Raw genomic sequence first — 115,343 nt, 5'->3', positions numbered from 1 at the left:
GCCGCTTGGAGACGTAGACCGCGCCGACGATGACCGTGAGGGCCACTGCGGCAGCCGCGGCCCGGATGCCGAGACTCTTGTCATGGCCGTACGAGAACTTCACCACGGCCGGCGCGATCAGCAGCGCCACCAGGTTCATGACCTTCAGCAGCGGGTTGATCGCCGGACCCGCGGTGTCCTTGAACGGGTCGCCGACGGTGTCCCCGATGACCGTCGCGGCATGCGCCTCGCTCCCCTTGCCGCCGTAGTGGCCGTCCTCGACCAGCTTCTTGGCGTTGTCCCACGCACCACCGGAGTTGGCGAGGAAGACCGCCATCAACGTGCCGGTGCCGATCGCGCCCGCCAGGAACGAGCCGAGCGCCCCGACGCCGAGCGAGAAGCCGACCGCGATGGGCGTCAGCACCGCCAGCAGCCCTGGCGTGGCCAGTTCGCGCAACGCGTCCTTGGTGCAGATGTCGACGACCCGCCCGTACTCGGGCTTCTCGGTGTAGTCCATGATCCCGGGGTGCTCGCGGAACTGCCGGCGCACCTCGAAGACCACCGCCCCCGCGGACCGCGACACCGCGTTGATCGCCAGCCCGGAGAACAGGAAGACGACCGAGGCCCCCAGGATCAGCCCCACCAGGTTGTTGGGCTGCGAGATGTCCAGGCTCAGCCCCATCCCGCCGGCCGCCCGGCCGATGTCCCGTACGGCGTTGGCGATCGCGTCCCGGTACGAGCCGAACAGCGCGGACGCCGCCAGCACCGCCGTCGCGATGGCGATCCCCTTGGTGATGGCCTTGGTGGTGTTGCCCACCGCGTCCAGGTCGGTCAGCACCTGCGCGCCGTCGCCGGTGACGTCACCGGACATCTCGGCGATGCCCTGCGCGTTGTCGGAGACCGGGCCGAAGGTGTCCATCGCGACGATCACGCCGACCGTGGTCAGCAGGCCGGTCCCGGCCAGCGCCACCGCGAACAGCGCCAGCGTGATGGAGGCGCCGCCCAGCAGGAACGCCCCGTAGACGGCCAGCGCGATCAGCACCGCCGAGTAGACCGCCGACTCCAGGCCGAGCGAGATACCGGAGAGCACGACGGTGGCCGGGCCGGTCAGGGAGGTCTTCCCGATGTCCTGGACGGGCCGCCGGTTGGTCTCGGTGAAGTAGCCGGTCAGCTGCTGGATCAGCGCGGCCAGCACGATCCCGATAGCGACCGCGACCATCGCGAGCATCCGCGGATCGCCGCTGCGGCCCAGGATCTCCGGGTCGCTGACGCCGCCGAGGTCCTTGTAGCTGGACGGCAGGTACGTGAACACCGCGGCGGCCACCAGGACCAGCGAGATGCCCGCGGAGACGAAGAAGCCGCGGTTGATGGCCGTCATACCGCTGCGGTCCCGGCGCCGGGGCGCGACGACGAAGATCCCGACCATCGCGGTCAGCACGCCGATGGCGGGCACCAGCAGCGGGAACGCGAGCCCGGCGTCGCCGAAGGCCGCGGTGCCCAGGATGAGCGCGGCGACCAGGGTCACGGCGTACGACTCGAAGAGGTCGGCGGCCATACCGGCGCAGTCGCCGACGTTGTCGCCGACGTTGTCCGCGATGGTGGCGGCGTTGCGCGGGTCGTCCTCGGGGATGCCCTGCTCGACCTTGCCGACGAGGTCGGCGCCGACGTCCGCGGCCTTGGTGAAGATGCCGCCGCCGACCCTCATGAACATCGCGATCAGCGCGGCGCCGAGACCGAAGCCCTCCAGCACCTTGGGCGCGTCCACCGCGTACACCAGCACCACGCAGGACGCGCCGAGCAGGCCGAGTCCCACGGTGAACATGCCGACGACGCCGCCCGTGCGGAAAGCGATCTTCATGGCCTTGTGGGAGACGGCCGTAAGATCCTTTTCCCGGGAATCGCCGTCGCCCGGCGTCGCCTCCCTGGCCGCAGCCGCCACACGCACATTACTGCGCACCGCGAGCCACATGCCGATATAGCCGGTGGCCGCCGAGAATCCGGCGCCGATCAAGAAGAAGGCGCTGCGTCCGGCGCGCTGCGTCCAATTGTCCGCAGGCAGCAACATGAGCAGGAAGAACACCACGACGGCGAATACGCCGAGGGTCCGCAACTGCCGGGCCAGGTAGGCATTTGCGCCTTCCTGCACGGCCGCCGCGATCTTCTTCATGCTCTCGGTTCCCTCGCCGGCCGCGAGTACTTGGCGGACCAGCACCGCGGCGACGGCCAGCGCGGCCAGCGCGACGACGGCGATCACCAGCACGATGTCGCGATTTCCCGCCGTAAGTGACGGTCCGGCCAGAAGTGAGGGGGTGTCCAGCAACTGAGGGGTGTGAGGCCCCGCCATTCGTCCTCCTTGACGTTATGGCACATGGGCGCGCGGAAGCACGCTCAGGCGTCCTGAGCAAGATGTGGACGGATTGTAGGGAGCCACGGTTGATCAAAACAGGGCGCCTCAAAGGGAATTCGCCTGCTCCTGGGAAGATCAAAAGGTTGGCGGTTCGCCGAATTCGCCCGCACGAGGGAAACTCCCGAATTCGCTGACCCCTGGCCGATGATCTCGTTTTCCTACTGATCGCCGCTGCTCAAAGACACCACGCTGCCGCGTGAGTCGACTGCGACCGACGTGAAACCGGAGGGAATTGAGCCGCCGCCCCGCCGCCGCACGGCCGGCGCCCGGCACCTCCGCCACCCGTGGGAGCATGATGATGAGCCGTCAGATCGCGTCCGGATCGCATCGCCCCTGGCCGACACGGAGCTCCCCGACGGCCGACAACGGCCTCACGGGGGCGGGAAAAGCTGCCGCGCTCGACTGCGGGAGCACATGGCCGGCAGCGCCACGATCGTGCGGACCGGCACGCTCACGATCGGCGCGCGCCCGACCGGGTTCTCGGTGCTGTACGCGGAGGGGTGCGCGCTCCCTCGGCCGCGCACGAAGACCCGCTGGTCCCCGGAGCAGTCCGCCCGGTGCTCCGCTGGCTCTGCCCGGCCGCCCTACCCCTACGGCAGGACCGGAGCCGGGTTCGCGGGCCAGCTCATACGGATCAGCCCGCCGTCCTCGCCAGAGGTGACCTCCACGTCGTCGACCAGCCCGCTGATCACCGCGAGGCCCATCTCGTCCTCGCCCTCGGCGTCGGCTTCCGCGGCGCCCTCGGCCTCGGTGCCGCCCGCCCCGCCGGGGCCGGACACGCCGTCGCCCACCTCGATCGAGAACTTCTTCTCGTCCTCGATCAGCACGACCCGCACCGGAGCCGCGATGCCATGGCTTTCGTGCAGCCCCACGGCCCGGCTGCACGCCTCGCCCACGGCGAGCCGCACCTCGTCCAGCACGGCCTCGTCCACCCCCGCCCGCCGTGCCACGGCAGCCGCGACCAGACGCGCGGTCCGGACGTGCTCGGGAAGGGCGCTGAAGCGAAGTTCGACGGTGGCCATGCCATCCCCCTAGTGATGCGGGCGTGCGATGCGGGGGGCCGGACTGGTGTGTCCGGAACCCCCCACTCCTTCCACCCCCGCGCCGAGGGCGCGGGGGACCGGCAAACCGTCAGTCAGTAGCTGCGACGGCTTCATCGACCGAGGTGTGAATCGGAAACACCTTGGTCAGACCGGTGATACGGAAGATCTTGAGAATGCGCTCCTGATTGCAGACCAGGCGCAGCGAGCCCTCATGGGCACGCACGCGCTTCAGCCCGCCCACCAGGACGCCGAGCCCTGTGGAGTCGAGGAAGTCGACACGTTCCATGTCCACCACGAGGTGGTAGCTTCCGTCGTTCACAAGCTCGACCAGCTGCTCCCGCAGCTTGGGCGCGGTGTATACATCAATCTCGCCACCGACCTCGACGACCGTACGGTCGCCAACGGTCCGGGTCGACAGGGACAGGTCCACGGATCCTCCAGCACCTTGCTATCGAGCGGTCGCCCCCCTGGGGCCTCCCCACCGAAGGTAGGGGCGGATCGGCAGCCGCGATGGCATTCAATCACTTACCAGCAGGCGTGCACGACGCCTTGTGAGCATTGTCCGTCACTCCGGTGACACACTCGGTGCCGATGGCCTCCAATCGACTCCCGCCGGATCCGGGCACGCGCACTCCCCCAGGCATGATTCTCGACCGTCTCGCCCGGGGCGCGACCCGCGCTGCGCGCATCACTCATACGGAGCACTTGCCCCCGCGCATCGGCAGCCATGCCGACTGGCCGGCACAGATCCGGCCGGAAGTGATCGACGCCATCCGTTCGGCCGGAATCGATCGCCCCTGGGCCCACCAGGCAAGGACGTCCGAACACGCGCTCCGCGGCGAATCCGTCGTCGTCGCCACCGGCACCGCCTCCGGCAAGTCCCTGGCGTACCTCGCGCCGGTCCTCTCCACGCTCCTGGACGGCTCCGAGGCGCCGAACGGCCGGGGGACCACGGGCCTGTACCTGGCGCCCACCAAGGCCCTGGCGGCCGATCAGCGGCGCGCCGTACGCGAGCTGGCCGCCCCGCTGGGCACCGCGATCAGGCCCGCCGTCTACGACGGCGACACCCCGGTCGAGGAGCGCGAGTGGGTCCGCCAGTACGCCAACTACGTCCTGACCAACCCGGACATGCTGCACCGCGGAATCCTCCCGGCCCACCCCCGCTGGTCCTCCTTCCTGCGCGCGCTGCGCTATGTCGTCATCGACGAATGCCACACGTACCGCGGCGTCTTCGGCTCCCACGTCGCCCAGGTCATCCGCCGGCTGCGCCGGATCTGCGCCCGCTACGGCTCCGAGCCGGTCTTCCTGCTGGCCTCCGCCACCGCCGCGGAACCGGCCGAGGCCGCCTCCCGGCTCACCGGTCTGCCCGTGGCGGAAATCACCCAGGACACCTCGCCGCGCGGCGAGTTGGTCTTCGCGCTCTGGGAGCCGCCACTGACCGAACTGCACGGCGAGCAGGGTGCTCCCGTCCGCCGCACCGCCACCGCCGAGACCGCCGATCTGCTCACCGACCTCACCGTCCAGGGCGTGCGCACCGTCGCCTTCGTACGCTCCCGGCGCGGCGCCGAGCTGATCGCCCTGATCGCGCAGGAGCGGCTCGCGGAGGTGGACCGCTCGCTGCCCGCGCGGGTCGCCGCCTACCGGGGCGGCTATCTGCCCGAGGAGCGCCGGGCCCTCGAACGAGCCCTGCACAGCGGCGAACTCCTCGGTCTGGCCGCCACCACCGCGCTCGAACTGGGCGTGGACGTCTCCGGCCTCGACGCCGTGGTCATCGCGGGCTATCCGGGCACCCGGGCGTCGCTGTGGCAGCAGGCCGGGCGGGCGGGCCGCTCCGGGCAGGGCGCGCTGGCCGTCCTGGTGGCCCGCGACGACCCGCTGGACACCTATCTCGTCCACCACCCCGAGGCGCTCTTCGACCAGCCCGTCGAATCGACGGTGCTGGACCCCGACAACCCGTACGTACTCGCCCCGCACCTCTGCGCCGCCGCCTCCGAACTCCCGCTCACCGAGGCCGACTTCCCGCTCTTCGGCCCGGAGACCGCCGGGCTGCTGCCGCAGCTGGAGGCGGCGAGCCTGCTGCGCCGGCGCACCGCGGCCTGGCACTGGACGCGCCGCGAGCGGGCCGCCGACCTCACCGACATCCGCGGCCAGGGCGGCTCGCCCGTCCAGGTCGTCGAGGCCGGCACCGGGCGGCTGCTGGGCACCGTCGACGCCGCCGCCGCGCACACCGCCGTCCACGACGGCGCGGTCCACCTCCACCAGGGCCGCAGCTATCTCGTCCGGCGCCTCGACCTTGAGGACAACGTCGCCCTCGTCGAGGAGGCCAACCCGCCCTATTCCACGACCGCCCGGGACACCACCGCGATCTCCGTCCTGGAAACCGACACGGAGGTCCCCTGGGGCGACGCCCGGCTGTGCTTCGGCTCCGTCGAGGTCACCAATCAGGTGGTCTCCTTCCTGCGCCGCAAACTGATCACCGGGGAGGTCCTGGGCGAGACCAAGCTCGACCTGCCGCCCCGTACGCTGCGCACCCGTGCGGTGTGGTGGACGGTCACCGAGGACCAGCTCGACGCCGCCCGGATCAATCCCGAGCAGCTGGGCGGCGCCCTGCACGCCGCCGAACACGCCTCCATCGGCATGCTGCCGCTCTTCGCGACCTGCGACCGCTGGGACATCGGCGGCGTCTCCGTCCCCCTCCACCCGGACACCCTGCTGCCGACGGTCTTCGTCTACGACGGCCACCCCGGCGGCGCCGGCTTCGCCGAACGCGCCTTCCACACGGCCGCCGCCTGGCTCACCGCCACCCGCGGCGCCATCGCCGCCTGCGAATGCGAGGCCGGCTGCCCGTCCTGCATCCAGTCCCCCAAGTGCGGCAACGGCAACGACCCGCTCCACAAACGGGGCGCCATCCGGCTCCTGGGGGAGCTGCTGCGGGGTGTACCGGAGGCGTAGCCCGGCGGGTGGGCGCGGCGCGGGGCGGGCCCGGCCGCTCGGCGTACGGAATCCGGTCTCCGGGCCCCGGCCGCTCGCGGCCCCCGGGACGGTCCCGGCGGGGCCCGCCCGCGCCCGTACCCGCGAGGTGAACGGGCGGCTGCCGGCCTCGGCCGTGACATCGGCGATCGGCGCGGCCACCGAGCACCGCACCAGGCGGGTGTGCTGCCCGGCCGCCACCCGGCGGGCCGCCGCGCAGGCCGCCGCCGGGCCCCGGAGCGCCCGGTCGGCAGCGGCCAGCGCCGCCAGATCCGCGGCGGCGCCCGCCCGGTGCCGGGCCGTGACGGCCTGGCCGACGGCCATCAGGCCCGCGAAGACCGCGCACAGCGCCGCCGCCGCGACGACCGTCCACACCGTCGCGGACCCTTCATCACCGCACCGTCTCCTCCGCAAGAGCCACCGCCTCCCCACCGACCCGCACCGTCATCCGGCCCACGCCCGGCAGGTCGGCCTCTACCCGTACGCGGACCAGGTCGCCCTCCCGCGCCACCGCGATCCGCGCCCCCTTGGGCGCCGCACCGCGCGCCGCCGTGAGGACCCGCGCCGGCGGCTCCGACCGCGCCGCCGCCCGCGCCCCGGCCCGTGCGGCATCCACGCAGGCGATACGGGCACAGGCGGCCATCAGCCCCCAGATCAGCGCCGCCGCGACCACCACCAGCACCGGCAGCACCACGGCCGTCTCCGCCGTCACGAACCCGGCGTCCGGCGCGGTCCGCCCGCCGGCCCGGCCCGGGCCCCCACGGGGACCGCGGGCCGGCCCGGAACTCCGCCTCTCAGAACGGCGCATCGAGCGCCCTCTGGATCACGGACCGCAGCATCGACATCACCTGACCACTCGTCAGGATCTTGTAGAGCACCGCCGCGAACGCGCACGCCGCGAGCGTCCCCACGGCGTATTCCGCGGTACTCATCCCGCGGTCCCGCCCGGCCGCACGCACCCGCGCCCACCATCGTCGAAACATCTCAACCCCCTTGAAACAGCCTGAACATGAACTCGATCCGTTGGATTGCCGGACGCGGAGTCCCGGCACTCCCGCACCGTTCAGCCGCGCCCCAGCAGCCCGCCCGCCAGCCCGATCAGCACCGGCGCCACACCGAGCACCAGGAACGCCGGCAGGAAGCACCCCGACAGCGGGAGGGTGACCAGCACCCCCGCCCGCCGGGCCCGTGCGGTCGCCGCCCTGCCCCACTCGGCGCGGAGCCCGGCCGCGATACGGGACGCCGACTCGACGGCCGGGGCCCCGGATATCCCGGCGCGCTCCATGCAGCGCGCCAGTCCCGCGGCTCCGGGGAGGGCGGCCAGGCGGGGCCATACGGCGGCCGGTTCGCCGCCCAGGCGCAGTTCCGCCGCGATGTGGCGCAGCCGCTCGGCCACGGTCCCGTCCAGCGACCGGCCCACCGCCTCGGCCGCCTCCCGCGGCCCGGCGCCGGCCGCCAGACAGGCCGCCAGCAGGTCGCCGGCCGGGGCCAGTTCGGCGCCCACCCTGGCTGCCGCCGTCCGGCCGGCCGCCGCGGCGCGCTGCCGGGCCGACCAGCGGTACGCTCCCCACCCGACGGCGAGTCCCGCCACGAGACCGGCCACCCCGCCCACGAGGACGGCCACGAGCCCGGCCGTCCCCAGAGCCCCGCCCCACTCCCTCAGCCGACCGTCCCGCCGACCGCCCTGCTGCGCCGCCGCCCGTCCGCTCCACCGGCCGCGGACGGCCGCCCACCACCCGCGAACACCCGCCTCGCTCCCGTACGGGCCGCCTCCCGCAGCGCCCAGCACGGCCGGCACCCGCCGCCGTACGGAGCGCCCGCGGTGCGCCTCCCGCACCAGTGGCACCGAGCGCAGCGCGACCATCACGGCCGTCGCCACCGCCACCGCGATCCCCACCCTGTGGACAACTTCCTGGCCCACCGCCCCCACCCCGCTCATTTCCGTACCTCCGCCGCATCCGCGACGATCCGGGCCGTCCAGGCCACCCCGCCCCACTCCAGAAGCCCGCCGACGGCCAGGCACCCCCAGCCGGCCGGGGTGTGCAGCAGCACCCCGAGCGGATCGGCACCGAGGGCGCCACCCATCAGGAGCCCGCCCGCCGGCAACAGCGCGAGCATCAGAGCGGTGGCCCGCGGCCCCGCCAACTGGGCCCGCAGCTCCTCGCGTTGCTCCCGCTGCGCTCCGAGTCCGGCCGCGATCCGCTCCAGCCCGCGGGCCAGTCCGGCGCCGCCCTCCACCGCCACCTGCCAGCACGCCGCCATACCGGTCAGCCCCTCGGCACCGGGCAGCCGCGCCGCCGCCCGCAGCGCCCCGGGGACGTCGCCCCCGTAGCGCGCCGCCGCCAGCACCCCCGCGCCCGCCTCCCCCAGCCCCGGCTCCCCCGGCCCCGCCGCTCCGGCCGCGGCGAGGGCCCGGTCCGGCTGCTGCCCGGCCCGCAGTTCCCCCGCCACCGCCGTGCACAGCGCGATCACCGCCGCCGCCCGCCGGTCCGCCTGCCGCCGGGTCCCCCGCGCGGCCAGCCACCGCCGTACGACGACCATGCCCGCCGGCGCCGCCACCACCGGCAGCACCGACCGCCCCAGCAGCCCCAGCCCGATACCCGCCGGCAGGCACCACAGCTCCGCACCGATCCCGCCCCGCCGACCGAGCCGCAACCGCCGCCCCGCTTCCCCGTCGACCACCCGCGCCGCGCACCACCCGCGCCACCGGTCCCACCACCGCACCGCTGCGGGGCCACCCGCCGCTCCACCGCCGAGCACCGCAGCCGCCCGCCGCCGCAGCACCCCGTCCCGCCGGAAGTCCGCAGCCATACGGACCGCGCCCCCGGCACCCAGCACGGCGACCACCGCCGGCACCACCCCGGACGTCAGCACCCCTCACCACCCCTCTCGCACAACCGCGTCAACCGCCCCCATCCGCGCGCCTCTTGGAACCCGTCCGGACTCCAGACCGCGGCCGGCACGGTCACCACGAAGCCGTCCCGATCCCGCTCCAGGACATGGACCTCGGCGATCCGCCGCCGGCCGGCCCGGTCCCGTACGAGATGCAGCACGACGGACAGCGCAGCCGCCAGCTGGCTGTGCAGCGCCGCCCGGTCCAGACCCGCGGTCGACCCCAGCGCCTCCAGCCGGGCCGGGACGTCGCACGCGGCATTGGCATGGACCGTCCCGCAGCCCCCCTCGTGCCCCGTATTCAGCGCCGCCAGCAGATCGGTCACCTCGGGGCCGCGCACCTCGCCGACCACCAGCCGGTCCGGGCGCATCCGCAGCGCCTGCCGTACGAGATCCCGCAGGGTGACCCGGCCGACGCCCTCCTGATTGGCAGGCCGGGTCTCCAGCCGCACCACATGGGGGTGGTCCGGCCGCAGCTCCGCCGAATCCTCGGCCAGCACGATCCGCTCGGCCGGGCCGACCAGCCCGAGCAGCGTGCTGAGCAACGTGGTCTTGCCGGAGCCCGTACCCCCGCTGATCAGGAACGACAGCCGGGCCGCCAGCAGCGCGCCCAGCAGCCGCTCGCCGCCGGGCGGGACCGTCCCGGCCGCCACCAGCTCCGGCAGGGCGAAGGCCCGGGGCCGCAGCACCCGCAGGGACAGACAGGTCCCGGCGACCGCCACCGGGGGCAGCACGGCGTGCAGCCGGGTGCCGTCCGGGAGCCGGGCGTCCACCCACGGCCGGGCGTCATCCAGCCGCCGCCCGGCGACCGCCGCCAGCCGCTGGGCCAGTCGGCGCACCTCGGCCGCGTCCCGGAACCGGACGTCCGTACGCTCCAGTCCGCCGCCCCGGTCCACCCACACCGCGTCCGGCGCGGTCACCAGCACATCCGTCACATCTGGGGCGGCCAGCAGCGGCTCCAGCGGGCCGCTGCCCACCATCTCGGACCGCAACGCGCCCACCACGCCCAGCACTTCGGCGTCCCCGAGGAGCCGACCCGCCTCGCGCAGCGCCACCGCCACCCGGGCCGGTGTCGCCTCCGCGCCGTCCTCGGCGAGCCGCCGGCGCACCACCTCCAGCAGTTCCTGGCTCATACCCGGACACCGCCCCCGCCGGCGACCCCGAGCCATCCGGCGCCCAAAGCACCGCCGGCACCCCGGCTCCTACGGGGCCACCACCCCGCACCGCACCGGAGCCCGTCCCGCCACCAGCTCCCGAACCGGCACCCGGCCGCGGCCCCGCCGGCACCCGCCGGCCGCCACCGCCACCGGGCCGCACCGCACACCCGCCGCCTCATACCGGCACACCCCCCTGCTCTCCACCGGAACCCGCGTCCCCGCGAGCCGCCGCCCCGGGATCCCCGACGCCGCCGCCCCGCACCCGACTCCAGAACCCCGCACAGAACCGCGCCAGCGGCCCCCGCGCATCCGCCCCCGGCACCGCGCCGCGCGCCAGGTCCTCCACCACCCCGTCCTCATAGGGCAGTTCACCCGCCAGCGGCAGCCTCAACAGCCGCGCGACCTCCGCCGCCGGCAGCCCGCCGCCGCGCTGGAGCCCCGGAGCCCCGCAGGCCACCACCCGCACATCGCGGAGCACCATCCGCACCCCGTCGGCCACCCGCCGCGCCGCCGCCACCGCGCGCAGCTCCGCGGGGACGAGCAGCAGCCCCAGGTCCACCTGCGCCAGCGCCTCCGCCGCCGTCTCGTCGACCCGACGGGGCAGATCCACGACCACCACGCCGCCCCGCCGCCTGGCGGCGGCCAGCACCGCGCGCATGGCCGCGGGCGGGATGGCGACCTCGGTGCCCCGGTCCCAGCTGAGGACCCGCAAGGAGTGCAGGCGCGGCAGCGACTCCGCCAGGGCGCCGCCCGCCACCCGGCCGCGCGACTCGGCGAACGCGGGCCATCGCAGCCCCTTCTCCTTCTCGCCGCCCAGCAGGACGTCGATCCCGCCGCCCAGGGGGTCGCCGTCCACGAGCAGGGTCCGCTCCCCCGTACGGGCGGCCGTGACCGCCAGCGCGCCGGCCAGCGTGCTCGCACCGGCGCCGCCGCGCCCGCCGATGACGCCGACCGTCAGTGCGGGCGGCCCCACCCCCTCGACCGCGTCGGCGATCCGGTCCACCAGCCAGCGCTCGCCCTCGGGGAGCGCCAGCACCCGCTCCGCCCCGATGGCCACGGCCTGGCGCAGCAGGGCGGTGTCGTCCGCGTCCCGGCCGACGAGGATGACGCCCGCGCGGCGCCCGCCGCCGGATAACCGGGCGGCGCAGTCCGCGCCCACGATCACCAGCGATGCGGATTCCCCCCGCTCTTTACCGGCCGGAGGGCCGTGCCCCACTTCGGGCAGCGCACCGGCCGCCGCACACAGCCGCAGAAGGTCGTCGAGGAGCTCTTCGTCCTCGGTGATCAGCAACGGCCCGTCCCGCTCTTCACCGCTTCGCACCGGCTGGTCGGAAGTAGATGATCCGGACACGTTCTGTCCCCCTATCGCTACACAACTCACACCTCCGCGAACTCCGCGGACTTTTACGGTGCAGCGATCGGGAAATCTCCGTGGATCTTGACCCAAAACTGTGGACAACTCCGCGGTTGTGAATATCCCCGTCACCTATTCCAGCGACGAACGGCGACTTCTGAGGCGCGAGAGAAGCCTCCGCAGAGCAGTCCGACGACTACGGTGAGTGATGGCGTATGCATGACAAGCGATGCCGGGGGGCTATGCCCGCACAGGCGGCGGATCGGGGGTTCACGGCGGAAAAAGCGTCCGGACATGCGACGACCCCCGCCGGGGGGGAGAGCGGGGGTCGTCCCCACGGCCGACTCGGGGGGGGAGGAGCCGGACCGGGTTAGCACGGTCGCGAACGATCCGTGACTTCCATGGTGTACCCGAGAGCCTTCTCAGGCAAACCCACGCGCCACACCTTACGCCGAATGGTGGGCGCCTATGCTCACCCCGTGGAAAACCACTCCGTGCCTCACTCGACTCCCCGTACTGCCGCGTTCTTCGACTTGGACAAGACCGTCATTGCAAAGTCGAGCACGCTGACCTTCAGCAAGCCGTTCTACCAAGGCGGCCTGATCAATCGGCGGGCCGTACTGCGCACCGCGTACGCCCAGTTCGTGTTCCTCGCAGGCGGCGCGGATCACGACCAGATGGAGCGGATGCGCGAATATCTCTCCTCACTGTGCCGCGGTTGGGATGTGGCACAGGTCCGGGAGATCGTCGCCGAAACGCTGCACGATCTCATCGACCCGATCATTTATGACGAAGCGGCCTCACTCATCGAGGAACACCACGCGGCCGGAAGGGACGTCGTGATCGTCTCGACGTCCGGCGCCGAGGTCGTCGAGCCGATCGGCGAACTCCTGGGCGCGGACCGGGTGGTGGCCACCAGGATGGTCGTCGGCGAGGACGGCCGCTTCACCGGAGAGGTGGAGTACTACGCCTACGGCCCCACGAAAGCGGAGGCCGTCCGGGAACTGGCCGCCTCCGAGGGATACGACCTGCGGCGCTGCTACGCGTACAGCGACTCGGTGACCGACGTGCCGATGCTGGAGACGGTCGGCCACCCCTGCGCGGTCAACCCGGACCGGGCGCTGCGCCGCGAGGCGGTCGCCCGCGGCTGGCCGGTGCGCACCTTCAGCCGCCCCGTCCCGCTCAAGCAGCGGCTGCCGACGCTGTCGATGCCCTCGCGGCCGGTGCTCGCCGTCGTCGCAGCGGTGGGCGCGGCGGCCGCGACCGCGACCCTGGTCTGGTACACGAACCGGCGTAATAGCGGAAAGAAACGCCTTGCCGTAATGCCCGTATTTGTCGCCAAACGTAAAGATCTGGGGGCTGGGGTTCCGCTTACTCCGCATGAGTAGTACAAAGGAAGTAACGGCCCGCGAGACCAAGGACATCCGAGAGGAACACCTTTAACCGCATCAAGGCCCACGGACCGATGCATGAATGTCGAGCACCCACGCGACGCCGACCCGTCGATTACGGGCCAGCCGCACCAGGTAACCGGACAACGATTCCGACCTGATGGGCAAATATCGTGCACGCTTGGTAACCCGGCAGACGTGCCAGCGGCGGTACCTCAGGGTTGGTACCGCCGCAACCCGTGTCAGGGGCGCTGAGTTCCGCTCACGCCGCGCCGCGCTGGAGCGCCTCGCAGACGGCGGTGCTCTCCCGTACGCCCAGCTCGACCGCGCGCCCGCAGTGCGCGATCCACTCCGCGACGCCCTCGGGCGTGCCCGAGGCGTATCCCCGGAGGGCCGCCGTGTAGGCCGCGCTCCCCTGTTCTGCGTGGCCGACCTCCGCCGAGCAGATGGCCTTCGGGTCCAGTCCGCTGCCGACCAGGACGATGCGCTGCGCGGCCCGCGCGACCAGCCCGTTGTACGAGCCGAAGGGCCGCAACGCCAGCAGCTCGCCGTGCACCACCGCGGCGGTCACCAGGGCCGGCGCCTCGGTGCCCGCCAGCAGCAGCCGCGCCAGCCCGTCCAGCCGCCCGGCGACCTCCTCGGCGTCCGGCAGCGCCAGCTCGACCAGCGGCTCGTCCACCGGCTCGGTGCCCAGCCGCGGCCGGCCCACCGTCTCGTCCGCCGCGCCACCGCCGGCCGCGACCAGATGGAGCCGCGCCAGCACCCGCAGCGGCGACTGCCGCCACACGCTCAGCAGCTGGCCCGCCTCGGCGGTCAGCCGCAGCGCCGCGCCGACCGTCCACGGCTCGCCCGGCACACCGAAGTCGGTGCGCCGCCGGACCTCTTCGAGCGCCCAGTCGGCCCCCGAGAGCGCCGCGGAACCACGGGCTCCGCGCAGCGCCGCCTCGGCGGTGATCTCGGTGCTGCGGCGCCGCATGATCCGGTGCCCGTAGACCCGGTCGACGGCCTTGCGTACGGAGTCCACGGCGTCGGTGACGCCGGGCAGCGTCGCCAGCGCCGCGAGCGGATCGGCGCTCGCCTTCGGGGGTTCGGGGGTCGTCCCCCCGGAGATTCCAGCCATGAGGACGACCCTACGCACCATGAGGCCAGACCCCTCGAAGGAGTGGTCTTCTTCACGTAAACCTCTCGCGGAGAGCTATCTCACGCCTACGCTTGGTGAACATGAAGATCGCTTTCGTAGGCAAGGGCGGCAGTGGCAAGACCACCCTGTCCTCGCTGTTCATCCGGCAGCTGGCCGCGGCCCGGCTCCCCGTCATCGCGGTGGACGCCGACATCAATCAGCACCTGGGCGTCGCGCTCGGCCTGGACGAGGCGGAGGCCGCCGAGCTGCCCGCGATGGGCGCCCATCTCCCGCTGATCAAGGACTACTTGCGCGGTGCCAACCCCCGGATCCCGTCCACCGAGACGATGATCAAGACGACGCCGCCCGGCGAGGGCTCGCGGCTGCTGCGGATCTGCGAGGACAACCCGGTCTACGACGCCTGCGCCCGCACCGTGCCCCTCGACGACGGGGCGGTGCGGCTGATGGCCACCGGCCCGTTCACCGAGTCCGATCTGGGCGTGGCCTGCTACCACTCCAAGGTCGGCGCGATCGAGCTGTGCCTGAACCACCTCGTGGACGGCCGCGCGGAGTATGTCGTGGTCGACATGACCGCCGGATCCGACTCCTTCGCCTCCGGGATGTTCACCCGCTTCGACATGACGTTCCTGGTCGCCGAACCGACCCGTAAGGGCATCGCCGTCTACCGCCAGTACAAGGAGTACGCCCAGGACTTCGGCGTCCCGTTGAGGGTGGTGGGCAACAAGGTCCAGGGCCCCGACGACCTGGCGTTCCTGCGTGCCGAGGTGGGCGACGACCTACTGGTGTGCGTCGGGCACTCCGACTGGGTGCGCGCCGTGGAGAAGGGCCGCCCGGCCCCCTTCGCGCTGCTGGAGGAGGCCAACCGCCGCGCCCTGGAGGCGCTGCACGACGCCGCCGACGCGTCCTACGAGGGCCGTGACTGGGAGCGCTACACGCGCCAGATGGTGCACTTCCACCTGAAGAACGCGGAGAGCTGGGGCAACGCCAGAATGGGCGCCGACCTGGCCGCCCAGGTCGACCCCGCCTTCGTGCTCTTCGAGGGGACGGCTACCCCGCAACCGGCCTGACCCGCGCCGCCTGCTCCGGGCCGGGCGCCTCGCGGGAATCGGAGAGGTACGCCGCCCAGCCCTCCTTCGGCGCCCAGCCCTCCTTCGGCGCCCGGCCCACCGGCAGCTCCTGGAGCCGGGCCAGCACCTCCGGATCCTGCACGTCCAGCCAGTCGCTCAGCTGCTTGAAGCTGACGCGGTGCACGCCCCTGCGTGGGCAGATGTCCTTGATCGCCTCTTCGACGGCCTCCATGTAGATGCCGTCGTTCCAGGACTCGAAGTGGTCGCCGACGAACAGCGGGGCGCGGTTTCCGTGGAAGGCGCGGTCGAAGGCGTCGAGGAGGCCGCCGCGCATCCGCCGGCCCCAGAGGGCGTGCATGGCGCGGTCGCCATGGTGGTACCCGACTGGTTGGCGAGGAAGTTGTAGTCCATCGAGAGCGTCTCGAAGTCGCGGCCGGGGAACGGTATCTCCTGTAGCGGGAAGTCCCAGATGCCGTCGATCCGCCGCGGCCAGGTCTGCCGGCCGCCCGCCGAGCTGGCGTCGTAGCGGAAGCCCATCTCCTTGGCTGCGGGTATCGGATTGCACTGCCCTTCCAGACAGGGCGCGCGGCCTCCCACCAGTTCCCTGGCGTAGTCGAACGGGAGCGGCTGCTCGTCCCTGGGGCCGGAGTTGGTCTTCCAGTTCCGGACGAACGACACGGCCTGCTCGATCTCGCTCTGCCACTCCTCCGGCGTCCAGCTGCCGACGCCCCCGTGGGAGCCGCAGAAGTGGCCGTTGAAGTGGGTGCCTGTCTCGTTGCCGTCCTCCCAGGCACCGCGTATCTGGGCCACGGTGTCCCTGATCCCTGGATGTCGTTGAAGCCGATCGCCGAGGCGCCGGGCTCGTGCCGGGGCGGTTCGCAGAGCTCCGCCCTGTCGCCGGGGAGCAGGTGGACGCCGCTGAGGAAGTACGTCATCGTCGCGCCGTACTTCTTGCCGACGGCCCGGAAGTGCGAGAAGAGCCGCTACCCGTCCTCCCCCGCCCCGTCCCAGGAGAAGACCACGAACTGCGGTGGTTTCCCGCCCGGCTTGAGGCCCTGGGGCCGCGGCTGGTACGGCTGCGCCCCGGAGCAGCCGGCCATCGCCGCCGGCACCACCGTGACCGCGATGCGTGCCGTCGTCTTCGATATGCCTGCCATCAGCCGCCTCATTCCTGGTGCCGGGCACACCTTCTGAGCGATTTATAAGAAAAACCACTTCTAAATCCATATATGCCTGAACAAGCGAGCAAAGCAGCAAGGCGGCAGTCGCGTTATTCACTCGATAGATGGAACGGCTGACTCGTATGCCCGAAATGACCCCTCGGGGGCTTTACGCTCCATTACGATTCATTTACCGATGCTTGAGAGTCACCGGAACGTCACCCACCGCGACGACCGCCGGCCGGCTCGCGTCCCGCCGCAGTACACCGCCGCCCCACGATCGCGCCCCCGCGCGACCGCGCCGCCCCGGAGGAGACGGGAATGTCGCAGATCCAGAAGCCGCCGCAGCCACCGCGGACCGAGATCCCTCCCGAGCCCGGTACGCCCGCCGGGCCCGGCCCCCGCCGGAAAGGGGACCGGTACGCCACCTGGCGCGGCGACCTCTCCGCCTCTGCCGTCGTCTTCCTGCTCGCCGTCCCGCTGTCGCTCGGCATCGCCCTGGCCACCGGCGCCCCGCTCCAGGCCGGCCTGGTCGCCGCGGCGGCCGGCGGGATCGTCGCGGGCCTGCTCGGCGGCGCCCCGCTCCAGGTGACCGGCGCGGCCACCGGCCTCCTGGTGGTCACCGCCGACCTCGTCCAGCGCTACGGCTGGCGCGCCACCTGCGCGATCACGGTCCTGGCCGGCCTCGCCCAACTCGCCCTGGGGGCAGTGCGGGTGGCCCGCGCCGCCCTGGCGATCAGCCCGGCGATCGTGCACGGCATGCTCGCCGGTATCGGTGTCACCATCGCCGTCGGGCAGCTCCATGTGGTACTCGGCGGCAGCCCGGACAGCTCGGCCGTCGACAACGCCGTGGCGCTGCCCGGCCAGTTGGCGCATCCGCATGCCGTCGCGGCGGCCATCGGGGCCGTCACGGTCGCCGTCCTCGCCGGCTGGCCGCGGCTGCCGGGCCGCGCGGGGCGCTGGGCGCGGCTGCTGCCCGCCCCGCTGGCCGCGGTGCTGGCCGCGACCGCGGTCGGCGCGGGGGCGGCGGTGCCCCGCGTCCAGCTGCCGTCCTGGCGGCTGCCCCAGCCACCGGTGCTGCCGGACGCGTCCGTGGCGGCCCTCGCCGCGGCGGTGCTGACCGTCACCCTCGTCGCCAGTACGGAGTCGCTGCTGTCCGCGGTGGCCGTGGACCGGCTCGCCGCAGAGCGGCCCGGGGCCGCCACGGAACGGCCACGGCTCAACCGCGAGCTGGCCGCCCAGGGCGTGGCCAACATCGTCTCCGGGCTCGCGGGCGGGCTGCCCGTCTCCGGGGGCGCGATCCGCGGCTCGGCCAATGTGCAGGCCGGTGCGGCCACCCGCCGGGCGACCGTGCTGCACGGCGTGTGGGTGCTGTTGTGCGCGGGCCTGCTGGCCGGGGTGCTGGAGCTGATCCCGCTGGCCGCGCTCGCCGCGCTGGTGATGGCCGTCGGCGTACGGATGGTGAGCTTTGCGCACATCCGGCATGTGCAGCGGCACCGCGAATTCCCGGTGTACGCGGCCACGTTGGGCGCGGTGGTGCTCCTCGGCGTGCTCCAGGGCGTACTGACCGGGATCGCGGTCGGGGTCTTCCTGGCGCTGCGCCGGCTGACGCACACCCGGGTCGCGGTGACGGAGGAGTCCGACGGCCACCGGGTGCGCATCAGCGGGCAGTTGACGTTCCTGGCGGTGCCGCGGCTGACCCGGGCACTGGCCCTGGTGCCGCCGGGCGCCGGCGTCGTCGTCGAACTGTGCGGCTCGTTCATGGACCACGCCGCCTACGAGGCGTTGCAGTCCTGGTCGGCCGCCCACCGGGCGAGCGGCGGCTGGGTGCGTCTCGGGGGCCGCTCGGGCCGCCCGATCGCCGAGCCGGCCAGTGCGCACGCCTGCCGCCCGTGGACGCCCTGGCGCAATCACCACTGCACCCGACCCGCCCCGGACCGTACGGCGGCCCATGAGAGCAGCGGCAGCCAACTGCTGGGCGGGATCAGCGCGTTCCAGCGGCACACCGCCCCGCTGGTGCGCGAGGAGCTGGCCCGGCTGGCCCGGGAGGGGCAGCGGCCCACCCAGCTCTTCCTGACCTGCGCCGACTCCCGGCTGGTGACGAGCATGATCACATCGAGCGGTCCGGGCGACCTGTTCACCGTCCGCAACATCGGCAATCTGGTGCCACCGCCCGGCTCGGACGCCTCCTGCGACTCGGTGGGCGCGGCGATCGAATACGCCGTCGAGGTGCTGCGGGTCGGCTCGATCACCGTCTGCGGGCATTCGGGGTGCGGCGCCATGGCGGCACTGCTCGGCTCGGCCGCGTCCCCGGCCGAGCCGGCCGAGGCGACGCCGCTCGCCCGCTGGCTGCGGCACGGCCGCCCGAGCCTGGCCCGCATGGAGCGCATCGGGCGGCTGGGCAGGGGTGAAGTCGCGCTCGGCGAGCGGCCGGTGGGCGACGACCAGGAGCGGCTGGCGCTGGTCAACGTCCGCCAGCAGCTCGACCACCTGAGGACGCATCCGTCCGTCGCCCGCCGGACGGCGGAGGGCTCGCTCACGCTGCACGGCATGTATTTCCATGTCGCCGAGGCCCAGGCGTACGTGCTCGACGAGCCCAGCGGGTGGTTCCGCCCCGTCCACGCCGATGTTCAGGTGGCCCGGATCTGACCCGTAGGACGGCCCCGCGGGCGGCCTGCCGCGGCCGGGGGACGGGCCGCGGCGCCGCCTCCGGAGCGGGCGGCGCGCGCCCCGGGCGCCCCGCTCCGGCGGGAGACACACGGCGCCGCCGAGTGACGCTGTACCCGAAGCGTCGTTAGTGCCAGGATCGATGGGGGTTGACCAACCTCCGCTTGATCATTGAGCATTTGGCCCATTGGCCTATTGGTCTACACCACAGCGTCCTCGGGAGCCGTCGACATGGACAAGCGTCCTTCCATCTCCAACATGCTCAAGGAGGAGCGGCGGTTCGCGCCGCCCGCCGACCTGGCCGCGCACGCCAACGTCACGGCCGCCGCGTACGAAGAGGCCGCGGCGGACCGGCCGGGCTTCTGGGCCGCGCAGGCCAAGCGCCTGACCTGGGCGACCGAGCCCACCGAGACCCTTGACTGGTCCAACCCGCCGTTCGCGAAGTGGTTCGCCGACGGCAAGCTCAACGTCGCCTACAACTGCGTGGACCGCCACGTGGAGAACGGCCTGGGCGACCGGGTCGCGATCCACTTCGAGGGCGAGCCGGGCGACACCCGCACGATCACCTACGCCGAGCTCCAGAGCGAGGTGTGCAAGGCCGCCAACGCCCTGACCGCCCTGGGGGTGCGCAGCGGCGACCGGGTCGCCATCTACCTGCCGATGATCCCCGAAGCGGTCATCGCCATGCTGGCCTGCGCCCGGCTGGGCGCCCCGCACTCCGTCGTCTTCGGCGGCTTCTCCGCGGACGCGCTGGCGACCCGTATCCACGACGCCGACGCCCGTGTGGTGATCACCGCCGACGGCGGCTACCGCCGCGGCAAGCCGTCCGCCCTCAAGCCGGCCGTCGACGAGGCGCTGACCCGTCCCGGCACCGAGGACGTCCGCAGCGTCCTGGTCGTGCGCCGTACCGGCCAGCAGGACATCGGCTGGACCGACGGCCGGGACGTGTGGTGGCACGAGTTCGTCGACCGGCAGAGCGACCGGCACACCCCCGAGGCGTTCGACGCCGAGCACCCGCTGTTCATCCTCTACACCTCCGGGACGACGGGTAAGCCCAAGGGCATCCTGCACACCACCGGCGGCTACCTCACCCAGGTCTCGTACACCCACCACGCGGTCTTCGACCTCAAGCCGGAGACCGACGTCTATTGGTGCACCGCCGACGTCGGCTGGGTGACCGGCCACTCGTACATCACCTACGGCCCGCTCTCCAACGGCGCGACCGAGGTGCTCTACGAGGGCACCCCGGACAGCCCGCACCAGGGCCGCTGGTGGGAGATCGTCCAGAAGTACGGCGTGACGATCCTGTACACCGCGCCGACCGCGATCCGCGCCTGCATGAAGTGGGGCGACGACATCCCGGCGAAGTTCGATCTGTCCTCGCTGCGCGTCCTGGGGTCGGTCGGCGAGCCGATCAACCCCGAGGCCTGGATGTGGTACCGCAAGCACATCGGGGCGGACGCGGCACCGATCGTGGACACCTGGTGGCAGACCGAGACCGGCGCGATGATGCTCAGCCCGCTGCCGGGCGTGACGGACACCAAGCCCGGCTCGGCGCAGCTGCCGCTGCCCGGTATCGCCGCGACCGTGGTCGACGACGACGCCAACGAGGTCCCGGACGGCTCCGGCGGCTATCTCGTGCTGACCGAGCCGTGGCCGGCGATGCTGCGCACCATCTGGGGCGACGACCAGCGCTACCTGGACACGTACTGGTCCCGATTCGCCGGCAAGTACTTCGCCGGGGACGGTGCGAAGAAGGACGAGGACGGCGACATCTGGCTGCTCGGCCGGGTCGACGACGTGATGCTGGTGTCCGGCCACAACATCTCCACCACCGAGGTGGAGTCCGCGCTGGTCGCGCACCCGAAGGTGGCCGAGGCCGCGGTGGTCGGCGCCACGGACCCGCAGACCACCCAGGCCATCTGCGCCTTCGTCATCCTGCGCGGCGGCGCGGCGGAGGACGAGGGCCTGGTCGACGAGTTGCGCACGCACGTCGGCCGGCAGCTCGGGCCGATCGCCAAGCCCAAGCGGATCCTGCCGGTCGCGGAACTGCCCAAGACCCGCTCCGGCAAGATCATGCGGCGGCTGCTGCGCGATGTCGCCGAGAACCGCGACCTCGGCGACGTCACCACGCTCACCGACTCCTCCGTCATGGACCTGATCCAGGCGAAGCTGCCGAGCGCGGCAGCCGAAGACTGAGCCGCCTGAGCTGCTCGGCACACGGAGCCGCAGGGCTCACGGAGGGGGCACCGGCCGTCGCGGCCGGTGCCCCCTCCGGCGTTTCCGGGGTGCCGCTCCCGGCGGCCGTAAGCCCGGAATGCCCGTAAAGTTAACCCCACGCCTCAACCCCTTGCACCCGCCCGGTAAAGTGGGGAACCGCGTCAATGACGCGCTAAGAAACTCTGGGTGCGCCGGGAAGTCTGGTCGGCAACTGCTACTGCCGTTCACAGCTGCCGGAGGTCAACCGCGTGACTGCGCCCAGCAACCGCCGCTCCATATTCCTCGGCCGGATGCCGCTGCCGGAGCGGAACTTCATCGCCGATGCGCTGCGCGCCGAGACCGTGGGCGGCGTCCTGCTCCTGGTCGCCGCCGTGGCGGCGCTCATCTGGGCCAACACCCTCGGCGGCAGCTACGAGGCGGTCCGCGGCCTGCACATCGGCCCGGCCCGGCTCGGCCTGGACCTCTCGCTCCAGCACTGGGCCGCCAACGGCCTGCTCGCGGTCTTCTTCTTCGTCGCCGGCATCGAGCTCAAGCGCGAACTGGTCGCCGGCGAGCTGCGCGACCGCAAGGCCGCCGCCCTCCCCGTCATCGCCGCCCTCTGCGGAATGGCCACGCCCGCCGTCGTCTACTTCACCGTCAACGCCGTCGGCGGCGGCTCCCTCAAGGGCTGGGCGGTCCCCACCGCCACCGACATCGCCTTCGCGCTCGCCGTCCTCGCGGTCATCGGCACATCCCTGCCGTCCGCGCTGCGCGCCTTCCTGCTCACCCTCGCCGTCGTCGACGACCTCTTCGCGATACTGATCATCGCGATCTTCTTCACCTCGAAGATCGATTTCCTGGCGCTCGGCTTCGCCGTCGTCGGCCTGGCGATCTTCTACCTGCTGCTGCGCAAGGGCGTCCGCGGCTGGTACGTCTACGTCCCGCTCGCCGTGGTGATCTGGGCCCTCATGGAGAACAGCGGGGTGCACGCCACCATCGCCGGCGTCACCATGGGCCTGATGCTGCGCTGCCACCGCCGCGACGGCGAGACGCAGTCGCCCGGCGAGCACATCGAGCACCTGGTCCGCCCGCTGTCGGCCGGTCTCGCGGTACCGCTCTTCGCGCTGTTCTCCGCCGGTGTGTCCATAACCGGCGGCGCGGTCCACGACGTCTTCACCCGGCCCGAGACGCTGGGCGTGGTGCTCGGCCTGATAGTGGGCAAGGCGTGCGGGATATTCGGCGGTACGTGGTTCACCGCCCGCTTCACCAAGGCCGAACTCAATCCCGACCTCAGGTGGCCGGACGTCTTCGCCGTCGCCTCCCTGGCCGGCATCGGCTTCACCGTCTCCCTGCTCATCGGCGAGCTGGCGTTCGCCAAGGACCCGGCACTGGCCGACGAGATCAAGGCATCGGTCCTGATCGGCTCGCTGCTCGCGGCCCTCCTCGCCGGCATCCTCCTCAAGATCCGCAACAACAAGTACCGCCGCCTCTGCGACGAGGAGGAGCGCGACGAGGACCAGGACGGCATCCCCGACATCTACGAACTCGACAAGCCCGAGTACCACCTGCGGATGGCTGCGATCCTCGAAGCGAAGGCCGCGGAGCACCGCCGCCTGGCCGAAGTGGCCTCCGGCGCCCGCGCCGGGGACGATGGTCCGGCATGATCTGAGAGGCTTTGCATCCAGGTGAAGAGAAGAGGGAGACGGCGATGAGCGCAGCCGACGACGGTGGGGACCGCAGCCTCGGGCAGCTGGTGGCCACGGCGACCGCCGAGATGTCCGCGCTGGTGCACGACGAGATCGCACTGGCCAAGGCCGAGCTGCGGCAGGACGCCAAGCGGGCGGGCATCGGCAGTGCCGCGTTCATCGTGGCGGGCGCACTGGCGCTGTTCGCGCTGCCGGTGCTGAGTTTCGCGGCGGCGTACGGCGTCCACAACCTCGGGCTCGGGCTCGCCTGGTCGTTCCTGATCGTGGGCGGCGCCTTCCTGGTCGTCGCCGCCCTGCTGATCCTCATCGCGCTGGCGAAGCTCAAGAAGATCAAGAAGCCGGAGAAGTCGATCGCCTCCGCCAAGGAGACCGCGGCCGTCCTCCAGAAGGCCAAGCCGCACCCGCGCGAAGAGCTCCCGGACCACCAGGTCCTGGAGTCTGTGACACGCTCGTAGTCATGACAGCCCCTGACAGCACCGCCTCGGTCGTCCAGCTCGACGTCCCCGGCGGGCGCGAGGTAACGCACCGGGACGTCGCGGCCAACGGCGCGCGCTTCCACATCGCCGAGATGGGCGACGGCCCGCTGGTGCTGCTGCTGCACGGCTTCCCGCAGTTCTGGTGGGCCTGGCGGCACCAGCTCCCGGCGCTGGCCGACGCCGGCTTCCGCGCGGTCGCCATGGACCTGCGCGGCGTCGGCGGCAGCGACCGCACCCCGCGCGGCTACGACCCGGCGAACCTCGCGCTCGACATCACCGGCGTCATCCGCTCGCTCGGCGAGCCGGACGCCGCGCTCGTCGGCCACGACCTGGGCGGCTATCTGGCCTGGACGGCCGCGGTGATGCGGCCCAAGCTGGTGCGCCGGCTCGCGGTGGCGTCGATGCCGCATCCGCGGCGCTGGCGGGCCGCGATGCTCGCCGACTTCCGGCAGAGCGCGCGCAGTTCGCACATCTGGAACTTCCAGCAGCCCTGGCTGCCGGAGCGCCGGCTGCTGGCCGACGACGCGGCGCTGGTCGGCCGGATGATCCGCGACTGGTCCGGCCCCCGGCTCCCGGAGGACGACACGGTCGCGGTCTACCAGCGCGCGATGTGCATCCCGTCGACGGCGCACTGCTCGATCGAGCCGTACCGCTGGATGGTCCGCTCGATGGCCCGCCCCGACGGCATCCAGTTCAACCGCCGGATGAAGCTGCCCGTACGGGTCCCGACCCTGCATCTGCACGGCTCGCTGGACCCCGTGATGCGCACCCGCAGCGCCGCCGGCTCCGGCGAGTACGTGGAGGCCCCGTACCGCTGGCGGCTCTTCGACGGCCTCGGGCACTGGCCCCACGAGGAGGACCCGGTGGCCTTCTCCACGGAGCTGATCAACTGGCTGAAGGACCCGGAACCGGACCGCTGACCACGCCCGCGGGGTCCGCCGGGCAGGACGCGGGGCACCGCTGAGCGAACACCCGGCCGGGGCGCTGCGAACGTTCGTCTGACGAACAGCCAATTGCCTCGCGCATAGGCCAATTGGCCCCCTCCGACGCGGTTACGGACCATGGGCCACGGGCAGAGTCGAAGGTATGGGCTGGACGCACGACTACCGTGACGTGGCACGCAACCGCCGCAGCAGCGCCGCTGCGGTGGGCACTCAGGACAGGGGCACCCCGGATCTCAGGTCCGGTCCGTCCCCCGACCGGGCGCACCCGATGGGCATCCCGGGCATCCTGCGCCGCAGAGCACGCTGGATGAGCGCGCGGCTGCGCCATCCCCGCAGCTGACCCGCGCCGCGCGAGCGCCGCCCGCACCGGGCCGCGCCCCGTCCGCACCGGATCGGTTCGCGGCCCCGGCCTCAGATCGCGCAGCCCTCGGTGTCGACCTGCTGGGTCGCCGTACGCCCCTTGGCGATGTCCTGGCGGACCTCGTCGGCCGTCAGCGCATAGCCGGTGTGCGAGTCGTCCAGCGACTTCGCGAAGACCACGCCGTAGACCTGTCCCTTGGCCGTGAGCAGCGGGCCGCCGGAGTTGCCCTGCCGGACCGTGGCGTAGAGGGAGTAGACGTCGCGGCCGATCGTGCCGCGGTGGTAGATGTCCGGGCCGTTGGCCTGGATACGGCCGCGGATCCGGGCCGGGCGGACGTCGTAGGAGCCGTTCTCCGGGAAGCCGGCGACGATGGCGCTGTTGCCGGTGGCGGCGTCCTTGGTGGCGAACTTCAGCTCCGGGGCGCGCAGCTGCGGGACGTCCAGGACGGCGATGTCGCGTTCCCAGTCGTAGAGCACGACCTTGGCGTTCAGCGGCAGTCCCTCGCCGCCCACCTGGACCTTCGGCTCGCTGACACCGCCGACGACATGGGCGTTGGTCATCACCCGGTGCGGCGCGAACACGAAGCCGCTGCCCTCCAGGACCTTGCCGCAGCCGGGCGCCTTGCCGACGATCTTGACGATGCTGTGCTTGGCCTCCGCCGCCACCGCGCCGCTGGCCAGCTGCGGGTCGGGCGCCGGGACGGAGGTGATCGGCTCGTTGGAGAACGGCGTGAAGACCTGCGGGAAGCCGTTCTGCGCGAGCGCCGAGGAGAAGTCCGCGAACCAGGTGCTGGCCTGCGGGGGCATGACCTGGGAGACGCCCAGCAGCACCTTGGAGTTGCGGACCTCCTTGCTGAGTGTCGGCAGGGACGTACCGGCAAGGGCGGAGCCGATCAGCCAGGCGACCAGCAGCATCGCCATGACGTTGACCAGCGCGCCGCCGGTCGCGTCCAGCGCCCGCGCCGGTGTCCAGGTGATGTGGCGGCGCAGCTTGTTGCCGAGGTGGGTGGTGAGCGCCTGGCCCACCGACGCGCAGACGATCACGATGGCGACCGCCGCGATGGCCGCGAAGGTGCCGGGTTTGGCGTCGTCGGTGACCCCGTTCCAGATCACGGGCAGCAGATACACCGCGATCAGGCCGCCCCCGAGGAAGCCGATCACGGACAGGATGCCGACGACGAAGCCTTGCCGGTATCCGACGATCGCGAACCACACGGCCGCGATCAGCAGCAGAATGTCCAGGACGTTCACGCCGGACACCGTCTCACGAGCGCCAGTCGAGCGGGACCTGCTTGTCGCGGTCCCATGCAATCTCCCAGCCCGCGTAATGCAGGATCCGGTCGATCACTCCGGCGGTAAAACCCCAGACCAGGGCATTCTCGACGAGAAAAGCCGGGCCGGTGTGGCCGCTGGGGTGGCGCGTGGTGACCCGGTGCACCGGGTCCGTGAGATCCGCCACGGGAACCGTGAAGACCCGCGCGGTCTCCGCCCTGTCCACCACGCCCACCGGGCTCGGCGTACGCCACCAGCCCAGGACGGGCGTCACGACGAAGCCGCTGACCGGGATGTAGAGCCGCGGCAGCACCCCGAAGACCTGGACCCCGGACGGATCGAGGCCGGTCTCCTCCTGGGCCTCCCGCAGCGCCGCCCGCACCGGACCGTGCCCCTCCGGGTCGCCGTCCTGCGGGTCGAGCGCGCCGCCGGGGAAGGAGGGCTGGCCCGCATGGGAGCGCAGGGTGCCGGCCCGCTCCATCAGGAGCAGCTCCGGGCCGCGGGCGCCGTGGCCGAAGAGGATCAGCACGGCGGACTGCCGGCCACCGTTCTCCGGTGGCAGAAACCTGCTGAGCTGGCGCGGCTCGATCGTGGCCGCCGCACGGGCCACCGGGGCCAGCCACTCGGGCAGGCCGTTGGCCGTGACCGTGACCTCCCGGCCGGCCGCCTCGCCGTACTGCTCCCGTGCACTCGTCATACGCGCCCCCTCAGGCATCGCGTCGATGGTCGGTGTCCCCTCGTGAAGCGGTCCCCGCGGTACCCGCGGGCATGGCGCTCGCCGTTACGCGCTCGCCAGCGGGGGCGCGGGCTGCCCCGGATAGCCGGCCGGCGGCTTCAGCCGCTGCCCGGGCTGGCCGCCCAGCTCGTACTTGAGCAGCTTCTTCGCCTTGTCCGGGTCCGTCTCGCCCTCGCCGTACGCGGGGCACAGCGGGGCGACGGGGCAGGCCCCGCAGGCGGGCTTGCGGGAGTGGCAGACGCGGCGGCCGTGGAAGACGACGCGGTGCGAGAGCATCGTCCACTCGCTCTTGGGGAAGATCGCGGCGACATCGGCCTCGACCTTCTCGGGGTCCTCCTGGGTCGTCCAGCCGAAGCGGCGGGCCAGCCGGCCGAAGTGCGTGTCGACGGTGATCCCGGGGACGCCGAAGGCGTTGCCGAGCACCACGTTGGCGGTCTTGCGGCCGACGCCGGGGAGCGTGACGAGATCCTCCAGGCGGCCCGGCACCTCACCGCCGAAGCGGTCGCGCAGCGCGGTGGAGAGGCCGATCAGGGACTTGGCCTTGGCGCGGAAGAAGCCGGTCGGGCGGATCAGCTCCTCCAGCTCCTCCGGGGCGATCGCGGCCATGTCCTCGGGCGTCGGGCAGACGGCGAACAGCCTCGGGGTGGTCTGGTTGACCCTCAGGTCGGTGGTCTGCGCGGAGAGGACCGTCGCGACCAGCAGCTCGAAGGGGTTGGTGAAGTCCAGCTCCGGGTGGGCGTACGGATACAGCTCGGCCAGCTCGCGGTTGATCCGGCGGGCCCGCCGCACCATCGCCACCCGCGACTCGGGCTTGCGCGCGACGGCCTTCCCGGCGGGGGACGCCGTGGCCGCCGCCTTCTTGGCCGCGGTCTTCTTGGCTGCCGTCTTCTTCGCGGGCGCCTTCTTGGCCGCGGTCTTCTTCGCGGCGGCCTTCCTGGCCGCCGCCGGCTTCGCGGGGCTGTCCTTCACGGCCGCCTCCTTCGCCTCGGGTTGCGACGCGCCGGACGTATGCTTCGCCGGCTTGCGCCCGGTCGTCACCCTGGAGGGCGATTTGTTACTTTTATCTGTATTCAAGACGCCTGCAGGCCACTGTTCGCCCACAGCGGAATCGCGTCCTGCGCTCACTCTGTCGGCCCCCCAGTCCTCTGCTCTCACCGGCGTATTGGACACTCGGCCAGACTAAGGCCACCCACTGACATCCGACCCGATCACCAAGATTCGTGACCCCAATCGGCCCCCTGCCGTATGGCTCGGGCCACGGGTCCGGCAAACTTGTGATTGATCGCACTGTTTTGCATTCCGGCATGATGGGGACCACAGTCCCCCGGAGCATGTCGACAAGGAGAGATCTCGTGGACGACGTTCTGCGGCGCGCACCGCTCTTCGCGGCGCTCGATGACGAGCAGGCGGCCGAGCTGCGCGCCTCGATGGGAGAGGTCACGCTCGCCCGCGGCGACGCCCTGTTCCACGAAGGGGACCCCGGCGACCGCCTCTACGTGGTCACCGAGGGCAAGGTGAAGCTGCACCGCACCTCCCCTGACGGTCGGGAGAACATGCTCGCCGTGCTCGGCCCCGGTGAGCTGATCGGTGAGCTCTCGCTCTTCGACCCGGGCCCCCGTACGGCCACCGCCTCCGCCCTCACGGAGGTCAAGCTGCTCGGCCTGGGCCACGGCGACCTCCAGCCCTGGCTCAACGCCCGGCCCGAGGTGGCCACCGCCCTGCTGCGCGCGGTCGCCCGCCGGCTGCGCAAGACCAACGACCAGATGTCCGACCTGGTCTTCTCGGACGTGCCGGGCCGCGTGGCGCGCGCCCTGCTCGACCTGTCGCGCCGCTTCGGCGTGCAGTCCGAGGAAGGCATCCATGTCGTACACGACCTGACGCAGGAGGAGCTGGCCCAGCTGGTCGGCGCCTCCCGGGAGACCGTCAACAAGGCGCTCGCGGACTTCGCGGGCCGCGGCTGGCTGCGCCTGGAGGCGCGCGCCGTGATCCTGCTGGACGTCGAGCGGCTGGCCAAGCGCTCGCGCTGACGCCTCCCGTCCGCACCGCCACGCACCAAGGGCCCCGCTCCGGCGGGGCCCTTGGTGCGTGCGGGCACCGGAAAATGCGCTCGCGGCCCCCGGCCCGCCTCGCCACAGTGGCGCCATGGACAGCGGCAGGGGCTCCCACGGCCCGGGACTCGACCAGGACGGCTGCTTCGTACGGGAAGGGGCCCTGGAACAGGTACCCGAAGCGTTCGCGCCCGTGGTGGCGGAGCTGACGGCCCGGCTGACCGCCCGCTTCCCGCCCGGCAGAGTGGTCAGCAGCTATCTCTACGGGAGCATCCCGCGTGGCACCGCCGTCCCCGGAGTGTCCGACCTCGACGCACTCCTCGTCCTGCGGGACGAGCCCGGTGACACCGACGAGGCCGCCGCCCGGGCCGTCGAGGCGGAGCTGGACGCCGCCTTCCCGCAGATCGACGGTGCCGGGATCCTGCTGATGGGGGCGGACCGGCTGCTCAGCGACCTGGAGCGGTATGACGGGGCCTGGTTCGTGGCCTGCCTGTGCACCCCGCTCAGCGGGCCGGACCTGACCGCGGAGCTGCCCCGCTACCGCCCCACCTCGCTCCTCGCCCGGGAGACCAACGGCGACCTCTTCCGCCGGCTGCCGGGCCTGCGCGAGCGGGCCGCCGCGGTCGCCTCCGAGGAGGAGCGCACCCGGCTGACCCGCGGCGTGGCCCGGAACCTCGTCCGCACCGGGTTCACCCTCGTCATGCCGCGCTGGGGCGGCTGGACCAGCGACCTCGCCGAGTCCGCCGAGGTGTTCGGCCGCTACTACCCGGCACACGCCGAGCAGATGCGCGCCGCGGCGCGCGCCGCCCGGACGCCCGCCGCGTACCCCGGGCTGCTGGCCGAGCTGCTGTCCGGTCTCGCCCCCTGGCTGGCGGAGGAGTACCTGGCCGTCCACGGGGCGAAGGCCCCCCGCCCACAGGCGCCCTGACGCGGCCTCCGCCGGACGGGCCCTAGATCAGCCCGTGCTCTTCCAGGTAGTCCAGCTGTGCCCGCACCGACAGCTCGGCGGCCGGCCACAAGGAGCGGTCGACGTCCGCGTACACGCTCGCCACGATCTCGGCGGGGGTGCGGTGGCCGGCCTCGACCGCGGTCTCCACCTGGGCGAGCCGGTGGGCCCGGTGCGCCAGGTAGAACTCCACCGCCCCCTGGGCGTCGTTCAGCACCGGCCCGTGGCCCGGCAGGACCGTGGAGACGCCGTCGTCGACGGTGAGGGAGCGCAGTCGACGCAGCGAGTCCAGGTAGTCGCCCAGCCGCCCGTCGGGGTGCGCGACCACGGTGGTGCCGCGTCCCAGGATCGTGTCGCCCGTCAGGACCGCGCCGTCGGCGGGCAGGTGGAAGGAGAGCGAGTCCGCGGTGTGCCCAGGGGTGGGCACCACCCGCAGCTCCAGGCCCCCGGTGGTGATGACATCGCCCGCTTCGAGCCCCTCGTCGCCCAGGCGCAGCGCCGGGTCCAACGCCCGTACGGAGGTGCCGGTCAACTCGGCGAACCGCGCGGCCCCGTCGGCGTGATCGGGGTGCCCGTGGGTGAGCAGGGTCAGCGCGACGCGCTGGCCGGCCCGTTCGGCGGTGTCGATGACGGTCCGGAGGTGCGACTCGTCGAGCGGCCCGGGGTCGATGACGACGGCGAGGCCGGAGTCCGGCTCGGCGACGATCCAGGTGTTGGTGCCGTCCAGCGTCATCGCGGACGGGTTCGGGGCCAGGACGCAGGACGCGCGCGCGGTGGCCCGGCCCGAGATGACTCCGCCGCGGGGCTGGCCGGGGAGGGCGGCTGCTTCGGTCATGCGGGGGTACCTCCCGAGCGGCCGGTGGTGTCCTTCGGCCCGTCGTCCGTCGTCGCGATGTGCTTGGTGAACTCGTCGTGGCCCGGCCAGCTCAGCACGATCTCGTCGCCCGCCAGGCGGGCCCGGGCCAGCACCGGCGTCAGGTCCTGCGCCGCCGCGGCGGCCAACGCGTCCGCGGCGGTGGCGTACGGCTGGAGCGCACGCAGCGTGGAGATCGTCGGCGGCATCATCAGGAGCTCGCCGCGGTCGTAGCCGGCGGCGGCCTCCGCGGGCCGGATCCACACCGTGCGGTCCGCCTCCGTGGAAGCGTTCCTGGTGCGCTGGCCCTCCGGGAGGGCGGCGACGAAGAAGAACGTGTCGTAGCGGCGCGGTTCGAACTCCGGGGTGATCCAGCGCGCCCAGGCGGCCAGCAGGTCGGACCGCAGGACCAGCCCGCGGCGCCGCAGCAGGTCGGCGAAGGACAGCTCGTGGGCGACCAGCGCCGCGCGGTCCGCCTCCCAGTCCTCGCCGGTGGTGTCCGCGACGACCGTGGCGGCCGAGTCCCCGGCGAGCAGCACGCCGGCTTCCTCGAAGGTCTCGCGCACCGCGGCGCAGACGATGGCCTGCGCGCCCGCCGGGTCGACGCCCAGCCGCACCGCCCACTCGGCGCGCGAGGGGCCCGCCCACTCCACCGGGCGCTCGTCACGGGGATCGACGGAGCCGCCCGGATAGGCGTACGCGCCTCCGGCGAAGGCCATGGAGGCGCGTCTGCGCAGCATGTGGACGGCGGGGCCGCCGGTACCGGTGTCCCGCAGCAGCAGGACCGTCGCGGCCCTGCGGGGCGCGGGCGGCGTCAGCTCGCCGTTGGCGAGCGCCCGGATACGGTCCGGCCATTCCGGCGGATACCACTGGCCATTGGTCGTCGACGACATGGCCGGATGCTATGCGCTCGCGCGCGGATGTTCGAGCGTCCCTCAGGCACGAGGGCGGCATCCGGACGCGAGCGCACCGGGGCCGAACCGCTATTCGGCGATCTCGACCTGGATCTCCACCTCGACCGGCGCGTCCAGCGGCAGCACCGCCACGCCGACCGCGGACCGGGCGTGCACGCCCTTGTCGCCCAGGATCTCGCCGAGCAGCTCGCTGGCGCCGTTGACGACGCCCGGCTGCGCGGTGAAGTCCGGCGCGGAGGCCACGAACCCGACGACCTTCACGACCCGCTTGATCTTGTCGAGGTCGCCGACGACGGACTTCACGGCGGCCAGCGCGTTCAGCGCGCAGACCGCGGCGAGTTCCCTGCCCTGCTCGGCGCTGACCTCGGCACCGACCTTGCCGGTGGCGGGCAGCGCGCCGTCCACCATGGGCAGCTGGCCGGAGGTGTGGACGTACGCGCCGGAGCGCACCGCGGGCTGGTACGTGGCCAGCGGAGGCACGACCTCCGGCAGCTTCAGGCCCAGCGACGCGATCTTGTCCTCGATGCCGCTCACGGCTTCTCCCGCTTCAGGTAGGCCACCAACTGCTCGGGGTTGTTCGGGCCGGGCACGACCTGGACCAGCTCCCAGCCGTCCTCGCCCCAGGTGTCCAGAATCTGCTTGGTCGCGTGCACGAGCAGCGGCACGGTCGCGTATTCCCACTTGGTCATGGGCCGAGCGTAATGCCTGCGCCCGGCCGGGCCGCCGCCGCCCGACCCCGGCCGCGCCACGGCGCCCCCTAGGGCACATCCCCGACGCCGTCCCCGACAGGCGCGCGGCGGATCTCCGGGGAGTCCCAGGCGTATCCCGTGCGTAGCCGGGACGAGGACTGGTTAGGCTCCTTGGCGTGAGCAGGCTCCATGTCGTCAGCGGCAAGGGCGGCACCGGCAAGACCACGGTCGCCGCCGCCCTCGCCCTCGCCCTCGCCACCGAAGGGCGCCGTACCCTCCTGGTCGAGGTCGAGGGCCGGCAGGGCATTGCCCAGCTGTTCGAGACCGAGGCGTTTCCCTACGAGGAGCGCAAGATCGCGGTGGCTCCGGGCGGCGGCGAGGTGCACGCCCTCGCGATCGACGCCGAGCGCGCCCTCCTGGACTACCTCCAGATGTTCTACAAGCTCGGCAGCGCCGGCCGGGCCCTGAAGAAGCTCGGCGCGATCGACTTCGCCACCACCATCGCGCCCGGCCTGCGGGACGTGCTGCTCACCGGCAAGGCGTGCGAGGCCGTCCGCCGCAAGGACAAGAGCGGCGCGTTCGTCTACGACGCGGTCGTGATGGACGCCCCGCCGACCGGCCGGGTCACCCGGTTCCTGAACGTGAACGACGAGGTCGCCGGCCTGGCGAAGATCGGCCCGATCCACAATCAGGCGCAGGCCGTGATGCGCGTCCTCAAGTCGCCCGAGACCGCGGTGCATCTGGTGACCCTCCTGGAGGAGATGCCCGTCCAGGAGACCGCCGACGGCATCGCCGAGCTGCGCGCCGCCAACATCCCCGTGGGCGGCGTCGTCATCAACATGACCCGCCCCGCCCTGCTGGACAACGGCGACCTCGACATCGCCGCCCGCGGGGCCCGTACGGGCATCGCCAAGGCGCTCTCCCAGGCCGGCCTGGGCGGCGCCCGCCGCGGCGGCCACGCGGACCGCCTGATCGACCCCCTGCTGGAGCAGGCGCGCGAGCACGCCGAGCGGGTCGAGCTGGAGCGCGCCGAGCACGCCGAGCTGACCGCGCTCGGCCTGCCCACCTACGAGTTGGGGCTGCTCCCCGAGGGAGTGGACCTCGCCGGGCTCTACGGCCTGGCCAGAGACCTGCGGAGACAGGGGCCCATATGACCTCGGACGACACGACGCTGGACGCCTCGGCCCCGTGGCTGGAGGTCGACGCCGTGATCGACGATCCGCGCACCCGCATCGTGGTGTGCTGCGGCTCGGGCGGCGTCGGCAAGACCACCACCGCCGCGGCGCTGGGCGTGCGCGCCGCCGAGCGCGGCCGGAAGGTCGTGGTGCTCACCATCGACCCGGCCCGACGGCTGGCGCAGTCCATGGGCATCTCGGAGCTCGACAACGTCCCGCGCCGGGTCAAGGGCGTCGACGAGGCAGCGGGCGGCGAACTGCACGCGATGATGCTGGACATGAAGCGCACCTTCGACGAGATCGTCGAGGGCCATGCGGACGCCGAGCGGGCCCGCGCCATCCTGGAGAACCCCTTCTACCAGTCCTTGTCGGCCGGTTTCGCGGGCACCCAGGAATACATGGCCATGGAGAAGCTCGGCCAGCTCCGCGCGAACGACGAGTGGGACCTGATCGTCGTCGACACCCCGCCGAGCCGTTCCGCGCTGGACTTCCTGGATGCGCCCAAGCGTCTGGGCTCCTTCCTGGACGGCAAGTTCATCCGGATCCTGATGGCGCCCGCGAAGGTCGGCGGCCGGGCCGGCATGAAGTTCCTCAATGTCGGCATGTCGATGATGACCGGCACCCTCAGCAAGCTGATGGGCGGCCAACTGCTCCGCGACGTCCAGACGTTCGTGGCCGCCATGGACACCATGTTCGGCGGCTTCCGCACCCGCGCGGACGCCACGTACCGGCTGCTCCAGGCGCCCGGTACGGCGTTCCTGGTGGTGGCCGCGCCGGAGCGGGACGCGCTGCGCGAGGCGGCGTACTTCGTCGAGCGGCTGGCCGCCGAGCAGATGCCGCTGGCCGGTCTCGTACTGAACCGGGTGCACGGCAGCGGCGCGGCCCAACTGAGCGCCGAACGCGCGCTGGCCGCCGCGGAGGCCCTCACGGAGACGCTGGTCGCGGACGGCGACCCGGCCGCGGATCCGGAAGCAGGAGAAGCCGGCGACCCCTCCGACGGGATCTCCCCCAACTCCCCTTCCGCCGACCCGAGTTCCCCGGTCGCCGAAAATCTTGAGCCGGGCGGCATTGTGGATCTCGACGGCGGGAAGAATGGATCACGTACCGCCGGCGGCCTCTCCCCCGCTGCCACGGCGGAGCATGCGGCATCACCTTCGGCCTCGGCAGCGCAACTCGCCGCCGGGCTGCTGCGGTTGCACGCGGAACGTATGCAGGTCCTCGCGCGCGAACGGCGCACCCGCGACCGCTTCACCGCACTGCATCCCGAGGTCCCGGTCGCGGAGGTCGCGGCGCTGCCCGGCGACGTCCATGACCTCACGGGCCTGCGCGCGATCGGCGACCGCCTGGCCCTGCGGCCCGGCGACGCCGGCACCTGACCGCGGCGACGATCGACCGCAGCCGCGGACGACCGCGAACCGACCGCGGACCCGGTCGTGCGGGCGGCCTATCCGACCGCGGCGTATTCCTCGTCGAACACCTCGTCCTCGCAGTCCACCGGCAAGATGCCCGTGCTGCGCTCGTATTCCGTACGTGCTGTCTCCAACAGGCGGCGCCATGACGTCACGGTCGGGCGGCGGCGCAGCAGCGCCCTCCGCTCGCGTTCGGTCATTCCGCCCCACACACCGAACTCCACCCGGTTGTCCAGGGCATCGGCCAGGCACTCCGTGCGCACCGGACATCCGGTACACACCGCCTTGGCGCGGTTCTGCGCCGCCCCCTGCACGAAAAGTTCATCCGGATCGGTAGTGCGGCATGCTGCCTGTGCACTCCAGTCGGTTACCCAGCCCATGCTGGCGCCGTCCTCTCCCGAATCGAGGCTCCCCCACGGCGGCAAACGGCATATTCACCGTTGCCAGTTGAGGACGTTACGGAAGGCGGACAGGGCGCAACACCCCCTTCGGGCCCAATCTTGAATGGCCCGAACGGACTATGCGTACGCGGCAGATCACCCAACGGAGTGACCGCACGACATACGCCACTTACCTCCCAAGCGGGACACTTCGCTGTGATGGCAAGGGATTTATGACACACAGCGGGCATGTGGGACGCAGCCCGTGGGGGGAGTAGGGGTTGACGAACCGAGGTGTGGCCGTTCAGCTGTGGCGGATGGGAACAGGCTAAACGAACAGGTGCGCCCCTGTCCGGCGATTGAGAACGTAGGCTGCACCTCATGGCTAAGAAGCGCGCGGGCGGAGGCCGGTCCAAGACCCAGCAGGCCGCCAAGTTCCTCGGTGTCAGCGTCCTCGCCGGAGCGGTACTGGCCGGTATCGCGCTCCCGGCGGCCGGCGCGCTCGGCCTCGCGGCCAAGACGTCCGTCCAGGGCTTCGACGACATCCCGGCCAACCTCAGGACGCCGCCGCTCAGTCAGCGCACCACCATCCTGGACGCCGACGGCGGCGAGATCGCCAAGGTCTACTCCCGCGACCGTACGGTCGTCGACCTCAAGGACATGTCGCCCTCCATCCAGCAGGCCATCGTCGCGATCGAGGACGCCCGCTTCTACAAGCACGGCGCCATCGACCTCAAGGGCATCCTGCGCGCGGTCAACAAGAACGCCCAGTCCGGCGGCGTCGCCCAGGGCGCCTCCACGCTGACCCAGCAGTACGTGAAGAACGTCTTCATCGAGGAGGCCGGCGACGACCCGGACAAGGTCGCGCAGGCCACCCAGCAGACGATCGGCCGCAAGGTCAAGGAGCTCAAGTACGCGATCCAGCTGGAGGAGAAGCTCGGCAAGCGCAAGATCTTGCAGAACTACCTCAACATCACCTTCTTCGGTGAGCAGGCGTACGGCGTCGAGGCCGCGGCCCAGCGCTACTTCAGCAAGCACGCCAAGGACCTGAGCCTGGAGGAGTCGGCCCTGCTGGCCGGCATCGTGCAGTCGCCGAGCCGCTACGACCCGGTCAACCACCTCCACGAGGCGACCGTGCGCCGCAACACCGTGCTGCGGCGGATGGCCGACCTCAAGGACATCACCCGGGCACAGGCCGACGCCGCCGCCGCGAAGCCGATCCAGCTGAAGGTCAGCCGCCCGCAGAACGGCTGCATCACCGCCGGCAGCGGCGCCGGCTTCTTCTGCGACTACGTCCGCGAAGTGCTGCTCAACGACAAGACGTTCGGCAAGACCCGCGAGATCCGCTCGCAGCGCTGGAACGAGGGCGGGCTGACCATCCGCACCACCCTCGACCCGCAGACCCAGAAGGCGATCCAGGCGTCGCTCAGCAAGCACGTCTACGACGACGACCCGGTCGCCGGCGCCGCGACCGTCGTCCAACCGGGCACCGGCAAGATCCTCGGCATGGGCCAGTCCCGGCCCTACGGCTTCGGCAGGAACCAGACCCAGATCAACCTCTCGGTCAACCACAGCATGGGCGGCGGCGCCGGCTACCAGCCCGGCTCGACCTTCAAGCCGGTGATCGCGGCGGCGGCCCTGGAGCAGGGCACCAGCCCGTACCAGGAGTACCCCTCGCCGTACAAGATGCCGTACCCGAGCCCGGTCCAGACCTGCACCGGCGAGTGGCAGGGCCACGACACCGCCCAGAACGAGAACCCGCAGGAGCACGGCCCGTACGCCATGAAGGAGGCGACCGCGAAGTCGGTCAACACCTACTACGTGCAGCTGATCAGCGACATGGGCATCTGCCCCGCGGTCAAGATGGCCGAGAAGATGGGAATTCAGCGGGCCGACGGCAAGCCGCTGACGCAGGTTCCCTCCATGGCCCTCGGCGGCCAGGAGATGTCCCCGCTGACCATGGCCGGGGCGTACGCCACCTTCGCCAACGAGGGCACGTACTGCTCCCCGGTCGCCATCGAGTCGATCATCGACGCCCAGGGCCGGTCGCTGAAGGTCCCGCAGACCAGCTGCCGCAGCGCGATGTCCAAGAAGACCGCGGACACGGTCAACGCCCTCCTCAAGGGCGTCGTCGAGGACGGCACCGGCAAGGAGGCCGGACTCCAGGGCCGCGACAGCGCCGGCAAGACCGGCACGACGGACAGCCGCTACGCCGCCTGGTTCGTCGGCTACACGCCGAACGCGGCCGGCGCGGTCTGGGTCGGCGACCCGCGGCACCAGCGCCAGATGTTCAACATCACCATCGGCGGCGTGACGCACGACAAGGTCTACGGCGCGGACACCCCCGGCCCCATCTGGCGCGACGCGATGTCCGGCGCCCTGGCGGGCCGCCCCGCGCCGGCGCTGCCCACCGTCCCGATCGACGACCCCGCGGGCGGCGACGGCAACCAGGGTCAGGACAAGCCCAAGCCCAACCCGAAGCCGAACCCCGGCCACGGCGGCGACAACAAGCCCGGGGGCGGCTGGCACATTCCGGGCTTCCCCGACATCTTGGGCGGTGGCAACGGGGGCTGGTGACCCACCGGGGCGGACCACCCGCCCACGGACCCGCCGACTCCGCCTCGGCACACAGGCCGACCGCCGCCACGGCATACGGAAGGGGCGCCCTCACCGCGAGGGCGCCCCTTCCGCTTCCGTACGGCGCTCAGCCGGCGAGCAGCTTCTTCACCGCCGCGGCGACCCGGCCGCCGTCGGCCCGGCCCGCCACCTGCGGGTTGACGATCTTCATCACGGCGCCCATCGCGCGCGGCCCCTCGGCACCGGCCCCCTTGGCCTCCGCCACGGCCGCCGCGACCAGCTGCTCCAGCTCGTCGTCGGTCAGCGGCTTGGGCAGATACGTGGCGAGCACCTCACCCTCCGCCCGCTCCCGCTCCGCGGCGTCGGCCCGGCCGCCCTTGTCGAACGCCTCCGCGGCCTCCCGGCGCTTCTTCGCCTCCCGCGCGATGATCTTCTCGACCTCGCCGTCGGACAGCTCACGCGCCTCGGTGCCGGCCACCTCCTCCTTCTGGATCGCGGTCAGCGTGAGACGGAGGGTGGCGGAACGCAGCTCGTCACGCGCCTTGATCGCGGTGGTGAGGTCGTCCTTGAGCTTGGCCTTGAGCGTGGTCATGCCGTCGAGTATGCCCGCCCCCACCGACAACCGCCGCGCCTTTTCCCCGCCCACGCGCCCCGCTCCCCCGCACGCACTCCCCAAGACCCCCCGTCCTGACGATCAAGGGCCGCTCCCTGCCCCACCCCCACTCTGCGACCATGGACACATGCGCGCGCGATACGGAGTACCCCTGTCCCTGACCGCAGTCGGCGCGGCCGGCCTGGCCTACGCCGCCGGCTTCGAGGTCCGCTCCTTCCGCCTGCGGCGCGTCACCGTGCCCGTACTGCCCCGCGGTATGCGGCCGTTGCGCGTCCTTCAGGTCTCCGACATCCACATGGTCAGCGGGCAGCGCAAGAAACAGCGCTGGCTCCAGTCGCTCGCCGGACTCCGCCCCGACTTCGTCGTCAACACCGGCGACAACCTCTCCGACCCCGAGGGGGTGCCCGAGACCCTGGACGCCCTCGGCCCCCTGATGGAGTTCCCCGGCGCCTACGTCTTCGGCTCCAACGACTACTACGGCCCCAAGCTGCGCAACCCCGCCCGCTATCTGATCGAAAGGGTCCAGGGCCGGCACGGCCTGAACGGCAACGCCCCCGCCGTCGGCGTCGTCCACAACCCGTGGGAAGACCTGCGCGACGCCTTCGACGCGGCCGGCTGGGTCGGCCTCTCCAATTCCCGCGGGCGCCTCAAGCTGGAGGGTGCCGAGATCGCGCTGACCGGCCTGGACGACCCGCACATCAAGCGCGACCGCTACGCCGAGGTCGCCGGCGGCCCGGAATCCGGCGCCGACCTCTCCCTGGCCGTCGTCCACGCCCCGTACCTGCGCTCCCTGGACGCCTTCACCGGCGACGGCTACCCGCTGATCCTCGCCGGCCACACCCACGGCGGCCAGCTCTGCGTCCCCTTCTACGGCGCCCTCGTCACCAACTGCGACATCGACACCCGGCGCGCCAAGGGCCTCTCCAGCCACACCGCCGACGGCCACACCTCCTACCTCCATGTCTCCGCCGGCTGCGGCACCAACCGCTACACCCCGGTCCGCTTCGCCTGCCCCCCGGAAGCCACCCTGCTCACCCTCACCCCCCACGACTGATCCACCCCGACGGCCGCCGGCCGGGGCCCTTCCACCACCCCGGCCCCGGCCTCCCCGGAACCGGATTTCACCTACGGGGATCAGTCCGCTAAAGTAGAGCTCGTTGCTTCGGGGTGTAGCGCAGCTTGGCAGCGCGCTTCGTTCGGGACGAAGAGGTCGTGGGTTCAAATCCCGCCACCCCGACTGAAGGAACACCAGGTCAGGGGCCTGATCCACGAAGGTGGGTCAGGCCCCTGACTCGTTTCCGGAGCGTTTGAGGAGCCGATCGGGAGCCGTTCGGGAGCCGATCTCGGAAGTCGGCTGCCGAAGGTCGACTCCGTGAGGTCGGCATCCCGGCCGGTCCGTCGGCAGCGCCGTGGAGGTTTCGGGTCTGCGGGGCGCTGATATTTCGCTCGGCGGTGCCTTCGTACCGCGCGCTATGTTCGGGCGAACTCGGTCGCGCCGTTCCGCCCGTTCAGCAGCGCGGTGAGCGCCTCGGTTGCCGCGGCGGGGTCCGTACCCCGCCAGGCGATGATGTGGTCCGGCCTGATGAGCAGGGACTGTCCGGCGGGGAGGAAGTCCGTGTCGAGGCGGTGCACGGCGAGGCCGGGGTGCCCGGTCGTGGGGTGCGGGGTCCGGCTGCCGGTCAGCAGGGCCCAGGCAGGTCCGGCGAGGTCGAGCGTCGAGCGGGTGCGGGCCCGGTCGAGCCAGCGGTGGGGAATGCGGGTGCCGACGCGGCCGGCGGGGTCGAATTCGGCGATCGGTTCAGGGTCGTTGGTGTGCTCGGGGTCGGTGCAGAGGGCTCCCGCGGTGTACTGGAAGCCGCCCGCGGTCAGCACGTAGGGGTGGGCGAGTGCGGGGTCGGGTGCCGACGCCCAGTCACGGAGGTTCAGGGTGCGGCGGCTTGACTGGTCGGCGGCGAACCAGCCGGCCGGGCGGCGTTCCGCGTCGTAGCTGTCCAGCAGGGCCGGGGCCGCGTGGCCGCGGAGGACTGCGGCGAGTTTCCAGCCCAGGTTGTGTGCGTCGGCGATCCCGGTGTTGGCGCCGCTGGCGGCGAAGGGCGGCATGACGTGTGCGGCGTCGCCGGCCAGATGGACCCGGCCGAGGGTGTAGCGGTCGGCGACGAGCATCTCGGGCTGCCAGGGCAGGACGCTGCGGACTTCGAGGTCCGGGGCCGGAACGCCGAGGGCGGTGCGGAGCTCGGCGGGCCAGTCCCGGCCGGTGGCGTCGCCGCTGCCCATGAACACCCAGCGGCGGCGGCCGTCGACCGACGCCAGTGCGCCGGGTGTGCCGGGGTGCTCGATCTGGCAGAGGTTGAACTCCCGGCCGCGGACGACCTCGCCGAGGTCGGCGTGGAAGTAGACGTTCACGCTCGGATCGCCTATGAGCCCGCGGCCCGAGCGGCCGATGCCCAGGGCCTGGCGTATGGGGCTGCGGGCGCCGTCGGCGGCGACCATGTAGCGGGCGCGCAGTCGCGAGCGGTCCCCGTTGACGCGGTCGAGCAGGTCGGCGACCACCTCGTCGTCGTGTTGCTCGAAGGCGACGAGTTCGGTGTCGAAGTGCACCGTGGCCCCGGCGTCGACGGCGGCCTCGCGCAGCACCGGTTCCAGCACGTCCTGGGCGATCAGGCAGGGAGCCTCCGGGCTGACGTCGACGACACCTCCGTTCGGGCCCGGCGGTTGCCACAGCGGGAGTTGCTCGGCCTCGGCGAGCGTCCGTCCCGCGGCCATGCGGTCGTGACCGGCGAGATCACGTGCCGCGTGGTGAACCAGGCCGGCCAGGCCGAGTTCCCGGAAGATCTCCATGCTGCGCATGTGGAAGCGGCGGGCCTTGGGCTGTGGCGAGGTGGTCGACCGCTTCTCCACCACCGTCACCGCCACCCCGTGGTGGCGCAGCACCAGGGCGGCGGTGAGTCCCACCAGTCCACCGCCCACGACGAGTACCTCAGAAGTCTGTGTACGTTGTCCACTCATGGTGGACAACGTACACCAACGTTAGAGTAGGTCCACCATGACTTCTTCCGAGCGCCGGCCCGTCCCCGGCGGGCTGGTGTGGTTCGACGAACCCGCGCCCCCGCGCGCCACCGAGCAGCTCAGCCGCGAGCGCATCGTGAACGCGGCGGTGGAGCTGGCCGACGACCAGGTCACCGGCGAGATCACCATGCGGGCACTCGCCGCGCGACTGGGCGTCCGCAGCCCCATGGCCCTGTACCGCTACGTCGGCAGCAAGGACGGCCTGGTCGACCTCATGACCGACCAGGTCTACGGCCGGATCACCGTGCCGCGGGGCCACGGCTGGCGGCACGCGCTCCAGGGACTCGGCCGTACCGGTTGGGACGCGGTGCAGCGCCACCCCTGGTTCGCGCGCCTCGCCTTCAGCCGTCCCCCCATGGGGCCCAACGCCCTCCACCTCTACGACTCCGCGCTCGCCGAACTCGCACCGTTCGGGCTCGACGCGACCACCCGCATGGGGTTCGTCAAGACCGTGCTCGGCCACGTCCTGGGTTCCGGTCTCGCGCTGCTGGAGGAGCAGACCATGCGCGCCCGGGCCGGATTCCACTCCGACAGCGACCTGGAGGCCGCCGCGGCCCCCTATCTCGAACGCATCGCGGCAGCGGGCAAGCACCCCCACTTCATCAGCTGGGCGACCGATCCGCAGCGCCTCGCCCCGGAACCCCAGTCCTTCGAGCAGGTCCTGGAATGGCTCCTGGACGGGCTCGCCACCCTGCTCCCGCCGGAGGACCGCTCCCCGGTCTGACGGCCTCAACCGGCAGCCGCATACCGTAAGTCGGCCCGGTGAGAGGTGGATTACGCGAGCGGTGGCGGGAGCTGCCGCGGTGGGCGCGCGGGGTGCTCGCGGTGTACGGGATCGGCTTCCTTCAAGGAGCCTGCTTCCACTTCGTCGTTCTGGCGCAGGGTGGGGTCCACGGTTATGCGGCGTTCGCCCCGCTCCCGTTGCGGGTGTTCTTCGCCTGCCTGCTGGTCCTCGACCCGCTGATCGCCGTGCTGGTGGGGCTGGCGCGGCCGGCAGGTGTTCCGCTGGAGGGTGGCGTCATGGTGCTGGATGCCGCCGCGAACTGGCTCGTCAACTGGCCGCAGGTGCGGGACGATCCGGCGTGGCTGCTGCGTCCGGTGGGGCTGCTGCCCATCACGCTCTTCTGCCTGTTCGTCCTCGCGACGCAGGTGCCGCTGCTGCGTGTCATCAAGGGGAACGGCCCCCGTCGCGGCGGCGGCGATCCGTCGTCCACTGCTGTGCACAACCGCCGGACCGGCCCCCGCTCCCCCGCGTAGTGTCGCTTGTCATGACTTCTGCGAAGAGTTCCCCGCCCGCCTCCACGGTGCCTGCCCGGACGGCCGCCGAAGCGGCTCCCGCGCTGTCGAACCCCTTCTTCACACCGAGTGAACTGCCTTACGAACTCCCGCCGTTCGCCCGTATCCGGCACGAGCACTTCCTGCCCGCCTTCGAACGCGGTATGGCCGACCAGCTGGCCGAGATCGCCGCCATCGGGGGCAGCGGCGCGCCCCCGACGTTCGAGAACACCGTGGAGGCGCTGGAGCGCAGCGGCGCGGTGCTGTACCGGGCGTCGCGGGTGTTCTTCAACAAGGCGAACGCGGACACCGATGGCGCGACGCAGGAACTGGAGGCCGAGATCGTCCCGCGGCTGGCCGCCCACGAGGACGCCGTACTCCTCGATCCCGCCCTGTTCGCCCGGCTGGAGGCGCTCCACGAGCAGCGCGACCGGCTGGGGCTGGACGGTGAGCAGCGGCGGCTGCTGGAGCGCCACCATGCCCTGCGGGTCCGGGCCGGGGCCCGGCTGGCCCCCGAACAACAGGGGCGGCTACGGGAGTTGAACGCCGAGATCGCCGCCCTGTGTACCGAGTTCCGGAAGAACCTGCGGACCGACACCGCGGCGGCTGCCCTGGTGGTGGAGCGTACCGAGGAGCTGGCCGGGCTGCCGGCGGACGAGATCGCCGCCGCGGCGGAGAGCGCCCGGGAGCTCGGGCACGACGGCCACTACGTCATCGGGCTGCGCAACTTCACCAATCCGCCGCAGCTCGCCACCCTGGAGGATCCGGCGCTGCGCGAGCGGCTGCTCACCGCCTCCCTGGAGCGCGGCCTCACCAGCAACGGCCCCCTCGCCGTCACGGTGGTCACGCTGCGCGCCGAGCGCGCCGCGCTGCTCGGCTACCCGCACCACGCCGCCTGGCAGCTCGCCGACCAGACCGCCGGCACGGCCGGTGCCGTCGAGGAGATGCTGGGCAAGCTGATCGGCCCGGCCCTCGCCCACGCCGAGCGCGAGGGTGCGGCGCTGGCCGAGGCGGCGGGCGTGGCGGAGGTCCGCGCGGCCGACTGGCAGTACTACGCCGAGCGGGTCCGCAAGGAGCGGTTCGACCTCGATGCCGCCGCGCTGCGCCCCTATCTGGAGCTGGAGCGGGTCCTGCGCGACGGCGTCTTCCACGCCGCCACCCTGGTCTACGGGGTCACCTTCACCGAGCGCCCCGATCTGGTCGCGTACCACCCGGACGCCCGGGTCTTCGAGGTGCACAACGCCGACGGCAGCCCCGTCGGCCTGTATATCGGCGACTTCCACGCCCGGGAGTCCAAGCAGGGCGGCGCCTGGATGAACGAGCTGGTGCTCCAGTCCCGGCTGCTGGACCAGCGTTCCGTGGTCGTCAACAACCTCAACATCCCCAAGCCGCCGGCCGGCGATCCGGTACTCCTGAACTGGCGCGAAGTCATCACGCTCTTCCACGAGTTCGGGCACGCGCTGCACGGGCTCTTCTCCGACGTGCGCTATCCGCTGCTGGCGGGCACCAAGGTGCCGCGCGACTTCGTCGAATTCCCGTCCCAGGTCAACGAGATGTGGGCGGAGTGGCCCGAGGTGCTCGCCCATTACGCCCGGCACCACCGCACCGGCGAGCCGATGCCGCCCGAGCTGCCGGCCAAGCTGCGCGAAGCGGAACGGTTCGGCGAGGGGTTCAACAGCGTGGAGCACCTGGCCGCCGCACTGCTGGACTGGTCCTGGCACACCCTCCCGGCCGCCGAACTGCCCGACAAGGACGGCACCGCGGCGTTCGAGGCCGCCACCCTGGAGCGCCACGGCCTGGCCCGGCCCGCGATCCCGCCGCGCTACCGGACCGGCTACTTCGCCCATGTCTTCGGCGGCGGCTACGCGGCCGGCTACTACGGCTACCGATGGGCGGAAGTACTGGACGCGGACACCGTGCGCTGGTTCCGGGAGAACGGCCGGACGGTCCGCGAGAGCGGCGAGATCTTCCGCCGCGAGCTGCTCAGCAGGGGCAACAGCGTCGAGCCGATGGAGGCGTTCCGCGCGGTGGTCGGCCACGATCCGGACATCGGACCGCTGCTGGCCAGGCGGGGTGCGCAGGAGTAGCGGAACGGAACAGCGCGAGCGCCGCAGCACGGGACGGCGGGGAAGGCGAGGAACGCCACGACGGGCCGGGCCACGCACTTCCCCCTCCGCGCACTTCCCCCTCCGCGCGCTCCGCCGGCTCCCGCGCGCCGCTACTTCGCGCCGTCCGTCGTCGCCCGCCAGGTGACCGGCTGGGCCCCGTCCCCGTTCCCCTGGAAGGTCAGCGACGCCGGCGGGTCGCCCTTCGGCAGCATGTGGATGGTGCACTCGGTCACCGTCGCACCCGGCTTCACCATCTTGTCGGGGGTGGCTTCGGGGCACTGGGCGACCCCCGGGCCGCCGATGTCGAGCAGGAGCAACTTCCGCGCCTGCTGCCCGCTGACGCTGGTCAGCGTCATGCTGTCGTTCATGCTCGGCAGCAGGTCGTACTTGCCGGTGTTCTTGTACTCCACCGTCACGTAGTACGGGATGAGCTTCTTCTGGTCCGCGTGCAGGTCGAAGCGGCTCAGATCGGCGAGGGATCCGGCGCGGACGCTCTTCGGGGTGGCCAGGACCGTGACCGTATGGCGGTCGCTGTCCGTCGTGGCCGCATCGGCGGGCTTGTTCGCGGGCAGCACTCCGGCCGCGCCTCCCTGGGTGCCGCCGATCTGCCACAGCAGGGCGTCGCCGCCGTCGTCCTTGTAGGAGACGTTCGCCGGCTTCTGCCCCTTGGACAGCATGAAGATCTGGCAGACGGCCGTGGACTCGCCGGGGGCCAGCTGCTCCTTCCCGGCCTCACGGCACTCGGGCGGCAGGCCGGAATCGGTGGCCAGCGGGTTGGTCCGGAACAGCGAGACCTGTTCGCCGGCCTGGCCGTCCGCCCCGGTGACCGAGAAGTTCCGCTCCGGGTAGAGCCCCTTCTCGGTCTCCTTGCCGGTGTTGGTGTAGGAGAAGGTGAGGTAGTACGGCACCTTCCCCTTGAGGTCGTCGTCCAGCCGGATGTGCGCGAGGTCGGACCCGTCACCGCGGGCCAGGCGGGTGGGCTTGAGCCGCAGCGGGTGCGCCTTGTGGTCGGTGTCGGTCCAGGTCGCCGTACGGGCCGCGGACTCCATCGGGAGCGGCTTGGCGGGAACGACGGCGGGGGACGGCCCCGGTGCCGCCTTGCCACCGGTCGTGCCGCCGCATCCCGCGGCCAGCAGCATGAGCACGCTCACCCCTGCGGCACCGGCTATACCTCTGCGCACCCGCACATGAACCCCCGTGAAGTCGTCCTTCGAAGCCGTCGCTCGAACTGGTTGTCCGGAGCGTCGGTTGGCGTGGCAGGCCGCGCGGGGCCGGCACCGCCGTGCCCCGCTGACGCCGGCCGGACAAACCGACCGGGACGTCCACCACATTAACCGGCGGGCACCGAGGCAATTCCGGTGGCCCCGGGACAGATCCCGGACAGGGCCCCGGGCAGCGCCCCGGACAGAGCGCAGCCAGATCGCCTCGTCGCGTTCCGCCGGCGCGGCCCGCCCCGCAGGCCGCCTCAGGCTGCCTTGGTCGCCTTGGTCGCCTTGGTCGCCTTGGTCGCCTTGGTCGCCTTGGTCGCCTTGGTCGCCTTGGTCGCCTTGGTCGCCTTGGTCGCCTTGGTCGCCTTGGTCGCCTTCAGTGAATACATCAGCGGGATACGGGGCCGGTCATCCGGAAACCGGTAGAACCCGTCGCCGCCCCGCCGCAGCTCCCCGAATCGCTGAAACATCGTCATGTCGTGCTCACGCAGGAATTCGATACGCAGTCCGGCACCCGCCACCGCGCTGATGACATCCCCGAGCGGGTGCTGCCACTCGACGCTCCGGTTGTGGACCGTCGCCGCGCCGAAGTCCGTATAGCTGCCGGGAGTGTTCTCTTCCCACGCCTCACGGCGGAAGTAGTCATGGGTCACCCGCGAGCCCGTCCCGTCGTCCAGCGCATCGCACAGCGGATGGAATTCGGCGAGGTAGAGAAACCCGCCGGGGGCGACCAGCGACGCGGCGGTTTCGGCCCAACGGACCAGGTCCGGAAGCCAGTTCACCGCGCCGATGCCGGTGTAGACGATGTCGTACGCGGCGTCGGGGACGGCTTGCACGGCGTCATAGACATCGGCGGCCACGAAGGACGCGCGCTCCGGTCCGTAGCCGAACTCGGCGGCCAGTTCGCGGGCCGCCGCGATGGCCGGTGCGGAGAAGTCCAGGCCGACGACGCGGTCCGCGCCGCGATGCGCCCACGACAGCGTGTCCTGGCCGAAGTGGCACTGGAGATGGAGCAGGCTCCGACCGGTGACGTCGCCGACCTCCGCGGCCTCGAATTCACGAATGACATCCCGGGTCCGCCGGAATGCCGCCTGGTCGTAATAATCGCTCGCGGTGTGGAGAGGCACCCGCTCGTCCCACCTCGCGCGGTTCGCCTCGCGCCAGTCGTCGGGCATGTGGTGTCGCATAGCGCGAAGTTATCCACAGCCTGTCGGCCTCGCCAACGCATTTCCTGCGGTGGGCGCAGAATGGCCCCATGACTGACGAGACCACAGGCCCCGGCCACACCCCCGCCGACCCGCCCCCGCCCGCCCCCGATTCCGCCGACGCCACCGCCTCGGCCAAGGGTCCGCGCGGCGCCGGCAGCGCGGCCGACGGCTCGGCCGGTCCCGCCACCGATCTGCCGGACTGGGAGAAGCGCTTCCGCGCCCCGCGGATCGGGCTGCCGGAGTGGGCCGAGTACGCCCCGGACCGCTCCCTGTTCGTCTCGAACGCCACCGGCACCTTCGAGCTCTACGCCTGGGACCGCGCGACCGGCGGCCAGCGGCAGGCCACCGACCGCCCGCACGGCACGACGGACGGCACGCTGTCGCCGGACGGCGAGTGGATCTGGTGGTTCTCCGACACCGACGGGGACGAGTTCGGCGTCTGGATGCGGCAGCCGTTCGCGGGCGGCGCGGACGAACCGGCCGCGCCGGGGCTCTCCCCCTCCTATCCAGGCGGGCTGGCGATCGGCCGCGACGGCACGGCGGTCATCGGCCGCTCCACGGACGAGGACGGCTCGACGGTCCACGTCGTACGGCCCGGGGAGCCGCCGGTGGAGATCTACCGCCACCGCGAATCGGCGGGCGTCGGCGACCTCTCCCACGACGGTTCGCTGATCGCCGTGGAGCACACCGAGCACGGCGATGCGATGCACTCCGCCATCCGCATCGTCCGCCCGGACGGCTCCACCGTCGCCGAGCTGGACGACACCCAAGGCGGCACCGAGGAACTGGGCTTGTCGGTAATGGGGTTCGCGCCGGTGGACGGTGACAGCCGGCTCCTGGTGGGGCATCAGCGGCGGGGCCGCTGGGAGCCGATGATCTGGGATCCGCTGACAGGCGTGGAAACCGCCCTGGAGATCGACCTGCCCGGCGACGTGGGCGCGGACTGGTATCCGGACGGATCGGGGCTGCTGATCGATCACGAATACCAGGCCCGCAGCGAGCTGTGGCGCTACGACCTGGGCACACCGGGCACCGCGGACGACGCCCGGACCGGCGGCCCCGCGCTGGCCCGGGTCGAGACCCCCTCCGGCACGGTCTCCGGCGCGACGGCCCGCCCGGACGGAACGGTCGAGTTCCTCTGGTCGTCCGCGGCCCAGCCCCCGGAGGTCCGGTCGACGAGCGGCACCGTGGTCCTGGACCCGCCCGGCATGAAGTCCCCCGAATCGGTCCCGGTGACCGACGCCTGGGTGGACGGGCCCGGCGGCCGAATCCACGCCCTGGTGCAACAGCCGCCCGGCAACGGCCCCTTCCCGACCGTCTTCGACATCCACGGCGGCCCGACCTGGCACGACAGCGACGCCTTCGCCTCCTCACCGGCCGCCTGGGTCGACCACGGCTTCGCCGTCGTCCGCGTCAACTACCGCGGCTCGACCGGCTACGGCCGCGCCTGGACGGACGCGCTCAAACACCGCGTCGGGCTGATCGAGCTGGAGGACATCGCCGCGGTGCGCGAATGGGCGGTCTCCTCCGGCCTGGCCGACCCGGATCGGCTGGTGCTCGCGGGTGGCTCCTGGGGCGGCTATCTGACGCTGCTGGGCCTGGGCACCCAGCCGGACGCCTGGGCGGTGGGCCTCGCCGCGGTCCCGGTGGCGGACTACGTCACGGCCTACAACGACGAGATGGAAGCCCTCAAGGCCATGGACCGCACGCTGCTGGGCGGCACCCCGGAAGAGGTCCCCGAGCGCTTCGAGGCGTCCTCCCCGCTGACCTACGTCGACGCGGTCCGCGCCCCCGTCTACATCTCCGCCGGCGTCAACGACCCCCGCTGCCCGATCCAGCAGGTCGAGAACTACGTCCAGCGCCTGGAAGACCGCGGCCACCCGCACGAGGTCTACCGCTACGACGCCGGCCACGGCTCCCTCGTGGTGGAGGAACGCATCAAGCAGGTCCGCCTTGAACTCGACTTCGCACGGAGGCATGTGAAGCCGAAGGACTAGAAAGTGGGGGGCGGGGGGGAGGGGGCGGGGGGGAGCCCCCTCCCGCGGCCCAGGCCCAGCCAGCCCCCGGAGATCAGACAGGCTCCCAGGGACAGTCAGGCCCCAGGTACAGGGCTCGGTAGGGCCCCGGGCTCAGGCGCGGGCCACGGCCTTCTCCCCGTCCCCGCCCCCGTCGGCCTCAGTATCCGAGGCCGGTGCGGGGGCCGAGACGGGAGCCGGTCCGGGAGCCGGTCCGGGAGCCGGTTCGGGGGCTGGTTCGGGGGCTGGTTCGGGGGCTGAGCCCGAGGCCGTATCGGCAGTCGCGACATCCGCAGTCGCCGCGCCCGGTGCGCCCGGTGCGCCCGTCGCAGCCTTCGCCATCGCCGCGGCTTCCGCACCCGCGCCGGCCTTCCCGCCCGTCACGGCTTCCGCGCCCGCCCCGGCTCCCGCCCCCGTCGCAGCTCCCGCACTCTCCGGAGCATTCGCGTTCGACGCATCCTCCAAGCTCGCCGCAGCCTTCGAGTTCGACGCGGTCTCCGATTTCGCCGCAGCCTTCGAGTCCGTGTCGGTGCCCGCCGGTCCCTCCGGGAGGATTCCCAGGGCCGCGTCCTTGGCGGCTTCGGCCTCGCGACGTACGAGGCGGAACCACATGAAGACGACAAATCCCGCGAAGACGAACCACTCGCCGGTGTAGCCGAGGTTCTGGAACGCCTTCATGTCCAGGCCGCCGCCCTCCGCGGCGACCGGCGGGACGGCGTGCAGCGGGGCCGGCGGGTCGGCAAGCGTGATCCAGGCGTCGTAGACCCCGTACGGCACGATGTTGACCAGCGACGCCGCGCTGATCATGCCGAGCTGTCCCTGCGGCAGACCGCCACCGGCCTGCACCCCGTCCGTGCCCTGACTCTCGGACGCCTGCAACGCGCCGGTCACCGTCACTTCGCCCTTGGGCGGCGCGGGCACCTTCGCCGTATCGGCCGGCACATTCGCGTCGCCGGGCAGCCAGCCCCGTACGACCGGGAGGGCCTTGCCGCTGTCCGTGCGCAGCAGGGTCAGGACGTAGAAGCCCTGCTGGTCACCGTTCTTGTCCTTCAAGGTGCGGCCCGGTACGAGCAGTTGGTGCGCCGTGTCGTAGTGGCCGCGGGCGCTGGCCTGGCGGCCGGAGGTGACCTGGTCGACGGGCAGCAGGCTGTCCAGGGGACGGGCAGCCGCGGTCTTGGCCTGGGCGGATCGGTTCTCCTGCTGCTGGTGCGTGGCGACCCGGGCGTCGAAGCGGCTCAGCTGCCAGCTGCCCATGAAGATGCAGAAGGGGATCGCCAGTACGGCGAAGACGTTGATTCCCCACCACCGCGGGGTCAGCAGGAACCGGTACACCCCACCAACGGTACGGGGCCCGCACCGCGCGGCGGCACCGCCCCCTCCCGCCGCGGCCCCGGGCACCTGGACCTGCGCAGATGACGGTCAGCGCATCACAGCCGGCGGATGGCAGTCAGGCCATGAGGGACACCGACGGCAGGCAGCCCATGGAATGCGGCCCCCACCGCGAAACATCCCACCGCACAACGCCCCACCGCGAGACACCCCGCCCCGGAAGCGCCCGGCCACGAAGAAGTACCGGCCCCGAAGAAGTACCCGCTACGAAGCCGCCAGTGGTGCCGTGCGGTACACCGTCCCCGCGCACGCTTCCGCGATCTTGGCGTCCGCGGCGACCGGTTCGCCGGCCTCCGGGGTGTGGCTGAGGAGCACCCCGCCGGCCGCCGCCCCACTGCCCCCGGTAGCGCCGCCGCCCGCCTGACCGCCTCCGGCCCCGTCGGGAGGCGGCGCGGCGGCGGCCGGGGACGCCGCCGGTCCCTTGGACGGATCGGGGGTCGGCGACGGTCCCGGCGTGACGCAACCGGTCTTGCCGCCGCCCGCCGCCGGGATCCAGGCGAACTTGACCTCGTACGCCTGCCCCGGCTTCAGCACCAGCTGGTCAGGGGTCGTCGCCGGATCCGGCAGCCCGGTGGCGTCGTCGCCCGTCGTGTGGTCGACGACATGGACCTTGTCCGACTTCGTGGAGCCCTGCGGGGTCAGGTCGACGGTTCCGCCGCCCTGTACCGAACAGGCGGCGCTGGACGTGTTGACCACCCGGAACGCGCCGTAGACCCGTCCCACGGAGTCCGCCGGCGCGACCGTGCTGGTCGCCCGGCCGAGCTGGTCGCGTCCGCAGGCAGGCGAGGAGACGTCCATGGTGGTGTTCGGGGCGGGCGTACCGACGCCGGCGACCGCGCCCGCGCCGGGAGTTGCGGCGTCTTGGTCCCCCGTGCCCGCGGTCCTGCCGCTGCCGGGCTTCCGGCCGTCGTTGCCGGTCGGCCGCGCACTGGCCTGCCCGGTGCCTTCGCCGCGCGTACCCGCGGTGTCGTGTTCGGCGCGCCGGCTGCTGGCGGCGTTGGCGGAACGGTCCCCGGAGCCGTCGACGAAGTCGGCGACATGGACCATCGCCGGGATCGCCGTACCGCCGAGGAGCACCACGGCCGCCGCGCCCACGAGGGCGTGCCGCCGCCGCTGGCGCCGGGCCGGTACCGCGCGCCGCAGCTGATCCAGCGCGTCCGCCGCGGGCTCCAGATCGGCGACGCGGGACTGCAACAACCGTCTCAGCTCATCCTCGCCACCGAGGCCCCCACCACCGAAGCCCCCACCACCGAAGCCCTCGCCGCCGAACCCCCCACCGGTCGAACCACCGCCCCCGTCCCCGGAACCGGCACCCGAACCGGATCCGGAAGCAGAACCGGATCCGGAAGCAGAACCAGAGGCGGAAGCGGAACCAGAGGCGGAACCAGAAGAGGACGCATCCCCCTCACCCCCACGACCAGCGCTCTCCGCACCGCCGGCCCTATACGCACCACGGGTCTTATCCGCACCACCGGTCCTGTACGCACCACCGGCCCCATCCGCCGCACCAGCGTTCCCGTACGCACCACCGTTCCCGGCCTCCCGGCCGGTCTCGTCCGTGCTGCCGAGCCCGGTTCCGCGCCCGGCTCCTGCCCCCTTCACGCCGGAGCCTCCATAGCGACGCGGAGCGCCGCGATCCCGCGCGATCCGTACGCCTTGACCGAGCCGAGGGATATGCCCAGCGTCTGCGCGACCTGAGCCTCCGTCATATCGGCGAAGTAGCGCAGCACCAGCACCTCGCGCTGGCGGCGTTGCAGTCCGCGCATCGCCTGGATCAACTGGTCGCGTTCCAGCAGGTCGTACGCGCCCTCCTCGGCGCTCGCCATGTCGGGCATCGGCTTGGACAGCAGCTTGAGCCCGAGGATGCGGCGGCGCAGCGCGAAGCGCGAGAGGTTGACGACGGTCTGCCGCAGATACGCGAGGGTCTTCTCGGGGTCGCGGACCCGCCCGCGCGCGGAGTGCACACGGATGAAGGCTTCCTGGACGACGTCCTCGCAGGAGGCGGTGTCGTCGAGGAGCAGCGCGGCCAGGCCGAGGAGCGAGCGGTAGTGCGCGCGATACGTCTCGGTGAGGTGGTCGACTGTGGTGCCCGCAGCCATCGCGTCGTCAGTGTCCCCACGCTGAGAAGGAACCTGCGCGGGGCGCGCGGCGGGCCAGGGGGCGATCACCGGCATGCCCCCGGGCACCCGCGGGAGCTGCGGGCGCACTGCCGCGCCTGCCGCACCCACCGGAGCGATGGTGAAACCGAGTACCTCTGCCACGCCTGTTGGACACGCTTCCCCCCAAAAGGGTTGTACGCGCAAGGCATCGCTTGTGACGATGCATTAAATGCCCTCATGCGTACCAGCTCTTCCCCAATGTCCCATTCGCCCCGACGTATTCGCCCCGCCACCCAGGACCCTGGAACAGCCCGCGGACACTTCGGACCGCCCGCAGGTGGCCGGAGAGACGCCCCCCACAGGCCGACGGTTGCAGCACCGAGGGAAGCGAATGATCGAACAGAACATCAGCCCAGCTCAAGCGGTTCGGACCAGCGCCCAGCGCACACAATCTTCACATGGCCTACAAATTATGTCCCAGGCGCCCCGACCCACGACACCCCATCCGGCCAACTCGCGCCCCAGGACCGGCCGGCACGGATCGACGGGCCCGCCCACCGCGCCGGCCCACCGGACGCGCCTACGCCCGCGGCTCCCCGACCGCCGTCTCGGCCGCGACCAACTCCCCGATCTGCGCCGTGTTCAGCGCCGCCCCCTTGCGCAGGTTGTCCCCGCACACGAAGAACTCCAGCGCCCGCGGATCGTCCAGCGACCGCCGCACCCGGCCCACCCACGTGGGATCCGTCCCCACCACATCCGCCGGGGTCGGGTACTCGCCCTCCGCCGGGTCGTCGCTCAGGACGACGCCGGGGGCCGCCGCCAGTATCTCGTGCGCGCCCGCGACCGTGACCTCGTTCTCGAACCGCGCGTGCACGGCCAGCGAATGCGTGGTGATCACCGGGACCCGTACGCAGGTCGCGATCACCGGCAGATCCGGCAGCCCCAGGATCTTGCGGGACTCGTTGCGGATCTTCAGCTCCTCCGAGGACCAGCCGTCCTCCTGGAGCGAGCCCGCCCAGGGCACGACGTTGAGCGCGAGCGGCGCCGGGAACGGGCCCAGGGTGTCGCTGACCGCCCGCCGCACATCGCCCGGCGTGGTGCCCAGATCCGTACCGGACACCGCCGCGAGCTGCGCCCGCAGCGTCTCGGCGCCGGCCTGCCCGGCCCCCGACGCGGCCTGGTACGAGGAGACGATCAGCTCGCTCAGCCCGTACTCGGCGTGCAGCGCGCCCAGCGCCACGATCATCGAGAGGGTGGTGCAGTTCGGATTGGCGATGATGCCGCGCGGTCGCATCCGGGCCGCGCACGCATTGACCTCGGGCACCACCAGCGGCACGTCGGGATCCATCCGGAACGCGCCCGAATTGTCCACCACGACCGCGCCCTTGGACACCGCGACCGGCACCCACTGCGCGGCGACCTCGTCGGGCACGTCGAACATCGCGACGTCGATGCCCTCGAACGCGTCCTCGCTCAGTCCGACGACCTCGACCTCTTCACCCCGCACGGTCAGCTTGCGGCCGGCCGAGCGGGGAGAAGCGATCAGCCGGATCTCGCCCCAGACGTCGGCCCGCTCGGAAAGGATCCCGAGCAGGACCGCGCCGACGGCGCCGGTGGCGCCGACGACGGCGAGATCCGGCTTGGCGGCCGTACGGGCCTGCGCCCTCGCCGTGTCAGCGAAGGACGGACGGCCCGCCTCGGCCGGAATCATCGTCCGGTGCCGCCATAGACGACGGCTTCGTCGCTCTCGGTGTCGAGTCCGAAGGCGCTGTGCACGGCCTGCACCGCCTCCTTGACGTCATCGGCGCGGGTGACGACCGAGATACGGATCTCGGAGGTCGAGATGAGCTCGATGTTCACACCCGCGTTGGACAGCGCCTCGAAGAACGTCGCGGTGACGCCCGGGTTGGTCTTCATCCCCGCGCCGACCAGCGAGATCTTGGCGATCTGGTCGTCGTAGCGGAGCGAGTCGAAGCCGACCGCGGCACGGGTCTTCTCCAGCGCCGCGACGGCCTTGCGGCCCTCGTCCTTCGGCAGCGTGAAGGAGATGTCCGTCAGCCCGGTGGAGGCCGCCGACACGTTCTGGACGACCATGTCGATGTTGACCTCGGAGTCCGCGATGGCACGGAAGATGCGCGCGGCCTCGCCCGGCTTGTCCGGGACCCCGACGACCGTGACCTTCGCCTCGGAGGTGTCGTGTGCGACGCCCGAGATGATCGCCTGCTCCATCGGCCTGTCCCCTTGCGGTTCGTTGCTGACCCACGTGCCCTTCAGCCCCGAGAAGGACGAGCGGACGTGGATCGGGATGTTGTAACGGCGTGCGTACTCGACGCAGCGGTGCAGCAGCACCTTGGAGCCGGAGCTGGCCAGCTCCAGCATGTCCTCGAACGAGATCTGGTCGATCTTCCGGGCCTTCTTCACGACCCGCGGGTCGGCGGTGAAGACACCGTCCACATCGGTGTAGATCTCACAGACCTCCGCGTCAAGGGCGGCGGCCAGCGCCACGGCGGTGGTGTCCGAGCCACCCCGCCCCAGCGTCGTGATGTCCTTCTTGTCCTGGGACACACCCTGGAAGCCGGCGACGATGGCGATGTTGCCCTCGTCGACCGAGTCCCGGATCCGGCCCGGCGTGACATCGATGATCCGTGCCTTGTTGTGCACGGAGTCGGTGATGACACCTGCCTGGCTGCCGGTGAAGGACTGCGCCTCGTGGCCGAGGTTTTTGATCGCCATCGCCAGCAGGGCCATGGAGATCCGCTCTCCGGCGGTCAGCAGCATGTCGAACTCGCGCCCCGACGGAATCGGGGACACCTCCTGAGCGAGATCGATCAGCTCGTCCGTCGTGTCGCCCATCGCCGAAACCACGACGACCACCTGGTGGCCGTTCTTCTTGGCTTCGACGACTCGCTTGGCAACGCGCTTGATGCCCTCGGCATCCGCAACGGATGAGCCGCCGTACTTCTGCACGACAAGGCCCACGTGCGCTCCTCGCAACTGTCTCTGCGGGAGGGAGTCCCTCCCGGACCCCCGGAAATGGGGGTACTGCGGTCGGCTCAGTCTAACGAGCGGGCGGAATACGCCCCGCTACTACCACATGGTGAGACGCAAAACTCACGCTTCGATCATCTCGCCCGCCAACCTCACGCCTCGGCGAGCACCGTGAACGCCGCGTCCCTCGGCAGCTCCGCGCGGTGCACCGTCGCACCGGCTCGGCCACCACCTGCCCGCTCCACACCCGGACACACGGGAACGTAACTCAGGTCACACCCCGCACACCGGCCGGCATGCGACGGTCACCCTGCGCTCACACCCCGCGCACCCCCAGCGGCCCGGCGATCTCCGCCGCCATGACCTTGCCGGCCTCCTCGGCGAGCCGGTCCTCGTCCCCGTTGGCGTCGCTGTCGGTGTCCAGGCCGTCCAGCGCGTCCAGCGGCTGGTCGAGGCGTACGTGGGCGACCAGCGACTGGAGGGCGCGCAGCGCGGCCGAGGCGGTCGGGCCCCAGTTGGAGAGGTAGGAGAACTGCCACCACCACAGCGCCTCGGTGACCCGGCCCTCGCGGTAGTGCGCGAGACCGTGCCGCAGGTCGGTGATGATGTCGGCGAGGTCGTCGGAGATCCGCGAGGCCACCGGCTCGCTGCGCGGCACGTACGGGTCGAAGACCTCGGAGTACACGTCCACCGGGTCCAGCAGCCGCGCGAACCGCTCGCGCAGCTCGTCGACATCCGGCTCCGGACCGGTGTCCGGTTCGTACCGCTCATCGGGAACGATGTCCTCATGGGCACCCAGCCGGCCGCCCGTGAGCAGCAGCTGGGAGATCTCCAGCAACAGGAAGGGCACCGCGCTGTCCGGCTCGTCGCCCTTGGCGACCTCGGTCACCGCAACGATGAAACTCTCGATCGAGTCGGAGATCGATACGGCGAAGTCGTCCGGGTTCTGTGTCGCGTTGTGCAGCGTGGCATCAGACATCGAGAAGTCTCCTCCCTTCGAAGGCCCGCCCGAGCGTGACCTCGTCGGCATACTCCAGATCGCCTCCGACCGGCAGTCCGCTGGCCAGTCGCGTCACTTTGAGGCCCATCGGCTTGATCATGCGGGCCAGGTACGTGGCCGTGGCCTCGCCCTCCAGATTCGGGTCGGTGGCCAGGATCAGCTCGGTGACCGAGCCGTCCGCGAGCCTGGCCAGCAGTTCCCGTATCCGCAGGTCGTCGGGGCCGACGCCCTCGATCGGACTGATCGCCCCGCCGAGGACGTGGTACCGGCCGCGGAACTCCCTCGTCCGCTCGATCGCCACGACGTCCTTGGGCTCCTCCACGACGCAGATGACCGCCGGATCGCGCCGCGGGTCCAGGCAGACCCGGCACTGCTCCTCCTGCGCGACATTGCCGCACACGGTGCAGAACCGGACCTTCGCCTTGACCTCCATCAGCGCGTTCGCGAGCCGGCGGACATCGGTCGGCTCGGCCTGAAGGATGTGGAAGGCGATCCGCTGCGCGCTCTTGGGACCGACGCCGGGCAGCCTGCCCAACTCGTCGATCAGGTCCTGGACCACGCCTTCATACACGGAACGTCTTCTCTCTCTTCTGCCGTGCTGCGTACGCTAGTTGGCTACTCCTCAGAAGGGGAGACCGGGGATGCCACCGCCGCCCAGCCCCTGGGCGAGCGGGCCGAGCTTCTGCTGCTGGAGCTTCTGAGCACTGGCGTTGGCGTCCCGGACCGCCGCGAGGACGAGATCGGCGATGGTCTCGGCGGTGTCCTCCGCGGAGTCGGTGTCGACCGCCTTCGGGTCGATCACCAGCCCCTGGAGCTCACCGGAACCCGTCACCGTCGCCTTGACCAGGCCGCCGCCCGCGGAGCCCTCCACGGGCGTCTCCGCCAGCTCCTGCTGGGCGGCTGCGAGGTCCTGCTGCATCTTCTGGGCCTGCTGAAGCAGCTGCTGCATATTGGGCTGACCACCGGGGATCACGACGTGACTCCTGCCATACGACAACGATTGGTGCGGTAGCCCGAGCCTACGTGTTTCCCGGGCCCCGCGCCCTACGCCGCAGGGAGGAGCACGGATGTACCCCTGAGGTCCCGCACACCCCGCCCGCCCCAACCTCAGCAGGGTCCGGCAGAGCGGTCATACGCGAGTCATATGCGCCTGAATATGCCCATACCAAGCGAAACTTCACGATCACCCACCGCTGCCACTCCCCCTCACCTGTGACCCCCCGTCACTCGTTGTTGAACTCCTCGACGACCGTCGCGCCGAGCTCGCGCACGATCAGCTCATGCCCGCTGAGCGCCGAGTCGACGAGATCCGGATCGTCCTCGGCCGGCATGTCGTACTCGATCGCCATCGGCGGCTCCGGCGGACTGTACGAAGGCTCCGCCGGCGGCCCGCCCTGGCCCCCGCCCGCAGACGCCGGCGGGGCCACCGCCTCCCGCGCCATCCGCGCCCCCTGGCTGCCGCCACCGCCCGGCCCGTACTGCCCACCGGGGGCCTCGGGCGCCGGGGCGCTCGGCTGGGGCGCCGACGGCGGAACCGCCTGCGGCGGCGCGGCCGGGGCACCGCCGCCGAAGCCGCCCCCGCCGCCGCGGGCACCGCCGGCCGGCGGATGGGCCCCGCCCGACGGATCGACGATCGCCTCGACCCGCCACTGGAGCTGGAACCGCTCGGCCAGCACGTCCTTGAGGACGTCCTCGCTGCCGCCGTTCGCGAAGCTGTCCCGGGCCCCGGCATTGGGGAAGCCGATCTGCAACGTCGTCCCGTCGAACCCGGAGACCTGGGCGTTCTGGCTCAGCAGGATCCACGTGAAGCGCCGCCGGTCCTTGACCGCGTCCAGGATCTGCGGCCACATCTGCCGCACCTGCGCGGCCCCCTGCGCCACCCCGCCCTGGACCTGCTGCCCCACAGGCGCGGGCCCACCGGCGGCCGGCCCGGCCGCCCCCGGCGCGGACGCCCCGCCAAAACCACCGGCCCCGGAAGCACCAGGCGCCCCCTGGCCTCCCTGACTTCCTTGCCCCCCCTGACTTCCCTGGCCTCCCTGCCCCGGCGCCACGGCCGACGGCCAGCTGCCGGGCTGCCGCCCGCCGCCCGCCGCACCGCCACCGCTCCGCTGCGCACCCCCCGGCCACGCCCCGGGCCGCACTCCGTCACGCCCACCGTCCGCCGGACCGCCCTGCGGCCCGCCCGGAGCACCACCCTGCGGAGCAGGAGCGCCCTGGGGAGCAGGAGCGCCCTGGGGTGCCGCCTGACCACCGTCATACGCACCGCCCGACGTCGCACCCGCACCTCCCGGAGCGGCAGCCGCCACAGCACCGCCACCAGCACCAGCACCAGCACCCGTATCGGCACCGCCGCCCGTGGCCCCGCGCACCGCGGCCCGCGCCGCGGCGGGCCCGGACGGCCCGGCCGGCATCGGCGGATGCACCTGGGGCCCCGGCGCATACGCGACCGCAGGTGCTGCGCCCCCGGACTCCAGAATCGCTCCACCGGGACCGACGGCCTCGCCCCCACCGGGACCGCCCATGCCGCCGCCCGGACCAGCCGGGCCGCCCAGGGCCACCGCACCCGCGCCCATGCCCCGCTCCAGGCGGTCCAGCCGCGCCTGCACCGACCGCTCGTCGTCGTACGCCGCGGGCAGCAGCACCCGTGCGCAGATCAGCTCCAGCTGGAGCCGCGGCGAGGTCGCCCCGCGCATCTCCGTCAGGCCCGTGTTCACCAGGTCCGCGGCCCGGCTCAGCTCTCCCGGACCGAACACCGCGGCCTGCGCCGTCATCCGCTCCACGACGTCGGCGGGCGCGTCGATCAGCCCCTTCTCCGCCGCGTCCGGCACCGCCGCCAGGATCACCAGGTCCCGCAGCCGCTCCAGCAGATCCGCCACGAACCGGCGCGGATCGTTCCCGCCCTCGATGACCCGGTCGACGACCTCGAAGGCCGCCGCCCCGTCCCCCGCCGCAAACGCCTCCACGACGGAATCCAGCAGCGACCCGTCCGTGTACCCCAGCAGGGCCGTCGCCATGGCATACGTCACACCGTCCGCACCGGCCCCGGAGAGGAGCTGGTCCATCACCGACATCGAGTCGCGCACCGACCCGGCCCCGGCCCGCACCACCAGCGGCAGCACCCCGTCCTCGACCGGGATGTCCTCCCGCCCGCACACCTCCGCCAGGTACTCCCGCAGCGTCCCGGGCGGCACCAGCCGGAACGGATAGTGGTGTGTACGCGACCGGATCGTCCCGATGACCTTCTCGGGCTCCGTCGTGGCGAAGATGAACTTCAGATGCTCCGGCGGCTCCTCGACGACCTTCAGCAGGGCGTTGAATCCCGCCGAGGTCACCATGTGCGCCTCGTCGATGATGTAGATCTTGTACCGGCTGCCGGCCGGCCCGAAGAACGCCTTCTCCCGCAGCTCACGCGCGTCGTCGACACCACCATGGGACGCCGCGTCGATCTCGATCACATCGATCGATCCCCGGCCGTTCCTCGCCAGGTCCACACACGACTGGCACGTCCCGCAGGGTGTGGGAGTGGGACCTTCCTCACAGTTCAAGCACCGCGCCAGGATCCGCGCGCTCGTCGTCTTGCCGCAGCCGCGCGGCCCGCTGAACAGATAGGCGTGGTTGACGCGGTTGTTCCGCAACGCCTGCTGAAGCGGATCGGTCACGTGCTCTTGCCCGATGACCTCGGCGAAGGTCTCGGGGCGATAGCGGCGGTACAGCGCAAGGGACGACACGCATACGACGATATCGGGCCCCACTGACAACCGGCTGCCCCGCAAACGCAAGCGCCCCCCACGCACCCGCCAGAGCCGACCTACCCTTGCTGCCTTCCGGCCCTGGGGGAGTTCAGTCAGATAGCGCCACGTGAGGGGCTGTGCTCCACATTAGCGGATCCACCCCCCAAGAAACGACCCGGTCCCCGACCTCGCCTCCCCGCCGGCCCCCTCCCCCGGATCATGTTCGCGAGCACTGCCCGACGTCTTGTATTGTTTGCGGCGGAGGATTCGCCTAGTGGCCTAGGGCGCACGCTTGGAAAGCGTGTTGGGGGCAACCCCTCACGAGTTCGAATCTCGTATCCTCCGCACCGCCCGTCAGGGCAACCGAAGGGCCCCGCTGATCTTCAGCGGGGCCCTTCGTGATCTTCCGTCTCGGTTGGGGTCGGCTGAGCCCTCGTTCTCTGTGACTTCTCAGTGACGTGCCCGCGCCGGACCGCCCCGCCCGGCGCGACGCGGATCGTCCGGTGGGTGTGGTGGGCGGTTCCCGCGGCGCTGCGGTTCTTCTGCATCCGTTCGTAGGGCTCTTCGAGGTGTTCCGGCTCCAGGTGCTCCAGGCGCTCCGCCCTGCGGGCTCCGAGGCCGGGCACGAGGTGGGCGCGTGGAGGCCGCGCGCACCGGCGCCGGTGCCCAGGTGGCCGGCAGGCTCGCCGTCGACGGTGAACGTCGGAGCATCGGACATGAAGTCTCTTTCGAGGGACGGGCATTGAGGAGCCCGGGCCGTTCGGCCCCGACGCGGGCCGAGCGCTCCGGCGAGTTGTCGAGGAACAGACGCATCCCTCGGCCCCGTCGCGCGGGAATCTCCGGGCGTCTGTTTGCGCAGGTCAAGCGGGGTATTCGTGCCACTCGCAGGAATCCGATGCGCATCAGAAGCTCCGATGCGCAGTGCTTCTTGTCCCGCAAAGTGGAACGTGAGACGTTCGGGCCATGCCGAACCCGGGGACGTACGCAGCGCTGACCGAGCGGCTCGCCCCGGGACGTGGCCGACCTCATGGGGCTCTCCCCCGGTCGGAAAGTGCTGCGCAAGAGCGCCCTTCGCCGTAACTCGCACCATGGAGCAGGACATCCCACCGGGAGTGCCGACGATGCGCGTTCGCAGGATCACCTACGACACGAACGACCGCGTCGTCGAGGTTGCGGACATTCCATTCCCTGGTGACCGCGCTGAACTGCGGTTCGTTACCCGATTGGAGCGTTGGGCGTCATGCCGATCTTCTCTGTCGTCACTCCGGTCTTCGCCGGCGGCGATGCCTACCTGCTGGAGACCTACGAGTCCGTGGCTTCCCAGCGACTCCCGGAGGGCTGGTCTCTGCAATGGCTCGTGCAGGAGGACGGCAAGACCGGCAAGCCGCTCGACCGCCTGCCGGATCTGCCGTGGATCTCGAAAGGCGCCGGCCGGGCGGGCGGAGCTGCGCGCACGCGCACCCTCGCCCTGCACCGCGCCGATGGTCTGCTCACCCGAGCACTGGACGCCGACGATCTCTTCCCCGACGAAGCCACGGTCGCCCGCGACATCGAGGCTCTGGCCGCCGACCCCGACCTCGCGTGGACCGTGGCGCCCTGCCTCGACCGCTACCCGGACGGCCGTCTCGTCCCCGGCCCGTTCGATCCCGAACCCGGCCGTCTGCCGCCCGGCCTTCTGGCCGATGGGCTGCGCCAGGGCGCCCTTCCGGTCATGGGCACCACCGCGACGATTTACACGGACCTCATCGAACTCCACGGCGGCTGGCCGGCCATCCCGGCTTTCGAGGACGTGGGCCCCTTGCTGGCGGCCGAGGCCGTCTCCCACGGCTGGATGCAGGAGAAACCCGGTGAGATCTACCGGAAGCACCCTGCCCAGTCGACCGAGGACCCTGAGTACGCCGACGAAGAGGAGCGAGTCGCGCGGATCGCGATCGTCCTTCGTCGCGCCGACGCACTCCGCGGCCTCGGTTGGAGGTGGCGGCCCGAGAACCCCGCCACGGTCTAGCAGCGCTCCGCCGCACCCTGGACAGCCCCCACACCGGACGACCTGGTCAGGACCGAACGGCGGCGCCAAGTACCGGCCGTGCCAGCTGTGTCGGCCATGCGCCCGCGTCACGGACGGCTACGTCCCGACTCCGTCGCCACCGGCCCGCCCGTCATCGGTCGGCGAGCCGGTAGAGCTGGATGCCGGAGCGCTCCATGGCCAATCGGTAGCCGGAAGAAGGGATTTCCCGCAGGCGGGGCGACTCCCATGGGAAGTCGGGCGGGCCGCCCCGGGCGGGGTCGCTGATCAGCAGCCACTCCGGCTTGGTGCCGCTGTCCAAGGCCTGCGGGAATTGGTAGACGCGGGCGCGCGAAGTGAGCTGGGGGGCGAGGCGGTTGACGGCTGCGATCTCGGCGCCGTCGGGTACGGCGGCCATGACCTCGCGGGCCGCGTCGGCCCAGGGGCTGGGCCGCCACGCGGGGCCGGCCAGATCCCGCAGGGGCAGGAAGGGGAGAGCCAGCAGGCTTGCCGTGACGCTGACGGCCACGGCCCGGGTGACCAGCCCGGGGCGGTCCAGCCTGCCCAGCGCGTCGGCGAAGGCGAGGAGGACGATGGGCATCAGGACGGCGCTGTAGTGGTGGTCCAGCCCCCAATACGCCGGATTCGTCGACCAGAAGCGCCAGGCGAGCGTGGGCAGCGCGAGGAGGATCAGCGGTGAGCGCAGAGCCAGGAACGCCGTCGGGGCGAGCAGTGCGAGCAGCGTGCCGAGTTTCTGCGGTGGCAGCAGCAGCCGGGTGAGCGGATCGCCGGCGGCCTGGGTGGCGGTGTGGAGGTAGTCGTAGTGGCCGTCGGGGTTGAAGGCCGGGATGACGACCAGCACGATCAGCAGGCCGGACAGCACTCCGTAGGCCAGTACGGCCGTGCCCAGTCGGCGACGGCCGGACAGCAGGATGTAGAAGCCGATCGCGGTGACGGTCAGCGGTAGGTCTTCCTTGACCAGGACCAGTGGCAGCGTCCAGGCCGCGGCGGTGCGCCAGCGGCGCAGGGCCAGGCTTTCCAGGCAGAAGGCGAGCAGCGGGACCGCGAAGGCTACCTCGTGGAAGTCGAAGGCGACGGCTTTCTGGAGGCCCCAGGACAGGCCGTAGGCGATACCGATCGCGGTGCCGAGCCGTGGGGTGGTGGTGCGGATCGCCAGCCGGGTGACCGGGACGACGGACAGCGCGACCAGCGCGGCCTGGGCGGTGAGCAGGGTCAGCGGGGTCGGGAAGAGCCGGTAGAGCGGGGCGAGGGTGGCCAGGATCGGGTGGAAGTGGTCACCGAGGAGGTTGTAGCCGGCGCCCTTGAGTTCGGAGACGGGGGCGCGCAGCTCGGCGTAGGCGCGTACGGCCTGCTCGAAGATGCCCAGGTCGTAGCCGGTGGAACGGAGCTGGAGGTGCTTGGTGACCGACAGCGCGGTGTAGGCGGCGAAGAACAGCAGTGCCAGGAGGTGGGGGCGGCCCGGGCGTCGCCGGTGGGTGTCACCGCCGCGGCGCGGCACCGGGTCCGCGGACGGGCGGGGGCGAGGGCGGGACGGGGCGGGGGAGGACACCGGGCACTCCTGCGGGACGCGGACAGGGGCGTCCACCGTCGGCCGACCGGCATGAAGCAGCGATGAAGCCGCATGAAGCGATCTTCATGTGGGGATGCGCGCCCATGGCACGATTGCGGCATGCGCGTGCTGGTGGTCGAGGACGAGGAGCGACTCGCCTCCGTGCTCCGCCGCGGCCTGGAGAGCGAGGGCTACGCCGTCGATGTGTGCCATGACGGCCGCCACGGCCTCTGGATGGCCCGGCAGCAGCCCTACCAGGCGATCATCCTGGACATCATGCTCCCCGGTCTGGACGGGTACCGGGTCTGCGACCGGCTGCGACGTGAGGACATCCGCACCCCGATCCTGATGCTCACCGCCAAGAACGGTGAGTACGACGAGGCGGAGGCCCTGGACACCGGAGCCGACGACTACCTGGCCAAGCCGTTCTCCTATGTGGTCCTCCTCGCCCGGCTGCGGGCGCTGATCCGCCGCGGCGGCCCCGTGCGCCGACCCGCCGTCCAGATCGGAGACCTGCACCTCGACCCGGCCACCCGCCGGTGCCGCCGCGGCGGGACCGAGATCGAGCTGACGGCCAAGGAATTCGCCGTCCTCGCCTACCTCGGGCTCCGGGCCGGAGAAGTGGTGAGCCGCGCCGACCTGCTGGAACAGGTCTGGGACGCCCATCACCAGGCGGCCAGCAACATCATCGACGTCCACATCAGGGCACTGCGCCGCAAGATCGACGTCCCCTTCGGCCGCTCCACCATCCATACGGTGCGCGGCGTCGGCTACCGGCTGGTCGACGATGCTCCGTAAGCGCCTGCCGATCCGCCTCCGCGCCGCCCTGGCCGCGGCGCTCACCGCCGCCGTGGCCTTCACCGCAGGCGTCCTGTGGCTCCGCAACGAGGTCTACGCCTCGAAGATGAGCGACACCCGCAACCGGGCCAGAGCCAGCCTGGACGTCATCGAGCAGCGCTACAAGTACGGCTACGGCAGCGACCAGGTCCTCTTTGACACCCCCTACACCTGGGTGATCGTCGACCCTGCGGGCCGGTTCGTCGAAGGCGACCCCGACCTGAAGCCCTTCGTACCCGCCCCGCTGTACGGGCTCCCCGACCGGCCGGGACCGACCGTCCCCATCGAGCAGGACCTCCACCTGGGCTCCGTCGCCGACGGTGCCCGGCCCGGCAGCAGACAACTCGCCGGCCGCGAGCTCAGGGTGGTGACCTCGGCCTTCCACGGCCCCGGCCTGCTCGACGGCAGGTCGAGCGCCCCCGTCGAGAACCTCACCCTGCACATCCTCGTCACCTCCGAGGAGGCCGAAGAGGCCGTCGCCACCCTCGACCACGTGCTGTACGTCGGCCTTCCCGCGGCGGTCCTCCTGGTCGCCCTGATCGTCTGGATCACCACCTCACGGGCCCTGCACCCGGTGGAAGTCATCCAGCAGCGCCTGCGCACCATCACCAGCCGCGACCTGAGCCTGCGCGTCCCCGTCCCACCCCGCCAGGACGAGATCGCCCGGCTGGCCGCCACCACCAACGACACCCTGGACCGGCTGGAACAAGCCGCCGAGCAGCAGCGACGTTTCACCGCCGACGCCTCCCACGAACTGCGCACCCCTCTTGCCGCGCTGCGGGCAGACCTCGAAGTGGCCCTGCACTACCCCGACCGCACCGACTGGCCCGAGGTCGTCCGCGGCGCCCTCGGCGACGCCGAACGCCTTGAACAGCTCATCGAAGCCCTGCTCCTGCTCGCTGATCTCGACAACCGCACACCGTCGACCGCCCACCCCGTCGACCTGGCAGCCCTGACCCGGAAAGCAGCCGCACAGGCCCGCCGGCACGCCCCCGCGCCCGTCTCCGTCCACATCGACTGCCCGGCGAGCGACGACGTCACCGTCCACGGCGATGCACGACAGCTGGAACGGCTGCTGCGCAACCTCCTCGACAACGCCGTGCGCCACGCCCGCAGTCGCGTCCTGGTCACCGTCTCCACCCAGGCCGCCACCGCCCTGCTCGAAGTCCGCGACGACGGCCCCGGCATCCCGGCCGAGCACCGCGAGAAGATCTTCGAGCGGTTCGCCCGCCTCGACGCCTCCCGCAACCGCAGCAGCGGCGGTACCGGCCTCGGCCTGGCCATCGCCCGCGAAATCGCCCACTGCCACCGCGGCACCCTCACCCTCGGCGAGACCCCGCCCGCAGCCGGGGCCCACTTCGCCGCCGCGCTCCCCCTCGGAGAGGGGCGAGCCTCCCAGTCGTCAACTCCTCATGAGGAGTCGTAGCCTGGAGGTACTCAGCGGAACGGTGAGTTCCCATGGCAGTCTCGTACGAGCGGATCGCGGGCGAGCTCCGCACCGCCATCCGCGCAGGTCGGCTCAGGCCAGGCGACCGGCTGCCGGCGGAGACGGAGCTAGCCGAGCGGTTCGGCCGCAGCGTGCCGACCGTCCGCGAGGCGCTGCGTGCGCTCCGGGACGAGGGCCTCATCGAGAAGCGGCACGGCATCGGCACCTTCGTCCGCCGTGAGCGCGCCCTCGCGCGGCGGACCAACCTCCGGCACCAGTGGGAGAAGGACCGGTCCCGCAGGCCGGTGGCGCAGCGGGCGATGACCGGTGCCACCGAGCACGACACGGGGCTGACGGCCAACGACCTTGTCTTCTGGGCCCGTTATCGCGAGATACCGGCGGGTGGCGATATCTCCGCGGTGCTCGGCGTGCGCGAGGGGGCGGCGCTTCTCGAACGCAGTTACCGGACACGGCACGCCACCGAGAGCGCGCCTTTCGGACTGGTGACCTCCTACCTGGTGCGCGGCATGATCGCGCGGAACCCCGACCTCCTGGACGAGACCAAGGAGCCGTGGCCAGGCGGTACGCAGAGCCAGCTCCATTCCGTCGGAATCGAGCTGGACCGCATCGAGGAGCGCGTCACCGCCCGCCCTCCGATGCCCGAGGAGGCCGAGGAGCTGGAGCTGCCGCCCGGGACGTCCGTGCTGGTGCTCCGGAAGATCTCGTACGCCACCGACGGCCGCGTCGTGGACGTCACCGACGTCGTCCTGCCCGGCGACCGTACGGAATTGCTGTTCACCACTCCCCTGGAAAGATGGTGAGCCGTGCGCCGGCGCACCGTCATCGTCACCGCCGTCACCGCCGTCACCGCCGTCACCGCCGAGCGCACTGCCCGCACGACGGTCGTGGCGTCGCGGGCGCGCCGGCTCGCCGACCCCAACTGCCGCTGTCCCGGCATGGATTGAGCCCAAAATCCCGGAGAAATCCCCCTGATAGGGAATGGATTGATCGGGAGTGGGTTGATCGGGAGTGGAGGGACGGGGGGCGGATTGGCCGGGAATGGGGTGACCGGGAGGGGATTGCCCGGGGTTCGCGGGCCAGTGGTGCGCCGCGCTTCGGGCAGCGCCCAGGGCAGGAAAACGCCCGATCGCTGGCGACGGGGGATGCACCAGCGATCGGGCTGTGATCAACCCTAGCAAGGCTGCCCGCGTGGCGGGAGTCAGCTGCCGCATTGCGGGGTGGAGTTGTGACCGGGGTCACAACTCCACCGTGTGCCGGCCCCCGGATCCGTCAGGTGCCGCACGGGGGCTCGTACGAGAGAAGGGGCAGATACTCGTGCCACTTGTCCGGCGTCAGCACGCCCCGTGTGGTGGAGCAGATGCGGCGGATCGCCGTGTCGGTGTCCAGGCTCCACAGCCGGACGGTGCCCGCACCGCTCGACACCGCCAGCATGTGGCTCTGCGGGCTGAACGCCAGGAAGTTGCCCGTCTTGGCGTTGGGGCTCGTGGACTGGCCGATGGGGGTGGCCCGGTCGGGGGCCGCGACGTTCCAGAACCGGACCGTGTTGTCGTTGCCGCCGCTCGCCAGGGTGCGGCCGTCCTTGCTGAACGTCAGTGAGACGACCGCTTCGGTGTGGCCGGTGAGCCGGGAGCCCCGCCCGGTCGCCCTGCCGGGGTCGGCGGTGTTCCAGAGGCGGACGGTGTCGTCGTCGCTGCCGCTGGCCAGCGTCCGGCCGTCCGGGCTGAACGCGAGCACGTTGACGGGTCCCAGGTGGCCGGTGAGCGGCCTGCCGAGCAGGGTGGCGTGAGCCGGGTCGGCGGTGTTCCAGAGCCGTACGGCGTCGTCCGCGCTGCCGCTGGCCAGCGTCCGGCCGTCCGGGCTGAAGACGAGGCTGTTGACGTAGCCCTTGTGGCCGGTGAGCAGGGCGCCGAGCGGACGGGGGCGGGCCGGGTCGGCGATGTTCCACAACCGGACGCTGTAGTCGTCGTAGGCGGTCGCCAGGGTGCGGCCGTCCGGGCTGAAGGCCACGTCGGGGCCCGCGAAGCGGATCGGCAGCGCGAGGGGCGGCCCGTAGGGGACCGGCCGGGCCGGGTCGGCGACGTTCCACAGCTGCACCCCGGGGCGGGAGCCTCCCGTGCGCACCGCGAGGGTGCGGCCGTCGGGGGAGAACGCCAGCGCATAGGCGTTGGTGTTCTCCCCCGGCAGGAACGGCTCGCCCAGCGGCACGGGCCGGTTGGGCGTCTGCACGTTCCACAGCCGGACCTTGTGGTCGGGGGCGGCGGTGGCGAGCACCCGGCCGTCCGGGCGGAACGCGCCGACCCGGCCGACCATGTTCGACGTCGGGATCGACCACAGCCGCGCCTTGCTGTCGCCGCTCCCCGTGGCGAGGGTCCGCCCGTCGGGGCTGAAGCCGACCGCGAACGTCCCGCCGCTGCCGCCCGCGAGGGACTCGCCGACCTGCGACGGATAGGCCGGGTCGCTGACGTTCCACAGGCTCGCGGTGCTGTCCGCGCTGCCGGCGGCGAGCATGCTTCCGTCAGGGCTGAAGGCCACGGACCACAGGGCGCCGTTGTGGCCGGTGAGCGGTGCGCCGATCGGCGCCGGGTCATGCGGGTGGGCGGTGTTCCAGAGCCGGAGGGTGTTGTCCGCGCTGCCGCTGGCCAGCGTCCGGCCGTCCGGGCTGAAGGCCACGGAGTGCACGGTGGCCGTGTGGCCGGTCAGCACCGTGTCGACCGGCTTCGGAGCGTTCCGGTCGGCCATGTCCCACAGCCTGATCGCGGCGTCGTCGCCACCGGCTGCCAGCGTCCGGCCGTCGGGGCTGAACGCCACGGAGCGCACCGCGGCGGTGGGGCCGGTCAGCGGCGCGCCGAGCGGCGCCGGCCGGCGCGGGTCGCCCACGTCCCACAGGCGAACGGTGTGATCCTCGTCGGCGGCGGCCAGCGTGTGCCCGTCCGGGCTGAAGGCGAGCAGGTAGACCGTGCCGTCGTGGCCGGTGACCGGGGCGCCGAGCGGGTGCGGGTGGTGCGGGTCCCGTACGTCCCAGAGCCGGATGGTGCCGTCGTCGGAAGCGCTGGCGAGGGTGTTGCCGTCCGGGCTGAAGACGGCGGTGCTCACCCAGCTCGTGTGGCCGGTGAGGGGCGCGCCCAGGGGCTTGGGGCGCGACCGGTCCGCCACGTCCCACAGCCGCACGGTCCGGTCGTAGCTGGCGGTGGCCAGGATCCGGCCGTTCGGGCTGAACGAGGTGAGGTAGACGGCGCCGGTGTGGCCCAGCAGCGGTGTTGCCAGCGGCGCGTTCACGGTCGCGATCAGCCGGTTGTTGGCGCCCTGGTCATCGGGCCGCAGGCGGTGTGCCACCAGGTCGAGCTGCGCCGACAGGGACGGATCCGTGTACTGCGCGCGATCGGCTTCGGCGAGCACCTGTTCGAAGACGGTGTCGTCCCGCTGCTGCCAGGCGTCCACGGCTGCGCCGACGGCCAGCATCGCCATCACGACCAGTGCCGCCACCGCGCCGCGGCTGAGCAGGACCGTGCGCTTGCGCAGCCGGACCGAAGCGGCCAGGAATTCCACCGCGCTGCGGGTCAGGTAGGTGTCGCCGGCGGATTCCGCCCAGGTGCGGGCCTGCTCCAGACGGGAACCCCGGTACAGCAGCGACGGGTCGCGGTGCGAGCCCTCCCAGGCCCGGCCGTCCTCCTCCAGCCGCTGGCGCAGCAGGTTGCCGTTCCGGTCCTCGTCGATCCAGCCACGCAGCCGCGGCCAGGCGTGCAGCAGCGCTTCATGGGTGATCTCCACGGCGTCCGCGTCGAGCGTCACCAAGCGGGCGTGCACCAGCGCTTCGAGCGATTCCTGCGTTTTGCCGGGGTCGGTCGACTCCTCGGCCAGCTGGCGCCGCGTGCCCCGCCTGCGGGTGGCCTGGGTGTCCTCGCCCAGCCGCACGAGCCTGAGCAGCAGCAGCCGCGCGGCCGTACGTGCCGTCGGGTCGAGGCCGGACCAGGCCCGTTCGGCGGTCGCCGCCACCGCTCCCTGGATGCCGCCCGCCGCGCGGTAGCCGGCCAGCGTCAGCCGCCCCGCCTTCCGTCGCTGCCAGGTGGCGAGCAGGGCGTGGGAGAGGAGCGGCAGCACGCCCGCGTCGTGCGCCCCGCCGGGGCCGTCGGCGCACACCTCCCTGACGATCAGCTCCGCGAGTCCCGGTTCGAGTTCCAGGCCGACGGCCTTGGCCGGGCCGGTCACCGCGTCGCGCAGCTCCGCGGCGGTCAGCGGTCCGAGCACCATGTGCCGGTGCTGGAGGGCGTCGGCCAGTTCGGGATGCCCCAGGCACAGCTCGTAGAAGTCGGCCCGTATGCCCAGGATGACGAGCGCGGGGGCCGGGTCGCCCGGGTCGGCGGCCGTGCACGCGGCGTGCAGGAGCTGGATGAGCGTGCGCCGGGTCGCCTCGTCGGTGCAGAGGGTGAACGCCTCCTCGAACTGGTCGACGATCACGACCGGACGGGCGGCGGCGGACGTCTCGCGCCGCGCCCACGCCGTGATGGCCTCGCGCACCGCGTGCGGGTCGGGCGGGGTGCCGGGCTGCGCCCTCGCCGCGGCGACGACGGGGGCGAGCTCGGGGATCCGGCGGCTCAGCTCCCCGAGAGGGTCGCCTCCCGGCACGAGCTGGAGCACTTCCCTCCCCCGGCCGTCCCCGTCGCCACCGAGAGCACCGTTCTGCAACGCGGGCACCAGCCCGGCGTTCAGCAGGGAGGACTTTCCCGCCCCCGAGGCGCCCACCAGCATGACCAGGCCGCCCGTCTTCTCCGCGGCGCGGAGCTGGGCGACGAGGGCCTCCGTGCTCCGCTCCCGGCCGAAGAACCATCGGGCGTCCTGCCGGCGGTACGAGGCCAGCCCCCGGTACGGGCACACCCCGGGGACGGCCGGCGCCTCGGCCGGCGGGCGTTCCTCTTCCGGACCGGAGGGTGCGGCGCGGTCGCCGACCGGGCCGGCGACCGCGCGCTCCCACAGGCGCTGCCAGTGGGCAGGGTCGTACAGGCCCGGGGACACCGGCACGGGCCGCTGGCGCCGTGCCTGGGGAATCAGGATGTGCAGCACCGCGGCGAGGGCGGCGAACTGCGCGGGCACGTTCCTGGCCCGCCGCCAGTCGCTGATGCGCTGCACGGACACCCGCACCGGGCGCCCTCGTTCGTCGACCCGCTGAAGCCGGACGACCGCCTCGGCGACCTGCTTGAGCGGGGGGTTCCCCGCCTCCTTGTAGAGCAGCGCAAGACGTTCCGCGAAGGCTGTGCGTGCCCCTGAGTCGGAACTCAAGGTCTCCACCCCTTTACTCCCCCGCACCTGTACATCCGGACCGGAAAACTCACCTTAACCGGCTGACCTGCGGTGAAGCAGGGGGACCGAGGCCGGAATCTCCTCGGCCGGGGCCTCAGCTGGCAGGATCGCAACGCGGCGGCACCTCACCGGGCACGACCCGGACAGGCCACCAGCTCAGCCCTCGGAGAGACAACTCTCCCGGCACGTGTTCTCGGCCACCCGCCGCCGGAGTCATGACCCGGCGGTGACGGCCTTGGCGCATCAGGCCAAGAGATCCATGGAGCCGGTCCCCTGCGGACCCGCTCACGTCGACCATGGATCCGGCCTTCCCGCGATCCGCGCCGCTCCGGCGCGGATCGACGTCGCCTGTGCCATTCGGTACCGGTCCCCACGAGGGGAGGGACCGGTGCCGAATGGCGCGGCGCGGACCGGGCATGACGGACGCCCGCCGACTCCTACGGCAGCTCTTCGGCGTCCACCCGCGAAAAGCTCAGGTCGCCCTCCCCGCCACCGGCCCCCGCCGACGCACCGGAGCGACCACCGCCCCGCCGACCACCGCCCCGCCGACCGCCGCCGGGTGGCTCCCGGCCGCGCCGTGGTCCGCCGGCCGGTACGCGCGGAACCCGTGCTCCCGCACCGCCGCCATCAGCACCGTCCCCCTCAGCTCCCCGGCCGCTCCATCCGCCCGGGGTGACCTCCACCGTGATCCCGGCGTCCGGCCGGAGCCGGGCGAGCAGCCGCCTCGGCCCGCGGACGTCCGCACCCTCCGCGCCCGCCCCATCGATCCTGATCACCCCGGCCGCGGCGATCTCCTCCGCTGCGGGCAGTCGGCGCGGGCGAGGGTCAGACGGCCGCCCGATCACGGTCGAACGGCAGGTCCAGCATCCGAATCGCGTTGCCGCGGAGGAGCTTGTAGGCCACGTCCTCCGGGAGGTGGCCCACGTGATCGGCCGCCACGTCCTTCGTGTGCGGCCAGGTGGAGTCGACGTGCGGGTAGTCGGTCTCGAAGGTCGCGTTGTCGACCCCCACCCTCTCGATCGCCTCGACGCCGTGCTTGTCGCGGAAGAAGCAGCAGAAGATCTGGCGGTAGTAGTACGTCGACGGCGGCTCTGGGATCAGGTCCTTCACCCCGCCCCACGCCCGGTGCTCCTCCCAGACGTCGTCGGCCCGCTCCAGGGCGTACGGGATCCAGCCCATCTGCCCCTCGCTGTAGGCGAGCTTCAGCCGCGGGAACCGCACCAGCACCCCGCTGAAGAGGAAGTCCATCATCGAGGCCATCGCGTTGTTGAAGGAGAGCGACGCCTGGACGGCGGGCGGGGCGTCCGGTGACGCGGCCGGCATCTGCGACGACGAGCCGATGTGCATGTTCACGACCGTCCCGGTCTCCTCGCAGGCCGCGAAGAACGGGTCCCAGTAGCCGGAGTGGATGGACGGCAGGCCGAGGTAGGTCGGGATCTCGCTGAACGTGACCGCCCGGACGCCGCGGGCGGCGTTGCGCCCGATCTCGGCCACCGCGAGGTCGACGTCCCACAGCGGGATCAGGCACAGCGGGATCAGCCGGCCGCCGCTGTCCCCGCACCACTCCTCCACCATCCAGTCGTTGTACGCCCGGACGCAGGCCAGCCCGACCTCCTTGTCCCCGGCCTCGGCGAAGGTCTGACCGCAGAAGCGCGGGAAGGTCGGGAAGCAGAGCGACGCCTCGACGTGGTTGACGTCCATGTCCGCCAGCCGGGCCTTGGGGTCCCAGCAGCCGCGCCGCATCTGGTCCCGGGTGATGCCGTCGAGGGTCATCTCGTCGCGGGAGAAGCCGACGGCCGCGATGATGCGCTTGTACGGGAACAGGAGCCCTTCGTACTCCCACCAGTCCGTGGTCTGGCCGTCCGGATCCGTGGTGAACCGGTACTTTCCGCCCACGTACTCCAGCTCGCCGATGCCGGCGGTGAAGGGCTTCGGGCCCCGGTCGCGGTACTTCCCCGGAAGCCAGGTCTCGAAGAGATGCGCCGGCTCGATCACGTGGTCGTCCACGCTGATGATCTTCGGAAGCTCTCCGATGCCGCTCTTTCCGCTGGTCACGCTGTACCCCCAACTCCCGTGCCGGTGAATCGCACCGACGTATCTGACGAACCATCAGATCCGCTGCTGCGGAGGCTATGGGCTCACCCGCACAACCACAAGGGAAGCCCGGCAACTCGACCCCTTGCGGGATCGCCCGGCCTCCGCTGAACTGACGACCCATCAGTTCGGTCGTCCGTCACACCCGCCCCCCGGAGCTCCGAGAGGAACGGCCCGCATGCACACGATCTGGCTCACCGGCGCCGAGTGGTTCGCGATACTCCGCATCGGCCTCGGGCTGTGGTGGCTGGAGAGCTGGCGCCACAAGGACAAGAAGAGCTGGTTCGCCGGCGGCGGCATCACATGGGCGGCGGGCATCGCGGCCAAGCACCGCTGGCCGGTGGTCCGCACGGGCTTCGACCGCATCGTGAAGCCCCGCCCCCGGCTGATGGCGTACGTGGTCGCCTACGCCGAACTGGCCCTGGGACTCGGCCTGATCTCCGGATTGCTGACACCCGTGGCCCTGGTGGCCGGCCTCGTCCTCAACGCGGTCTACCTCGTGCTGATGATCCACGACTGGGCCGAGCAGGGGCAGAACCTGATGATGGCCCTGATCTCCGCCACGGCGCTGTTCGCCATGAGCTGGCAGTGCTGGTCGCTGGACGCCGCACTGGGACTGTTCCTCCGGTAGCGGCAACGGCGCCCCGGGCGGCTGCGGAGCGGTCTGCGGCTTCCCGGCGCCGCCCTTCCGGCGCCAGGGTCCGTCGGCGGCTCAGGGTCGGGGCGCTCCCGATCCCTCACGGTCGTGCCGGTCGGCTCGGATGCCGCCGTATATCAGGGGAGATATACCTGAAATCACGCCTGATATACAGGAGGAGCGCGATGAGTCGAACCGTCATCGACCTAGACGACGAACTGCTCGCCGAAGTCGCCCAGGCGCTCGGCACGAGCACCAAGAAGGAAACCGTCAACACCGCCCTGCGCGAGGTGCTCAAGAACCGGAGACGGGCACTGGCCCTGGCCCGCCTCCGCGGCGCAGCCGCCGAGGGGGCCTTCGACCTGGACCTCTTCGACGACAAGGGGAACCACCGCCGGTGAGCGCGGCTCAGTACCTCATCGACACCAGCGCCCTGGCCCGGTTTCTGCGCGCCGATGCCGAACGGCACGGATGGGACCGGGCCGCGGCGGCCGGACTCATCGCGATCTGCCCGATCACCGAGCTGGAGTTCTTCCACCGCGCCCGCTCCGCCGAGGACCGCGCCCGGGGCATCGCCGACCTGCACCTCGTCTTCGGGTGGGTACCTGTCGACGATCGGGCATACAGCCGGGCCTGGGAGGTTCAGGAAGCACTGACGAAACGGGGTCGGCATCGCAGCGCCGGACCCGTCGACCTGGTCGTGGCCGCCACCGCCGAACTCCGGGACCTCACCCTCCTGCACCGCGACCGCGACTTCGCATGCATCGCAGCGGTTACGGGGCAAGCTCTCCAGTGGTACGGACCCGACACCGGAAAGTGACCCCTGCCGTGCCGCCGGAGGGCCCGAGTCCGTCGTACAGTCATGCGATATCCCGGCGTGGTGCGCATCGGACAGATAGTGCACGGGGTACATATGGGGCATGGCCCGAAAATCCGGCCGCTTTCCGTGGTCGCCGTCGCCGGCAGGGCGGCGGCTGCGGTCGGTGGCGGGCTCGCGCAGCGTCGCCGGGCAGATGTTCGTGCTCCAGATCCTCATCGTGGTGCTGCTCGTCGTGGCGGCGGTGGTCACGCTGCTGGTGCAGTCCCGCACCGACCGGTTCCAGGGGGCGATGGACCGCTCGCTCGCCGCGGCGGAGGCCTTCGCGCACAGCCCGGGGCTGGTGAGCGTCATGCGCGGGCCTGATCCCTCGGCGGTGCTCCAGCCGCTGACCGAGGCCGCGCGCAAGCAGGGCGGGGTCGACTTCATCGTCGTCATGAACCGGCAGGGCATCCGCTACACGCACCCCAAGCCGGAGGAGATCGGGAGGCGCTTCGTCGGCACCATCGGGCCGTCGCTGAAGGGCCGCATCACCACCGAGAGCGTGTACGGCCCGCTCGGCCACGAGGTGCAGGTGGTGGTCCCGGTCATGGACGCCAAGGGCGCGGTCGTGGGCATGGTGTCGTCGGGCATGAAGGTCAGCCGGGTCAGCAGCGCGATCGACCGGCAGCTGCCGGTCGTCCTCACCGCGGGGGCCGCCGCCCTGGCCCTGGCCACCACCGGCACCGGGCTGGCGAGCCGCCGGCTGCGGCGCCAGACGCACGGGCTCGGGCCGGTGGAGATGACCCGCATGTACGAGCACCACGACGCGGTGCTGCACGCCGTACGCGAGGGGGTGCTGATCGTCGACGCCGGCGGGCGGGTGGTGCTGGCGAACGACGAGGCGCGGCGCCTCCTCGGGCTGGCCGCGGACGTGGAGGGCCGCCGGGTCACCGATCTCGGGCTCGCCCCCCGGACGACCGAGCTGCTGGTCTCCGGGCGTACGGCGACCGACGAGGTGCTCCAGGTAGGAGAGCGGCTACTGGCGGTGAACAACCGGCCCACCGACCGCCGGGGCGGCCCGCCCGGCAGCGTGGCCACACTGCGGGACTCCACCGAGCTCCTCGCCCTGGCCGGCAAGGCGGAGTCCGCGCAGAGCCGGCTGCGGCTGCTGTACGAGGCCAGCGTGGCCATCGGCACCACCCTGGACGTGCGGCGCACCGCCGAGGAGCTGACCCAGGTCGCGCTGACCTGGTTCGCCGACTACGCCACGGTCGACCTCGCGGAGCCCGTCCTCAGCGGCGAGGAGCCGCCCTCGGGGGCGTACCTAGAGGCGCCGGAGCTGCGCCGTGTGGCGGTCGCCGGGATCCGCGACGACAGTCCCCTCTACCGGGCCGGCGAGCTGCACCGGTACCCGGCGATCACGCCGATGGCCGCCGGTTTCGTCACCGGGCAGCCCGTGCTCGTCTCCGACCTGGAGGCCGCCGAGGAGTGGCTCACCCAGGATTCCGGGCGGCTGCGGCAGGTGATGAACCACGGATGCCGGTCCCTGATCACCGTCCCGCTCCAGGCGCGCGGCGTCCTCCTGGGGATCGCCAATTTCTGGCGCACCCGGGAGACCCCGCGCTTCGAGGAGGGCGACCTGTCGCTGGCCGAGGAGATGGCGGCGCGGGCCGCCGTGTGCATCGACAACGCCCGCCGCTACACCCGCGAGCACGCCATGGCCGTCACCCTTCAGCACAGCCTGCTGCCGCGCGGCCTGCCCGAACAGAACGCCCTCGACCTGGCCCACCGCTACCTGCCCGCGCAGACCGGGGTGGGCGGCGACTGGTTCGACGTCATCCCGCTGCCCGGCGCCCGGGTCGCCCTGGTCATCGGGGACGTGGTCGGCCACGGGCTGCACGCCGCCGCCACGATGGGCCGGCTGCGGACCGCGGTGCAGAACTTCTCCACCCTGGACCTGCCGCCCCACGAGCTCCTCAGCCACCTGGACGAGTTGGTCAACCGCATCGACCAGGAAGCGGCCCCCGGCAACGAGGAGGCCGTGGTCACCGGCGCCACCTGCCTGTATGCGATCTACGACCCGTCCAGCGGGGTGTGCAGCATGTCCCGCGCGGGCCACCTGCTGCCGGCGCTGGTCCGCCCCGACGGCACCGTGGAGTTCCCCGACCTGCCCGCCGGACCGCCGCTGGGCCTCGGCGGCCTGCCCTTCGAGGCGGTGGACCTGGAACTGCCCGAGGGCAGCAGCCTCGCCCTGTACACCGACGGCCTCGTCGAGGGCCGCAACCGGGACATCAGCGGCGGGCTCGCCACCCTCGCCGCCGCCCTGGCGCAGCCCGGCCGGACGCCCGACGAGACCTGTGACGCGGTGCTCACCGCCCTGCTCCCGGACCGCCAGCGCGACGACATCGCCCTGCTCGTCGCGCGCACCCGCGTCCTGCGGCCCGACCGCATCGCGCACTGGGACGTCCCCTCCGACCCGGCGGCGGTCGCGGACGCCCGGGCCGCCATCACCGGCCAGCTGGAGGTGTGGGGCCTGGAGGAGGCGGCCTTCACCACCGAGCTCGTCCTCAGCGAGCTGATCACCAACGCCATCCGCTACGCCACCGGCCCGATCCATGTGCGCCTGCTCTACGACCGCACGCTGATCTGCGAGGTCTCCGACACCAGCAGCACCTCCCCGCACCTGCGCTACGCCGCCGACGAGGACGAGGGCGGTCGCGGCCTCTTCCTCGTCTCCCAGCTCACCCAGAACTGGGGCACCCGCTACACCCCGGAGGGGAAGATCATCTGGGCCGAACTGTCGCTGGAGCAGAGCGTGTGGTGACGCCGGGCCGTCCCGGGCACGGGCGTCCGGGGTGCGGTCAGCGGTAGTGCACCGCCCCGTCCGGCGCCTGCGGGTGGGCCGCGAACAGCGTCGCGTACAGGCCGCTGCGGGCGAGGAGCTGGGCGTGGGTGCCGGATTCGACGAGGCGGCCGTGGTGGAGGACCAGCACCCGGTCGGCGTCGGTGGCGAGGTCCAGGTCATGGGTGATGACGAGGGTGGTGCGGCCCTCGGCCAGGCGGCGCAGCGGGGCCAGGATGCGCTCCGCGGCGAGGGTGTCGAGGCCGGTGGTGGGCTCGTCGAGGATCAGCACAGGGGCGTCGCGGAGCATGGCGCGGGCGATGGCGATGCGCTGCAACTGGCCACCGGAGAGGCCGGCGGTGGCGGGGGCGATGACGGTGCCGTAGCCGTCGGGGAGGGCCGCGATGAAGTCGTCGGCGTCCGCAGCCCGGGCCGCGCGGACGACATCGTCGTGGGTGGGGGCGGGGTCGTCGCGGCCACAGGCGATGTTGTACTCCACGGTGTCGTGCAGGACCAGGGTCTGCTGCGGCAGCAGCGTGATGTTGCTGCGGAGCTGGTCGAGCGGGAGGCGGTTCACGGGGATGCCGTCGAGGCGGATGGTGCCGGCGTCCGGGTCGTAGAAGCGCAGCAGGAGGGCCGCCAGGGTGGACTTGCCGGCGCCGCTGGGGCCGGTGATGACCAGGAATTCGCCGGGGCTGGTCGCGAAGGAGAACGCACTGAGGGCCCGGTGGCGGGAGTTGGGGTAGCTGAAGCTGACCCGGTCGGCCTGTAGCGCGCCCCGTGCGCGGTGCGCGAGGCGGGTGGTGGCCCAGCGCGGCGGGTCGGTGACGGAGGGGGCGGCGTCGAGGATCTCCAGCAGCCGGTCGGCGGCGGCGGTCGCGGCGGTGGCGGTCAGGCCGAGGGTGCCCAGGGAGCGGATGGGCGGGTAGAGGTAGCCGATGAACGCCGCGAAGGCGAGCAGCTGGCCGAGGGTCATCCGGCTCTGGGAGATCTCCCAGGCGCCCATGCCGATGACGGCCAGCACGCAGATCGTCTCCAGGACCTCGGTGATCTCGGTGTAGAGCCCGTTGAGCCGGGCGCTGGTGACGCTGGCGCGCAGGAAGCGGCGCGCTTCGCGGGCCAGGCGCTCCTCCTCGTCGCGCTGCCGGTTGTACGCCTGGGTGAGCACGACGTTGCCGAGCGCCTCCTCCACGACGGCGGTGACCGCGCCGTCCGCCGCCCGCACCCGGCGGGAGACCGTGCGCAGCCGGTTGGTGAAGCGGCGGGTGGCGGCGAAGAAGATCGGGGCCGCGACGAAGGTGGCGAGCGCCAGCTCCCACCGCAGCCAGAGCGCCGCGGCTCCGTAGAAGAGGGTGCTGAACACGGCCGTGCACGCCCCCACCAGGCCGGAGACCACGAGGTGCTCGATGGCGTCGACGTCGCCGGTCAGCCGCTCGACGAGGTCGCCGCGGCGGTTGCGCTGGAAGAAGTGCGGCGGCAGCGTCTGGAGATGGGCGAAGACGCGGGCCCGCAGGCGCAGCAGGAAGCGCTCCGCGGTCCAGGCGGCGAGGGAGTTGCCCAGATAGCCCACCGCGGCGCCGGCGACGGCCACCGTGAGCCACTGGCCCGCCGGGGTCCAGAAGGCGCTGACCGAACCCGTCTGGAGGGCGCCGTCGGTGAGCCGGGCGAAGAGCAGGATCGCCACCGTCTCCGCGAGCGCGGCGACGACGGAGAACACGCCGACCAGCAGCATCCACCTGCGGTCGCCCTGCGTCAGCGGCCAGAAGCGGCGGAACGCCTCGGCGGCGCCGACGTGGCGGGTGAGGATCGGGGCGTCGGTCGACAGGCCGGTTGCCTGCGACGCGGACGGGACGGCCTCCGGTGCCGGCGCGACGGCCTCCGGTGCGGGATGCACGGGTCCCTGGGTCGTCGGCGGCGGTTCGGGGGCCGCCCTCGGCCCTGGACTGCGGCGTGCGCTGCGCAGATGCATGGCCGCCACGTCACCGCGTCACTGCGGATCCGTCATCGGGGAACTACGGACGGTACGGTCCCCAGGCCATGAGACGGACCCGCGCCGAGACGCGGGCCTGCCTCTAACTCTGGGGTGCGATCATTACCGGCCGCCACGGCCGCCACGGCCGCCGAAGCCGCCGCGTCCGCCGAATCCGCGTCCGCCGAAGCCGTAGCCACCGCGTCCGCGACCGCCGAAGTAGAATCCTCCGTAACCGCGTCCGCCGCGTCCCCAGCCCCAGCCGCGTCCCCAGCCCCAGCCGCCTCCGCAGCCGCCGCCATGGTTCAGTACCCGGAAACTCATCTCCGCCTCCTGTGATCGGAGCTTCGCCGCGGCCATCCGCATCGTTTCCGGTCCGCGATTCGGATCTCTCCGGCCGCGACATCTCCGAGGCTACGTCGCCCAAATAGTCCCAACAAGGGCCATATGTGAAAATTCAGGCAAAAGCGAAGGTTGGGGCAATTCACTTGCCGTGGACGGCTGTTCACAGGGCGTGGACACCCCCACAGGCCGCCCGTCCCGGTGGTGCGGCGGGCTCCACCGGGACGGGATGGGGGCCGGTCAGCCGGCGACGGCGTCCCGGTCCGAGCGGGCGCCCAGCCGGTCCCGTACGAGCGAGATCCCGACCACGATCACCGCGAGCAGCAGCGACAGCAGCACCTGGATGCGTCCGCCGCCGGCGCTGCCGTCGGTGAGCATGTACGCCAGCACGAACGAGATCATCGCGATCGTCGCCCAGGTCAGATACGGGAACAGCCACATCCGCACGACCAGCTTCTCCGGGTTCTCGCGCAGGATGATGCCGCGCATCCGCAGCTGCGAGAAGCAGATGACGAGCCAGACGAAGAGCGCGACCGCGCCCGACGAGTTCAGCAGGAACTGGAAGACGGTGGTCGGCCACAGGTAGTTGAAGCCCACCGCGAGGAAGCCGAAGGCCACCGAGGCCAGGATGGCCGTCTGCGGGACACCGCGCGAGTTCGTCCCGGCGAAGGCCCGGGGGGCGTCGCCCCGCTGCCCGAGCGAGAACGCCATCCGGGAGGCCGTGTAGAGGCCGGAGTTGAGGCAGGAGAGCACCGCGGTCAGCACGATGACGTTCATGAACTGGCCGGCGTGCGGGATGCCCATCGCGTCCAGGGCCGCGACGTACGAGCCCTTCTTGGCGATCGACGGGTCGTTCCACGGCAGGACGGAGACCACGACCAGGATCGAGCCGAGGTAGAAGACGGCGACCCGCCAGATCACGCTCTTGGTGGCCTTGGTGACCGCCCGCCGCGGGTCCTCGGACTCGCCCGCGGCGAGGGTGACGATCTCGCTGCCCATGAACGAGAAGACGACCATCAGGACGCCGGTGAGGATCGCGCTCGGCCCGTGCGGCAGGAAGCCGCCGTGCGAGGTGAGGTTGCCGAAGCCGGTCGAGGCGTGGCCCGAGCCGGGCAGCACACCGGCGAGCGCCAGCGCGCCCAGCACGATGAAGCCGCAGATGGCGACGACCTTGATGCCCGCGAACCAGAACTCGAACTCACCGAACGAGGCGACCGAGGCCAGGTTCGACACGGTCAGCACGACCATCACGATCAGCGCCCAGGCCCACTGGGGGACGGCCGGGACCCAGCTGGTGAGGATCGCGGCGCCGGCGGTCGCCTCGACGGCGAGCACCACGACCCAGAAGAACCAGTACAGCCAGCCGATCGAGAAGCCGGCCCAGCGGCCCAGCGCCCGGTCCGCGTACGCGGAGAAGGACCCGGAGGTCGGGTTGGCCGCGGCCATCTCCCCGAGCATCCGCATCACGAAGACGACCAGCATGCCCACCAGGGCGTACGACAGCAGGATGCCGGGGCCGGCAGCGGCGATACCCGACGCGGAGCCCACGAAGAGGCCCGCGCCGATCACCCCGCCGACGGCGATCATGGACAGGTGGCGGTTCTTGAGGCCGGACTTGAGGCCCGGGGACGCACCGGTGTCCGGTGCGGCCGGGCCGCCGTGCGTGCCGTCGGTGGGCGGGGACGCCACAGGGGCAGGGCGAGGTGAGGTCATCTCGACATCCATGAAGTCGTCTGAGGGGCATGCCAGGCGCGAGAACAGCGGCATTCGGGGCCACGGTCTTCCGATGCCGGCGAGGTCCAGGCGTTGGCTCCGCGCGGTGCGGTGGCCACGTGTCCCGCGCTTGTGCTCCGCCTCCTTTTGGGAGGTGAGAGCCGCATCACGTCCGGAATGGATTTGCGCAAGCGTATGTGGCGCCGCGCGGCGAGGTATTTGTGCAGGCCGACAAACTCAGCCGCCAGGGCTGTCCATCCGGCCAATGCGCGGCTCCGGACCGCGGGCGGGCGGCGCCGCCCGAAGCGCCCTCACGCCACGACGGCCGCGTCCGCCGGGGCGTCCCGGTGCCCCTGCTCCGCCCAGATGATCTTCCCGTTCGCCGTGTACCGCGTCCCCCAGCGCCGGGTCAGCTGCGCGACGATCAGCAGCCCGCGCCCGCCCTCGTCCGTGGTCCGGGCGTGCCGCAGATGCGGCGCGGTGCTCCCGGTGTCGAACACCTCGCATATCAGGGCCGCGTCCTGGCGGATCAGCCGCAGCGTGATCGGCCCGCTGCCGTGCCGGATGGCGTTGGTCACCAGCTCGCTCACCACCAGCTCGGTGGTGAACAGCAGCGGCTCCATCCGCCACGCCGACAGCTGCCGCCCGGCCAGCGCGCGGGCCCGGGCGACCACCGCGGGGTCGGTGGGCAGATCCCACGAGGCGACCTGGCCCGTGCCGAGGGCGTGCGTACGGGCCAGCAGCAGCGCGGCGTCGTCGGGCGGCGGCCCGGTCAGCAGTGCCGCCACGGCGTTCTCGCCGATCTCCTCCAGCGTCGTCCCGGGCACCGCGAGGGCCCGGCTCAGCCGGGACATCCCGAGCCCGATGTCCCGATCGCCGGTCTCCACCAGGCCGTTGGTGTAGAGCGCCAGCAAACTGCCCTCGGCCAGCTCCAGTTCGGCCGGTTCGAAGGGCATCGCGCCCAGCCCGAGCGGCGGTCCGGCGGGCAGGTCCGGAAACGCGACGGTGCCGTCGGGCGCGACGACCGCGGGCGGCAGATGGCCGGCGCGGGCCATCGTGCAGAGCCTGCTGACCGGGTCGTAGACGGCGTAGAGGCAGGTGGCGCCCATGAACCCCATGGGGGTGGCCGGGGTGGGTTCGCCCCCGACGGCCGCCGGACCTCCGTCGCGCCGGGTCTCCATGAGTCCGATGACCAAGTCGTCCAGCCGGGCCAGCAGTTCATCGGGCGGCAGGTCCAGGTTGGCCAGCGTCCGCACGGCGGTCCGCAGCCGTCCCATCGTGGCCGCGGCGTCGATACCGTGCCCGACCACGTCCCCGACGACCAGCGCGACCCGCGCCCCCGACAGCGGGATGACGTCGAACCAGTCGCCGCCCACCCCGGTCGGCGCGTCCGCCGGGTAGTACCACGACGCCACGTCCAGCGCGGAGCCGCCGGCCAGCGCGTGCGGCAGCAGATTGCGCTGCATCATCCGGGCCGCGGTGCGCTCCCGGGTGAACCGCCGGGCGTTGTCGATGCACACGGCGGCCCGCGCCACCAGCTCCTCGGCGAGCCGGACGTCGTCCGCCGCGAACGGCCCCAGCCGCCGGGACCGTACGAAGGTCGCCGCGCCCAGCGTGATGCCCCGGGCCCGCACCGGCGCCACCATCATCGACCGGAACCCGAACTCCCTTACGACATCGGCCCGTTGCGGGTCCTCGGTCACCCAGGAGCTGCCCGCGGCCAGCTGCGGCTCCACCACCGACTCCCCCGACAGCAGACAGCGCGCCACCGCCGACGAGGGCGCCCGCTGCACCGCCTCCCCCACCGCCGGCCCCGCCTCCGGGCACCCCTCGCGGACCGACCGCTGCCCCGACCGCCGCATCGTCGGCGTGCTGTCGACCGGCCCCGGCACCGGCTCCTCGCCGCGGAGCACCGAGTCCAGCAGATCGACGGCGGCGAAGTCGGCCAGCGCCGGCACCGCCGTATCGGCCAGCTCCTGCGCGGTCCGCGTCACGTCCAGCGTGCTGCCGATCCGGGCGCTGGCGTCGTTCAGCAGCGCCAGCCGCTCCTGGGCCCGCCAGCGCTCGGTGACGTCGATGACCATGTACCAGATCCCGACCTTGCGGCTGTGCGGGCCGGCCAGCCGGAAGAACGACACGGAATACGCGCGCTCCTGCGTCGGATCCGCGTAGGTGGGGCTGCGGAACTCGTAGTCCATCACCGGCACCCCGGTCGCCAGCACCCGCGTCATCCGCTCGTCGAACGCCGCCGCCTCCTCCGCCGGCAGCACCTCCCCGACCGTCCGCCCCAGCCGCCGCTCCAGCGGTATCAGCCGCTCCAGTACGTCGTTGACCCAGACGTAGCGCAGCTCGGTGTCCAGGACGGCCATCCCGACCGGCGCCTGCGCCAGGAACGGCTCCAGCATCAGCTGGCTCACCGCGCCCCCGGGCACCCGCCGCTCCTCCAGCGCCAGCACCGACCACCGCTCGCCGCCCGCCACCGCCCGGGCACGAACCGCTGCGCGCTGTCCCTTCTCGTCGCCGTCATCCGCGCTGCCGACCACCCGGGACACCTGCACCGCCAGCTGCACCGCGCGGCCGTCCCGGTGACGCACCGCCACCGACCCGCTCCAGCCGTCCCCCGCCCGGCACCACCGGGCCACCGCCGCCGCCCGCTCCGCATCGCCCCGTACGGCCAGCAGCTCCACCGCGCCGCGCCCCAGCACCTCGCCCGCGGGATACCCCAGCAGCCGCTCCGCCGCCCGCGTCCAGGAGACCACCGTCCCCCGGCCGTCCAGTTCGGCGGTGGCCGCCGCGGCTATGTCGCAGGCCGCCCGGCCCGCACCGTCGCCCGCCCCGTCGCCCGGCCGCTCCGGCCGGTCCGTCTCCGAGGTCATCTCATCGCCAGCCCGTTGCAGACCGTTGCCCCAGTGGCGCAAACACCATGCTCATTCTAGGAGAATCGGCGCCTTCGAGCCGGGGCGTACGGGCGCGGAGCAGGGCGTACGGGCGGTCACCCGGCACCGCTGAACGACACCGTTCACCCCTCCCCCGGCAGCCGCAGCTGGAGCATCGCCAGCAGCCGCTGATCCGGCCGGCTCAGATCGATTCCGGTCAGCGCCTCCGCCCGCCGGATGCGGTACCGCAGCGTGTTCGGGTGCACATGCAGATGCTCGGCCGCCGCCCGCACGTCCCCGAACGCGTTCAGATACGCCAGGACCGATTCCGCCAACCGCCCCTGGTGCCGCCGGTCGTGCGCCAGCAGCGCGCTCAACCGCGGATCCCGCAGGTCCGGATGCGCGGAGACCAGCCCCAGCACCTCGCTCACCAGCACCTCGGCCTGGATGTCCGGCAGCGCCGCGACGGTGGTGCCGACCCCCGCGCTCACCATCGCGTCCAGGATCCGGTCCGCCTCCCGCCGCGACTCCGGCACCTCGCCCAGCCCCGGTACGACGCGGCCCACCGACCCGCGCAGCTCCAGCCCCAGATGGCGCCGCGCCGCATCGGCGATCTCCTGCCCCCACCCGCGCAGCGTCCCGACGTCGATGCTCCGCGGCAGCTGCGGCAGCAGCACATAGATCCGCCCTTCGGCCTGGGTGACCAGGGCGCTGCGGTGCCGCGCCGCGGTGTGCACCGAGATCAGGTTGCCGACCTCGGCCCGGGTCAGCTCCGACTCGGGCGCCCCGGCAGCCCCGTACGAGAACCCCAGCACCACGGCCGGCCGCGCCACGTCCAGCCCCACCTGCGCCGCCAGCGGCTGCGGCCCCGTGCTCCCGTCCAGCAGCCCCGCCGACAGCGTCCGGGTCAGCGTCACATCCGCGGACAGCTCCCGCCGGCGCCGCACCAGGTGCAGCGCCGCCACCCGCGCCGCCCCGGTCAGCGCCTGCTCCGCCCGCTCGCTCAGCGGCGCCGACCCCTCCTGCACCCAGATCGTCCCCAGCTGCCGCTCGCCGGCCCGGATGGCCACCGCCAGCCGCCGCCGGATGCCCAGCTCGGGATGGCTCTCGATCTGGATCACGTCGTCGGAAGCCCGCAGCCGCTGGAACACGCCCCACTTCCGCAGCCGCGCGAGATACGGCTCCGGCCCCTGCCACCCCAGAATGGACAGCCGCCGCAGATCGTCGACCTCCTCGGAATCGGCCGACCGGGAGTAGGCCAGCACCCGGTTCGCCACGTCCTCGATGCTGACGATCCCCCCGGTCAGCACCGCCGTCGTCTGCGCCAGCGCGAACAGGTCCCCCTCTTCCCCGCCCTCCCCGTTGCGCCCCGACGCCACATCCTCCAGCGCCGCCCGCGCCAGCGCGTCCACCTGGTCCCAGCGCGCATCGCCCCGTACGGACAGCAGCGCCACCCCCGCCTCGACGGCGGTCTCCCGCAGCGCCGCCGCCTGCTCCGGCGTGTCCAGCTTCACCGCCACCGCCGCGGCCCCGTCCCGGCCCCCGGCCCGCAGCGCCGGAAACGCCGCCCGCCCGCGCGCCCCGATGGCCAGCACCAGCTCCCCGGCCCGCGCCACCGCCGGATCCTCCGGATCCAGCAGCGCCACACTCCGGATCACCACATCCAGCCCCACCGGCGCCGCCTGCAACGTCACCAGCGGCTCCCCCAGCGCCATCAGCAGCTGGCGCAGACTGATCCCCTCACCGTTCGGAGTGCCCGCAGCCGCGGAATCTGCATCCATGGTCGGTGCCTTGCTCGTTGTCTTACGGGTTGCCTTGCGCGTTCGTCGCCTTGCTCGGTGTCTTGCTCGCTCGTTGCCTCGCCCATTCGGACAGTGCCGGATCGACCCCACGACCGATGCTAGCCGTGCGGTCCGGCGGCGGACCGCCGCCCTCACACGAATCCGACCGCCTCCCCTGCGAGCACCGGGCAACGCGCCCCCGCACGCCCCTCCACCGACAGAAAGACCACCGGCCGCGCCGACCACTCCGCCCACACCCCACCGCATTCCAACGCCAGCCCACACGGCTCCCCCCGGTGCAACGCGGCAACAGCCCCTACGCGCCCGCCGCCGTCCACCCCGGACAGCACCCGCCGCCGCGCCCGCCCGGACAGCCCACCGGCCATCCTCCGCGCATCCGCACCGCTCGCCCGCGCCGCCTGCGCCGGGCTGTCCACGGCGAGCGTCACCCATGAGACGACGACGTCCGCGTCCAGCGACCCGTACACCACCCGCTCACACCAGATCCCCGGTGTCCCCGGTCCCCGCGTCACGCCGCCATCTCCAGAGACGCGGAGACCGGCCGCGCCACCAGCGCATACGCGCACCCCTCCGCATCAACGACCGTCAGCGACAGGGAACTTCCGCCGGCCAGCGCATGCACCGCGCCGCCGAACTCCCCCGCACCGTCCAGCCAGGCGCGTACCCCGCCCTCGTACGGCGCCCCTAACTGCTGCGCCATGTGCACCGCCCGCCGCCGCACCCATCCCACAGCCCGCCGAGGCGAGGACGACGCCAGCCCGCCCAGCTCGATCGACACCCCGTCCGGACACCGCACCGTCACCTCCGCGCGATACCGCACGCCGCCCCCGGCACCGCCAACTCCGCCCACACGACCTTTCCGGTGCCGTCCGCTTCCACGCCCCAGCACCTTGCCAAGGCGTCCACGAGCACCAACCCACGCCCACATTCCGCGTCCTCCTCCACGTCGTCGTTCACCACGGGTTGCTCACCACTGGCATCCCGCACCTCCAGCCGCAGCCGCCCGACCCCGCCCGACAGCGCAAACCGGATTCCGACCCACCCGCCGCCCGCCGCCTGCGCCCGCACCGCGTTGGCGACCAGCTCGGACGCCAACAGCTCGGCGGCCCAGGCGACTTCGCCCGGCACCCGCCACCGGCGGAGCTGCCGGCGCAACTCCCCGCGAGCCCATCCGGAGCTGCGGGGCTCGCTCGGTACGCGGTAGGCGACGGCAGGTGGGACGGCGGGGGCGAGTCGGGTTGCTACGGGCCGGGCGCGTGCGGACATGGCTATCCCCTTGGTGCGCATGACGGAGCGTCAAAATCACACAGCGCACCACAGCGTGCGCATTATGTGATGCAGCTCACCGTAGGGGGGTCCGCGATCCATCGCAAGTGCCCCTATCGCAAACTTGCGATTGCGCTGCGTGACCGACCAGAGTGGCTCGGCATCACCTCAACGCGGCAGACTGAGGCGGCCGTTGAAAGGAGGGGTCATGCCCGCAGGTGGAAAGCCGACTGTCCGCAGCCGCAGGCTCGGCAACGCTCTGAAGCGTCATCGCGAGGCCGCCGGCTTGGATCAGACCGACGGCGCCGACGCCATCATGAAGTCCGTCTCCAAGATCAGCCGCCTGGAGAGCGGGCAGACCTCCGCATCCGCCTTGGAGGTCCGGACGCTGTTGGATCGCTACGGAGTGGAGGATGCGGACGAGCGGTCCAGGCTGTTGGAGTGGGCCCGGAGGAGCAATGAACGAGGCTGGTGGATCGACTATCAGGAGGCGGTGCAGCCTGGTTACGCCGATCACATCGCCCTCGAAAGCGAGGCGACGTGCATCCGCTCCTGGGGGCCGGTGCTGGTACCCGGCCTGCTCCAGACCCCCGACTACACGGAAGCCGTCATCACCATAGGGCCCAGACTTATCGCGCCGAAAAGAGCTGTTGAGCTGGTGAAGCTCCGGCAGGAGCGGCAACGCCGGATCGGCGAGGGCGGCGCACACTTCACCGCGATCATCTGGGAACCTGCCCTCACCGCACTGAACTGCGAACCAGGTGTCTGGAGCGGCCAGTTGGCCCATCTGCTCGACGTAGGAGAACGCCGGAATGTCACCGTCCAGCTCCTCCCTCTGGCAGCGAACCTGACTGCCGGCATGTCGGCCCCCTTCGTAGCCTTCTCATTCGGGGTGGAAGCGAACGTGGAAGCGGTAACTCTGGAGAACCCGGCGAACACCAACGTTGTGGAAGCTCCGGAGGATCTCGCACACTACGTCAAGGTGTTCGACCAGCTTCGCTCGGCGGCCCTGTCACCGGACAGGAGCGCCGAGTACATCCGCCGGCTGCTCGAAGTCGGCACGCAGCACAGGGAAGAGGGACCGTGAAGGCTGAGACCGTGAGCCCGTTTCGCAAGTCGTCCTACTCGGCCCAGTCGGGCGACTGCGTAGAGGTCGCGCACACCACTGACGGTGGCCGCGCCCTACGCGACAGCAAGAGCCCGGCCCGCCCTCACCTCTCCTTCGGCCCCTCCGCATGGATTTCGTTCGTGAAGGCGCTGATAGGCGACGCAGAGACGTCCGCCTGAGCCCAAGCCAACGGCAACAGCAAAGAGCCTCCCGAACGCCCCGAGGCGCGGTCGGGGGCTCTTCCCGCGCACACCACTCAGCCCAGCGCCTCGATCGCCTTACCGACGAGCGCTCGCACCTCCTCCCCGTACACGGCCATCTCCCTCAGCCGATCGAACACCTTCAGATAGAGGCCGATTTCGTGGGGCTGGGTGATGCTCATCTCCGCCGAAACGGCTTCCACCGACACCGACTCTTCGTCATAGACGTGGAACGTCTCCTGTGGCCATTGCGTCCGCCGAGGCGTCGCCATGGGGATGACACCGAACGACACACCCGGTAGAGACCCGGAGGCCAGCAGATGGTCCAGCTGATCGGCCATCACTTCGGGGTCGGCGATCTGGTACCGGAGGACGGCCTCTTCGACAAGCAGCTCGAAGCGGTGTCCTGGTTCGTGGATGACACCGGACCGCTTGACCCGAGCCGCTGCCGCCTCGGCCACGTCCTTGAGTGCCAACTCCCGGACTTCGGGGATCGCGCCCAGCACCGCGGCGGCGTAGCCCTCGGTCTGGAGTAATCCGGGAACGAGCGTGGACGAGTAGATCCGGAAGAGACTCGTCCTGCCAAAGAGATCAACAATGCTCTCCTGTAGGGGCTTCAGCCCGTCCTGCATCTGCTGGCGCCACTCCGTGCGCTCCGGAGCGGCGTTCCCGTCACCGAGTGCGGGATTGTCCAACGGCATTGCAAACCTCCCTGATCAGACGAGCCATCCATGCCCACCTACGCTGGACTAATCTCCACTTGGACGAGGGTCAGCCCAGCGCCTCGATGGACCGCACGATGAGTGCCCGCGCCGCGGCGCCATACACGGCCATCTCCCGCAGGCGCTCGAATGCCTTGAGATAGAGCGCGATCTCGTCAGGCTGGGTGATCCTCACCCGTGCGGAGGCCAGTTCGATGGACACGAGGCGGTCGTCGTACACGTGAAATGTCTCGATCGGCCAGTGCTTTCGCTCCCGAACCGTCTTGGGAATCACACCCAGCGACACTGCGGGGAGTGCCCCGGCGGTCAGCAAGTACCCCAACTGGGCTGCCATTGCTTCGGTGTCGCCCACCTGGTGGTACAGCACTGACTCTTCGACAAGGAGCACGACGCGGCGCCCCGACTCGTGGATGACACGGGAGCGCTGCACACGGTCCGCCGCCGCCTCGGCACCGTCGTTCACCGGGAGCCCGCGGAAATCGGCGATGGTGCTCAGCAGGGCCGCCGCGTAGCCCTCGGTCTGGAGCAGTCCCGGCACCAAAGTTGCCGAGTACACGCGGAAGAGCCGAGTCTCACGGAACAACGGCACCGAGCGATTCTGAAGCTGCCGCAGCCCGTCGCGCAGTTGATGGCGCCACTCGGTGTACATCGACTCGGCGTTGAGGGACTGGGCGGCCAGCCCCTCCGCCTCGTTGTCGGCCCGGCAGGCCCGGCACCACAGCCTGATGTCCTTGGCGGATGGGGCAGTGCGGGCGTTCTCGATACGCGAAGTCTTCGCGTGGTGCCACCCGCACTGCCCCGCCAGTTCGACGACCGTCAGCCCGGCCCCTTTCCGAAGCTCACGCAGCCGCCGCGCGACAGCTTTGCGGGCAGTCTGCGCTGACGAGGACGGAGATATGGGCATGGGACGACCGGTCGATACCTTCTGTCAGCGAATCTCGTACTGGTCGTGCGGGACGGCCCGTGACCATACGGCCTCGAAGGCGTCGGCGCACAGTTTTGCCGCGGCGGGTTCCTCGGTGACTTCCTTGTCACCGGCGGTGCCGTCACCCGCGAAGTGGTTCCAGCGGACCACGCGCTCGTCGAACAGCCAGAAGTCGTTCCCTGGTAGAGCGATGTCCGACGCCCGACGACGCGGAAGCCACCGCACCTGCTCGCCCGCGACGACGTTGGTGAACGTGCCGTCGTACAGGAACTGGGTGTACTGGCTGACCGGTTCGGAGACGATTCGTGCCCGCCGCACGACGACACCGCGGGACGCCGTCTCCTGCATCAGGTCGAGCCAAGGCCGCCACCACGAGGCTTGGTCCGCGAGATCATGACGGAAGCCGCGCTTCCAGTCAGCGAACGGCCCCTTTTCGTAGTCGACGGCGTATGCGTCGCGCATCTCCAAGTGCACGGCCGAGCGGGTGCACTTGGAGATCATCTCAGCGAACGTCGGGACGCTCGACGACATCGCACGCCTCCCTGATCATGTGAGCCATCCGCGCCGGGATGCGGACGACTGCCTCGTGCTCCGGGATGCCCTTTGCGTGACCGGGAAGGGTCAATGCCGCGCATTCAGCCTCAAGTTCGGCATTCGGCTTCCACCCCTGGAAGACGATTTCCTGCTTCTCCTGGTCCACCCACACGGTAGGACTTTCGTCGTCTCCGCTGTTCGGGTCGATCCCGATGAACCGTAACGCCATACCGGCCTCCCTCTCAGGCGGTGCAGAGATGTGCACGGAGCCTCCGGACACGAGAGACAGCGTTGCGCTTCCCACGTAGCCACGGCAAGCAACAACCCACCCTCGTGCACAAAGCTGCACACGGCTGGATGTGGCCCACGCCACACCCCTACGGTCACGCGGAAGCAGCCCCACTCGCCCCGCAGAACGCGCACTCCAGCACTCGGGACGGGCTCTCATAACTCCCGCCCCGGCCGCCATTCCCTGGCAGGACACGGCCGGAGCGGGCGGGCCCACGAAGGGCCCTCGCAAGTGCACGACGGCGTACGGACAGTCCGTGCGCCGGCCCAGCACCAAGGAGTTCACCATGCGATACCGACCCGACCCGGTCAAGTACGGCGGCGACGAGGACGACGGCGGCGACGCCAACCCCAGCGGAGGCTGCGGCGACGGCGACGGCTGCGGACGCGGCTGATCCGGCAGGCAACGCACCACCCGGCCCTGGAGCCCGGCAGGCCCGGGGCCGCCCACCCACCCGGAGAACCATGACCACCACCCCCCACCACCACGCCTACCTCTGGCTCGGCCACGGTGACGTCCTCGTCAAACCCGGGGACGCCCAACGCCGCCCCACCCACCCCGAGTTCCGCTCGGCGCAGGTCATGCCGCTGGAGTGCGCCGACTGGCTGCTCAAGCCGGCCGGGCGGATCGCCGCGACGTTCCACGAGCCGACGGACGGGGCCGACTGGTACGCGGAGCAGATTGCACACCACGCCGCGCTCTTCACCGGTACCTACGCCCCACCCGCCGCCCGCCAGGAGACCGTTCGGGCCCTCGGCGCAGGTGAGGACCGCGTAGGCGGTTGGTGGGTGACCGGCAACCGCTTCCTCTCCATCAGCGTCGTCGCGTGCAGCCCGCACCGCATCCGGCCCGCGTACGTATGCCCCCAGCGGCAGTAAGCAATTCAAACTCAGCCGCGCTACCCCGCCCCCACCGCGATCCGCGCCGCCGACGTCCCCAGCCCCGTGGGCGCGCCGGTCCAGCCCGGGGAGCCGGGCCGGTGCCGCAGGTACTCCGCTCGGTAGCGGCGGCACTCCTGGTGCCAGGTGAGGATGCCGGCGAGCCAGTTCTCCAGTTCCCCGACGTAGCCGTCGAGGGTGGCGCGGGCCTCCGCGGAGAGGTTGAAGTCGTCGTAGAGGATGGGGAGTTGGTTGGCGGCTACGTGCTGGAACTCGCGCATGCGGGAGGTCATCAGGTCGTGGACGATGGCCAGCGCGGTGGGGTAGTCGACGTCGAAGAAGTTCTGGACGACGAGGATGCCGTTGTGCACCTCGCCCTCGTACTCGATCTCCTTCTGGTACGAGAACACGTCGTTGAGCAGGCAGGCGTAGTCGGCGGCGGCGTTCTCCAGGGAGCGCATCGGGCCGGTGCGGTAGATCTCCGGCGGAACGGTCCGGCCGTGGCCGAGGCGGCTCAGGCTCATGGTGAGGTCGGAGCCGAACGTGGCCCGGCGCATCTCGATGTAGTCGACCGGGTCCGGGATGCGGTGCAGCACCTTGTTGTCGAGCTCCCAGAGCCAGCTCGTGGTCATCGAGTCGATGGTCGCCTTGAAGGTGGCGCGCGCGTCGGGGGTCATCGGCCCCGCCGTACGGGCCCAGAGGTCGGCCAGGCCGCGTTCGAGGGCGTTGGCGGGTTCGGGGGTCGGATCGGACGCTTCGACGGGCATGAAGGTGGACAGGCGCTTGGTGGTGGCCAGCGCGCCGGCGACGTCCCGGGTCCGGCCGAAGACCGCCGGGTAGTAGTCGTCCGCGTACGTGCCCCAGGTCAGCCACTGGGTGCCGATGTCGAGCTGCTCCAGGGTGGCGTCCGGGTGCAGGCCGGCCGCGCACAGCGCGAAGTCGAAGCGGACCAGCGCGTCCTCGTCCCAGATGTCGGAGTGCGGCACGCCGGGCTGCGGTTGCAGCAGCCCCATGGCGTGCGCCCAGGCGACGACGTTGCGCCGGGACGCCTCCAGGTGCGTGCTGTGGGTGGCGGTGAAGGGCATGTGGAAGTCGGGGAGTTGGGACGGCCCGACCTTCCGGTGGGGGGTGTGGGTGTGGCTGCGCACCCGCTGGGCGGCGGCCGTCTTCAGGGCGGCCTTCAGGTCGGCGGCGGAGGTGCCCAGACCACCGAGGGCGAAGGGCGACCACGGCGCCGAGGGGTCGGCCGCCCCCGCCCCGCCCCCGTTCATGTAGCGGCTGGACCGCAGGTGCCACTCGTGCCCGCCGGACTGCCAGTCCTGGAGCCCCTTGGCGTACGCCAGCACCGCGGCGCAGGACGCCGCGTCCAGGCCCTTGTCCGCGAAGAGCGCGGGCAGTTCGGCGAAGACGGTGTTCTCGAACTGCTGGAGACGGGAGGTGATCAGTTCGTTGACGGAGTCCGCGGCCTCCTGCGTGGTGCAGTCCAGGAACGTCTCCAGTACGAGGACGCCGTTGCTCAGCTCCCCCTCCTCCTCCGTCTCCCGCTGGTAGGAGAACAGGTCGTTACGGAGGTGCACCGCGTCGGAGAAGGTGTCCTTGAGCACCCGCAGCGCCCGCGCGTCCGCGACGGCGGCCGGGATCTCGGCGCCGGTCGCGTACTCGACCAGCCCCGCCGACCAGGGCGCGCCGCCCACCTTCCGCCGCATCTCGATGTATTCGACGGGGTTGGGGATCCGGTTGATGTTGATGTTGGAGAGTTCCCAGAGCGATTCGTTCAGCAGATGCTCGGTGCTCTCGGCGAACCGGGCCCGCCACTCCGGCGACATGCCCGGCACGGTGCGCGCCCACAGGTCCGCGAGCCCCGCCTCGACCGGGTTGGTCGGTTCGGGCACCGGCGTGGCCGGGTCCATCGGCATGAAGAGCGGCAGCCGGTCGAGATACGCCTTGCCGCCCTCCCGGTCCAGCGTCCGCTTGAACTTCTCCAGGAAGTGGTCGTCGAAGAAGAAGACCCAGACGTACCAGTCGGTGACGAGGGAGAGCGCTTCCTCGGAGCAGTCCGGGTGGGTATAGGCGCACAGCAGCGCGTAGTCATGGGAGTCGAGGTCCCGCTGCTCCCAGATCCCGGAGCCCTCCAGCATCTCCATCTGCCGGGCCCATCGCCTGGAGTGCGCCCGCGCCGCCTCCAGGTGGGGGTTCAGCCGGGCCGGGTGCGGCATGTAGAACCGCGGCAGTTCAAAGGGCTGCGCTGCGGGCTGCGACTGTGACTGCGTCACCGTTGGTGGCCTCTCCCGATACCGATGCCCCTCCGTACGGACGGGACGTACGGAAGGAGGGCGCACCGAGGCACACCCCTTGACGGCGGCAGCACTACCCCGGGCGGCGCCGCCATAGGCTCATCCGGTCGCCCTCCGCCGAACTGGCACTCTTTCGGGTTGAGTTGGGGGGCGGAGGTTTGGATCACGGGTGCTGGCGATCACCACTTCGCCGTCATCACGAGGATCCGTGATCACCGCGTGTGCGGCGTTCGGGGCCGCCCCCGGCCGCCCCCGCCGCCCCCGCTGTACGGAGCGCCAGCGCCGCCAGCGCCTCGGGTGCGCCGGCCTGGCCGCGGATGCCCGGGAAGGCGTTGATGTCGACGATCAGCGGGGTGCCGCCGCCGGCGTCGACGATGTCCACGCCGTACACCTCCAGATCGAAGACCTCTCCGACCCGGCGCACGGTGTCGGTCCAGCCGGACGGGAGGTCGGCGAGCGGCAACGGCAGGTTCTCCCCGCGCCCGCCGGGGGCCAGTTCGGAGCGGCGGCGGGCGGCGAAGAGACGCCCGTCCACCACCCACAGTTTGTGGTCCCAGCCGCTGTTCGCGGTGAACTCCTGGACGATCACCGGCTCTTCGGGCCGGTCGGCGGCCAGCTCCGCGAGCCGTGCCGGTCCGTCGACCCGGGCCACGAGATTGCCCCGGCGGCTGTGACGACTCTTCACCACCAGGGGGAAGCCGGGGACGGGCGGGCCGTCCGCCACTGCCGCCAGCTCGCCGAGCGTGCCGGTGCGGACGGTCGCCGCGTACGGCAGTCCGGCCGCCCGGGCCACCTCCGCGAGGACACCGCGGTCCTGGCAACGGGCGGTGGCAGCAGGCGAGTTGATCACCGGCGCCCCGTACGCCTCCAGCCGCGCGGCGAGTGCCAGCCCGTTCGGTGTCTTCGCCGTGAGCAGATAGACGTCGGCGAGGTGGCCGGGGAACGGGGGCTCCCCCTCCGGGTCGAGGAACACGACCTCGTGGGCGGCGCGCCGCAGCACCGCCGCCGTTGCCGCCAGCACCGGATGCTCCCGGTCCGTACAGATCACCCCGGCCCTCACGGGGTGCCCCCGGGCGTGTCCTCCTCGACCCCGTCCATACCGCTTCGCAGCGCTCCACTCCCTCGCGCGAGCCGCCGACGCCAGACGAGCGGCGTCCTTTCGGCGACGTTAACTCCACCCCATCCACCCTGCACAGACGCCTGACCTGCGGATTTCCTCCGCACCCCGGGGGCTGCGCCACCGCCCGCCGCCCACGGTTACCGTGAAGCCACCCGATCACCGCTCCGGGACGCGGCTACGGGACGCCGCTAAGGATCACCGCTCCGGAGGGCGGCGCCGGACGCGGCAGCAGCACCGAATCCACCCCGACACCGCCGACACCGATCAGCACGAGCCATACGCACAATGCAAGCAATACAGGCAATCAAGGGAAAATGCGCACCAGCAGGGATAGGGATGGGGAGGGCCGCCGCATGACCACCAAGGCCGCACCGTTCGACGAACTGGACCGCAAGATCGTCGCCGCGCTCATCGAGAACGGCCGGGCGAGCTTCGCGGAGATCGGTACCTCCATCGGGCTGTCGGCGACCGCCGTCAAACGCCGCGTCGACCGGATGCGGGAGAACAACATCATCACCGGCTTCTCCGCCACCGTCCGGCCGGCCGCCCTGGGCTGGCTCACCGAGGCGTACGTGGAGGTCTACTGCGACAGCGCCGCCCCGCCCCGGCGGCTGGCCGAGGTGGTCCGCAACCACCCGGAGATCGCCGCCGCGATGACCGTCACCGGCGGCGCCGACGCCCTGCTCCACGTCCGCGCCACCGACGTCGAGCACTTCGAGGAGGTCCTGGAACGCATCCGGACCGAGCCGTTCATCCGCAAGACCATCAGCTACATGGTCCTCTCCCACCTCATCCCGGACAGCCCGGAGGCCGGCGCACCCCGCCCCTCCACACCGGACCGCGCAGCAAACCAGCGCTGACCGCCATCCACACGCAGCATTCCTGCGCCACGACGCAGCACATGTTGCTTGTGACCGGAATCCACCGCTCCTTACCGTGTAGTGCCCCAGGTGACGATCCCTCACGGTCTGTCACAACAGGAAGCGGAGGACCCGTTCCGTGCCCACACCCCGTCCGACCGGTGCGCCGCGCACCGCCCTCCCCCGGCGCTATCTGCTCTGCCGGCCCACGCACTTCGCCGTCCGGTACGCCATCAACCCCTGGATGCACGAGGACGCCCAGGTGGACACCGAACTCGCGGCCCGCCAGTGGGAGAACCTGGTCCGCGCCTACCGCGACCACGGCCACACGGTCGAGACGGTGGAACCCGCCGCCGACCTCCCCGACATGGTCTTCGCCGCGAACTCCGCTCTCGTCGTCGACGGCCGGGTCTTCGGCTCCCGCTTCCACGCCCCGCAACGCCGCCCGGAGTCACGGGAGTACGAGATCTGGTTCAAGGCCGCCGGCTACGACGTCTACCAGCCGGAGTCCTGCTCCGAGGGCGAGGGCGACCTCGTACCGGCCGGCCGCTACCTCCTCGCCGGCACCGGCTTCCGCACCACCCGCGACGCCCACGCCGAGGTCCAGGAGTACTTCGGCGTCCCGGTCATCAGCCTCCAGCTGATCGACCCGTACTTCTACCACCTCGACACCGCCCTCTTCGTCCTCGCCGACGGCACACACGGAGGGAACGGAGGCAACGGGGAACCCGGCGGGCCCGATCCCGATCCCGATCCCGGCCCTGGCCCCGACCCCGGTCCCGGCCCCGGTCCCGGCCCCGCCACCATCGCCTACTACCCCGGCGCCTTCTCCACCGGCAGCCGCGAGGTGCTGCGCCGCCTGTTCCCCGACGCCGTCCTCGCCACCCGCGACGACGCCCTGGCCTTCGGCCTCAACTCCGTCTCCGACGGCCGCCACGTCTTCGTCGCACCCCAGGCCACCGGCCTCATCGACCAGCTCACCGCCCGCGGTTTCGTCCCCGTCCCCGTCGACCTCTCCGAGTTCCACAAGGCCGGCGGCGGCATCAAGTGCTGCACCCAGGAGATCCGATGACCACTGCGCCCACCCGCACCCGACGCACCTCGGACGACCTCATCCAGGCCGAGGCCCCAGTCCTCGCGCACAACTACCACCCGCTCCCCGTCGTCATCGCCCGCGCCGAGGGCGTCTGGGTCGAGGACGTCGAAGGGCGCCGCTACCTCGACATGCTGGCGGGCTACTCGGCGCTCAACTTCGGCCACCGCCACCCCGCCCTCATCGAGGCCGCGCACCGCCAGCTCGACCAGCTCACCCTCACCTCCCGCGCCTTCCACCACAACCGACTCGCCGCCTTCGCCGAGGACCTCGCCGAACTCACCGGCCAGGACATGGTCCTCCCGATGAACACCGGCGCCGAAGCGGTCGAGAGCGGCATCAAGGTCGCCCGCAAATGGGCGTACGACGTCAAGGGCGTCCCCGCCGACCGGGCCACCGTCGTCGTCGCGAGCGGCAACTTCCACGGCCGCACGACGACCATCATCAGCTTCTCCGACGACGAGGAGGCCCGCGCCGGCTTCGGCCCGTACACCCCCGGCTTCCGCACCGTCCCGTACAACGACCTCGCCGCCCTCGAAGCCGCCATCGACGACACCACCGCGGCCGTCCTCATCGAACCCATCCAGGGCGAGGCCGGCGTCCTCATCCCCGACGACGGCTACCTGGCCGGCGTCCGCGAGCTGACCACCCGCACCGGCTGCCTCTTCATCGCCGACGAGATCCAGTCCGGCCTCGGCCGCACCGGCACCACCCTGGCCGTCGACCACGAAAACGTCGTCCCGGACGTCGTCCTCCTCGGCAAGGCCCTCGGCGGCGGCATCGTCCCGGTCTCCGCGGTCGCCGCCCGCCGCGACGTCATGTCGGTCCTCGGCCCCGGCCAGCACGGCTCCACCTTCGGCGGCAATCCCCTGGCCGCCGCCGTCGGTTCAGCCGTCGTCGACCTCCTCGCCACCGGCGAATTCCAGTCCCGCGCCGCGGAGTTGGGCAAGGTCCTGCACGCCGGCCTCGCCGACCTCCTCGGCCACGGCGTCACCGACTTCCGCACCCGCGGCCTCTGGGCCGGCGTCGACATCGACCCCGCCCTGGGCACCGGCCGCACCATCAGCGAACACCTCATGGACCAGGGCATCCTCGTCAAGGACACGCACGGCTCCACGATCCGCCTCGCCCCGCCCCTCACCATCACCGAGGACGAACTCACCACCGCACTGGCAACCCTGAAGCGCGTACTGCACAAACTGAGCTGACCCTCAGCTCACCCTCAGCTACCCCTCACGCACGGAGTCCAGCAGGGCGGCGCAGCGACCGAGCAGGTCGACCAGCGCCGCCCTTTCCTCGTCCGTGAACTCCGCGGCCAGCGCCCGCTCCACCCGTACCGCCCGCGCATCCGCATTCGCCAACACGGCCCGGCCCTCGTCCGTGAGCCGGATCTCCAGCACGTTCTTGTGCCACTCGTGCGGGGTGCGCTCGATGAGGCCGCGCTCCTGGAGGTTCTTCAGCACGGTGTTCATGGTCGGCGGCGTCACCCGGCACGCGCGCGCCAGCGCGGCGGCCGAGATGCCGGGCTGCTCGGAGCTGTAGAGCAGCGCGGCGTACTGCGGGACGGTCAGCCCGGCAGGCTTCAGCGCCGCGTGCTTGGCACTGTTCAGGGCCTGCTCGGCGCGCTTGATGGAGGAACCAAGCCGCTCGGACGCGGGCATCGACGTCGTCATCTCCGCATCGTAACGGCCGTATACCAGACAAGCCCTCACCCATTCATGCGAACCCAAACAGCCATTAACACCTTGACGATCATTAGAACTCTAATCTACCTTCGCATGCATTCGATCGCTTGCGGGCCACACCGCCCCCGCAGGCATCCGACGAACGGGGAGGCACCCACCCATGTCCCGACGCACACCGCGGCTCCCGCGCCGCACTCTGGCCACGGCCACCCTGGTCCTGACCGCCGTCACCGTCCCCCTCACGGCCACCGCCCACGCGACGCCGGCTACCACCCCCTCGGCGACCAGGAACACGACACTGGCGCCCCTCCACCCCCACTCCCCGATCTCCACCGCCTTCACCCTGCCCGGCGACCGCGCCTACCCCGAGAGCATCACCGCCGACCCGCGCACCGGCGACCTCTACATCAGCTCGTACGTCACCGGCGCGATCTACAAGGCAACCCCCGGCCACCACGCCGCCCAGGTCTTCCTGCCCTCCGGCACCGACGGCCGCACCACCGCCAACGGCGTCAAGGTCGACCGCTCCGGCCGCCTCTGGGTCATCAACTCCACCGCCGGCGTGGCCGTCTACAACCTCCACACCCGCCGGCTCATCGCCCGCTTCGACGCGACCACCACTGGCCCGACCAAGCCCTTCGTCAACGACCTGGCCATCACCCCGGACGGCACCGCCTACCTCACCGACAGCTCCCACGGCATCATCTACCGCGTCACACCGCACCAACTGGCCCACGCCGCCACCCACGGCCGCCACGCCACCCTGCCCCCGGCCTACGACCTGTCCGCAACCCTCCCCAAGACCCCCGACACCATCTACACCCTCAACGGCATCGCAGCCGCCCCCTCAGGCCGCTACCTCCTCACCGTCGACATGACCGCCGGCACCCTCTACCGCGTCGACGTCACCTCAGGCGCGATCCGCCAAGTCACCCTGCACGGCGGCGACCTGCGCGACGGCGACGGCCTCGAAATACGCGGCACGACCCTCTGGGCAACCCACAACCGCTCCAACACCCTCACCCGCTGGCGGCTCTCCGACGACGGCACCACCGCCCACCTGGAACGCCGCCTCACCGACGCGTCCCTCCAGACCCCGACCAGCATCGTCCACAGCCACGGCCGGACCTACGTCACCCGCTCCCAATTCACCAAGGGCGGCCCCATGGGCCCGGGAACCCCGCAGAAGCCCTTCACGGTGGCCGCGGTGAACGGCATCTGACCCTGCCCCCTACGCCCGGTCGTCGAACTCCCCACCCTTGACGGCCTCGACAAACGCCACCCAAGGCTCCGCCGGGACGACAACCACCGGCCCGCGCGGAGCCTTGGAGTCCCGGACGGAGACGGCGCGAGGGTGGCCGTCGAGGACTTCCAGGCAGTCGGCGCCTTGATTGTCGCTGTACGTCGACTTACGCCAACCGCCCGGGGCAGAGGCTTTTCGGATGACGCGCTCAGTCATGGTGGCCGTACTCCTTCGCTGTCGCCCGCATCCGGGACAGAGACTCCTGCAACGGCAGTGCATCGCTCAGTCCGAGAGCGTAGACGCCCTGCAACTGGCGGACCATTGCCGGGGAATCGTGGAGCTGGCTCACGAACATGCCCTCCGTGTAGGCCGCCGGAGGCTGGTCCTCGAACCACATCAGCTTCAACTGCCCCTGCATGAGCGGATGAACGCCCAGCCCTACGGGCAACACATGCGCCCGAACCCGACCACTCTCGACCAGGTGGACCAGGTGCATGATCTGCTCCGCCATCACCTCCGGCCCACCGACCGGACGGCGAAGCACCGCCTCGTCCAGCAGCACCCAAACAACAGGCGTCGACGGGCTTTCGAGGATCTTCGCGCGTCCCAGCCGTGTGCGCACGAGCCTGTCACACTCCTCCTCACTCCACGGCGGGAAGGCCGTACGCATCACCGCACGCGCGTACCGCTCCGTCTGAAACAATCCAGGCACCAACGCACTCGCGAACTCCCAGATCGTCTCCGCCTGCTGCTCTAGCTGCAACGCGTCCGCGAACCGTTCGGCGACCGTCGGCTCATCCCCCGGCCGAAAACTGCTGAGCACATCCCCCGTGTTCAGCGCCTTGTCGAGCCTTCTCGCATCCTCCCTGGACGGAATCCGTCGCCCCGCCTCGATGTGCGCGATATGGGAACGCGTCATCACCGCCGCATCGGCCAACTGCTGCTGCGTCAGCCCCGCCAGCTCCCTCTGCTGCCGCAGCCAATCCCCATAGGTACTGCCCATGAGCGCACACCCCTCGTGACGGATACGAAGGCACACCCTCCGTACTTCCGAGGCTACTTGCCGTCACTGACACTCGTGCTTGTACGCACGAAGGACCCCACGACGGAGGCGCTCTGGCGATGCCCTACGACCCCGACAACCCCCAACAGCCCGGCTCGCGGCTCCGCTTGCTCCCCTGGGAAACCTGGGACGGCCGCCCCTGCTACCTCCACCCCGCCGACAACAGCCAGGGCTACCTCTCCCGCAAGGCCGACCGCATGGAAGCCCAGCAGATGCGCAACGCCTCCGTCGCCTACACCGACGCCGAGACGACCCTCCGCAACGAATCCGCGGGCCCCCTGCTCCTCCGCCTCACCCTCATCCGCACCACGGCCGCCCTCAACAACGCCCTCCGCATCGCCGACAGCCGAGCCGGCCGCCTGCCCGAACCCCCAGACAACGGACCGAACGACTGCCCAGGCCCCACTACATCTCGATAAGCAAGGCGAACAGCGCGAACAGCCCGACAAGGGCGAGCGGCGCCAGGAGCGCAGACGTCACCCGGAACGCGTTGTGGCGCCGCCGGCGCGGCAGAACCCAGCTGACCACCAGCAACCCGACTGGCACGACCAGCCCGAATCCGCACACGATAGAGGCGAACTTCAGACTCGACACGAAGCGATCGAGCCGCTCACCGCCACAGGAGCAACACACCGCGGGCGTCAGAAACACGAGCCACCCGAGCACGAACCCCACATTCACCGTCACGGCCGTCGAAATAGCGGGGGCGACCAGCGCCAGTGGCGTCGGCTCATCCTTCTCCCACTCCCACCTCACGGCCACTTCACAATCGCCATGCAGGCAACAAACAGCACCACAACCGTCAGCGGAGCCATCAGCGCAAGCATCGCCCGCCGCCCAGCGTTCCGCCGCTCCCACGGCAACCCCCAAGCCGCAACAAGCAACCCCGCCGGCCCCAAAAACCCAACCTCCAGCACCGAAAAGGCAGTCGAAACACTCGCATCAAACCCATGCGCCTTCTCGCTACTGCACGCATCACAAGCCATCGCCGAGAACCCAACAACGACCAGCGCAAAGAACCCCGCAATCACCGTGACCACACTAGAAACCAACGGCCCCACCCAGGCCCACTCATCACGCTCTACGTCCAAAGGCAGCGACATCTGTTCCATACGCGCCAGCCAACCCCAGACGCCGCCCGCCCACATGAGTCCCCATACTCAGACATCCACGCGCCCACGCTCATGCGCAGGAATCTTCGCCGACGTCACTCAAGTACGCCCGGGCCCTTCGTGATTCGTGCCACCGACAGCAGTCGAACCGCCAGTGCCCAAAACAGCTCCATCTCTACCCGGTGAGGAATTCAGAACCTTGCGACGCCAACGGTTCACTAGCGCACTAGCAGCCTGTCCGTAATCTTAGCCCTCGGAAAGATTTGGACACAAAGTGAGCCGCAAAACTCCCCCGCATCAAAGTCAACCATCAGAGATGATTGCGTCTTATCTGATGCAATCCGTAGCCTCGTCGCTCCTTCTCGAAATACGTCGACCACAACATCTTGGGCGTCGCGGAGTTGCACCCTGACCGACCCTGCGGTGACATTGTAAGAGAAAGTCAGATCCTGGCCCGTAACCTCCGCGAAGTCGATAAGATATACATCGTCCTCCGAGTCACGCACTACCGCAGCACCGAACTCCTCAGTAAAGCTATCGGGATCCGGCGCTTCGAATTTATGGCACATACGCTACCTCCTGCTCAATTTCCCGGGCAAGTTATTCACGGATACTTACGCGACCACCGCCGCCGCGGAAGATTACAGTTGAGAGCCTCAATCCACCATCCTCCATTATCTGCCACGTACTATCAACCCCCCGAATTCCATACGGCCCATATATGACGGAGTTCACCTTGCCAAAGTTTCCCCATTCATTTGAAAAGGTCTCCGAAAATCCGTTGTGGACGGATTCCTTCAGGTGTTGCGTCACGTAAGCACGCGAAGCCGGGGTGTCATGGAATCCAATCCCCCGCAGTTGATCTGCATTCTGCACAGCCCTGGGGGTGTTGTGCGAATCAGGTTTTATGTCTTTGTTAAACAGGTAGTCAAGCTTCCGCGGATTTACCTCTGCACAAGCCGAGAGCCCCAGTGGATCGGACCACGTGGAAGGGTTTTGGACGTAGGCCGCGGGATTGTCAGCCGGCGCCAATCCTAGTGGGTCAAGTGAAAGATATCGTCCCACATTCGGGTCGTAGTGTCGGATGTAATTGTAATGCAGTTGCGTTTCTTGATCGAATATCTGACCTGGAAAACGCAGCGGAGTATAGGCGGTTGCCGAGCTGTTCCAAGTCGTCGCGCCCCACAGAGTAACCTGAGTGCACCAGGCGTTATCACCAGCTACCGAAACGAGTTCCGTAGGGGTGCCGACCAGGTCAGTAATGATAGAGAAGAAACGTCGATCTACTACTTGCTGGGCGGTATGAGACAGATCGGCCCTGATGCTTTTACGTTCAGTTTGAGAGAGAGGCTTGAAGCCATCGTGTTCCCAGGTCAGGGTGACAGCCTCTACCGTTTCCGCAGAGTGCGCGCTTTGCTCAATGAGGATGGTTTCATCCCAGGTGAAGTGGGTGAACTCCGCAACTCTTTGACCGTCGACGGCCAGGCGTTTTTTGGCTATTCGACGGGCGAACGGGTCATAGAGGTAGCACCAAGTGGTGCCATCGGGGGTGACGACTGACGTGAGCCGATCTTCCGCGTTCCAGGTGTAGTGCCAGCTGTCCGGCTTCCTGGACACTCGGGTCTTCTGCCGGAGGGTTACCCGTCCCAACTCATCGTGCTCATAACGAATGCGCCCCGCGCGAGTAATGCGGGTGCCCTCATACGAACGCTCGCCTCGGGCTGAGGGGTTGGGATGGCGGTCGGGCCAGGTGGCGTGGGTTTGATTGCCTGCTTCGTCGTAGGCGTAGGTCTCCGCCCAGTCGGTGGCGCGGACGGCGGTGACGCGGCCGGCGCGGTCGAGGTCGAAGGTGCGGCGGCCGGTGTGGGAGTCGTCGATCGCGGTGAGGTGGCCGTCCGGGCGGTAGGAGTAGGCCCGTTGGAGGACTTGCTGCACCTCGACTTGCGCGGTGCTGGTGGGGTCCGTCGCTGCGGCAGTGAGGGACTGGCTGGCCATACGGCCGGTGAGGTCCCAGGTATGGGTGAGCTGGAGGGTACCTCCGATGGTGCGGGTGAGTTCCTGGCCCGCGGCGTCGTACTGGAATTGCAGGGCGTGGCCGGCGATGTCCATGCCGGTGCGGTTGCCGGCCGCGTCGTAGGAGTAGGTGGTGGTGTGGCCGGTGGGGGTTGTGCGGGAGGTACGGCGGCCCAGGACGTCGTAAGTGAACCTCATCGTACGGCCGTTGACCGACTCCGCAGTCACCCTGCCGAGGACGTCGCGGGTGTAGGTGACGGTGGCGTCGGGGTTGGCTGCCTGCTGGAGGTGCCCGGATAGGGCGTGGGCGTAGGTGGTGACCAGGCCCGCGGCGTCCTTGGAGGTGATACGGCCCAGCGCATCGCGGGTGTAGGTAGTCACCTCGCCCAGCGCGTTCGTTCGGGTGGCGAGTTGGCCGGCCGCGTCGTGGACATAGCTCAGCACGCGGTCGTCGAAGTCGGACTCGGATATCAGGCGGCCCGCGCCGTCGTAGGCGTAGTTCCAGGTCAGGCCCTGGGGGTTGGTGACCTGGGTGAGGCGGAGTTCGGTGTCGTGGGTGAACTCGTGGCGGACACCGTCCGGGTCGGTGCGGGCGGCGAGGAGGTCGAAGTGGGTGTATTCGAAACGGGTCGTCTGGCCGACGGCGTCGGTGTGGGTGAGGCGGTTGCCCTCGCCGTCGTAGGTCCACTCTTCCCTGGCGCCGGTGGGGTCTATTCGGGCGGCGAGTTTCCCTTCGACGGTCCACAGCATGTGGGTGGTCGCGCCGAGGGGATCCGTTACCGAGGTGGTGCGGCCGAAGTTGTCGCGGCGGTAGTGGATGGTGTTGCCGAGGGGGTCGGTGACCGAGACAGGCAGGCCGGCCCCGTTGCAGGAGACGCGAGTGGTGTTGCCGAGGGCGTCGGTGACCGAGGCAAGGTTCCCGCGGGCGTCGTGGCTGTAGGTCGTCGTGGCACCCGCGGGGTCCGTCGTGGCGACGCGATTGCCGCGGGCGTCGTAGCGGTGGGTCCAGGTGGTGCCGTCCGGGCCGGTGACGTTGAGCGGGTTGCCGTGGGAGTCGTAGACCGTGGTGGACGAGGAGCCGTCGGGGAGGGTGACGGTGGTGGGGCGGCCCTCGTCGTCGTAGGTGAAGTGGGTGGTGCGGTCCAGGGGGTCGGTGGTGGAGAGGATGCGGTGCTTCGCGTCGCGGGTGGTGCGGGTGGTGGCGCCGGTGGGGTCGGTGGTCGCGACGATCTGGTGGTGGTCGTTGACCTGGTAAGTGGTGAGCTGGTCCTGGGAGTTGAAGAAGCGGTTGGTGCGGATGCCGGTTTCGGGGTCCGGGTCGCCCCAGACGTAGCGGGCGCGGAGGTGGCCCGCGATGCCGCCCTGTGAGGTGCAGCGGTCCGCCTCGTCGTAGGCGTAGGTGTAGCTGCTGTGGTTGGTGTCGGTCCAGGAGGTGATGCGGCCGGCGTCGTCGTAGGTGAAGCGGAGGGGGCGGTCGGAGGCGGGCTTGGTGACGGTGGTGAGGTTGCCGAAGGCGTCGTAGCCGTAGGTGGCCAGGAGTTGGTCGCTGCCGTCGGGGGCGGCGCCGGCCAGGTGGAGGGCGGTGACGCGGTCGCCCTCGGTGGTCAGCAGGAGGCGGTAGCCGGCGCTGTGGGTGATGGCGGTGGGGGTGCCGTCTTCGGTGTAGTCGAAGGTCTGGTGGTTGCCGTGACGGTCGGAGATCTCGTCGAGGAGGGCGAGGTTTTCGGTGTGGGCGGTGAAGTAGCGGCGGGTACCGGTGGCCGGGTCTACGAGGAAGTAGTCGCCGTCCGGGGTGCGGGCGAGCGGGGCGCCGTCGCCTTCGAGGGGGAGGGTGGGGACGCCGACGGCGGGGTGGGGGTAGAGGAGGAAGTTGCCCTCCTCGCCGATGAGGATGACGCCCTCGGCGTCGATCTCCAGGCGCTGGTCGATCGTGGACATCCACGTACGGCCGAACCAGCGGCCGGTGCGGTACGAGGACTCGAAGGTGCGGGTGAAGGAGAGCGGGAGGCTGCCGGGGAGGGCGATGTCGGTCTGCGGCAGGATCATGCGGCCGGTGGCCATGTCGATGGGGTCGCTGCCGAAGGTCTTGCACCACCCGGTGCGCAACCGGTCCCGAATCGTGCGCTTGCCACCCTCCTTTGCCGCAGTGCGTGCCGCGCTCTCGGCCGCGTCCTTGGCGCCGGCCCTTGCCGCCCCCTTGGCCAGGCCGCCCGCCCCCTTGCCCCCGACGAGGTTGATCGCGAACGCCCCCGCCGCGTCGAACGGGTCGCTGCCCCAGCCCGAGCCGAGCATGCCCTTGGCGAGTTCGGTGGGGTGGAGCGGCATCTGCGCCAACCCCAGGAGGGTGGTCGAGACGTTGCCCATGTACTGCCACGGGTGGGCGATGTTGTAGGGGTCCATGGGGTTGACGGTGCGGGCGAGTTTGACGGTGTCGGCGGCGGCTTTCACGGCCCCGCCGGCCAGGTGCATGTTCTCGACGACGAACGCCTTGCCGGCGTCCTTGAGGCCCGCGCTCGCCAGGTCGGTGAGCTGCGGTTTGTCCGGGGCGTGGGCCAGGGCGCCCTTGATGGCGTTACGGGCCCGCTCGGCGGCCTCGTCGCGCTGGCTGCGGGCGTTCTTCAGCATGTCCTGGGCCGCCTCGCGGCCCTCGGTGCCCGGGTCCACGTAATCGGCGGGAGGGTTGGGCCGCGGGCCTGGATCCGCGCCCTGTTCCACCGCGGCGTTGTAGCTCTCGCCCGCCGCTACGTACGCCTCGGCCTTCGCCTTCCACGCGCTGAGCGCATGCTCGGAATCCCGCTGCGCCTGCGCGTACTTCTCGATCGCGTCGACGGCCTTGCTCTGCGCCCAGGTCACCGTCTCCGCGTACGCGTGCAGCGCCTTGTACGCGTCGTCGCAGGCATCGGCGGTGTACATCCACTGCTTGGGATGCATGTCGAACGCCTCACGGAACGCGTCGGCCGCCTTGCCGCTCCAGTGCTGGCCGGAGCCCAGCTTGCGCATGCCGTCGGCGACGCGGTTGAACGCCGCGGCGAAGTCCTTCAGGTGCGACGCGGTCTCGTTGAGCTTCTCGACATCGCCGTGGATCAACTCCTTGGGATCGTCGGTCTCGCCCAGCTGTCGCTCGTCGACATGCGCGCCCAGCGCCCCGGCGGCCTTGTCGCCGGCCGAGCGGACGGCATCGGCGGCGCCGTCCGCGCCCACCGCCTCCAGGCCGTCGCCCAGTTTGTCCGCGCCGAACTCGACGACCTCGCCCGCGCCGCGCTCGATGGCGCCCGTGAGCTTGCTCGCCCCGTCGCCGATCGCGTTGACGGCATCACCGAACATGCTCACTTGCCGCTACCCCCGCCTGCCTGATCCGGCCCCTGCATCTTCGCCGTGGTCTCGGACGGGTCCTTGCCGCCGTTGGCGAGACGGTCGGGGACCGATGCCACGTCGTGGGCGAACGACGCGGCCTGATCCGCCACCTGCTGTTGCTTCTCCACCGACTTTTCCGATGTCGGGTCCCAGTCCGCGCCCTCGAACTGCTTGAGCGGATTGGCCACATCGCCCCAGGACTGCTTGTGCAGCTGCTCGGCCGTCATCGTCGGGTCGCCCCATGCGGCGTTCACACCGTCCTTGAGGACATCCGAGACGTACTGCTCCTGCTCGTAGTAGAGACCGGCCGTGATGCCCAGCTTCTTGGAGAATTGGTTGGCGTCCTGCATCAGGTTGTAGACGCCCCAGCCCCAGCGGTCGCAGAACGACGAGAAGATCGATGCCAGGCCGTCGTCACCGCATTCCATGGCATCCATGGACAACTTGCCGAAACCGCGCCCCAGTTGGGCCTCGATATCAAAGCCCAGTTCCTTCAGTTCGCTCGTTGCGGCTTTTATTCCCTTGGTGAGCTCCTCGAACGCCTCCGGTTCGACGTTGTAGCCATCCCCCCTGAGCAGCCCCATTTACGCCACCCCCCTGGGCATCGCGCCGGAAATATCCGCGGAAGTGGCCGCAGAAGTTGCCGCGCCTGCATCCGCGCTCACGTCTACGGGCGCGTTCACGTCCGCGCCTACGTTCGCGTCCACGTCCACAGCCGCGCCGTCCGGGACGATTCCGGATACCGGTGGGAAGAGCATCCCCTGCTCACTTCCCGCGTCCAGCGCCACCCCCGCCGGCCCGTCGACGGCAGGTATCAGCACGTCGAGGACGCGCGCGCCGGCCGTGGTGACGTACTGCCACTCCGTCCCCTGCTCGCTCCCGCGGGCTGCGGCAAAACGGGACAGCGCATCCTCATCGGTGAAGGCATAGAGCCAGCGGATACCGTCCAACTCCGCTGAGAGGAAGGAGTCATTGGCGACCGGAAGTATCACGTGCGTGCGACGGAATTCGCCGACCAGCGCGGCTGGATTCGGTTGCCCCTCATGGAACGCCGCCACCTCGTCTGCCAACGGCATGGCGAGACCCCTCCCCCGTTGTTCGTTCAGCTCGCTACCGGACCCACTTTGACACACGGCACTGACAACACCGCCGGGAGTCGGCCCGAATAAACCGACCAGGGAGCCTTTTTATTTTCAATTATCTCGGAGAGGAGCGAGCCACCGTCGCCATAAGAGGCGGCACCATTGCGACGCACGCAGCCCCGGAAATTCAGACCCCCGTGCGCCCGCCCCCGACTCCCCGCACCAGCGCCTCGGCCGCCGCGCGGGCGGTGCGGGCGGCGGCCGGGTCGCCCGTGACCGCGGCGGCGGTGATCGCGCCGTCGATCAGCAGCGCCAGCTGGCCGGCGAGCACGGTGGTGACGCCACCCGGCCCTGCGGCCTCGTCGGAGGCAGTGGCCGCCAACGGCCGTACCAGGTCGGCCAGATAGGTGCGCAGGGCCAGCTTGTGCTCGCGGGTGACCCGGCCGACGCCCTCCGATGTGGCGCCCAGTTCGCCGTACGCGTTGATGAAGGCGCAGCCACGGAAGTCCGGTGCGGCGAACCACGTCTCCAGCCAGTCGAAGACTGCGAGGGGGGCGGCTCCCGGAGTGCCGGAGTGGGCGTCCACGTAGGCGGCGAGGGAGGCGCGCCAGTGCTCGTCGCGGCGGCGCAGATACGCCTCGACGAGGTCGTGCTTGGCGGGGAAGGTGCCGTAGAGGCGCTTGAGGGAGACGCCGGCGGCGGTGCGGAGTTCGTCCATGCCGACGGCCTGGATGCCGCGCTCGTAGAACAGCTTCTCCGCGGCGTCGAGTATCCGCGTCCGTACGTCGTCTGTCCGCGTCCGTACGTCGTCGTGGTCTGCCACAGCGGCCCGCCTTCCCAAGAGAACGATCGTTCTCTACACTAGCCGACGCACCGGAGAACGAGCGTTCTCGCCAGCGTTCCCCGGCGCTGCCAGCAGCAGCATGCGCACCGACAGGAGCCCTCCCATGACAGCCGTGACGCAGCCACGTCCCCCCTTCCCCCCGTTCGACGAGGAGTCCGCGCGCCAGAAGGTCCAGGCCGCCGAGGACGCCTGGAACACCCGCGACCCCGAGCGCGTCGCCCTCGCCTACACCGAGGACTCGGTCTGGCGGAACCGGGACACCTTCCTCGCCGGCCGTGCCGAGATCGTCGAGTTCCTGCGCAAGAAGTGGGCCCGGGAGCTGGACTACGCGCTGCGCAAGGAGCTCTGGTCGTACTCGGGGAACCGCATCGCGGTGCGGTTCCAGTACGAGTGCCGGGACGCGAGCGGGCAGTGGTGGCGGAGCTACGGCAACGAGCTGTGGGAGTTCGACGAGGCGGGGCTGATGCGCCGGCGGGAGGCGGGGATCCACGACGTCCCGATCACGGAAGGCGAGCGGCGCATCGTCGGCCCGCGGCCGGAGGCGGAGCGGGGAGCCGGCCGGCCATCGCTACCGGTCCGCTGACGGGCGTCGGGCAGGCGTATGTCCTGCGAGGGGGGCGTCCTGCGGGCAGGCGGGATCGGGATACGGGGCGGGCGGCGGCTTCCCCTACACGTTCTTCGAGGCCGTGGCGAGGGCGGGCAGCTTGCGCTGCGTCTCCTCGTCCGCCGGCATGCACACGAACAACTTCACGCCCGGCGCGTCCAGTGCCGCCAGCTTCACATAGTCGAATGTCAGCAACCCGACCCGCGGATGCCGGAACACCCTGCGGCTGCTGCCGAAGTCCGCGAGGTCGTGCGCCTGCCACCACTCGTTGAACTCCGCACTCACCTCCCGGAGTTCCCGGGTGAGCCGGTCGAATCGCGGATCGTCGAACCGCTCCCGCGCATCGGCCCGGAACTGGGCGACCAGATCCCGCGCCTGCCCCTCCCAGTCGGTCAGCAGCGACCGCATCGCCGGGTCCGTGAAGACCAGCCACAGCAGGTTGCGTTCCTCCGGCGCCAGCTCCCCGGGGTCGCCGATCAGCCCGGCCTCCGCACTGTTCCAGCCCACCAGGTCCCAGTTGGCGTCCAGCAGATACGCCGGATGCGGAGCGAGCGCGTCCACCAGCCGCTGCAACGCGGGCCCGGGGCCGCGGACCGGAGGCTGCTCCGGGGGCCGCTCCCCGGCCAGCGCGAACAGATGCCGCAGCTCGACCGAGCTGAGCATCAGGGCCCGCGCCAGGCTCGTCAGGACCTGTCGGCTCACGCTGATGTCGCGGGCCTGTTCCAGCCAGGTGTACCAGGTCACACTGACACCGGAGAGCTGGGCGACCTCCTCGCGCCGCAGCCCTGGCGTACGCCGCCGGGGTCCGGCCAGAATGCCCGCGTCCTGCGGCGTGATCCGCTCCCGGCGCGAGCGCAGGAACTCCGCGAGTACGCGCCGCCGGTCCTGGTCGGTCATCGACTCTCCCGGTGGCGGAGGCTCTCGGTCGGTGGTAGCGGAAACACCAGCATAATCGGTCTCTGTATGCCCGTTCGGGGCTGTTCGATCGTTGCTGCATGACACAGACAACACGCCCGTCGGGTGCCGCGGCGGCGGTGCAGCCTTCGGCGGCGAAGCGGGGCCGGCGTGCCGGACGGCAGGCATCCGCGGCACCGGGACGCGCTCTCGCCATCGTCCTCGCCGGCGCCTTCATGGCCGTTCTCGACACCTTCATCGTGCTGGTCGCCGCGCCCGCCATCCAGGCGGACCTGCACTCCTCCGCCGCCGACATCCAGCTGATCCTCGCCGGCTACCAACTCACCTACGCCGTCGCCCTGATCACCGTGGCCCGCCTCGGCGACCGGTTCGGCCGCAAGCGGGTCTTCCTGCTCGGCATGGGGCTCTTCACCGTGTCCTCCGTGGGCTGTGCCCTGGCCCCCGGTTCGGGCACCCTGATCACCGCCCGGCTCGTCCAGGGTTTGAGCGCGGCGGCGATGTTCCCGCAGGTCTTCGCGATGATCCAGGTACTGCTCCCGGCGGAACGGCGCCCCAGGGCGTTCGGTGCGCTCGGCGCGGTCATCGGAATGGCCACCGTCGCCGGGCAGTTGCTCGGCGGCCTCCTGATCTCCGCCGATCTCTTCGGCTCCTCCTGGCGCCCGGTCTTCTGGGTCAATGTGCCCGTCGGTGTGGTCACCCTGCTGCTCGCCGCCCGGTACGTCCCCGAGTCGCGCGCCCCGGAAGCACGCCGCCTGGACCTGCGCGGCGCAGCCGTGCTCACCTTCGCCCTGGTGCTCCTCGTCGTCCCGCTGGTCGAGGGGCGCGCGTCCGGCTGGCCGCTGTGGACCTGGCTCAGCCTGGCCGTGAGCCTGCTCGCGTTCGCCGCGTTCGCCCGGGTGGAACGGCGGGTGGACGCCTCGGGCGGCGACCCGCTCGTGCGGCTGCGGCTGCTCCGCGAGCGCCCGTTCGCGGTCGGTATGGCCCTGGTCCTGCTCGCCTACGCGGGCATCAACTCCTTCTTCCTCGTCCTCTCCCTCACCCTCCAGGACGGCCTGGGCAAGGACCCGCTCGGCGCCGGTCTGGCCTATACGCCGTTCGCGGTGGTCTTCTTCGCCACCAGCCTGCTCGCCGGCCGGCTCGCCCGCTTCGGGCGCCGCGTCCTCCAGGCCGGCGCCCTGATCAGCGGCCTGGGCTTCCTCATCACGCTCGTTGTGGCCGCCGGCGCCGGACCCGCGCTCACCTCCGGGGAACTGACCCCGTCGCTGCTCCTGGTCGGCGCCGGCAACGGGCTGCTGGTCACGCCGCTGCTCAACGCGGTGCTCGCCAACGTCGGCCCGAAGGAGGTCGGCATGGCCTCCGGAGTGCTGTCCACCGGGCAGCAGGTCGGCGGCGCGGTCGGGGTCGCGCTCATCGGCGTGCTCTTCTACGGCGCCCTGGGCACCGCCCCGCACCACGACACCGCCGCCTACGGCCACGCGCTGGCCGTCGCCGTCGCGTTCAACGCCGCGCTCGCCGTGCTGATCTCGGTGCTGCTGCCCTTCCTCCCGAACACCGCCCGGCGGCGAGGGCAACCGGGCGGGAGCCATCACTCTCCGTGAGGATTTTTTTCAAAGGCCTTGGCACGCGGGCGACTTGAAGCTATCCTGGAATGACCGTTCCGAGATCACGGAGCCATCCCGACTCCCGGAGCGGAGAGATGACGGAGCAGCACCGAGATCGGCACCGCACGCGACGAAAGGAGCAACTCATGCCCGACATCAAGCACTTCAACCCCGATGTGGTGCTGGACGACATCGTCCAGGTCTTCTGGCACCAGGGCATGGCCACCACCGGAATCCAGTCCCTGGTGACCGCGACCGGAGTCAGCCGCTCCAGCCTCTACGCCACGTTCGGCAACAAGGACGACCTCTACGCCGCGGCCCTCGGCCGGTACATAGAGCAGCACTCCGCACCGGCCTTCGCCCAACTCGCCGCGACGAGCACGGGACTCACCGCCATCGAGGAGTTCTTCGGCACGCTCATCGACGTCCGCTGCTCCGGCGCGGTCGCCGGCTGGGGCTGCATGGTCACCAACGCCTACGCCGGTCCCGAATGTGCCGACCCCGGGATACGCACCCTTCTGGAGACGCACCACGGCACGCTCCAATCGGCCCTGCGCGCCGCGCTCGCCACGGCCGCCGATCTCGGCCAACTCCCGCCCGGCACCGACCTCGACGCCGCCGCTGCCGTGCTGTCGACCCTCGCGTACGGCGTGAATCTGCGCTCCCGCGCCGGTGCCGACGCCGGGTCGCTGACCGACACCGTCACCGCCGCCCTCGCGCCCCTGCGCGCCGAATCCACACCTCACACAGCCCACACAGGAGTGACCCGCCCATGAGCCTCCAGGACGAGCTGACCGCCTTCTTCCGCACCCGTTACCCGGACATCCCGGCCGCCGCCCGCGAAGTGATGGAGCGCGCCGCCCGCGATCTCGCCGCCTCGGGCCAGGCCGACCGCGCCCGCCGAGCAGGCGAGCGGGCCCCCTCGTTCAGCCTCCCGTCGGCGACCGGCAGCGCCGTCTCCCTCGACGCCCTGCTCGCCGCCGGGCCCGTCGTCCTCACCTTCTACCGCGGCGCCTGGTGCCCGTACTGCAATATCGCCCTGCGCGCCCTCCAGGAGCAGCACGCCGGGATCACCGCCCGGGGCGCCCGCCTGGTGGCCGTGTCCCCGCAAATACCGGACGAGTCGCTCTCCCTCACCGAGAAGCACGGACTCGCCTTCGATGTCCTCAGCGATGTCGGTTCCGATACGGCCAAGAGTTACGGCCTCAGCTTCGACCTGCCCGACGACCTGGCCGCCACGTACGACTCCTTCGGCTTCGATCTCCAGCGCGTCAACGGCGGCCATCCGCGCACCCTGCCGCTGCCCGCCACCTATGTCATCGACCGCGAGGGCGTCATCCGCTGGGCCTTCGTCGACACCGACTACACCGCCCGCGCCGAGCCCGCCGACATCCTGGCCGCCCTCGACACCCTGGAGGTTTCGCCCTGACCGCGCTCCCCCGAGCGCCGCGGATCCACGCCACCTCAACGGACCACCAACTCGCCGCCGTCCCGCCATAGGCCCCCGTTCACCGGAGCGCTATCGTCGGATTCCAGGAACGTAACGGGGGGAGGGCAGCCGTCGATGGCGCAGGACGATGCCGTGATCGGCTGTACCGGAGTGCTGCTGATCGGCACTCGAGGGGCTGCCGGACCCGGTGAAGTTCTGGTGCGGATCCGCGGGGGCTCGGAAGCTTTCCTCGCGTGGTCCGCCGAGCCCCT

Annotated in this window: 97 protein-coding genes, 2 tRNA genes, 1 other RNA gene and 3 pseudogenes (1 of these 103 running past the window's edge); 43 read left to right on the top strand and 60 right to left on the bottom strand. The window is 71.4% G+C overall.

The window, feature by feature from the left end:
* From IEZ17_RS20470 to bldG, 3 genes are all read right to left on the bottom strand, one after another.
* Positions 1-2,323: the 5' portion of a sodium-translocating pyrophosphatase gene (locus IEZ17_RS20470; RefSeq protein ID WP_189302178.1), read on the bottom strand. 86 nt of this gene lie to the left of the window's left edge; 2,323 of the gene's 2,409 nt are visible here — the first part of the coding sequence; its start codon is at positions 2,321-2,323; its stop codon lies off the left edge, out of view.
* Positions 2,324-2,976: 653 nt separating this feature from the next.
* Positions 2,977-3,408 (bottom strand): ATP-binding protein, encoded by a 432-nt coding sequence (locus IEZ17_RS20465; RefSeq protein ID WP_189302176.1) that lies wholly within the window; start codon positions 3,406-3,408, stop codon positions 2,977-2,979.
* A gap of 109 nt (positions 3,409-3,517) precedes the next feature.
* Positions 3,518-3,859, bottom strand: coding sequence for an anti-sigma factor antagonist BldG (bldG, locus tag IEZ17_RS20460; RefSeq protein ID WP_004571875.1), 342 nt, complete (start codon positions 3,857-3,859; stop codon positions 3,518-3,520).
* Positions 3,860-4,020: 161 nt separating this feature from the next.
* Here bldG and sftH point away from each other — a divergent pair, with 161 nt between their 5' ends.
* On the top strand, positions 4,021-6,381 hold the full coding sequence (gene sftH, locus IEZ17_RS20455; protein ID WP_229852440.1) for a DEAD/DEAH box helicase: 2,361 nt from the start codon (positions 4,021-4,023) through the stop codon (positions 6,379-6,381).
* Between the two features lie 159 nt (positions 6,382-6,540).
* Here the strand turns inward: sftH and IEZ17_RS44490 are convergent.
* The 7 genes and pseudogenes from IEZ17_RS44490 to ssd all read right to left on the bottom strand — a co-directional run.
* Positions 6,541-6,774: pseudogene (locus IEZ17_RS44490) on the bottom strand (Rv3654c family TadE-like protein); the annotation flags it as partial.
* Between the two features lie 16 nt (positions 6,775-6,790).
* A complete protein-coding gene (locus tag IEZ17_RS20445; RefSeq protein ID WP_189302174.1) occupies positions 6,791-7,207 on the bottom strand; it encodes a TadE family type IV pilus minor pilin in 417 nt (138 codons plus the stop codon).
* Positions 7,194-7,331 carry a DUF4244 domain-containing protein gene (locus IEZ17_RS20440; RefSeq protein WP_308427676.1) on the bottom strand — a complete coding sequence of 46 codons (138 nt, stop codon included), beginning with the start codon at positions 7,329-7,331 and terminating at the stop codon, positions 7,194-7,196. The genes IEZ17_RS20445 and IEZ17_RS20440 overlap by 14 nt, the downstream gene beginning before the upstream one ends.
* A gap of 131 nt (positions 7,332-7,462) precedes the next feature.
* The gene (locus IEZ17_RS20435; RefSeq protein ID WP_229852439.1) at positions 7,463-8,338 is read right to left on the bottom strand and encodes a type II secretion system F family protein; all 876 of its coding nucleotides are present in this window, start codon (positions 8,336-8,338) and stop codon (positions 7,463-7,465) included.
* Positions 8,335-9,210: a type II secretion system F family protein gene (locus IEZ17_RS20430; RefSeq protein ID WP_189302339.1), complete on the bottom strand. Its 876-nt coding sequence runs from the start codon at positions 9,208-9,210 to the stop codon at positions 8,335-8,337. Before IEZ17_RS20430 ends, IEZ17_RS20435 begins: the two co-directional genes overlap by 4 nt.
* A 56-nt stretch (positions 9,211-9,266) precedes the next feature.
* The gene (locus IEZ17_RS20425; RefSeq protein ID WP_189302170.1) at positions 9,267-10,424 is read right to left on the bottom strand and encodes a TadA family conjugal transfer-associated ATPase; all 1,158 of its coding nucleotides are present in this window, start codon (positions 10,422-10,424) and stop codon (positions 9,267-9,269) included.
* Between the two features lie 199 nt (positions 10,425-10,623).
* A complete protein-coding gene (ssd, locus tag IEZ17_RS20420; RefSeq protein WP_189302168.1) occupies positions 10,624-11,799 on the bottom strand; it encodes a septum site-determining protein Ssd in 1,176 nt (391 codons plus the stop codon).
* Positions 11,800-12,257: 458 nt separating this feature from the next.
* Between ssd and IEZ17_RS20415 the strand changes: the two genes are divergently transcribed.
* Positions 12,258-13,190 (top strand): HAD family hydrolase, encoded by a 933-nt coding sequence (locus IEZ17_RS20415; protein ID WP_189302337.1) that lies wholly within the window; start codon positions 12,258-12,260, stop codon positions 13,188-13,190.
* Positions 13,191-13,455: 265 nt separating this feature from the next.
* On the opposite strand, the gene IEZ17_RS20410 is transcribed toward IEZ17_RS20415, so the two are convergent.
* Positions 13,456-14,313, bottom strand: coding sequence for a Fic family protein (locus tag IEZ17_RS20410; protein ID WP_189302166.1), 858 nt, complete (start codon positions 14,311-14,313; stop codon positions 13,456-13,458).
* 101 nt (positions 14,314-14,414) lie between these two features.
* On the opposite strand from IEZ17_RS20410, the gene IEZ17_RS20405 reads away from it, so the two are divergent.
* A complete protein-coding gene (locus tag IEZ17_RS20405) occupies positions 14,415-15,401 on the top strand; it encodes an ATP-binding protein (protein WP_189302164.1) in 987 nt (328 codons plus the stop codon).
* Here IEZ17_RS20405 and IEZ17_RS20400 read toward each other — a convergent pair.
* Positions 15,382-16,501: pseudogene (locus IEZ17_RS20400) on the bottom strand (polysaccharide deacetylase family protein). The gene IEZ17_RS20405 and the pseudogene IEZ17_RS20400 overlap by 20 nt on opposite strands.
* A 381-nt stretch (positions 16,502-16,882) precedes the next feature.
* Here IEZ17_RS20400 and IEZ17_RS20395 point away from each other — a divergent pair.
* From IEZ17_RS20395 to IEZ17_RS20370, 6 genes are all read left to right on the top strand, one after another.
* Positions 16,883-19,210: a SulP family inorganic anion transporter gene (locus IEZ17_RS20395; protein WP_189302162.1), complete on the top strand. Its 2,328-nt coding sequence runs from the start codon at positions 16,883-16,885 to the stop codon at positions 19,208-19,210.
* Between the two features lie 249 nt (positions 19,211-19,459).
* Positions 19,460-21,427 carry an acetate--CoA ligase gene (gene acs, locus IEZ17_RS20390; protein WP_189302160.1) on the top strand — a complete coding sequence of 656 codons (1,968 nt, stop codon included), beginning with the start codon at positions 19,460-19,462 and terminating at the stop codon, positions 21,425-21,427.
* A gap of 311 nt (positions 21,428-21,738) precedes the next feature.
* On the top strand, positions 21,739-23,091 hold the full coding sequence (gene nhaA, locus IEZ17_RS20385; RefSeq protein WP_229852457.1) for a Na+/H+ antiporter NhaA: 1,353 nt from the start codon (positions 21,739-21,741) through the stop codon (positions 23,089-23,091).
* Positions 23,092-23,135: 44 nt separating this feature from the next.
* Positions 23,136-23,588: a phage holin family protein gene (locus IEZ17_RS20380; RefSeq protein WP_189302156.1), complete on the top strand. Its 453-nt coding sequence runs from the start codon at positions 23,136-23,138 to the stop codon at positions 23,586-23,588.
* A gap of 2 nt (positions 23,589-23,590) precedes the next feature.
* Complete coding sequence (locus tag IEZ17_RS20375; RefSeq protein ID WP_189302154.1) at positions 23,591-24,529, top strand: alpha/beta fold hydrolase; 939 nt, start codon at positions 23,591-23,593, stop codon at positions 24,527-24,529.
* A 166-nt stretch (positions 24,530-24,695) separates the two neighbouring features.
* The gene (locus IEZ17_RS20370) at positions 24,696-24,893 is read left to right on the top strand and encodes a hypothetical protein (RefSeq protein ID WP_189302152.1); all 198 of its coding nucleotides are present in this window, start codon (positions 24,696-24,698) and stop codon (positions 24,891-24,893) included.
* Between the two features lie 71 nt (positions 24,894-24,964).
* On the opposite strand, the gene IEZ17_RS20365 is transcribed toward IEZ17_RS20370, so the two are convergent.
* The 3 genes from IEZ17_RS20365 to nth all read right to left on the bottom strand — a co-directional run bounded on the left by IEZ17_RS20365 (position 24,965) and on the right by nth (position 27,890).
* Entirely contained in the window at positions 24,965-26,164 is a 1,200-nt protein-coding gene (locus tag IEZ17_RS20365) for a MarP family serine protease (RefSeq protein ID WP_189302150.1), read from the bottom strand.
* Positions 26,165-26,177: 13 nt separating this feature from the next.
* Positions 26,178-26,882, bottom strand: coding sequence for an NUDIX hydrolase (locus IEZ17_RS20360; protein WP_189302142.1), 705 nt, complete (start codon positions 26,880-26,882; stop codon positions 26,178-26,180).
* A gap of 84 nt (positions 26,883-26,966) precedes the next feature.
* Positions 26,967-27,890, bottom strand: a complete 924-nt coding sequence (gene nth, locus IEZ17_RS20355; RefSeq protein WP_189302139.1) for an endonuclease III — start codon at positions 27,888-27,890, stop codon at positions 26,967-26,969.
* A gap of 383 nt (positions 27,891-28,273) precedes the next feature.
* On the opposite strand from nth, the gene IEZ17_RS20350 reads away from it, so the two are divergent.
* Complete coding sequence (locus IEZ17_RS20350; RefSeq protein ID WP_006604164.1) at positions 28,274-28,948, top strand: Crp/Fnr family transcriptional regulator; 675 nt, start codon at positions 28,274-28,276, stop codon at positions 28,946-28,948.
* Positions 28,949-29,063: 115 nt separating this feature from the next.
* Positions 29,064-29,897, top strand: a complete 834-nt coding sequence (locus tag IEZ17_RS20345) for a nucleotidyltransferase domain-containing protein (protein WP_189302137.1) — start codon at positions 29,064-29,066, stop codon at positions 29,895-29,897.
* A 22-nt stretch (positions 29,898-29,919) separates the two neighbouring features.
* Here the strand turns inward: IEZ17_RS20345 and IEZ17_RS20340 are convergent, their stop codons facing one another.
* From IEZ17_RS20340 to sp36, 4 genes are all read right to left on the bottom strand, one after another.
* Complete coding sequence (locus IEZ17_RS20340) at positions 29,920-30,750, bottom strand: MBL fold metallo-hydrolase (RefSeq protein ID WP_189302136.1); 831 nt, start codon at positions 30,748-30,750, stop codon at positions 29,920-29,922.
* Complete coding sequence (locus IEZ17_RS20335; RefSeq protein ID WP_189302134.1) at positions 30,747-31,661, bottom strand: NUDIX hydrolase; 915 nt, start codon at positions 31,659-31,661, stop codon at positions 30,747-30,749. The genes IEZ17_RS20340 and IEZ17_RS20335 overlap by 4 nt, the downstream gene beginning before the upstream one ends.
* 90 nt (positions 31,662-31,751) lie before the next feature.
* Positions 31,752-32,216 (bottom strand): RidA family protein, encoded by a 465-nt coding sequence (locus IEZ17_RS20330; RefSeq protein WP_189302132.1) that lies wholly within the window; start codon positions 32,214-32,216, stop codon positions 31,752-31,754.
* Positions 32,213-32,371 carry a Sp36 family protein gene (sp36, locus tag IEZ17_RS20325; RefSeq protein ID WP_019992579.1) on the bottom strand — a complete coding sequence of 53 codons (159 nt, stop codon included), beginning with the start codon at positions 32,369-32,371 and terminating at the stop codon, positions 32,213-32,215. Before sp36 ends, IEZ17_RS20330 begins: the two co-directional genes overlap by 4 nt.
* Positions 32,372-32,547: 176 nt before the next feature.
* Here sp36 and bagA point away from each other — a divergent pair, with 176 nt between their 5' ends.
* Positions 32,548-33,525 carry an ATPase BagA gene (gene bagA, locus IEZ17_RS20320; RefSeq protein WP_189302130.1) on the top strand — a complete coding sequence of 326 codons (978 nt, stop codon included), beginning with the start codon at positions 32,548-32,550 and terminating at the stop codon, positions 33,523-33,525.
* Positions 33,522-34,922: an ATPase BagB gene (gene bagB / locus IEZ17_RS20315; protein WP_189302129.1), complete on the top strand. Its 1,401-nt coding sequence runs from the start codon at positions 33,522-33,524 to the stop codon at positions 34,920-34,922. The genes bagA and bagB overlap by 4 nt, the downstream gene beginning before the upstream one ends.
* Before the next feature lie 68 nt (positions 34,923-34,990).
* On the opposite strand, the gene IEZ17_RS20310 is transcribed toward bagB, so the two are convergent.
* Complete coding sequence (locus tag IEZ17_RS20310; RefSeq protein WP_189302127.1) at positions 34,991-35,335, bottom strand: WhiB family transcriptional regulator; 345 nt, start codon at positions 35,333-35,335, stop codon at positions 34,991-34,993.
* Positions 35,336-35,716: 381 nt separating this feature from the next.
* Here IEZ17_RS20310 and IEZ17_RS20305 point away from each other — a divergent pair, with 381 nt between their 5' ends.
* A complete protein-coding gene (locus tag IEZ17_RS20305; RefSeq protein WP_189302125.1) occupies positions 35,717-37,912 on the top strand; it encodes a transglycosylase domain-containing protein in 2,196 nt (731 codons plus the stop codon).
* Positions 37,913-38,039: 127 nt separating this feature from the next.
* Here IEZ17_RS20305 and IEZ17_RS20300 read toward each other — a convergent pair whose 3' ends face one another.
* Positions 38,040-38,504 (bottom strand): GatB/YqeY domain-containing protein, encoded by a 465-nt coding sequence (locus IEZ17_RS20300; protein WP_189302123.1) that lies wholly within the window; start codon positions 38,502-38,504, stop codon positions 38,040-38,042.
* A gap of 148 nt (positions 38,505-38,652) precedes the next feature.
* Here IEZ17_RS20300 and IEZ17_RS20295 point away from each other — a divergent pair, with 148 nt between their 5' ends.
* Together IEZ17_RS20295 and IEZ17_RS20290 are read left to right on the top strand one after the other, a co-directional pair.
* Positions 38,653-39,579 carry a metallophosphoesterase gene (locus tag IEZ17_RS20295; RefSeq protein ID WP_189302122.1) on the top strand — a complete coding sequence of 309 codons (927 nt, stop codon included), beginning with the start codon at positions 38,653-38,655 and terminating at the stop codon, positions 39,577-39,579.
* Between the two features lie 109 nt (positions 39,580-39,688).
* Positions 39,689-39,762 (top strand) — tRNA-Pro (locus IEZ17_RS20290).
* Positions 39,763-39,995: 233 nt separating this feature from the next.
* On the opposite strand, the gene IEZ17_RS20285 is transcribed toward IEZ17_RS20290, so the two are convergent.
* The gene (locus IEZ17_RS20285; RefSeq protein ID WP_189302119.1) at positions 39,996-41,531 is read right to left on the bottom strand and encodes an FAD-dependent monooxygenase; all 1,536 of its coding nucleotides are present in this window, start codon (positions 41,529-41,531) and stop codon (positions 39,996-39,998) included.
* A 37-nt stretch (positions 41,532-41,568) separates the two neighbouring features.
* Here IEZ17_RS20285 and IEZ17_RS20280 point away from each other — a divergent pair, with 37 nt between their 5' ends.
* Genes IEZ17_RS20280 through IEZ17_RS20270 form a run of 3 tightly spaced genes read left to right on the top strand, consistent with a single transcriptional unit; the run spans position 41,569 to position 44,953 of the window.
* Complete coding sequence (locus IEZ17_RS20280; protein ID WP_189302117.1) at positions 41,569-42,315, top strand: TetR/AcrR family transcriptional regulator; 747 nt, start codon at positions 41,569-41,571, stop codon at positions 42,313-42,315.
* 38 nt (positions 42,316-42,353) lie between these two features.
* Entirely contained in the window at positions 42,354-42,848 is a 495-nt protein-coding gene (locus IEZ17_RS20275; RefSeq protein ID WP_189302115.1) for a hypothetical protein, read from the top strand.
* 11 nt (positions 42,849-42,859) lie between these two features.
* Positions 42,860-44,953 (top strand): M3 family metallopeptidase, encoded by a 2,094-nt coding sequence (locus tag IEZ17_RS20270; protein ID WP_189302113.1) that lies wholly within the window; start codon positions 42,860-42,862, stop codon positions 44,951-44,953.
* Positions 44,954-45,084: 131 nt separating this feature from the next.
* Here IEZ17_RS20270 and IEZ17_RS20265 read toward each other — a convergent pair whose 3' ends face one another.
* Together IEZ17_RS20265 and IEZ17_RS20260 are read right to left on the bottom strand one after the other, a co-directional pair.
* Positions 45,085-46,125 carry a hypothetical protein gene (locus IEZ17_RS20265; protein ID WP_229852438.1) on the bottom strand — a complete coding sequence of 347 codons (1,041 nt, stop codon included), beginning with the start codon at positions 46,123-46,125 and terminating at the stop codon, positions 45,085-45,087.
* A gap of 314 nt (positions 46,126-46,439) precedes the next feature.
* Positions 46,440-47,369, bottom strand: a complete 930-nt coding sequence (locus IEZ17_RS20260) for a class I SAM-dependent methyltransferase (protein ID WP_189302111.1) — start codon at positions 47,367-47,369, stop codon at positions 46,440-46,442.
* 68 nt (positions 47,370-47,437) lie between these two features.
* Here IEZ17_RS20260 and IEZ17_RS20255 point away from each other — a divergent pair, with 68 nt between their 5' ends.
* Complete coding sequence (locus IEZ17_RS20255; RefSeq protein WP_229852437.1) at positions 47,438-49,387, top strand: S9 family peptidase; 1,950 nt, start codon at positions 47,438-47,440, stop codon at positions 49,385-49,387.
* A gap of 450 nt (positions 49,388-49,837) precedes the next feature.
* Here the strand turns inward: IEZ17_RS20255 and IEZ17_RS20250 are convergent.
* From IEZ17_RS20250 to ffs, 10 genes and pseudogenes are all read right to left on the bottom strand, one after another.
* Positions 49,838-50,737 (bottom strand): annotated as a pseudogene (locus IEZ17_RS20250) (SURF1 family protein); the annotation flags it as partial.
* Between the two features lie 261 nt (positions 50,738-50,998).
* The gene (locus IEZ17_RS20245) at positions 50,999-51,991 is read right to left on the bottom strand and encodes a hypothetical protein (protein WP_229852436.1); all 993 of its coding nucleotides are present in this window, start codon (positions 51,989-51,991) and stop codon (positions 50,999-51,001) included.
* Between the two features lie 401 nt (positions 51,992-52,392).
* The gene (locus IEZ17_RS20240; RefSeq protein ID WP_189302329.1) at positions 52,393-52,968 is read right to left on the bottom strand and encodes a SigE family RNA polymerase sigma factor; all 576 of its coding nucleotides are present in this window, start codon (positions 52,966-52,968) and stop codon (positions 52,393-52,395) included.
* Positions 52,969-53,473: 505 nt separating this feature from the next.
* Complete coding sequence (locus tag IEZ17_RS20235; protein ID WP_189302109.1) at positions 53,474-54,604, bottom strand: aspartate-semialdehyde dehydrogenase; 1,131 nt, start codon at positions 54,602-54,604, stop codon at positions 53,474-53,476.
* Positions 54,601-55,872 (bottom strand): aspartate kinase, encoded by a 1,272-nt coding sequence (locus IEZ17_RS20230; protein ID WP_189302100.1) that lies wholly within the window; start codon positions 55,870-55,872, stop codon positions 54,601-54,603. The genes IEZ17_RS20235 and IEZ17_RS20230 overlap by 4 nt, the downstream gene beginning before the upstream one ends.
* Before the next feature lie 325 nt (positions 55,873-56,197).
* Positions 56,198-56,860, bottom strand: coding sequence for a DUF5063 domain-containing protein (locus IEZ17_RS20225; protein WP_189302098.1), 663 nt, complete (start codon positions 56,858-56,860; stop codon positions 56,198-56,200).
* Positions 56,853-57,452 (bottom strand): recombination mediator RecR, encoded by a 600-nt coding sequence (recR, locus tag IEZ17_RS20220; RefSeq protein ID WP_189302096.1) that lies wholly within the window; start codon positions 57,450-57,452, stop codon positions 56,853-56,855. The genes IEZ17_RS20225 and recR overlap by 8 nt, the downstream gene beginning before the upstream one ends.
* 51 nt (positions 57,453-57,503) lie before the next feature.
* A complete protein-coding gene (locus tag IEZ17_RS20215) occupies positions 57,504-57,854 on the bottom strand; it encodes a YbaB/EbfC family nucleoid-associated protein (protein WP_189302094.1) in 351 nt (116 codons plus the stop codon).
* Between the two features lie 250 nt (positions 57,855-58,104).
* On the bottom strand, positions 58,105-60,609 hold the full coding sequence (locus IEZ17_RS20210; protein WP_189302093.1) for a DNA polymerase III subunit gamma and tau: 2,505 nt from the start codon (positions 60,607-60,609) through the stop codon (positions 58,105-58,107).
* Between the two features lie 44 nt (positions 60,610-60,653).
* An RNA gene (ffs, locus tag IEZ17_RS20205) (signal recognition particle sRNA small type) lies at positions 60,654-60,752 on the bottom strand.
* Between the two features lie 120 nt (positions 60,753-60,872).
* On the opposite strand from ffs, the gene IEZ17_RS20200 reads away from it, so the two are divergent.
* Positions 60,873-60,957 (top strand) — tRNA-Ser (locus tag IEZ17_RS20200).
* An 895-nt stretch (positions 60,958-61,852) separates the two neighbouring features.
* Positions 61,853-62,617: a GltA gene (locus IEZ17_RS20195; protein ID WP_189302091.1), complete on the top strand. Its 765-nt coding sequence runs from the start codon at positions 61,853-61,855 to the stop codon at positions 62,615-62,617.
* A gap of 151 nt (positions 62,618-62,768) precedes the next feature.
* Here the strand turns inward: IEZ17_RS20195 and IEZ17_RS20190 are convergent, their stop codons facing one another.
* Positions 62,769-64,184, bottom strand: coding sequence for a DUF2079 domain-containing protein (locus tag IEZ17_RS20190; RefSeq protein WP_229852435.1), 1,416 nt, complete (start codon positions 64,182-64,184; stop codon positions 62,769-62,771).
* Between the two features lie 120 nt (positions 64,185-64,304).
* Here IEZ17_RS20190 and IEZ17_RS20185 point away from each other — a divergent pair, with 120 nt between their 5' ends.
* The 4 genes from IEZ17_RS20185 to IEZ17_RS20170 are packed head-to-tail and all read left to right on the top strand — an operon-like array spanning position 64,305 to position 67,412.
* Positions 64,305-64,982 (top strand): response regulator transcription factor, encoded by a 678-nt coding sequence (locus IEZ17_RS20185; RefSeq protein WP_189302089.1) that lies wholly within the window; start codon positions 64,305-64,307, stop codon positions 64,980-64,982.
* Positions 64,972-66,447, top strand: a complete 1,476-nt coding sequence (locus IEZ17_RS20180) for a sensor histidine kinase (RefSeq protein WP_189302087.1) — start codon at positions 64,972-64,974, stop codon at positions 66,445-66,447. Before IEZ17_RS20185 ends, IEZ17_RS20180 begins: the two co-directional genes overlap by 11 nt.
* Positions 66,448-66,479: 32 nt before the next feature.
* A complete protein-coding gene (locus IEZ17_RS20175) occupies positions 66,480-67,268 on the top strand; it encodes a GntR family transcriptional regulator (protein ID WP_189302085.1) in 789 nt (262 codons plus the stop codon).
* 3 nt (positions 67,269-67,271) lie between these two features.
* A complete protein-coding gene (locus IEZ17_RS20170) occupies positions 67,272-67,412 on the top strand; it encodes a hypothetical protein (RefSeq protein WP_189302083.1) in 141 nt (46 codons plus the stop codon).
* 325 nt (positions 67,413-67,737) lie between these two features.
* On the opposite strand, the gene IEZ17_RS20165 is transcribed toward IEZ17_RS20170, so the two are convergent.
* Together IEZ17_RS20165 and IEZ17_RS20160 are read right to left on the bottom strand one after the other, a co-directional pair.
* The gene (locus IEZ17_RS20165) at positions 67,738-71,751 is read right to left on the bottom strand and encodes an nSTAND1 domain-containing NTPase (protein ID WP_189302081.1); all 4,014 of its coding nucleotides are present in this window, start codon (positions 71,749-71,751) and stop codon (positions 67,738-67,740) included.
* A gap of 837 nt (positions 71,752-72,588) precedes the next feature.
* Positions 72,589-73,818, bottom strand: coding sequence for an amidohydrolase family protein (locus IEZ17_RS20160; RefSeq protein ID WP_189302079.1), 1,230 nt, complete (start codon positions 73,816-73,818; stop codon positions 72,589-72,591).
* A gap of 217 nt (positions 73,819-74,035) precedes the next feature.
* On the opposite strand from IEZ17_RS20160, the gene IEZ17_RS20155 reads away from it, so the two are divergent.
* From IEZ17_RS20155 to IEZ17_RS20140, 4 genes are all read left to right on the top strand, one after another.
* Complete coding sequence (locus IEZ17_RS20155) at positions 74,036-74,488, top strand: DoxX family membrane protein (protein WP_189302078.1); 453 nt, start codon at positions 74,036-74,038, stop codon at positions 74,486-74,488.
* A 191-nt stretch (positions 74,489-74,679) separates the two neighbouring features.
* Positions 74,680-74,895, top strand: coding sequence for a type II toxin-antitoxin system VapB family antitoxin (locus tag IEZ17_RS20150; protein WP_189302076.1), 216 nt, complete (start codon positions 74,680-74,682; stop codon positions 74,893-74,895).
* Entirely contained in the window at positions 74,892-75,314 is a 423-nt protein-coding gene (locus tag IEZ17_RS20145; protein WP_189302074.1) for a PIN domain nuclease, read from the top strand. Before IEZ17_RS20150 ends, IEZ17_RS20145 begins: the two co-directional genes overlap by 4 nt.
* Before the next feature lie 100 nt (positions 75,315-75,414).
* Positions 75,415-78,117, top strand: coding sequence for a SpoIIE family protein phosphatase (locus tag IEZ17_RS20140; protein ID WP_189302072.1), 2,703 nt, complete (start codon positions 75,415-75,417; stop codon positions 78,115-78,117).
* A gap of 37 nt (positions 78,118-78,154) precedes the next feature.
* Here the strand turns inward: IEZ17_RS20140 and IEZ17_RS20135 are convergent, their stop codons facing one another.
* From IEZ17_RS20135 to IEZ17_RS20105, 7 genes are all read right to left on the bottom strand, one after another.
* Positions 78,155-79,867 carry an ABC transporter ATP-binding protein gene (locus IEZ17_RS20135; RefSeq protein ID WP_229852455.1) on the bottom strand — a complete coding sequence of 571 codons (1,713 nt, stop codon included), beginning with the start codon at positions 79,865-79,867 and terminating at the stop codon, positions 78,155-78,157.
* Positions 79,868-80,686: 819 nt separating this feature from the next.
* On the bottom strand, positions 80,687-82,159 hold the full coding sequence (locus tag IEZ17_RS20130) for an amino acid permease (protein WP_189302069.1): 1,473 nt from the start codon (positions 82,157-82,159) through the stop codon (positions 80,687-80,689).
* A gap of 311 nt (positions 82,160-82,470) precedes the next feature.
* The gene (locus IEZ17_RS20125) at positions 82,471-85,035 is read right to left on the bottom strand and encodes a SpoIIE family protein phosphatase (RefSeq protein ID WP_189302067.1); all 2,565 of its coding nucleotides are present in this window, start codon (positions 85,033-85,035) and stop codon (positions 82,471-82,473) included.
* Between the two features lie 143 nt (positions 85,036-85,178).
* Entirely contained in the window at positions 85,179-86,816 is a 1,638-nt protein-coding gene (locus IEZ17_RS20120) for a helix-turn-helix domain-containing protein (protein WP_229852433.1), read from the bottom strand.
* A 152-nt stretch (positions 86,817-86,968) separates the two neighbouring features.
* Positions 86,969-87,349 carry a hypothetical protein gene (locus IEZ17_RS20115; protein WP_189302065.1) on the bottom strand — a complete coding sequence of 127 codons (381 nt, stop codon included), beginning with the start codon at positions 87,347-87,349 and terminating at the stop codon, positions 86,969-86,971.
* On the bottom strand, positions 87,346-87,639 hold the full coding sequence (locus IEZ17_RS20110; RefSeq protein WP_189302063.1) for a hypothetical protein: 294 nt from the start codon (positions 87,637-87,639) through the stop codon (positions 87,346-87,348). Before IEZ17_RS20110 ends, IEZ17_RS20115 begins: the two co-directional genes overlap by 4 nt.
* Positions 87,636-88,103 (bottom strand): ATP-binding protein, encoded by a 468-nt coding sequence (locus IEZ17_RS20105; protein ID WP_229852431.1) that lies wholly within the window; start codon positions 88,101-88,103, stop codon positions 87,636-87,638. The genes IEZ17_RS20110 and IEZ17_RS20105 overlap by 4 nt, the downstream gene beginning before the upstream one ends.
* 208 nt (positions 88,104-88,311) lie before the next feature.
* Between IEZ17_RS20105 and IEZ17_RS20100 the strand changes: the two genes are divergently transcribed.
* Positions 88,312-89,190, top strand: a complete 879-nt coding sequence (locus IEZ17_RS20100; protein WP_189302059.1) for a helix-turn-helix domain-containing protein — start codon at positions 88,312-88,314, stop codon at positions 89,188-89,190.
* 11 nt (positions 89,191-89,201) lie between these two features.
* Complete coding sequence (locus tag IEZ17_RS20095; protein ID WP_229852430.1) at positions 89,202-89,390, top strand: DUF397 domain-containing protein; 189 nt, start codon at positions 89,202-89,204, stop codon at positions 89,388-89,390.
* A 77-nt stretch (positions 89,391-89,467) separates the two neighbouring features.
* On the opposite strand, the gene IEZ17_RS20090 is transcribed toward IEZ17_RS20095, so the two are convergent.
* From IEZ17_RS20090 to IEZ17_RS20075, 4 genes are all read right to left on the bottom strand, one after another.
* Positions 89,468-90,106 (bottom strand): DUF5753 domain-containing protein, encoded by a 639-nt coding sequence (locus IEZ17_RS20090; RefSeq protein WP_229852428.1) that lies wholly within the window; start codon positions 90,104-90,106, stop codon positions 89,468-89,470.
* 76 nt (positions 90,107-90,182) lie between these two features.
* Entirely contained in the window at positions 90,183-91,037 is an 855-nt protein-coding gene (locus tag IEZ17_RS20085) for a helix-turn-helix domain-containing protein (RefSeq protein WP_189302053.1), read from the bottom strand.
* Between the two features lie 24 nt (positions 91,038-91,061).
* Positions 91,062-91,589, bottom strand: a complete 528-nt coding sequence (locus IEZ17_RS20080) for a DUF6879 family protein (RefSeq protein WP_189302051.1) — start codon at positions 91,587-91,589, stop codon at positions 91,062-91,064.
* Positions 91,561-91,821, bottom strand: coding sequence for a hypothetical protein (locus IEZ17_RS20075; RefSeq protein ID WP_189302049.1), 261 nt, complete (start codon positions 91,819-91,821; stop codon positions 91,561-91,563). Before IEZ17_RS20075 ends, IEZ17_RS20080 begins: the two co-directional genes overlap by 29 nt.
* Positions 91,822-92,345: 524 nt before the next feature.
* On the opposite strand from IEZ17_RS20075, the gene IEZ17_RS20070 reads away from it, so the two are divergent.
* Positions 92,346-92,759, top strand: coding sequence for a hypothetical protein (locus IEZ17_RS20070; protein ID WP_189302047.1), 414 nt, complete (start codon positions 92,346-92,348; stop codon positions 92,757-92,759).
* Between the two features lie 20 nt (positions 92,760-92,779).
* Here the strand turns inward: IEZ17_RS20070 and IEZ17_RS20065 are convergent, their stop codons facing one another.
* A complete protein-coding gene (locus IEZ17_RS20065; RefSeq protein ID WP_268249834.1) occupies positions 92,780-95,032 on the bottom strand; it encodes a family 2 encapsulin nanocompartment cargo protein terpene cyclase in 2,253 nt (750 codons plus the stop codon).
* Positions 95,033-95,249: 217 nt separating this feature from the next.
* Positions 95,250-96,113 carry an ATP-grasp domain-containing protein gene (locus tag IEZ17_RS20060; RefSeq protein ID WP_189302045.1) on the bottom strand — a complete coding sequence of 288 codons (864 nt, stop codon included), beginning with the start codon at positions 96,111-96,113 and terminating at the stop codon, positions 95,250-95,252.
* Between the two features lie 413 nt (positions 96,114-96,526).
* On the opposite strand from IEZ17_RS20060, the gene IEZ17_RS20055 reads away from it, so the two are divergent.
* From IEZ17_RS20055 to rocD, 3 genes are all read left to right on the top strand, one after another.
* Positions 96,527-97,033, top strand: coding sequence for an Lrp/AsnC family transcriptional regulator (locus tag IEZ17_RS20055; RefSeq protein WP_189302043.1), 507 nt, complete (start codon positions 96,527-96,529; stop codon positions 97,031-97,033).
* Positions 97,034-97,172: 139 nt separating this feature from the next.
* Complete coding sequence (locus IEZ17_RS20050; RefSeq protein ID WP_189302041.1) at positions 97,173-98,105, top strand: dimethylarginine dimethylaminohydrolase family protein; 933 nt, start codon at positions 97,173-97,175, stop codon at positions 98,103-98,105.
* Positions 98,102-99,334, top strand: a complete 1,233-nt coding sequence (rocD, locus tag IEZ17_RS20045) for an ornithine--oxo-acid transaminase (RefSeq protein ID WP_189302039.1) — start codon at positions 98,102-98,104, stop codon at positions 99,332-99,334. The genes IEZ17_RS20050 and rocD overlap by 4 nt, the downstream gene beginning before the upstream one ends.
* A gap of 18 nt (positions 99,335-99,352) precedes the next feature.
* On the opposite strand, the gene IEZ17_RS20040 is transcribed toward rocD, so the two are convergent.
* The gene (locus IEZ17_RS20040) at positions 99,353-99,799 is read right to left on the bottom strand and encodes a MarR family winged helix-turn-helix transcriptional regulator (protein WP_229852423.1); all 447 of its coding nucleotides are present in this window, start codon (positions 99,797-99,799) and stop codon (positions 99,353-99,355) included.
* A 172-nt stretch (positions 99,800-99,971) separates the two neighbouring features.
* Between IEZ17_RS20040 and IEZ17_RS20035 the strand changes: the two genes are divergently transcribed.
* Positions 99,972-101,033 carry an SMP-30/gluconolactonase/LRE family protein gene (locus tag IEZ17_RS20035; protein WP_229852422.1) on the top strand — a complete coding sequence of 354 codons (1,062 nt, stop codon included), beginning with the start codon at positions 99,972-99,974 and terminating at the stop codon, positions 101,031-101,033.
* A 9-nt stretch (positions 101,034-101,042) separates the two neighbouring features.
* On the opposite strand, the gene IEZ17_RS20030 is transcribed toward IEZ17_RS20035, so the two are convergent.
* Both IEZ17_RS20030 and IEZ17_RS20025 read right to left on the bottom strand, forming a co-directional pair.
* Complete coding sequence (locus tag IEZ17_RS20030; protein ID WP_189302037.1) at positions 101,043-101,270, bottom strand: DUF397 domain-containing protein; 228 nt, start codon at positions 101,268-101,270, stop codon at positions 101,043-101,045.
* Complete coding sequence (locus IEZ17_RS20025; RefSeq protein ID WP_189302015.1) at positions 101,263-102,057, bottom strand: helix-turn-helix domain-containing protein; 795 nt, start codon at positions 102,055-102,057, stop codon at positions 101,263-101,265. The genes IEZ17_RS20030 and IEZ17_RS20025 overlap by 8 nt, the downstream gene beginning before the upstream one ends.
* Positions 102,058-102,176: 119 nt before the next feature.
* Here IEZ17_RS20025 and IEZ17_RS20020 point away from each other — a divergent pair, with 119 nt between their 5' ends.
* Entirely contained in the window at positions 102,177-102,536 is a 360-nt protein-coding gene (locus IEZ17_RS20020) for a hypothetical protein (RefSeq protein WP_189302013.1), read from the top strand.
* On the opposite strand, the gene IEZ17_RS20015 is transcribed toward IEZ17_RS20020, so the two are convergent.
* The 6 genes from IEZ17_RS20015 to IEZ17_RS19990 form a co-directional block, all read right to left on the bottom strand.
* Positions 102,523-102,873 (bottom strand): hypothetical protein, encoded by a 351-nt coding sequence (locus tag IEZ17_RS20015; RefSeq protein WP_229852421.1) that lies wholly within the window; start codon positions 102,871-102,873, stop codon positions 102,523-102,525. The two genes, IEZ17_RS20020 and IEZ17_RS20015, sit on opposite strands and share 14 nt — an antisense overlap.
* A complete protein-coding gene (locus IEZ17_RS20010) occupies positions 102,870-103,229 on the bottom strand; it encodes a hypothetical protein (RefSeq protein WP_229852420.1) in 360 nt (119 codons plus the stop codon). Before IEZ17_RS20010 ends, IEZ17_RS20015 begins: the two co-directional genes overlap by 4 nt.
* A gap of 600 nt (positions 103,230-103,829) precedes the next feature.
* Positions 103,830-108,566 (bottom strand): putative T7SS-secreted protein, encoded by a 4,737-nt coding sequence (locus IEZ17_RS43895; protein ID WP_189302316.1) that lies wholly within the window; start codon positions 108,564-108,566, stop codon positions 103,830-103,832.
* Between the two features lie 2 nt (positions 108,567-108,568).
* A complete protein-coding gene (locus IEZ17_RS20000) occupies positions 108,569-109,180 on the bottom strand; it encodes a hypothetical protein (RefSeq protein WP_189302010.1) in 612 nt (203 codons plus the stop codon).
* Positions 109,181-109,672: an SseB family protein gene (locus IEZ17_RS19995; RefSeq protein ID WP_189302008.1), complete on the bottom strand. Its 492-nt coding sequence runs from the start codon at positions 109,670-109,672 to the stop codon at positions 109,181-109,183. It lies immediately after the preceding gene.
* 193 nt (positions 109,673-109,865) lie between these two features.
* Positions 109,866-110,501 (bottom strand): TetR/AcrR family transcriptional regulator, encoded by a 636-nt coding sequence (locus IEZ17_RS19990; RefSeq protein ID WP_189302006.1) that lies wholly within the window; start codon positions 110,499-110,501, stop codon positions 109,866-109,868.
* Between the two features lie 124 nt (positions 110,502-110,625).
* Between IEZ17_RS19990 and IEZ17_RS19985 the strand changes: the two genes are divergently transcribed.
* The gene (locus IEZ17_RS19985; RefSeq protein WP_189302004.1) at positions 110,626-111,105 is read left to right on the top strand and encodes a nuclear transport factor 2 family protein; all 480 of its coding nucleotides are present in this window, start codon (positions 110,626-110,628) and stop codon (positions 111,103-111,105) included.
* A gap of 84 nt (positions 111,106-111,189) precedes the next feature.
* Here IEZ17_RS19985 and IEZ17_RS19980 read toward each other — a convergent pair whose 3' ends face one another.
* Positions 111,190-112,023 (bottom strand): helix-turn-helix transcriptional regulator, encoded by an 834-nt coding sequence (locus IEZ17_RS19980; protein WP_189302002.1) that lies wholly within the window; start codon positions 112,021-112,023, stop codon positions 111,190-111,192.
* 98 nt (positions 112,024-112,121) lie between these two features.
* Between IEZ17_RS19980 and IEZ17_RS19975 the strand changes: the two genes are divergently transcribed.
* The 4 genes from IEZ17_RS19975 to IEZ17_RS45685 form a co-directional block, all read left to right on the top strand.
* Complete coding sequence (locus IEZ17_RS19975) at positions 112,122-113,639, top strand: MFS transporter (RefSeq protein WP_189302000.1); 1,518 nt, start codon at positions 112,122-112,124, stop codon at positions 113,637-113,639.
* Positions 113,640-113,788: 149 nt separating this feature from the next.
* Positions 113,789-114,418 (top strand): TetR/AcrR family transcriptional regulator, encoded by a 630-nt coding sequence (locus IEZ17_RS19970; RefSeq protein ID WP_189301998.1) that lies wholly within the window; start codon positions 113,789-113,791, stop codon positions 114,416-114,418.
* Complete coding sequence (locus IEZ17_RS19965) at positions 114,415-115,071, top strand: peroxiredoxin-like family protein (RefSeq protein WP_189301996.1); 657 nt, start codon at positions 114,415-114,417, stop codon at positions 115,069-115,071. Before IEZ17_RS19970 ends, IEZ17_RS19965 begins: the two co-directional genes overlap by 4 nt.
* A 135-nt stretch (positions 115,072-115,206) precedes the next feature.
* The coding region (locus IEZ17_RS45685) for an NfeD C-terminal domain-containing protein (RefSeq protein ID WP_506005250.1) at positions 115,207-115,343 on the top strand (137 nt) is incomplete at its 3' end.

Source organism: Streptomyces albospinus, assembly GCF_014648695.1.
GTDB lineage: Bacteria > Actinomycetota > Actinomycetes > Streptomycetales > Streptomycetaceae > Streptomyces > Streptomyces albospinus.
This window is presented reverse-complemented; position numbering and strand designations above follow the sequence as displayed.

Excerpts from the sequence above, each read along its gene's own strand:
- IEZ17_RS20465 (WP_189302176.1), bottom strand. The coding sequence starts at position 3,408 with ATGGCCACCGTCGAACTTCGCTTCAGCGCCCTTCCCGAGCACGTCCGG.
- sftH (WP_229852440.1), top strand. The coding sequence starts at position 4,021 with ATGGCCTCCAATCGACTCCCGCCGGATCCGGGCACGCGCACTCCCCCA.
- IEZ17_RS20445 (WP_189302174.1), bottom strand. The coding sequence starts at position 7,207 with ATGCGCCGTTCTGAGAGGCGGAGTTCCGGGCCGGCCCGCGGTCCCCGT.
- IEZ17_RS20440 (WP_308427676.1), bottom strand. The coding sequence starts at position 7,331 with ATGAGTACCGCGGAATACGCCGTGGGGACGCTCGCGGCGTGCGCGTTC.
- IEZ17_RS20435 (WP_229852439.1), bottom strand. The coding sequence starts at position 8,338 with ATGAGCGGGGTGGGGGCGGTGGGCCAGGAAGTTGTCCACAGGGTGGGG.
- IEZ17_RS20430 (WP_189302339.1), bottom strand. The coding sequence starts at position 9,210 with ATGGCTGCGGACTTCCGGCGGGACGGGGTGCTGCGGCGGCGGGCGGCT.
- IEZ17_RS20425 (WP_189302170.1), bottom strand. The coding sequence starts at position 10,424 with ATGAGCCAGGAACTGCTGGAGGTGGTGCGCCGGCGGCTCGCCGAGGAC.
- IEZ17_RS20415 (WP_189302337.1), top strand. The coding sequence starts at position 12,258 with ATGGTGGGCGCCTATGCTCACCCCGTGGAAAACCACTCCGTGCCTCAC.
- IEZ17_RS20410 (WP_189302166.1), bottom strand. The coding sequence starts at position 14,313 with ATGGCTGGAATCTCCGGGGGGACGACCCCCGAACCCCCGAAGGCGAGC.
- IEZ17_RS20405 (WP_189302164.1), top strand. The coding sequence starts at position 14,415 with ATGAAGATCGCTTTCGTAGGCAAGGGCGGCAGTGGCAAGACCACCCTG.
- IEZ17_RS20395 (WP_189302162.1), top strand. The coding sequence starts at position 16,883 with ATGTCGCAGATCCAGAAGCCGCCGCAGCCACCGCGGACCGAGATCCCT.
- acs (WP_189302160.1), top strand. The coding sequence starts at position 19,460 with ATGGACAAGCGTCCTTCCATCTCCAACATGCTCAAGGAGGAGCGGCGG.
- nhaA (WP_229852457.1), top strand. The coding sequence starts at position 21,739 with ATGCCGCTGCCGGAGCGGAACTTCATCGCCGATGCGCTGCGCGCCGAG.
- IEZ17_RS20380 (WP_189302156.1), top strand. The coding sequence starts at position 23,136 with ATGAGCGCAGCCGACGACGGTGGGGACCGCAGCCTCGGGCAGCTGGTG.
- IEZ17_RS20375 (WP_189302154.1), top strand. The coding sequence starts at position 23,591 with ATGACAGCCCCTGACAGCACCGCCTCGGTCGTCCAGCTCGACGTCCCC.
- IEZ17_RS20370 (WP_189302152.1), top strand. The coding sequence starts at position 24,696 with ATGGGCTGGACGCACGACTACCGTGACGTGGCACGCAACCGCCGCAGC.
- IEZ17_RS20360 (WP_189302142.1), bottom strand. The coding sequence starts at position 26,882 with ATGACGAGTGCACGGGAGCAGTACGGCGAGGCGGCCGGCCGGGAGGTC.
- IEZ17_RS20345 (WP_189302137.1), top strand. The coding sequence starts at position 29,064 with ATGGACAGCGGCAGGGGCTCCCACGGCCCGGGACTCGACCAGGACGGC.
- IEZ17_RS20340 (WP_189302136.1), bottom strand. The coding sequence starts at position 30,750 with ATGACCGAAGCAGCCGCCCTCCCCGGCCAGCCCCGCGGCGGAGTCATC.
- IEZ17_RS20335 (WP_189302134.1), bottom strand. The coding sequence starts at position 31,661 with ATGTCGTCGACGACCAATGGCCAGTGGTATCCGCCGGAATGGCCGGAC.
- sp36 (WP_019992579.1), bottom strand. The coding sequence starts at position 32,371 with ATGACCAAGTGGGAATACGCGACCGTGCCGCTGCTCGTGCACGCGACC.
- bagB (WP_189302129.1), top strand. The coding sequence starts at position 33,522 with ATGACCTCGGACGACACGACGCTGGACGCCTCGGCCCCGTGGCTGGAG.
- IEZ17_RS20310 (WP_189302127.1), bottom strand. The coding sequence starts at position 35,335 with ATGGGCTGGGTAACCGACTGGAGTGCACAGGCAGCATGCCGCACTACC.
- IEZ17_RS20305 (WP_189302125.1), top strand. The coding sequence starts at position 35,717 with ATGGCTAAGAAGCGCGCGGGCGGAGGCCGGTCCAAGACCCAGCAGGCC.
- IEZ17_RS20300 (WP_189302123.1), bottom strand. The coding sequence starts at position 38,504 with ATGACCACGCTCAAGGCCAAGCTCAAGGACGACCTCACCACCGCGATC.
- IEZ17_RS20295 (WP_189302122.1), top strand. The coding sequence starts at position 38,653 with ATGCGCGCGCGATACGGAGTACCCCTGTCCCTGACCGCAGTCGGCGCG.
- IEZ17_RS20285 (WP_189302119.1), bottom strand. The coding sequence starts at position 41,531 with ATGAGTGGACAACGTACACAGACTTCTGAGGTACTCGTCGTGGGCGGT.
- IEZ17_RS20280 (WP_189302117.1), top strand. The coding sequence starts at position 41,569 with ATGACTTCTTCCGAGCGCCGGCCCGTCCCCGGCGGGCTGGTGTGGTTC.
- IEZ17_RS20270 (WP_189302113.1), top strand. The coding sequence starts at position 42,860 with ATGACTTCTGCGAAGAGTTCCCCGCCCGCCTCCACGGTGCCTGCCCGG.
- IEZ17_RS20260 (WP_189302111.1), bottom strand. The coding sequence starts at position 47,369 with ATGCGACACCACATGCCCGACGACTGGCGCGAGGCGAACCGCGCGAGG.
- IEZ17_RS20255 (WP_229852437.1), top strand. The coding sequence starts at position 47,438 with ATGACTGACGAGACCACAGGCCCCGGCCACACCCCCGCCGACCCGCCC.
- IEZ17_RS20240 (WP_189302329.1), bottom strand. The coding sequence starts at position 52,968 with ATGCCGGTGATCGCCCCCTGGCCCGCCGCGCGCCCCGCGCAGGTTCCT.
- IEZ17_RS20235 (WP_189302109.1), bottom strand. The coding sequence starts at position 54,604 with ATGATTCCGGCCGAGGCGGGCCGTCCGTCCTTCGCTGACACGGCGAGG.
- IEZ17_RS20225 (WP_189302098.1), bottom strand. The coding sequence starts at position 56,860 with ATGTCTGATGCCACGCTGCACAACGCGACACAGAACCCGGACGACTTC.
- IEZ17_RS20195 (WP_189302091.1), top strand. The coding sequence starts at position 61,853 with ATGCCGATCTTCTCTGTCGTCACTCCGGTCTTCGCCGGCGGCGATGCC.
- IEZ17_RS20185 (WP_189302089.1), top strand. The coding sequence starts at position 64,305 with ATGCGCGTGCTGGTGGTCGAGGACGAGGAGCGACTCGCCTCCGTGCTC.
- IEZ17_RS20180 (WP_189302087.1), top strand. The coding sequence starts at position 64,972 with ATGCTCCGTAAGCGCCTGCCGATCCGCCTCCGCGCCGCCCTGGCCGCG.
- IEZ17_RS20175 (WP_189302085.1), top strand. The coding sequence starts at position 66,480 with ATGGCAGTCTCGTACGAGCGGATCGCGGGCGAGCTCCGCACCGCCATC.
- IEZ17_RS20155 (WP_189302078.1), top strand. The coding sequence starts at position 74,036 with ATGCACACGATCTGGCTCACCGGCGCCGAGTGGTTCGCGATACTCCGC.
- IEZ17_RS20150 (WP_189302076.1), top strand. The coding sequence starts at position 74,680 with ATGAGTCGAACCGTCATCGACCTAGACGACGAACTGCTCGCCGAAGTC.
- IEZ17_RS20140 (WP_189302072.1), top strand. The coding sequence starts at position 75,415 with ATGGCCCGAAAATCCGGCCGCTTTCCGTGGTCGCCGTCGCCGGCAGGG.
- IEZ17_RS20135 (WP_229852455.1), bottom strand. The coding sequence starts at position 79,867 with ATGCTGCTGGTCGGCGTGTTCTCCGTCGTCGCCGCGCTCGCGGAGACG.
- IEZ17_RS20130 (WP_189302069.1), bottom strand. The coding sequence starts at position 82,159 with ATGACCTCACCTCGCCCTGCCCCTGTGGCGTCCCCGCCCACCGACGGC.
- IEZ17_RS20125 (WP_189302067.1), bottom strand. The coding sequence starts at position 85,035 with ATGACCTCGGAGACGGACCGGCCGGAGCGGCCGGGCGACGGGGCGGGC.
- IEZ17_RS20120 (WP_229852433.1), bottom strand. The coding sequence starts at position 86,816 with ATGGATGCAGATTCCGCGGCTGCGGGCACTCCGAACGGTGAGGGGATC.
- IEZ17_RS20105 (WP_229852431.1), bottom strand. The coding sequence starts at position 88,103 with ATGTCCGCACGCGCCCGGCCCGTAGCAACCCGACTCGCCCCCGCCGTC.
- IEZ17_RS20100 (WP_189302059.1), top strand. The coding sequence starts at position 88,312 with ATGCCCGCAGGTGGAAAGCCGACTGTCCGCAGCCGCAGGCTCGGCAAC.
- IEZ17_RS20085 (WP_189302053.1), bottom strand. The coding sequence starts at position 91,037 with ATGCCCATATCTCCGTCCTCGTCAGCGCAGACTGCCCGCAAAGCTGTC.
- IEZ17_RS20080 (WP_189302051.1), bottom strand. The coding sequence starts at position 91,589 with ATGTCGTCGAGCGTCCCGACGTTCGCTGAGATGATCTCCAAGTGCACC.
- IEZ17_RS20075 (WP_189302049.1), bottom strand. The coding sequence starts at position 91,821 with ATGGCGTTACGGTTCATCGGGATCGACCCGAACAGCGGAGACGACGAA.
- IEZ17_RS20070 (WP_189302047.1), top strand. The coding sequence starts at position 92,346 with ATGACCACCACCCCCCACCACCACGCCTACCTCTGGCTCGGCCACGGT.
- IEZ17_RS20055 (WP_189302043.1), top strand. The coding sequence starts at position 96,527 with ATGACCACCAAGGCCGCACCGTTCGACGAACTGGACCGCAAGATCGTC.
- rocD (WP_189302039.1), top strand. The coding sequence starts at position 98,102 with ATGACCACTGCGCCCACCCGCACCCGACGCACCTCGGACGACCTCATC.
- IEZ17_RS20040 (WP_229852423.1), bottom strand. The coding sequence starts at position 99,799 with ATGACGACGTCGATGCCCGCGTCCGAGCGGCTTGGTTCCTCCATCAAG.
- IEZ17_RS20035 (WP_229852422.1), top strand. The coding sequence starts at position 99,972 with ATGTCCCGACGCACACCGCGGCTCCCGCGCCGCACTCTGGCCACGGCC.
- IEZ17_RS20030 (WP_189302037.1), bottom strand. The coding sequence starts at position 101,270 with ATGACTGAGCGCGTCATCCGAAAAGCCTCTGCCCCGGGCGGTTGGCGT.
- IEZ17_RS20025 (WP_189302015.1), bottom strand. The coding sequence starts at position 102,057 with ATGGGCAGTACCTATGGGGATTGGCTGCGGCAGCAGAGGGAGCTGGCG.
- IEZ17_RS20020 (WP_189302013.1), top strand. The coding sequence starts at position 102,177 with ATGCCCTACGACCCCGACAACCCCCAACAGCCCGGCTCGCGGCTCCGC.
- IEZ17_RS20010 (WP_229852420.1), bottom strand. The coding sequence starts at position 103,229 with ATGGAACAGATGTCGCTGCCTTTGGACGTAGAGCGTGATGAGTGGGCC.
- IEZ17_RS43895 (WP_189302316.1), bottom strand. The coding sequence starts at position 108,566 with ATGTTCGGTGATGCCGTCAACGCGATCGGCGACGGGGCGAGCAAGCTC.
- IEZ17_RS20000 (WP_189302010.1), bottom strand. The coding sequence starts at position 109,180 with ATGGGGCTGCTCAGGGGGGATGGCTACAACGTCGAACCGGAGGCGTTC.
- IEZ17_RS19995 (WP_189302008.1), bottom strand. The coding sequence starts at position 109,672 with ATGCCGTTGGCAGACGAGGTGGCGGCGTTCCATGAGGGGCAACCGAAT.
- IEZ17_RS19985 (WP_189302004.1), top strand. The coding sequence starts at position 110,626 with ATGACAGCCGTGACGCAGCCACGTCCCCCCTTCCCCCCGTTCGACGAG.
- IEZ17_RS19980 (WP_189302002.1), bottom strand. The coding sequence starts at position 112,023 with ATGACCGACCAGGACCGGCGGCGCGTACTCGCGGAGTTCCTGCGCTCG.
- IEZ17_RS19975 (WP_189302000.1), top strand. The coding sequence starts at position 112,122 with ATGACACAGACAACACGCCCGTCGGGTGCCGCGGCGGCGGTGCAGCCT.
- IEZ17_RS19970 (WP_189301998.1), top strand. The coding sequence starts at position 113,789 with ATGCCCGACATCAAGCACTTCAACCCCGATGTGGTGCTGGACGACATC.
- IEZ17_RS19965 (WP_189301996.1), top strand. The coding sequence starts at position 114,415 with ATGAGCCTCCAGGACGAGCTGACCGCCTTCTTCCGCACCCGTTACCCG.